Below are 115,343 nucleotides of genomic sequence, written 5' to 3'. Positions count from 1 at the left end.
GGGACAGATTTTCACCGCCTTCGGTGATGATGGTATCGTACCCGTTCGGCAGGCGCATAATAAAGTTGTGGGCGTAGGCCTTCTTTGCGGCTTCGATGATTTCCTCTTCCGGGGCGTCGGGGCGGCCATAGGCGATGTTGTCCCGGACAGAAGCGGAACGGAGCCAGGTCTCCTGGAGAACCATTCCGTAGCTGCTGCGAAGAGACTGGCGGGTCAGATTCCGAATGTCGCAGCCGTCCACTATGATGGATCCGGAGCGGACGTCATAGAACCGCATCAACAGGTTGATCAGCGTAGTCTTCCCGCAGCCGGTGGGACCGACGATGGCGATGCGCTGCCCCGGCGTTACATGCAGATTTAAGTCCTGGATCAATGGAATGTCCGGTGCGTAGGAAAAGTCTACATGCTCCAGGCGGATATCTCCTTTTGGATCGGATAGTACTTTGGCGTTTTCCGGCTCCGGGGTCTCGGCAGCCTCATCCAGAAATGCAAAGACTCTGGCGGCGGAGGCGATGGAGTTCTGGAATTCGGTCAGCACACTGGTGATATCATTGAACGGTTTGGTGTACTGATTGGTGTAGCTTAGGAAGCTGGAAAGCTGTCCTACTGTCAGCATCCCCCGGATTACACCGAAGCAGCCGGCGATGGTCACACCTGCATAGATGCAGGAGTACATAAACCGGGTGGAGGGGTTGGTGATGGAAGAGAAGAAGGTAGCTTTTAAGGAATATCCGTAAAGCCGTTCGTTGATCTCTTCAAACTCCCGGACCGCTTCCTCCTGATGCCCGAAGGCCTGCACTACTTTGATGCCGCCCAGCATCTCGTTGGTAAAGCCGGTCAGTTCCCCGCGGGTTTCGGACTGCTTCTTGAACATGGTGAAGGATTTTCTGGAAATAAAGTTGGCCACCAGGAAGGACATGGGGCTTAAAACCACCACGACCAGGGTGATCCAGGGATTGATGCTGAGCATAAAGCCGATGGTGCCAAGGATGGTGACGCTGCTTGTGAACACCTGGGTAAAGCCCAGAAGCAGGCCGTCGGAAAACTGATCAATATCCGTGATGATCCGGCTGATCAGATCTCCGGAGGAGTGGCGGTCCACATAGGACAGGGGCAGCTCCTGGAGATGCTCGAAGGCCTGGGTGCGTAAGGATCGCACGATCCGGTAGGTGATCAGATTATTGACATGGTTCATGGTCCATTGGGCAATGGCTGTGATGGAAATGGAAACTGAGATGCCGGTGATCAAGGTAAAGAGGGTCTGGAAATCTACCAGGTTTTCTCCGGCGATCGCATCCACCGCGTGCCCGGTCAGGATCGGAACGTATAAAGTCAGGGCGACGGTCAGAACGGACAGGACGAGGGATAAAACCACCAGTGGCAGGTAAGGACGGATGTACCGGAGGATCCGCCGCAGTGTCTGAGGGTTCTGTGTGTTTTTTCGATTAAGCATGAATGCCTGCCTCCTTTCTGACAGATTGTGATGCGCAGATTTCCTGATAGACAGGATTGGTTTCCAGAAGTTCCCGGTGGGTGCCGCATCCGGCGATATGTCCGTCTTCCATGACAAGGATTCTGTCTGCGCTTTTGACGGCGGAAACCCGCTGGGAGATCAGGAATACGGTGCTGTGACCGGTAGACTCCTTTAATGCTTTGCGGAGCCTTGCGTCTGTGGCGAAGTCCAGGGCGGAAGCGCTGTCGTCCAGGATCAGGATTTCCGGCGCGCCTACCAGAGCGCGGGCAATGGTGAGGCGCTGCTTCTGTCCGCCGGACAGATTGGAGCCTCCCTGCTGAATGGCAAGATCAAGTCCCAATCCTTTTGCATCCACAAAATCCTTTGCCTGGGCAATTGTGAGAGCCTGGTAAATCTCTTCGTCAGAGGCGTCCCGTTTTCCCCACTGCATATTCTGTCGCAGGGAGCCGGAGAATAAGGCGGCTTTCTGGGGGACGATACCGATATGCCGGCATATGGAAGCGGGCGCCAGCCGGCGGATATCCTGTCCGAACAGCCGGATGGTTCCTTCGGTGCTGTCGTAAAAGCGGGGGATGAGGCTTGCCAGTGTAGACTTCCCGGAGCCGGTTCCTCCGATAATACCGATGGTTTCCCCTGGCATAGCGGTGAAAGAAAGACCCTGCAGAGTCTTGGATTTTGCCCCGGCGTAAGTAAAACCGACATTTTCAAATGCCACGGCAGGGATATTGCCGCAAGAAGGATCCGGGATTTCCAGTGGCGTTCCTTCGGCTGAGATGGAGGACTTTTGTTCAAAAATAGTGTTGACCCTGGAAAGGCTTGCCATGGCCCGGGACAGCAAAATGATCAGATTTGCCAGCTTGACAAGCTCGGTCAGAATCTGTGACATGTAGTTGATCAAAGCAATAATCTGTCCCTGGGTCAGCCTTCCGGCATCTACCTGGTGCCCGCCGAAATACAGGATGGCTATGATACCCAGGTTGATGATCACATAGGTCATGGGATTCAGAAGTGCAGATATTTTCCCGACAAAAACCTGTTTCTTATAAAAATCTGCAGTTTCATCCTGAAATCTTGCTTTTTCTGACTCCTGTCTGGAAAAGGCCCGGATCACCCGGATTCCCAGCAAATTTTCCCGGGTGCTTAAAAGGATCTTGTCCAGCTGTTTCTGTACCTTCTTATATAAAGGCATGCTGATCAAAAGGATAGCGAATACTACCACCAGAAGTGCGGGAATGGTGACGGCAAACGGAACCGCCGCTTTTATGTCTACGGTAAAGGCCATGATCATGGCGCCGATGACAACGAAGGGAGAGCGAAGGAACAGGCGGAGAAACATATTGACTCCGTTCTGGACCTGGTTTACGTCTACGGTCATCCGGTTGATCAGCGTGGAAGTCCCGATGGTGTCGATCTCCTGATAGGACAGACTGTTAATATGCGTAAACAGGTCGCGCCGGATCATCTTTCCTGTGGAAATAGCGGATTTTGCAGCAAAGTACTGGGCGGTCAAAGAGAAAGTAAAGCCGATGATTCCAAGAAGAATCATAAGGCCGCCCATTTTCCAGAGATAAGCGGGGTTTTTGCCTGCTATGCCGATGTCGATCATTCTTGCGACTACCAGAGGAATAAAAAGCTCGAAGGTCGCTTCCAGCATTTTAAACAAGGGAGCCAGCAGAGTGATGACTGGATGGTGTTTTAAATAGCTCATTAATCGTTTCATAAAGAAAACTCTCCTTTTTATCAGTACAGGTGCTCAAAGATATCTTTTCTTTCCTATATAATATAAAAATGTGCTCGGAAGATATCGGTTTATTTTACCATATTAGGAAGGCGACGGGAACTGTAATTAGAAAATTCATAAAAATTCGTTGACAAGCCTTGACAAGGTATGATAATATAAAAAATGCGCTATTGTGGAAACTTATGCCATAAATCCTTGTATACAAGAGAGAAAACATGAGAAATCCACAGGTTTTGCAACTGTTATGGGCGACTCGTAGCCCGACAAAAAATATATGAGGAGTGAAACGTCAATATGGAGAAAAACAGAATTCGTCCCATCAAAAGCGGAAAGAGTTCACGCATGAGCTATTCCAGGCAAAAAGAAGTGCTTCAGATGCCGAATCTGATCGAAGTCCAGAAGGATTCATATCAGTGGTTCCTGGATGAGGGATTAAAAGAAGTGTTTGATGACATTTCTCCGATTGCTGATTACAGCGGTCATTTAAGTCTGGAATTTGTTGACTTTACCTTGTGCGAGGACGATGTGAAATACTCGATCGAAGAGTGTAAGGAGCGGGATGCAACTTATGCGGCACCGCTGAAGGTAAGGGTAAGACTTCATAATAAAGAAACAGATGAGATCAACGAGCATGAGATCTTTATGGGTGATTTGCCGCTGATGACCAGTACCGGTACGTTTGTGATCAATGGTGCCGAGCGTGTCATCGTAAGTCAGCTGGTGCGTTCACCTGGTATTTATTATGCGATCGCACATGATAAATTAGGCAAAAGATTGTTTTCTTCTACCGTGATCCCGAACCGCGGGGCATGGCTGGAGTATGAGACTGATTCCAATGACGTTTTTTATGTACGAGTAGATAGAACTAGAAAGGTACCGATCACTGTGCTGATCCGTGCGCTGGGAATCGGTACAAATCCGGAGATCATCGAGCTGTTTGGCGAAGAGCCGAAGATCATGGCGAGCTTTGAAAAGGATGCGGCAACCAACTATCAGGAAGGACTTCTGGAACTGTATAAGAAGATCCGTCCGGGAGAGCCGCTGGCAGTTGACAGTGCAGAAAGCCTGATCACCAGCATGTTCTTTGACCCGAGACGTTATGACCTGGCGAAGGTAGGAAGATACAAGTTTAATAAAAAACTGATGCTCCGCAACCGTATCAGCGGCCATGTGCTGGCGGAGACGGTTGCAAGCCCGATCACCGGCGAAGTGATCGCGGAAGCAGGAACCAAGGTGACCAGAGAGCTGGCAGACCAGATCCAGAATGCGGCAGTTCCTTATGTGTGGATTGAGCGTCCGGACGAGGAGAGGAACATTAAAGTCCTTTCTAATATGATGGTGGATCTTACATCTATCGTAGATGTGGATCCGGAAGAAGTAGGGGTTACGGAGCTGGTATATTATCCGGTTCTGGCGGGAATCCTGGAAGAGACGGCAGGCGATGTGGATGAACTGAAGCATGCCATCAGGAGGGATATCCATGACCTGATCCCGAAACACATCACAAAAGAGGACATCCTGGCTTCCATCAACTACAATATCCATCTGGAGTATGGCCTTGGAAATGATGACGATATCGACCACCTGGGCAACCGGCGGATCCGTTCTGTAGGCGAACTTCTGCAGAACCAGTACCGGATCGGACTTTCCAGACTGGAGAGAGTGGTAAGAGAACGTATGACCACACAGGATCTGGAGGGAATCTCCCCTCAGTCCCTGATCAATATCAAGCCGGTAACGGCAGCAGTGAAGGAGTTCTTTGGATCCTCCCAGCTGTCCCAGTTCATGGATCAGAACAACCCGCTGGGTGAGCTGACGCACAAGAGACGTCTGTCTGCCCTGGGACCGGGAGGTCTGTCCAGAGACCGTGCCGGATTCGAGGTGCGTGACGTACACTATTCCCACTATGGAAGAATGTGTCCGATCGAGACGCCTGAAGGTCCGAACATCGGTCTGATCAACTCCCTGGCATGCTATGCCAGAATCAATCAGTACGGATTCGTAGAGGCTCCGTACCGCAAGATCAACCACGATGATCCGAAAAATCCGGTGGTTACGGATGAAGTCGTATACATGACGGCGGATGAGGAAGATAATTACCACGTGGCACAGGCCAATGAGCCTCTGGATGAAGAAGGACACTTCATTAATAAAAATGTTTCCGGTCGTTACCGCGAAGAGACACAGGAGTACGAAAGAAGCATGTTTGATTACATGGATGTATCGCCTAAGATGGTGTTCTCCGTGGCAACAGCGCTGATCCCGTTCCTGGAGAACGACGATGCCAACCGTGCGCTGATGGGATCCAACATGCAGCGTCAGGCGGTTCCGCTTCTGATGACCGAGGCTCCGGTCGTTGGAACTGGTATGGAAGAAAAAGCAGCAGTGGACTCCGGAGTCTGCGTGATCGCAGAAGAAGGCGGCGTGGTAGAGCGCTCCACATCTGCAGAGATTACGATCCGCCAGGACGACGGCAACTTAAAGAAATATAAGCTGACCAAGTTCTTAAGAAGTAACCAGAGCAACTGCTACAACCAGAGACCGATCGTCTTCAAGGGAGACCGCGTGGAGGCAGGCGAAGTGATCGCTGACGGACCGTCCACATCCAATGGCGAGATGGCTCTTGGAAAGAACCCGCTGATCGGATTTATGACCTGGGAAGGCTATAACTACGAGGATGCGGTACTGTTAAGTGAAAGACTGGTACAGGATGATGTTTACACATCCGTACACATTGAAGAATATGAGGCAGAAGCCCGCGATACCAAGCTGGGGCCGGAAGAGATCACCCGTGACATTCCGGGCGTTGGTGATGATGCGCTGAAGAACCTGGATGAGAGAGGAATCATCCGCATCGGTGCGGAAGTGCGTGCAGGAGATATCCTGGTAGGAAAGGTAACTCCGAAGGGAGAGACCGAGCTTACCGCTGAGGAGCGTCTGCTCCGTGCGATCTTCGGTGAAAAGGCACGTGAAGTCAGAGATACATCTCTGAAAGTTCCGCACGGCGAATATGGTATCGTTGTAGATGCCAAGGTATTCACCAGGGCAAATGGCGACGAGCTGTCACCGGGTGTAAACCAGGCAGTGCGCATTTACATTGCACAGAAGAGAAAGATCTCTGTCGGAGATAAAATGGCGGGACGTCACGGAAATAAGGGTGTCGTTTCCCGTGTGCTTCCGGTAGAGGATATGCCGTTCCTGCCAAACGGACGGCCGCTGGATATCGTGCTGAATCCGCTGGGTGTACCTTCCCGTATGAATATCGGACAGGTACTGGAGATCCATCTGTCTCTGGCGGCAAAAGCACTGGGATTCAACATTGCCACACCGGTATTCGACGGTGCGGACGAGAATGATATTATGGATACTCTTGACCTGGCCAACGATTATGTCAACTTAAGCTGGGAAGAGTTTGAGGCAAAGCATAAAGAAGAGCTGCTTCCGGAAGTGCTGCAGTATCTGTCTGACAACCGTGAGCACAGAAAACTCTGGAAAGGCGTGCCGATCTCCAGAGACGGTAAGGTGCGTCTGCGTGACGGCCGTACAGGAGAATATTTCGACAGCCCGGTTACCATCGGACACATGCACTATCTGAAGCTGCACCATCTGGTAGACGATAAGATCCATGCACGTTCTACCGGACCATACTCTCTGGTAACACAGCAGCCGCTGGGTGGAAAGGCACAGTTCGGCGGACAGCGTTTCGGAGAGATGGAAGTCTGGGCACTGGAGGCGTACGGCGCATCTTACACCCTGCAGGAGATCCTGACCGTGAAGTCTGACGACGTGATCGGACGTGTGAAGACCTACGAGGCCATCATCAAGGGTGAAAATATTCCTGAGCCGGGTATTCCGGAGTCCTTCAAGGTGCTCTTAAAAGAGCTGCAGTCTCTGGGCCTGGATGTGCGCGTCTTAAGAGACGACAATACAGAGGTCGAGATCATGGAAACCGTAGACATGGGCGAGACAGATTTCCGCTCCCTCATCGAAGGAGACAGGAAATACCGTCAGGATGATAATCTTGGCGCTCAGGGGTATACGGAGCAGGAATTCCAGGGAGAAGAGCTGGTAGATGTGGAAGAAGAGCCGGAAGAAGATCATTACGAACTGGAATTTGAAGAAACTGATGACTTTGCATTTGATGATTTATCAGATGATGAATAGGAAGGAGTGCCAGGATGCCAGAAAATAGTAAAGAACAAACTTATCAGCCAATGACGTTTGATGCGATAAAGATCGGTTTGGCATCGCCTGAAAAGATTCTCGAGTGGTCCCGGGGAGAGGTAACCAAGCCGGAGACCATTAACTACAGAACGCTGAAGCCGGAAAAAGACGGTCTGTTCTGCGAGAAGATCTTCGGACCAAGCAAGGACTGGGAGTGCCACTGTGGAAAATATAAAAAGATCCGCTATAAAGGCGTGGTATGTGACCGCTGTGGAGTAGAGGTTACGAAGTCCAGCGTACGCCGCGAGCGTATGGGACATATCGCCCTTGCAGCGCCGGTATCTCATATCTGGTACTTTAAGGGAATCCCGAGCCGTATGGGACTGATCCTGGATCTGTCCCCGCGGACACTGGAGAAGGTTCTGTACTTTGCTTCTTACATTGTGCTGGACAAAGGAGAGACCGATCTTCAGTATAAACAGGTGCTTTCTGAGCAGGAATACCAGGAAGCAAGAGAGACCTGGGGCAACCGTTTCCGTGTAGGAATGGGAGCAGAATCCATCCAGGAGCTTCTGCAGGCTATTGATCTGGATAAAGAATATGAAGAACTGCAGGAAGGATTAAAGGGCGCTACCGGACAGAAGCGGGCCCGTATCGTGAAACGTCTGGAGGTAGTAGAGGCGTTCCGCGAGTCCGGCAATAAGCCGGAGTGGATGATCCTGACTGCTATCCCGGTGATCCCGCCGGATCTGCGTCCGATGGTACAGCTGGACGGCGGACGTTTTGCCACCAGCGATTTGAATGACCTGTACCGCCGGATCATCAACAGAAATAACCGTCTGAAACGCCTGTTAGAGCTGGGCGCTCCGGACATTATCGTAAGAAATGAAAAGAGAATGCTGCAGGAAGCAGTGGACGCCCTGATCGACAACGGCCGCCGCGGCCGTCCGGTCACAGGACCTGGAAACAGAGCCCTGAAGTCCCTGTCTGACATGCTGAAGGGTAAATCCGGACGTTTCCGTCAGAACCTGCTGGGTAAACGTGTCGACTACTCCGGACGTTCCGTTATCGTAGTCGGACCGGAACTTAAGATCTATCAGTGCGGTCTGCCAAAAGAGATGGCGATCGAGCTGTTCAAGCCTTTCGTTATGAAAGAGCTGGTGCAGAACGGAACTGCACACAATATCAAGAACGCCAAGAAGATGGTGGAAAGACTGGAGCCGCAGGTGTGGGACGTACTGGAAGACGTCATCAAAGAGCATCCGGTTATGCTGAACCGTGCCCCTACGCTGCACCGTCTGGGAATCCAGGCCTTCGAGCCGATCCTGGTAGAAGGTAAGGCGATCAAGCTGCATCCGCTGGTATGTACCGCTTACAATGCGGACTTCGACGGAGACCAGATGGCGGTTCACCTTCCGCTGTCCGTAGAAGCGCAGGCAGAGTGCCGCTTCCTTCTGCTGTCACCGAACAACCTTCTGAAGCCTTCTGACGGAGGCCCGGTTGCGGTGCCGTCTCAGGATATGGTACTGGGTATCTATTATCTGACCCAGGAGCGTCCGGGGGCAAAAGGAGAAGGAAAAGCGTTCAAGAGCGTCAATGAGGCGCTGCTGGCTTATGAGAACCAGGCAATTACCCTTCATTCCAAGATCAAAGTCCGCGTAAACAAGACTATGCCGGACGGAACCGTAAAGAGCGGTGTGATCGAGTCTACACTGGGAAGATTCCTGTTTAATGAAATCATTCCACAGGATCTTGGATTTGTAGACAGAGAGCAGGAAGGAAACGAGCTGCTGCTTGAGGTAGATTTCCATGTTGGAAAGAAACAGCTCAAGCAGATCCTGGAGAAGGTCATCAATACCCACGGATCCACAGCTACCGCGGAAGTGCTGGATGCTGTAAAATCCATCGGATATAAATTCTCCACACGCGCGGCTATGACCGTATCTATTTCTGATATGACCGTGCCGCCGCAGAAGCCTGAGATGATCAAACAGGCACAGGATACCGTAGATAAGATCACCAAGAACTACAAGCGTGGTCTGATCACGGAGGAAGAGCGTTACAAAGAAGTCGTAGAGACATGGAAGGCAACCGACGATGCACTGACAGAGGCACTGCTTTCCGGTCTGGATAAATACAATAACATCTATATGATGGCGGACTCCGGAGCCCGTGGTTCTGACAAGCAGATCAAACAGCTTGCAGGTATGCGTGGTCTGATGGCAGATACGACAGGACGTACCATTGAGCTGCCGATCAAGTCCAACTTCCGTGAAGGTCTGGACGTACTGGAGTACTTCATGTCCGCCCATGGAGCGCGTAAAGGACTTTCCGATACGGCGCTTCGTACCGCCGACTCCGGATACCTGACCAGACGTCTGGTAGACGTTTCCCAGGAACTGATCATCCACGATGTAGATTGTGTGGATGAGGGTGCTGAGATTCCGGGAATGTATGTCAGGGCATTTATGGACGGCAATGAAGAGATCGAGAGCTTACAGGAGCGTATCACAGGACGCTATCTGTGCGAAGATATCAAAGATAAAGACGGCAATGTGCTGGTAAAAGCAAACCACATGGTTACACCGAAGCGTGCTGAGCTGATCGCAAAGAAAGGTGTGGATGAAAACGGAGAGCCTCTGACAAAGATCAAGATCCGTACCATCCTGACCTGCCGTTCTCACCGCGGTGTCTGCGCGAAGTGCTACGGCGCCAACATGGCGACCGGCGAGCCGGTACAGGTAGGTGAGGCTGTAGGTATTATCGCCGCACAGTCCATCGGAGAGCCTGGTACCCAGCTGACCATGCGTACCTTCCATACCGGTGGTGTGGCCGGTGACGATATCACACAGGGTCTTCCCCGTGTCGAAGAGCTTTTTGAGGCAAGAAAGCCGAAGGGACTTGCGATCATCACAGAATTTGCAGGTACCGCTACTATCAATGATACGAAGAAGAGACGCGAGATCATCGTGACTAATCACGAGACCGGCGAGTCCAAGGCGTACCTGATCCCGTACGGATCCAGGATCAAGATCCAGGACGGCGCGGAACTGGAGGCCGGCGATGAGCTGACAGAAGGTAGTGTAAATCCGCATGATATCCTGAAGATCAAAGGACTGCGTGCCGTACAGGACTACATGCTCCAGGAAGTACAGCGTGTATACCGCCTGCAGGGTGTTGATATCAACGATAAGCATATCGAGGTGATCGTGCGCCAGATGCTGAAGAAAGTACGTGTGGAGGAAGCAGGAGATACCGAATTCCTTCCGGGCACAAATGTGGATCGTCTGGTATTCGAGGACGTCAACGAGCAGATGGAAAAAGAAGGAAAGACTCCGGCTACCGGAGAACAGATCATGCTTGGTATCACCAAGGCATCTCTGGCTACTAATTCCTTCCTGTCCGCGGCATCCTTCCAGGAGACCACCAAGGTACTGACGGAAGCAGCTATCAAGGGCAAGATTGACCCGCTGGTAGGCTTGAAGGAAAATGTCATCATCGGTAAACACATTCCGGCAGGTACCGGTATGCACAAATACCGCGATATCCGCCTGGATACAGATATGTCCCTGGATGATGAGATTATGTTCAGCGAGGAAGAGCTGGAGGGAGAAGATACTGTGATCGGAGACGCCGGCGCAGAAGAGCTCCCGGATACAGCTGAGGAAGGCGTGTTTGCAGAAGCGGCGCCAGAGGAAGCTGTCACGGCAGAAGAATAGAGACAGAGTTATCAGAATTGTCAAGCAGAAGGGAAGCCTGAAAATGGCTTCCCTTTTTTCTATGGAACGAAAGGGAAGAAATTGACATTTCGGGACGGTGATACTATAATATTTTTTGGAAAGAATCGGCGGCTTACTGCTGATCTTGAATGTCTTTTTAAAGAAAGGTTGGGGAAAAATGGACCAGAACAAAGTATCTAGAGTATTGAAATCAATGGAAGAAAAAGGAGTTCCTCAGATGATCATTTCCGATCCGGTTGCGATCTTCTATCTGACTGGAAAATGGATCTTCCCGGGAGAAAGACTCCTGGCGCTGTATCTGAATGTAAACGGCAATCATCAGATGATCATCAACAAGCTGTTCCCGCAGGAATCAGATCTTGGAGTAGCAATCACCTACTATGATGATATTGAGGACGGAGTAGAGATCTTAAGCAGATTTGTAGAAAAAGACAAAGTGATGGGAATCGACAAGACATGGCCTTCCAAATTCCTGATCCGTCTGCAGGAGCTGGGCGGCGGAAGCAAGTTTGTCAATGGATCACCGATCATTGACTACATCCGTATGGTCAAAGATGAAAAAGAGCAGGAGCTGATGAGAGAATCCTCCAGAATCAACGATATCGCTATGGAGAGGATCATTCCATGGGTAGTAAAGGGCCTGACAGAGAAAGAACTGAACGCAAAGATGCGTGAGATCTACAAAGAACTGGGATGCGAGGACGTATCCTTTGATCCGATCACCGCATATGGACACGGTGCAGCTGACCCGCATCATGTAACAGATGATTCCAAGGGAAAACGCGGCGACTGCGTAATCCTGGATATCGGAGCGTTCAAGGATAACTATGCATCAGATATGACCAGAACCGTATTTATTGGTGAGGTTTCCGACCGCGCAAGAGAAATCTATGACATTGTATGCGAAGCAAACAGACGCGGTATCGAAGCTGCAAAACCGGGCAACCGCATGTGTGATGTAGACCTGGCGGCAAGAAATTACATCGAAGAGAAGGGATACGGACAGTATTTCACTCACAGAACCGGACATTCTATCGGACTTGAGGATCACGAGTTCGGCGATGTTTCTTCAGTAAATGAAGATATCATCCAGGTTGGACAGTGCTTCTCTGTAGAGCCGGGTATCTACCTTCCGGATGAGAATATCGGTGTCCGCATCGAGGACCTGGTAATCATCACAGAGGATGGCTGCGAAGTTCTGAATCACTTCACAAAAGATCTGATCGTAGTTCCGGAGGAATAAGCAAAAAACACGGCTGAATAGTTGTGAAAATACAAAGAGCAGAGATTCTGAATATAGAATTTCTGCTCTTTCTATGTTACAATGGTTGAAGCATATGAAGAGTATGAAGCGAAGGAGGAATTGAAAAATGGATCGGGAACAGGCACATGCAATACTGATGAAATATATGGAGGGAGAGAATTATATCACTCACTCCTATGCAGTAGAGGCGATCATGAGAGGGCTGGCAAAAAGACTGGCGCCAGATGAGGTCGAATACTGGGGAATCGTAGGTCTTCTGCATGATCTGGATGAGGAGCAGTGTGACTGGAGAAATGACATGAGTGTGCATGGCCCTACATCTGTGGAGATCCTGAAAAAGGAAGGGATCGAAGATAAGGTATTGTTTGATGCAATCTGTGCTCACAACCCGAAAAGCGGGGTGAAGGCGAAGACGAAGCTGCAGTATGCCATCCTGTCGGCAGATCCTATGAGCGGATTTGTGAAAGCCGTTGCACAGATATATCCGGATAAAAAGATTGCAAGCGTAAAACATAAATCTGTAATGAAGAGGTTTAATGAACGCCGGTTTGCAGCCGGAGCGAACCGTGATTACATGGAAGCGATCGAGTTTACAGGACTAAGCCTTGATGACCTGATTGATGTGGCTCTGGAAGAGATGGGTGCAATTTCAGATGTCCTGGGATTGTAATGATACAATATTATCATATATTTGAGAGGAAAATCATATGAATACGACATTGATTATCATGGCGGCCGGAATCGGCTCCCGGTATGGCGGCGGGATCAAACAGCTGGCAAAGATGGGAAAGCACGGTGAAATCATCATGGATTATTCTATCTATGATGCGAAGGAGGCGGGATTTGATAAAGTGGTCTTTATCATCCGCAAGGATATTGAGGAAGAGTTTAAGGCAGTCATTGGAGACCGCATCAGGAAGCATATCGATGTAGAGTATGTGTTCCAGGAGCTTTCCGATATTCCGGAGGGATTTCAGGTGCCGGAGGGACGGACCAAGCCCTGGGGAACGGGACAGGCCATCCTGTGCTGTAAGGATGTGGTAAAGGAGCCGTTTGTTATCATCAACGCAGACGACTATTACGGGAAAGAGGCCTTCCGTAAGCTGCACGGTTTTCTGGTTGAAGAGGAAGCGTGCGATGCAGAATTCTGTATGGGTATGGCAGGGTTTGTACTGAAAAATACCTTGAGTGAGAACGGAACAGTCACCAGGGGAATCTGCAGAGCAGATGAAAACGATTTCCTGACACATGTGGTAGAGACGACCGGGATTGGCAGAGATGAGGATGGGAAGCTTTTCTGTGACGATCCGGGCGTACAGGAATGGTTTACAGAGAATGAACGGGTGTCTATGAATATGTGGGCCGGAGAGCCCTCGTTTATCGACTATCTGGGAAAAGGGTTCCGGGAATTTTTGGAGGATCCGTCGGGGGATCCGCTGAAGAAGGAATACCTTCTGCCAACCATTGTGGATAAACTGATCCGGGAGGGACGTGCCCGGGTGAAGGTGCTGGAGACCCAGGACAAGTGGTTTGGAGTCACTTACAAGGAGGATAAGCCTGCAGTGGAGGAGGCATTTGGCCGGCTGATCGCAGACGGCGTGTATCCGGAGAATTTGTGGGGGGAATAAAAAGACAACAGAAGACCCTTTGAAAAGTTTGAAGACCGGGAAGTTTTCCCGGTCTTTTTATGTGCAGCGGTAAAAGGCATGATCAAAATGGAGGTTCAAAATTCAGGGACCATATGCTATACTGGGGACACACAATTCTGGAGGTTTAGAAGGAGGTTCTTCATGAAGAAAAAGTATGCAGGTGCGGTTTTGGCTATGGGGATGTTTCTGGCCCTTGCACTGGAAGGATGCGGCGGAACGGAAGCGGCAGAAGATGCAGGCTCCGGCGGAAACGAGGGAAATGTACAGAAGGAAGAGACGTCCGGGAGCGAGGAATCCGGAGAAAATATATTTGGAGAATTTGAAGCGCAGACACTGGACGGGGAAGATGTGACGCAGGAGATTTTTGGCCAGTCAAAGCTTACCATGATCAATATCTGGGGAACCTTTTGTGGCCCCTGTATCCAGGAGATGCCGGATCTGGGAGAGATAAGCCGCTCTTACGACAGCGGGGAATTTCAGATGATCGGCCTGATCAGCGATGTGACAGAGACCGGGGATTCTAAAGCGCAGGAGATCGTCCAGTCTACCCAGGCAGATTATACGCATCTGGTGGCATCGCCGGATATCCAGCGGAAGGTGCTTAGCAGAGTCAGCGTCGTACCTACGACCATATTTGTGGATTCAGAAGGAAACCAGGTGGGCGAGGGGTATGCCGGGAGCCGTTCTAAGGAAGAGTGGACTTCGATCATTGAGGATCTGCGAAGCGAGGTGCAGTGATGAAGGCGAAAAGAAGGGTGATTCTGCCGGGGCTCTTGCTGGTGACAGGAATATGCTTCCTGGCAGCAGGTATTTACCGGGGAGAAGCTCAGACCGTCTGGATCAAAGCAATTTATATATGTCTGGAGTGTATTGGAATTGGTTAGGAAATTAAGACCTTTAGTACAGATTGGCTTTACGGCAGTTACAAATGGGTATGTGTTTGGATTCCTGACCGGGAAAATATATACGGGTCCTCTGAAAACAGCGTGTGTACCGGGACTGAACTGCTATTCCTGCCCGGGAGCGCTCGGTTCCTGTCCGATTGGAGCGCTGCAGGCGGTATTGACGGGCGGATCCAGGTTTTCCTTTTATGTGGTCGGGTTTCTTCTGTTGTTTGGCTCGATCTTCGGACGATTTATCTGCGGATGGCTGTGTCCGTTCGGGCTGGTACAGGATCTGCTCCACAAAATCCCGGTTCCGGGAAAACGAAAGAACCTGCCGGGCCACAGGCCTCTGGTCTGGCTGAAATATGGGATCCTGGCGGTGTTTGTTGTCCTTTTGCCGATGTTTGCCGTGGACGGGTTCGGGCAGTCAAAGCCCTGGTTCTGTCAGTATATCTGTCCCAGTGGGACGCTGATGGCGGGGATTCCGCTGGTGGCCTCCTCTGAGGCGCTTCAGGCGGCAGCAGGTGCATTATTTAACTGGAAAGTGGGGCTTTTGATTGTGACCGTGCTTCTGGCAGTCTGGATCTACCGGCCCTTCTGCAAGTATGTATGTCCGCTTGGAGCGGTGTATAGCTTTTTCAATTCGATCGCCTGCTACAGGTATCGGGTGGAGGATACCTGTATCCGATGCGGCAGATGCCAGGAGGCCTGTCAGATGGATATCCGGGTGTGGGAAAAGCCCAACAGTCCGGAATGTATTCGGTGCGGGGCATGCATCCAGGCCTGTCCTGTGCATGCGTTGAAAAGGGATCCGCTATTTTCTCCAAAGGCCCCGGTGTGTTCAAATGTGAAAAAGAAGGAGGAAGGATAGAGGATGGACCTTTCGCACGCAGTCAGGAAATTTGAGGAATATCTGGATCATTATGACAGAGATGATGATAAAATACGTTTAAAAATTACGCATACATATGGCGTTGTGGAGTACAGCAGAAAGATTGCTTTAAGACTCGGGCTTCCGGAAGAGGATGTGGAGCTGGCGCAGATCATAGGGCTTCTTCATGATATTGGACGGTTTGAGCAGATCAAAAGGTTTGATAGTTTTGAGCCGGCCACCATGGATCATGCGGAGTTTGGTGTCCGGATTCTGTTTGAGGAGGGGATGATCCGGCAGTTTCTGGAAAAGGGGGACTGGGACCAGATCATCGAAACAGCGGTTGCCAGACACAGCGACTTCCGGCTGGAAGGGATACAGGATACAAGGGCTTTGCTCCACGCAAAGATCATCCGGGATGCAGATAAGCTGGATAACTGCCGGGTAAAGCTTGCGGATCCGGTGGAAACTTTTATGGGGGCAACGGCAGAAGAGGTAGGGCATATGGCGATCAGTCCCGCGGTCATGGAACAATTTCGAAAAAGGGAGTCCATTCTGTCTTCTCTTCGGGAGACGAAGATGGATTACTGGGTTTCTTATCTTGCATACTTTTTTGATATTAATTTTAAAGTTTCCTTTGAAATGATCCGGGAGGAACAGTATGTGTCCAGGCTGGTAGGACGGATTCCGTATGCGAACCCGGAGACGGCGGAACAGATGAAGGAAATATCTGAAGTGCTGGAGCGGTATGTCCGGGAGGAGGCGTTGTAATGAAGATACAGAATCTGGTTGAAAACGAACAAGGGAAAAATGGCTGTCTGGCCGAACATGGATTGAGTGTTTATCTGGAGACAGGGAAGCATAAGCTGTTGGTAGATACCGGAGCAACGGATGCATTCCTGAGAAATGCAGAGTTTCTCGGTATCGACTTAAAAGAAGTGGATATACTGATCTTAAGTCATGGACATTATGATCATGGCGGCGGAATCCTGACATTCTCAAAGATCAATCCGAGGGCCAGGATTTATATCAGGGAGGACGCGTTTGCAAAATATTATCATGAAAGAGAGCGGGGGACAGATTATATCGGCCTGGATCCAGTGATCCGGGGACTGCCTCAGGTCGTGGTGGTGGGCGGAGATTTAAGGCTGGACGAGGAACTGTATCTTTTTACCAATGTTGCCGGAAGACGGATGTGGCCGGAGGGAAACCGTGAACTGAGAGTCCGGAAAGACGGGGCGCTGGTACAGGATGATTTCCGTCACGAGCAGTATCTGATCGTGAACTGTGACGGGAAGGAAATTTTGCTTTCCGGCTGTGCACATAACGGAATCCTGAATATTCTGGACCGCTACCGGGAAATACGGGAGCGGTATCCGGATTTTGTGATCAGCGGCTTTCATATGATGAAGGACGGTGAATACACGGAGGAAGATAAAAAGGTGATCCGCCAGACAGCAAGGGAATTGCAGAAGATGCCGACCCGGTTTGTCACCGGACACTGTACCGGGATCCCGGCATATAAGATGTTAAAAGAGATCCTGGGAGAACAGATCCGCTATCTCGGAAGCGGAGAAGAGCTGGATCTGTCTGCCTGGATGTAAAGTTTACCTGGCGGCAGAGGCATTGCTTGAAATGTCCAGAACGTTTCCGTCCAGATCCTTCCAGGTAAAGGCACCGTCAAAGATCATATAGCCGTGGGCAGAGCCTTCTTTGGGAATGGAGACGGATCCCGGGTTCATATAGGTATAAGTACCCATATTCTGGTTTGCCGGGATGTGGGTATGCCCGTTTAAAAGGATATCACCGTCCTTCAGCATAGGCGGATTCTGCGGGTTGAAGTGATGGCCATGGGTGGCAAAAATCGTCTGGCCGTTAAGCTCCAGGAGACAATATTCTGCCATGATGGGAAAGTCCAGGACCATCTGATCTACTTCCGTGTCGCAGTTTCCGCGTACGCAGAGAATTTCCTGCTTCAGAGGATTTAAAAGAGAGATGACAGCCTTGGGATCATAATCCTCTGGAAGATCATTGCGGGGGCCATGGTAGAGAATATCGCCAAGGAGCAGAAGCCGGTCGGCATGTTCTCTTTGGTATGCCGCCACCATTTTTTTGCAGTAATAAGCGGAGCCGTGTATGTCAGATGCAATCATAAGTTTCATAAGCTGATTCCTCCTTTTTGTTCAGAGACATTTTATAAGGCGTGCCGCCGCAGCCACCGGATGATGCGGCAATGCAGCGGCCGTGTTTAACAGTATAGCATAAATTTGCATGCCGTAAAAGGAAAGAGTGTGCTATAATAATACATATAGGCGAGCTTTTGGGCGGACCAGAGGAGAAAACTGTAATAGGAACGTATTTCAGAAGACAAACGGGGGTGGTCTTATGACAGAAGAAATGATTAAAGAAATAAAGCATATCCAGCAGTGTCTCATTAACGTAGATATGGAAGGCGAAGACTATGAGGAAAAGATGGATGCCGTGCATAAGCTGGAGGATGTGGTGACATATCTGAAAGATGCGCTGGGGAAGGGAATCGAATTTTAATTGTGAACGGGGACGTACACTTTTTGCAAAAGTGTACGTCCCCGTTCACATTATCGGGTGTCCCCACATGTGCTATGCTTCCCAGCGTCCGGAGGCGCCGCAGGGGAGTACCAGACCGGAGGAGGTGACGGGAAGGCCGATTTCCTGAGACTCTACGTGACCGTGGAACCGTTTTAGTTCTGTGCCGATCATATAAGTCAATACAGCCGGGGCGAGCCCGGTAGTATAAGAATTGACCAGGAAGAACAGGGGCTGATCCGACAAGATTTTTGTACACAGGCGGATCAGCGGATGGATAGCATCCTCGATTTTCCAGATCTCACCCTTGGGACCGCGTCCGTAGGACGGGGGATCCATGATAATAGCGTCATAATGGTTTCCACGGCGGATTTCCCGCTCCACAAATTTTACGCAGTCATCAACCAGCCAGCGGATGGGTTTATCGGCCAGACCGGAGGAAATGGCGTTTTCCTTGGCCCAGTTGACCATGCCCTTGGAGGCGTCCACATGGGTGACGCTGGCTCCGGCTGCCGCGGCGGCCAGAGTGGCGCCGCCTGTATAGGCAAAAAGATTTAAGACTTTGATTGGGCGTCCGGCCAGACGGATCTTTTCGGAAAACCAGTCCCAGTTGGCAGCCTGCTCCGGGAAAAGTCCTGTGTGTTTGAAGCTGAAAGGCTTCAGATTGAATGTCAGGTCTTTATAATGAATCTGCCATTCGCCGGGCAGATCAAAAAATTCCCATTCGCCGCCGCCTTTTTTGCTGCGGTGATAATGTCCGTTTTTTCTCTTCCACCTGGGATCCTTTCTGGGGGTGTCCCAGATAACCTGGGGATCCGGGCGAACCAGAATATAGTTTCCCCAGCGCTCCAGCTTTTCGCCCTTGCTGCAGTCTATTACTTCATAATCTTTCCATTGATCGGCAATCCACATATTGATCTTATCCTCTCTTGAATTTATTATATATTTGCAATGCCGCCGAAGGCGGCTGATCCGCGAGTATTGGATCTTCCAGAATTATATCATGAAGCAGGCTAAAAAGAAATTCTTTCTATACAAATAGATAATATCTATAAATGCGCCTGTTTATAAAAAAACTCAATTTGAATATAAAGATGTCTCTTCTTATAATAAAAATAGTGGCAGTAACAGGAGTATTAGGAAGAGAACAAGAAAGTAGAAGGTGAAAAGATGCTCATTGATCTGCATATGCATGAGATGACATATTCCAAAGACAGCTTCCTGAAATTATCTCAGATTGTGGAAATTGCAAAAGAGAAAGGTCTTGACGGAATCAGTATCACAGATCATGATAGTATGGGGCTGAAGGATTATGCGGCAGAATATTCCGAAAAAACGGGATTCCCGATTTTTACCGGTATTGAATATTACTCTCTGCAGGGAGATATTGTTGCTTTCGGGATTGAGGATTATCCGAGGGAACGGATTCCGGCACAAGAGTTTATTGATCTGGTAAAAGCGCAGGGCGGCATTTGTTTTGCAGCTCATCCCTTCCGGAATAATGGAAGAGGATTGGGGGAACACTTATGTGAAGTGAAAGGGTTAGATGGCCTGGAAGTGTTAAATGGCAGCACTTCTGCAGCAGCATGCCGCAAGGCGGCGAAATACGCCGGAAGACAGGGGCTTCACACACTGGGCGCCAGTGACTGCCATGTGCCGGAGAAGGTAGGAGTATGTGCTACCTGGTTTCCCGGGGAGATACGGACGCTCCAGGAGCTTCTTGCAGCCTTTGAAAAGGGCGGAATGAAGCCGGCTATGTATTCGGAGGGTGCTTACCGGATTCTTGAAATACCGGAAAGGCGTAAAATTCGAAAGATTGCATAAAAAATATTTTATAAAAAATGTTTTATAAATCATGGAAAAGCCATTTACCTTTTCGAGGCATAATGATAGAATATGTCTATAAGTGTTGAAGGTAATGGCGGGAAGGAAAGGCGAGATATTATGATTACAGTCAACGCTATGGGTGATAATTGCCCGATCCCGGTTATTAAGACCAAAAAGGCAATGCAGGCGCTTACAGGACCTGAGACGATCGAAGTACTGGTGGACAACGAGATTGCTGTCCAGAATGTGACAAAGATGGCATCCAGTTCAGGGGGACAGGTTTCTTCCGAGAAGCTTGGTGATGCAGAATTCAAGATCACGATCCAGATGGAGGGCGCTCCGGCGGCAGAGACAGCAGAAGAAGAAGTTTCCTGCGCACCGGACAACAGAGGAAATCTGGTAGTAGCCATTGCTTCTGACCGTATGGGAAGTGGAAATGATGAGCTTGGTAAGGTGTTGATCAAGAGCTTTATTTTTGCTGTCACACAGATGGACACGTTGCCGAAAACGATGCTGTTTTATAACGGCGGTGCCACGCTGACGACAGAAGGGTCAGATTCGCTTGAAGATCTGAAGTCCCTGGAAGCCCAGGGAGTAGAGATCCAGACCTGCGGAACCTGTCTGGATTACTATGGATTGAAAGAGAAGCTGGCAGTCGGAACTGTGACGAATATGTACAGTATCGTTGAAACACTGGCCGGGGCATCCAGGATCATAAAACCTTAGCAGGAATATTTTGTAAGAAAATTGTGTTTGGAAGAATCCACAGGGAACGCCGCAATATGAAAAAGAAGGCTTCTCTGTGGATTTTTTGCGGGAACGTAGGATGACAGTTTCTCAGGCGTCTGCGAGAAAAGAGAGGAGGAAAAGGTATGGTTTCTGATGTAAAATTAACCAGCTTAAGTAAGACTTCGGGATGAGCGGCCAAAATAGGTCCTGAGACCCTTGCCCAGGTGCTGGGTAAGCTGCCGAAGTTTCATGATGATAATCTCATCGTCGGAATTGAGACGTCCGATGATGCGGCAATATATAAAGTAACTGACGAGATTGCGATGATACAGACAGTGGATTTTTTTACGCCGATTGTAGATGATCCCTATATGTTTGGACAGATTGCCGCGGCAAACTCATTAAGTGATGTGTGGGCGATGGGAGGAGAACCTGCTGTTGCGCTGAATATCGTAGGATTTCCGAACTGCCTGGATCCGGCTATACTGGGAGACATTCTGGCCGGAGGGGCAGATAAGGTAAAGGAAGCAGGTGCAGTTCTTGTAGGCGGACATTCGGTTCAGGATGATGAACCGAAATATGGACTTTGTGTATCAGGTTTTGTACATCCGGATAAAATTTTTAAAAATTACGGATGCCGGCCGGGAGATGTGCTGGTGCTGACAAAGCAGATCGGAAGCGGGATCATAAACACGGCCGTGAAGGCCGAGATGGCATCGCCGTCCGCAATCCGCGAGGCACAGACCGTCATGGCGTCCCTGAATAAGAAGGCCAAGCAGGTAGTGGAAAAGTATGACGTATCCGCCTGTACAGATATTACCGGCTTTGGGCTTCTGGGTCACGGTGTTGAGATGGCCGAGGCCAGTGAAGTCACGCTGGAGCTTAAGGTGGGCCGGGTTCCCTATTTCGCAGATGCAGTTGACTATGCAAAGATGGGACTGGTGCCGGCCGGTGCGTATAAAAACCGGGGGTATTCCATCGGAAAAGTGGACGATGGAGGGGTGGCAGAACACTACCTGGATCTTTTATACGATCCGCAGACCTCCGGCGGTCTCCTGATCAGCGTAGCACCAAAGGATCTGGATCAGATGATGGCGGACTTTGCCGCGGCGGATATGGATACTGCGGTGGCTGTGATCGGAGATGTAAAAGAAAAAAGTGATAAATTGATTCGCTTGGTATAAGAGAGGAATGAAGAATGAATAAAAATGTGTATTACCGGAAGATTCCTAAGGTAGATATCCTGCTGGAAGACGAGAGGATCCGGCAGATGATAGAAACATACAGCAAAGACACGGTGATGGAATCTATCCATATCGAAACGGACCGGCTTAGGACCTTTATCGGCGCCTGTGAGGACGAAAAAGAGATTGAGGAAAGGATCGGGGGACTGACAGACGAGATTGGACGGACTGTAAAAGCGATGCATACGCCGAATATGCGCCCGGTGATCAACGGTACAGGGACGATTCTCCATACGAATCTGGGACGTGCTCCGATCAGTCCGGAACATATAAAACGGATTGCCGAGGTTGCATGCGGATACTCTAATCTGGAGTATAACCTGGAGGCCGGAAGGCGTGGAGAGAGGTATTCGCATTTTGAAAAACTTTTGTGCAAACTGACGGGGGCAGAGGCGGCCATGGCTGTCAATAACAATGCATCCTCCGTGATGCTGATCTTAAGTTCTCTGGCAAAGGGAGGCGAAGTCGTGGTCTCCCGGGGAGAGCTGGTGGAGATTGGCGGAAAATTCCGGATCCCGGATGTTATGGAACAGAGCGGTGCCGTACTGGTGGAGGTGGGGACGACGAATAAGACCCACTATGACGATTATAAAAATGCGATTACAGAAGAGACGAAAGCGCTGTTAAAAGTGCATACCAGTAATTACCGGATCGTGGGCTTTACGGAATCGGTGGAGATTGATGAGCTGATTACACTGGCGAAAGAGCATGACCTGCCGATCATTGAGGATCTGGGAAGCGGTGTTCTGGTGGACCTGGCAAAATACGGGCTGACACACGAGCCCATGGTACAGGAGTCCATTGCAAAAGGAGCGGATGTGGTCTGCTTCAGTGGCGATAAGCTTCTGGGAGGTCCTCAGGCCGGTATTATTGTTGGAAAGAAAAAATATATTGATCAGATGAAGAAGAACCAGCTGACCCGTGCGCTCCGGATCGATAAGTTTACGGCAGCGGCTCTGGAGCTTGTGCTTAAGGAGTATTTATCAGAAGAGACGGCCATACGTAATGTACCGGTCCTTCGGATGATTACGAAGCCTTTGGAGAAAATTGAAAAAGAGGCAAAAAGCCTGGTGCGGATGCTTCGAAGAAGCGGATTCTCCGGACATTTTCAGGTGGTTCCCTGTGAATCGCAGATAGGGGGAGGCTCTCTGCCTCTGGAAAGGATTCCAAGCTTTGCGGCAGCCGTGCGGCCGGAGAAGATCAGCGTGCCAAAGCTGGAAGAAAAAATGCGGCATCTTGAGATCCCTATTATTCCAAGAACGGCAAATGACATGATCCTTCTTGACGTGAGGACCATAGACCGTCAGCAGTTCAAAGTGATAGCAGATCAATTTAGGAGTATGGAAGATGAAGAATATAATCATAGGAACAGCGGGGCATATTGATCACGGAAAAACCACGCTGATTAAAGCACTGACCGGAAGAAATACAGACCGCTGGGAGGAAGAGCAGAGAAGAGGGATTACCATTGATCTGGGCTTTACCTACTTTGATCTTCCAAGCGGCGACCGGGCCGGGATCATAGATGTGCCCGGCCATGAGAAATTTATCAACAACATGGTGGCGGGAGTCGTGGGAATGGATCTGGTGCTGTTAGTGATCGCGGCGGATGAGGGCATCATGCCGCAGACCAGGGAGCATATGGATATTCTGGGACTTCTGGGAATTGAAAAGAGTATTATTGTCCTTAATAAATGTGATCTTGTGGATGAAGAGTGGATTGAGCTGGTGGAAGAAGAGATCCGGGAAGAGCTTTCGGGAACATTTCTGGAACAGGCGCCGGTAGTAAAGGTGTCTGCCGCCACGGGGCAGGGACTGGATCAGCTGATCGAAGTGATCGGTCATATGTCCAGCGACGAGGTAGTGGGGAAGGATATCCATACGATACCCAGACTTCCCATCGACCGGGCCTTTTCTCTGTCGGGATTCGGGACGATCATCACAGGAACGCTGGTATCCGGTACAATCCGGAAAGAGGATACATTGGAGATGTATCCTATTGGGAAGGAGTGTAAGATCCGCAGCATCCAGGTGCATGGGGCAGACCAGAAGGAATGTTATGCCGGACAGCGGGTGGCAATCAATCTTTCGAATGTAAAGAAAAAGGAGATACAGAGAGGATGCGTACTGGCGCCGCCGAACAGTATGAAGAATACAGATCTTCTGGATGTGAAGATGAATATCCTGGAGTCGTCGATGCGGGTGCTGACCAATCATACCAGGCTGCATTTTTTCACCGGCACCAGCGAGATTCTGTGCCGGGCGGTGCTTCTGGATAAGGAAGAGCTGGGGCCTGGAGAGAGCGGATATGTGCAGCTGCGTCTTGAGGAGGAGATTGCCGTGCGCCGCGGGGATAAATTTGTGGTACGCTTTTATTCACCGATGGAAACGATTGGCGGCGGCGTAATCCTGGAGCCGAACCCGGGAGTAAAGAAACGGTTCCAGGAGAGCGTGATTGAGGAGCTCAGGCGTAAGGAATCGGGATCCTCCGCAGATGTGATCGAACTGCATGCGAAGAAACATGGAGACACGCTGATCACATTAGCGGAGCTTGCGAAGCTGACAGCTCTTTCTGTAGATGAAGTAAAGGAAGACGTAAAAGAGCTGGAGGAACAGGAGCTTCTGGCCGTGTTTGAAATGCGGAAGGATACCTATATCTGGCATATGGATTCGATCCGGGAAGCACAGCAGACGCTGGTGAGGGCGCTTGAGGATTATGAGAAGAAGTATCCCTATCGCTATGGCATGAAAAAAGCAGAGATACAGACCATGTATTTCCAGAAGATTAAGCCCAATGTATTTGACCGGATTGTAGAATTTTTTGTAGAAAGAGGCTGTATCAGGCGGGCGGAAGAGTTTTTGTGCACGCCGGAATTTGAAGTAAAGAAAGATGGCACCTATCAGAAGGTGGCGGAAAATTTCCTGAATGTGTTTGAAAAGGCCGGATATGATTTTGTCCGCTATTCAGAGATTGACCTGAAGGGCGTCTCCAGGGACATGGCGGATGATATTCTGAATATTCTGCTGACAGAGGGAAAAGTTGTGCGCGTGACGGAAGAAATGTACACGCTGGCGGAATATATGGAGCAGGCCAAGGAAAAGATAAAAGCCCATCTGGCAGATGATCCTCTGATCACAATCGCACAGGTCAGAGATATGTTTGGGACCAGCAGAAAGAGTGCAAAACCTATTCTGGAATACATGGATGCACTAAAGATCACAAAAAAGATGGGAGCAGAAAGTGAAAGGGTAGCATACTAATGAATCTGAAACAATTAGAAGCATTTGTCCAGGTGGCGGAAGAGGGCAGCTTTTCCAAGGCGGCCAAGGAGCTGTTTCTGACACAGCCGACGATCAGCGCCCACATTGCTTCTCTGGAAAAAGAATTAAATGTCAGGCTCTTTATCCGCAATACCAAAGAAGTCAGCTTGTCCGAGGACGGGAAGGAGCTATATAAATACGCAAAGCCGATGATGGATCTGGAGCGTAAGATCGAGGAAAGATTTGGGAGCGGTGAAGACACGGCAAAGCACTGCATCACGATTGCGGCCTCTACCGTGCCGGCCCAGTATCTTCTTCCTGAGATCCTGAAGAGATATAACGAGAAATATCCAAAGGAACAGCTGAAGATTGTGGAAATGGACAGCGCCCAGGTGGTGCTGCGGGTGATAGATCACATGGTAGATGTGGGCCTGACAGGGACAACGCTTGAGAAAAAGCATTGTAAATATGTGCCGTTTTATAAGGATCAGCTGGTAGTCATCACGCCGAATACAGAAAAATACCGGCGGCTTGGAGAAGAGTCTGCGGGTGATATTTCCTGGATCTGTAAGGAATCTTTTATCATGAGGGAGGAGGGTTCCGGAACCAGAAAAGAGGCGGAAAAACAGTTTGCCCGTGCGGGAATTGATGTAGGAAAGCTGGATGTGATCGCCAGTATTGAAAATCAGGAGACGATAAAAAAATCTGTGACCCAGGGGCTGGGGATTTCTGTATTGTCACGCCTGGCTTCCAAGGAAGAGGTCGAGGAAGGACATATGCTGGCATTCCCGATTCCGGGAGCGGATAAAGGCAGGGATATCAACCTGGTTTATAACAAAAATTATCAGCTGACGAGGTCGGCGGAACGGTTTATCAGGGTCGTAAAAGAGGTGTATGGCCTGGAGCAGTAAGAATAAGAGAAAAGCCTGGCATAGACGTTTTCTATAACAGGCTTTTTTTATGGACGTTTTCGATTAGACGAAACCGTAAATTCAGAATATACTAATAAATGGAGACAAAAGAAGACTCCCGAAGGAAAGGATGGAATCTACAATGATTTATATGGATAATGCGGCAACAACGATGCACAAGCCTAAGGAAGTGATCGATGCGGTCGTGGCGGCGATGAGTTCTATGGGAAATGCAGGCAGAGGAGTAAACGAGGCTTCTCTTAGTGCCTCAAGACTGATCTATGATACCAGGGAGAAACTGTGCCGGCTGTTTGGAGCGGAAGATCCCAGGCAGATCGTGTTTACCGCGAATTCGACAGAGAGCCTGAATATTGCGATCAAAGGCATCCTGAATCCGGGAGACCATGTGATAGCTACAATGCTGGAGCACAATTCCGTGCTGCGCCCGCTCTATGAAATGGAAAAGAAGGGCATTAGGCTTACGATCGTGAAAAGTAATCCGGAAGGGACACTGGATCTTGCGGATATCGAAAATGCGATCGCTCCTGATACAAAAATGATCGTCTGTACCAACGGCTCGAACCTGACGGGAAATTATATTGATCCGGAGCCGATCGGAACCCTGGCAAGAGAAAAAGGGATCGTATTTGTTGTGGATGCTTCCCAGACTGCAGGAGTGTTCCCCATTGATGTACAGAAAATGAAGATAGATGTACTTTGCTTTACCGGCCATAAGGGGATGTTAGGTCCCCAGGGAACCGGCGGCATGTATGTCAGAAAAGGGCTGTCCGTCCGCCCGCTGCTATCTGGCGGAAGCGGTGTGCAGACCTACAGTAAAACGCATCCAACTGAGATGCCCACCGCTCTGGAGGCGGGCACTTTGAATGGGCACGGCATTGCAGGCCTTCATGCAGCCGTGGAGTACCTGGAAAAAACGGGCGTGGATACGATCCGCGCCCGTGAACAGGACCTGATGTGGAGATTTTATGAAGGAGTAAAAGAAATCCCCGGCGTCAAGGTGTATGGTGACTTTTCGACGAAGAACCGCTGTGCGATCGTGACGCTGAATATCGGTGATTATGATTCTTCCGAAGTCAGTGATGAGCTTCTTACAGAATATGGAATATCTACCAGATCCGGCGGGCACTGCGCGCCGCTGATGCATGAGGCGCTGGGAACGGTAGAGCAGGGGGCTGTGAGATTCAGCTTTTCCCACTACAATACGGAAGAAGAAGTGGATACGGCCATAAGGGCGATCCGCGAATTGGCAGAAGAATAAAGACTGCAAGGGTTGAGAGAAACAAGGAGGGAAACAATGAATTTATCAGATTCAAAGAAAAAACTGGCACTGGCCGGTGTAGTATGCGGAATCGTAGCGGCGCTTCTGGCATACTTTGGTAACCCGGCAAATATGGCGTTTTGTATCGCATGCTTTATCCGTGATACCGCAGGAGCGCTGGGAATGCATCAGGCAGAGGCTGTACAGTACGCAAGACCGGAGATCATCGGCCTGGTGCTGGGATCATTCCTGATTTCCGTGGCTACGAAAGAATATCGTTCTACAGCCGGTTCATCGCCGATGATCCGTTTTGTACTGGGCATGATCATTATGATCGGGGCGCTGGTATTCCTGGGATGCCCGCTGCGTATGGTAATCCGTATGTCGGCAGGAGATTTGAACGCATGGGTTGCACTGATAGGGTTTATCCTGGGAATCGCGACGGGCGTATTTGCGCTGAAGAAAGGGTTCAGTCTGGGACGTGCTTATATTACAAATAAAGAAAGCGGAGCAGTGATCTCTGTAATCGTCCTGGGAATTCTGATCCTGGCGCTGTTCACCACACTGTTAAAGAGCAGTGAGACAGGACCGGGAAGCATGCATGCACCGGTGATCCTGGCTCTTATCGGCGGACTGGTATTCGGGGCTTTTGCGCAGAAGTCCAGGATGTGCTTTGCCGGAAGTATCCGTGATATCATCCTGATGAAGAATTTCGATCTGTTCTGTGTGATCGCGGGTCTGTTTGTTGTAATGCTGGTATTTAATGTGGCAACCGGACGTTTTGTGCTGGCATTTGACACACCGGGAATCATCGCTCATTCCGAGCATCTGTGGAACATCCTTGGCATGTATACGGTGGGCTTTGCCGCGGTATTGGCCGGAGGATGCCCGCTCCGTCAGCTGATCCTGGCCGGACAGGGGTCGTCCGATGCGGCAATGACGGTGGTAGGCATGTTCGTGGGAGCGGCGCTTTGTCACAATCTGGGACTGGCAGCCAGCGGAACCGCCCTGGATGCAAAGACGCAGGAAGTGGTTGCCGGAGCAGTGCCGTTAAACGGAAAGGTCGCATGTATCATCTGCATCATTCTGTTATTTGTGATCGCGTTTACGAATAAAAGAGAGTCGAAAGCATAAGAAATCTTGCTTTGACGGTTGAAATGGAGAAAAAGGAGTAGTATCCTAGGAAAGAAGGTAAAAATATGAAGGAAGTAGATGCAAGAGGGTTATCCTGTCCGGAGCCGCTGATGCTGACGGCAGAGGCGCTGAAAGGGGCATCCGAACCTGTAAAGGTTCTGGTGACAGAGCCTCATCAGAAAACCAATGTAGAAAAATATGCCAAAGATCACGGCAAGAAATCGACAGCAGTGGAGAAGGACGGATACTTCGAAGTGGTGATTGAGTAACATGAGAAAAAAAGAACTAAAGCTGGTCGTGACTTTCCATACGACCGCTGACGCAATGGCAATGGAAAAGTTCTGTAAAGAGCAGGAGACGCCGGGGAGGATCATTCCGGTGCCAAGAGAGATTTCTGCAGGCTGCGGCCTGGCCTGGTGTGCGCCGCTGGAAGACAGGGAAAAGATAGCGGCAGTAATGAAAGAAACCGGGATTGAGGAAGAGGCCATGCACGAATGTATGGTATGATAGCAATATTTAAAAGGACTGTGCTTTTTAAGGCACAGTCTTTTTATGTGGATAAGTTGACATTTCCGTCAGAGATATCTGCCGTTTGGACAAAAGCCATTGAATCATTTCTTTAAATAGATAAAATATAAGCATAGCAAAAGAACGGACAGCAGGCTTTAAAGGAAGTAAAGAGAGAAGAAAGAGGGAATGAAACAATGGAAAAGAAAAAGAAATTTTCGATATCTCTGACGACACAGATCCTGATCGCCACGGTAGGCGGTATCGTGTTCGGAGCTCTGGTAGGGCCATGGGCCGGAAACCTGAAGTTTATCGGAGATATTTTCCTGCGGCTGATCCAGATGTCGGTTGTGCTTCTGGTCATGTCTTCCGTTGCGGCGGCAGTCGGCGGCGGAGATGGAAAAGATGTAGGAAAGATGGGAGTACATACGATCAAGTGGATCGTGTTTTTTACCGCCATTGCGGCAGTGCTTGGAGTTGTACTTTCAACACTGGTAAAGCCAGGGCTTGGGATTGATCTTTCCGGTGCGGAAGAAGTGACAGAGAAAGCGGTAGAAGCTACGTCTCTTCAGGAAACGCTCCTGAACTTTGTTCCGACCAACGTGGTTGAGTCTATGGCAGATGGCTCTATGGTACCGTGTATTGTGTTTGCGATATTCTTTGGAGTGGCAATGGGCGCATACACCCGTCAGACAGGCAACCGCAATATGGCTGAATGGGTGGTTGGATTAAATAAAGTAATCACCAACATTATTAAAACAGTTATGTATATTGCGCCGATCGGTATCTTCTGCCTGCTGGCAGATGTTGCCGGATCCACCGGATTTGCGGTGATTATCCCGATGGCGAAATTCCTGGGAGTACTTCTTGTTGGCGATGTGATCCAGTTCCTGATCTACGGACCGCTTACGGCAGCGCTGTGTAAGGTAAATCCGCTGAAGATGCCCAAGAAATTCGGGAAGATGTCTCTGATGGCAGTAACGACCACATCAGGAGCGATCTGTCTTCAGACAAAGATGGAAGACGCGGTGACCAAGTTTGGCGTCAGCCGCAAGGTTGCAGACTTTACAGGCCCGATCACCATGTCTATGAATAGCTGTGGCGCTGCGATGTGCTATGTAACGGCAATCTTTTTCATGGCACAGTCAACAGGCGTTAATATGACTACTTATCAGATGGGCATGGCGATCCTGTTATCCTGCCTGATGTGTATGGGAACCATCTCGGTGCCGGGAGGCTCCGTGATCGTGTATACCTTCCTGGCATCCTCACTGGGACTTCCAATGGACAGTATTGCCGTTCTGATTGGAATCGACTGGTTTGCAGGAATGTTCCGTACATTGATGAACGTGGATGTGGACGTCATGGTAGGTATGCTGGTGGCCAAGAAGCTGGGCGAGCTGGATCTGGACGTGTACAACGAAAAGAAAACAGTCGCATACGAATAAGCCATTTTCTAACAAATCATACATAAAACTTTCATTGGGGACGGGGGATTTTTAAAAATCCCCCGTCCCCAATTTGGTGTTTTTTACGTTATCCACATTTTTATCCACAGATGTTATCCACATTCTGGGGATTCCGTATTTCTATGAATGGCGGAAGGGATCGTTTTATGGTATGATGGTTACATTAAATGTGCGTTTGAAAATGCAGGATCCGGAGGATATGGAAAATGAGAATACATATGGAGAGCCTGATCTTTGAAGTCACGCTGAATATTGCTCTTCTGGTGCTGGTGGCAACACTGCTTTCTAAGCTTCAGGTGATTCAAACTACGATCTCTCAGGAACGCAGAAGCTTTGCGGGGCAGGTGTTTCTGGCGGCCGTGTTCGGCGCGGTCATTATTTTGTCGGTCTATACAGGGATCGAGGTTGGCGGCTACAATATGAATACGAGGGTGATTGCCGCTATTGCATCGGGAATCCTGGGAGGGCCGGTGGTAGGAATGTATGCGTCCATGATCGGTGCGGTTTACGTCTATTTCCTGTCGGGGGATCCGGCGTTTGCCATGGCGTCAGCATTCTCCACGGTTCTTTTCGGACTGCTGGGCGGCGGGTTCTACCCGTATTTTCAAAGGGGGAAGTGGAAATACCGGGATCTCTTCTTTTTGACATGTTTTGCGGAAATTTGTGATCTGGTTATTATCCTGCGTATGGTAAATCCATTCTCTCTTGCCCTGGAAACGGTGATGCGGGCGGGACCGCTGATGACGGTGATGAACGCTGTCGGGATCCTGTTGTTTATTTCCAGCTTTAACCATATTTTTATCCGGCAGGATATTGAGAGCAGCCGTCAGCTGCAGCGGGCATCAGAGCTGGCAAAACGCTGCATCCCTCTTCTGGGGAACGGCCTTCGGGATAAGGAGAATATGGAACGGCTGGTAGGAGTCCTGATGGAGTCCAGTGGATGGACGGGCGTAATACTGACGGATAAAGAAAAAATCCTGGCATGGGAGCAGAAAGAGGAAGAGACAGAAGGGCAGGAACGGCAGTTCTGGCCGGGAAGCCTTCCAGGCCAGGACGGTCAGGATCAGGAGAACAGAGGAAGGGAAGGAGCGGCTTCGCTGCCGGAGATTAGCGAGATCCCGGAAATTGGCAGGGAAGCGATGGAAAAGGGAGAATTGCTGATTGCGTATAAAGTTCCGAAAACCAGTGCATGGTATGAGTGGATGAAGGATTACTCAATGATCGCAGCCCCTTTCCTGATAGAAAAAGAAGCGATCGGAAGCCTGATCGTCTGGACAAAAAAGCAGTGGGTGTTCCGTCAAAGTGATGTAGAACTCTTGCAGAATCTGGTAGAGATTGCATCGGCACAGATCGCGCTGTCGGAGCTGGAACGCCAGAGGATGCTTCGTCAGCAGGCTGAATTTAAAGCGCTGCAGTTTCAGGTCAACCCGCATTTCCTGTTTAATGCTCTTAATACGATCTCTTACGTCTGCCGTGAAAACAGCGGCCGGGCCAGGGAACTCCTGGTCATACTGGCGGAGTATTTCCGCTATAATCTGGGCGAGGGCAGGTATATGGTCCCGATGGAGGAAGAACTCAAGCATGTCAGAGACTACCTGGAGATTGAGAAGGCGCGCTTTGAAGACAAGCTGGAGGTGACCTATGATCTGCCGGAAACTATGGATATCAGAATTCCGACGCTCATCCTTCAGCCCATTGTGGAAAATGCAGTGCGTTACGGCATTGGCAGGGACGGGAAGAGAAAGGTGCATATTGCCGCAGAACGGGATAAGGGAGGGATCGTTGTAAGCGTCCGGGATCAGGGAAAAGGCTTTCAGGAAGAAATACTGGAAAAACTGGAAAGAGGCGAACCGGTTGGCGGAAGCATAGGGCTTCGAAATGTGGATCAGAGAATGAAACGGACGTATGGAGAGGACCATGGGATACAGATTTCAAGTACAAATGAAGGAAGCTGTGTGAGGCTGTGGTTTTCAAAGGAGTGCAGAAAAGAAACGAAGGAAGGGGAGGACATGCGGAAATGATAAAGATAGCAGTTGTCGATGATGAGAGACCGGCAAGGAGCGAGTTGAAATACCAGCTTATGGAACTCCTTCCGGAGGCAGAGATTGACGAAGGGGATTCCGGAGCGGCAGCGCTGAAGCTTGCCGGGGAAGGGACCTATGATCTCTTTTTTCTTGATATAAATCTGGGAGACATCAGCGGAACAGATCTGGTGCATGCGGTCCAGACCATGCAGCCTCGGGCCAGGATCGTTTTTGTAACCGCATATTCTGAATATGCGGTCGCTGCTTTTGAACTGGGCGTTGTTGATTATGTGCTGAAACCTTATGAAAAAGGACGGCTTAAGAAAGTCCTGGACCGGTGCCTTGCACATGACCAGGGACAGACAACGGCAGGAAAGATGAAGATGCCCCGAAAGATTCCGATCAACAGTGACGGAAAGACTATTTTTGAGAATGTGGAGGATCTGGTTTTCCTGGAAACATATCAGAGGGGATGTCTGATTCATACGAAAAAAAGAGAGTATTATGAGGGAAAAGGGATCGGCGAGTTTGAAAAGAGACTGGGAGGAGGGCCCTTTTTCCGGTGTCATAAAAGTTATCTCATCAATCTGGAGAAGGTGCGCGAGGTGTTCCCCTGGGGGAATAACAGCCTGGGTGTAAAAATGGAAGGCTATGACAAAACGGTCATCCCGGTTGGCAGAGAAAAGACAAAGACACTTAAAAGTCTTTTGGGCTGGCAGTAAAAAGGCGCTGTATAGCAGAGGTGCTATACAGCGCTCTTTAAATGCCATTTACAAAGGTATCCAATACGTGGGGGAGAAGCCGTGAACTATATTCGCTCAAAGAATATTTCCCCCGGAACAAAGCCCAGTCATACAGGAGCGCCCTTTCAAACATGGCATATATTTTCATGAGTTCTTTTGCAGAGCTGGTATCTTTAAATTCGCCGTCTGCCAGCCCGTCCTCCAGAATTTCCGTGATCCATTTAAAGTAAAACCGTTTGCTGTCGGATAGAGATTTCTTCCCTTTGGTAGTCAGCTGTGAGGAGTACAGGAAGGCAAGAAGATCAATATCCACGCTGGTCTCGATCATATAGAACAGCTCATGGTTCAAATAGAGGAGTTTGTCATAGGCTGACATCGCCGGATCAATGACTGCAGCCAGTTCCTCATATTTCTCATCGAACAAATCTGACAAAGAATTCAGCAAGGCCTCTTTTCCTTTGAAATAGTGGTAAAAGGTGCCTTTTGAGGTTTTAGAAGCAGAAATGATATCTTCTACAGTCGTCTGCTCATAGCCTTTTTTGTAGAAAAGGTTCCAGGCGGCTTTTACAATTCTGCTTTTGGTGGAGATTCTTTTCCGCGGCATGGGAATCCCTCCCTTTCTGTGACTTTCTGTACTTCCCTACAGAAAGATTTTAAAAAGCAGAAGCGGATTAGCCCGCTAACCCGCTTCTGCTGTAAATGTCTGCTGGTTGATATTACGCTGCCGCAATTAACCTACCTGGAAACCATATTTCAGTGGATCCGTCGGGTCGATCAGGTATGTAGCAACACCTGTCAGGTAAGCGCTTCCTGTGATCATCGGGATAACTGCATCGTAATCAGCAACCTTTGTGGTTTCTTTGATCACGCCTTTGAAGATGCTGCCCATGAAGCTCTCATAGCGGAACTCTTCGCCGACCTTGATCTCTCCCCAATGATGCAGGGTAGCAAGTTTTGCGCTGGTACCGGTTCCGCAAGGAGAACGGTCAGCCATAGCATCTCCGAAGATAACAACGTTTCTTAAATCAGCTTTGTCTTTGTTTGGTGTTGGTCCGTAGAACTCAACCAGGTCAACGGTATCAATATCAAGCTCAGGATGCTTTACAGGGATTTCCTTGTTGATCACATCCAGCATCTTCATTCCAAGAGCTGTGTAAGCCGGAACAGATTTTGCGTTGATCTCTCCGATATCAAGCTGTGTGGTGTCTACCAGAGCGAAGAAGCTTCCGCCGAAGGAAATCGTGAATTTGATTTCTTTTCCGTCGATGGTTACAGTCTGGTTCTCTTTGTAAACAAATGCAGGAACGTTTGTCAGTGTAACACTCTCAACTTTTCCGTCCTTTACGATAGCCTTTGTGCGGATCAGTCCGGCAGGAGCGTCCAGAACAACTTCGTTTTCTCCTTCGTGGGACTCAACAAGACCTGCTTCGATCGCAACAGTAACAGCTCCGATCGTGCAGTGTCCGCACATGTTCAGGTATCCGCCTGTATCCATGAACATTACGCCAAAGTCAGCTTCCTTGTTGATTGGTTCGCAAAGGAAAGCTCCGAACATGTCGTGGTGTCCTCTTGGCTCAAACATCAGGGCAGTACGTACATTGTCGTAGTTTTTCTCCATCCATTTTTTCTTTTCGATCATGGTGTTTCCCTCTGGCTCCGGGAAGCCGCCGATGACCATACGGCAGAACTCACCCTCGGTATGAGCGTCTACAACCTGAAGAGCTGCCTCAAACCGGTCAAAGTTAACATTCGCTTTTAACTCCATAATTTTGTCCCTCCTTAAAATTTTTCATGAAGTTACTCATAGATGCAATCTATAAGATTCTATAAAAACACGAAAAAACCGTCCCCAGGCTTTTAGGTGTCTTATATAAAAACGCAGGTGAACATGGAAAAAAACTGGCAAAATTATACAGTAGGCACATTTTGCGAGCTGTAATAAACGACAGAAATTTAACAAATAGACTGCGTTCTAGTACCATGTTCAGTTCTTATCCTTTATTATGGCTGAAAGAGGTTGAAAAGTCAATGCTTTTTTGATATTATAAAAATGAATAAAAGTTGTTGAAAAGTGCGGGAAAGTGTGTTATGGTTATTGGGCATAGATGGGGGTAGATGGGTGACTGGTGTGCCTCCTAGTCTTCAAAACTAGTGTGGGGCGTTAAGAGCGTCCTGGGTGGGTTCGATTCCCACATGCCCTCGCCAGAAAAGAACATTTTGCTGTTAAAAAAATCGCAAAAATGTTTCCATAGATATTTTTTATAAGTCATGCGTGAAAGATGCGTATGAAAGTCAGGAAAAAAGAATAAGTAAGGAGACTGGCAAGTTTCACTTTTACTTATAAAAAAGAAAAAGGAGATATGTGTCATGGGAAACGTACAAATTTTATTGCGTCAGCACGTTGGTGCACCATGTGCTCCCTGTGTTGAGGTTGGGGCGGACGTGAAAAAAGGCACTCTCATTGCTGCACCGACAGGGCTGGGAGCAAACATTTTTTCCAGCGTGTACGGAAAAGTAACAGAGATTACTGACGACAGGATCATTATTGAACCGGCGGCAGAACAGCCAGATGAATTTGTTCCGATCGATGTGCCGGAAGACGCCAGCAAACTGGACATGGTAAAGGCGGCTGGTATCGTAGGTATGGGCGGGGCAGGATTCCCGACTGGCGTAAAGCTGAATATCAATCTGGCAGAGACACCTCTGGCTGAGCTGGATCCTGAGATCAATCCGGAGCTTCCGGCAGACTTTAAGCTGGAGCATAGCTATATCCTGGTAAATGCGGCGGAGTGTGAACCGGGACTGGAGCATAACATTAAACAGCTGGTAGAACAGACTGATAAAGTGATCCGCGGCGTGAAGTACTGTATGGAGATCACACATGCGGATAAAGCGATCTTCGCAATCAAGAAAAAGCATCATGATGCTATCAAGAAGCTGGATGCGGCTCTCAAGGATGAGGCTGATATTTCCATGCACTTCCTGGCAGACATCTATCCGATGGGAGAAGAGCGTGCGGTCGTAAGAGAATGTCTTGGGGTAAACCTTCTTCCTACACAGCTTCCTTCTGCAGCAAGATCCGTAGTTGTGAACCTGGAGACCGCTGCAAAGGTGGCAGAGGCTATTGATGAGAAGAAGCCTTGCATCACCAAGAATCTGACTGTCCGTGGAAAACTCAACGGCGGAAATGCCGCACATGTATTCATGGATGTACCGGTAGGTGTCAGCGTCGGAGAGTTGATTGAAAAGGCCGGCGGAATCGACGGCGAGTACGGCGAGATCGTAATGGGCGGAGCTTTCACAGGAAAGTCCACTACGGTAGACGAGCCGATCACTAAGACAACGGGAGGAATCCTTGTCAGCGTAGAGTTCCCGGATCTTCACGGGGCAAATGTAGGACTTTTAGTCTGTGCATGCGGCGGAAGCGAAGACCGTATGCGTGAGATTGCTGAGAAGATGAATGGAAAGGTCGTATCTGTATGCAGATGTAAACAGGCGATCGAAAGCAAGCCGGGCGCACCGCTGAAATGTCTGCGTCCTGGAAACTGTCCGGGACAGGTAAAGAACAACCTGCAGTTTAAGAAAGATAAATGTGAATACATCATTATCGGAAACTGCTCTGACTGCTCCAATACTGTTATGGCATCAGGCCCGAAGATGGGACTGAAGGTATTCCATCAGACAGACCACGTTATGAGAGCGGTTGGACATCCTCTTTACAGATCTCTGAAGATCTCAAAAGAGGTAAGCCAGGATATCGATTTTTAATATCGGTTCCCGGAAAACAACGGTATTACTGTCATGTACCGCCAGGACAGAAGATCCCCGATTCTTTTGTCCTGGGAGAGAAGAGAGGACTCCTCCCGGCGGATATATGACTGTATATATACAAACAAGCCCATAAGGGCGTGCCTAAGCAAACCAAACAAGGAGGGAAAACAATATGTCAATCACAGCTGAAACAGCGAAAGAACATGCTCATGATCCTGCGGTATTGTGTTGCAGAGCCGAAGCTGGAATTACAATTGAGCCGGCAAATCTGGAGGATCCGGCAATCTTTGATGATCTGGTAGATTCCGGATTATTAAGCCTGGATGGCTGCCTGACCATTGAAGAAGTATTAGGAGCAAAATTGACAAAAACTTGTGATTCTCTTTGCCCACTGACTGCTGATGTACTGGATGGAGTAAAAGCTCCGAGCGCACCGGCAGAAGAGGAAGAAGAGGAAGCAGCACCGGCAGCGGCACCTGTAGCAGCGCCGGCAGCAGCACCGGTAGCAGGCGGTGTTATGAAGATCCACATCGGAGAAGGAAAGGATATCGACCTTGAGATCCCGGTTGGAGCACTTGGAGCAGGCGGAGCAGCAGCAGTTGCTGTACCGGCAGGCGCTGAGAGCACTGTAGCAGGAGCAGCACCGGCAGAAGCTGAAGAAGAAAAAGTTGTAAGAACTCTGACAAGAAAACACTTTAACATTACAGAGGTTAAGAGAGGACCTGAGACAAAGATCGAAGGAACGACCCTTTACATCCGTGAAGGAATCGAGCAGGAAGTTATCGACAATCAGGAACTTGTAAAAGATTTCCACCTGGAGATCATTACTCCTGAGAACTATCACACCTACTCCGAGACTATCATGGACGTACAGCCGATCGCTACAAAAGAAGGCGATGCTGACCTTGGTACAGGTGTAACAAGAGTACTGGACGGCGTTGTAATGATGCTGACAGGAACTGATGAGGATGGAGTTCAGATCGGTGAGTTCGGATCTTCCGAAGGATATCTGGATGAGAACATCATGTGGAACCGTCCTGGATGCCCGGATAAAGGAGAAATCTTTATCAAAGGTAACATCGTGATCCAGGAGAAGACAAACATGGAGCGTCGTGGACCTATGGCTGCCCACACTGCTTTTGACGTAATCACTCAGGAAATCCGTGAAGTGATGAAAGAACTGGATGAGAGCCTTGTTTCTGATACAGAGGAACTGAAACAGGTTCGCCGTCCTGGAAAGAAGAAAGTCGTTATCGTTAAGGAAATCATGGGACAGGGAGCTATGCATGATAACTTCATCCTTCCTGTAGAGCCTGTTGGAATCCTTGGCGCAAGAGCAAACGTAGACTTAGGAAACGTTCCGGTATGCGTATCTCCGCTGGAGGTTCTGGATGGATGTATCCATGCGCTGACCTGTATCGGACCTGCTTCTAAAGAGATGTCCAGACATTACTGGAGAGAGCCTCTGGTTCTGGAAGCACTGCATGATCCGGAAGTTGACCTCTGCGGCGTTGTATTTGTAGGAAGCCCACAGATCAACGCAGAGAAGTTCTATGTATCCAAACGTGTTGGACACACCGTAGAAATGATGGACGTAGACGGAGCTTTCGTTACAACAGAAGGTTTCGGAAATAACCACATCGACTTCGCAAGCCATATCGAGCAGATCGGTATGAGAGGCGTTCCGGTAGTTGGAATGTCCTACTGCGCAGTACAGGGAGCTCTGGTAGTTGGTAACAAACACATGACATACATGGTTGATAACAACAAGTCCGAGTCTGGTATTGAAAACGAAGTTCTTGGCTGCAACACTCTTTGCGAAGAGGATGCAATCCGTGCTCTGGCTATGCTGAAGACAGCAATGGGCGGCGAGGAAGTTAAAGCTGCTGAGAAGAAGTGGAATCCGAACGTTAAATCTACAAACGTAGAGCTGATCGAAGCTGCTTACGGCAAGAAAGTTGACCTTGTTGATAATGAGCAGTCTCTGCCGATGAGCCAGAAACGTAAGGAAAAATACGACTAAATCGGGTGTTTTGAATGAACAACGAGCGTTTGCATTATGGTGACAAGATCATTTATATGGAAGGGGTTGTTGTTGATGTTGATGACTGCAGCATCAGCGTGGATCTGAAAGGAAGACTTGGATTCTTTAAAGCCCCGAAGCGGATGTTCATCTGTGATACCGAACCTAAGGTAGGACAGGAGATCGGATGGAATATGAGCTTCCCCGAACAGCTCGGGCCGGAAATAAATGAGAAATATGTCAGCAACATTGAAAAAGAACGGCGCAAACAAGAAGAGATGCGTACGCGTTTGGATAATAAGGAGGTCTAAAAATGAGTTTAACGGTTGTTAAAGGTTTACAATCTGAAATCTTCGTTCCTATTACTCCACCGGCAGTATGGACTCCTGTAACAAAAGAGCTGAAAGACATGTCTATCGCTCTTGCGACAGCAGCAGGTGTTCATAAGAAATCCCAGGAAAGATTTAATCTTGCTGGTGACTTCACCTGGAGAAAAATTGAGAACACCACACCATCAAGTGAACTGATGGTATCCCATGGCGGATATGATAACAGTGATGTTAACAAAGACATCAACTGCATGTTCCCGATCGACAGAATCCATGAGCTGGCTGCAGAAGGCTTCATCAGAGCCTGCGCTCCGGTACACGCTGGATTCATGGGCGGTGGCGGAAACCAGGAGAAATTCAAACATGAAACTGGTCCGGCTATCGCAAAAATGTTCACAGAAGAGGATGTAGACGCAGTTATCCTCACCGCTGGCTGAGGTACCTGCCACCGCTCTGCAGTTTTGGTGCAGAGAGCGATTGAAGAAGCTGGAATTCCTACAATTATCATTGCAGCTCTTCCACCGGTTGTTCGTCAGACCGGTACTCCTCGTGCAGTTGCTCCGCTGGTTCCTATGGGAGCTAACGCAGGTGGACCGCACAATGTTGAACAGCAGACACAGATCGTAAAAGCTACTCTTGAGCAGCTGATTAAGATCCAGACACCTGGAACTATCGTACCGCTGCCATTTGAGTACGTAGCAAAGATCTAAGGAATGTTAAGGAAAGGGCAGATGAGATTTCATCTGCCCTTTAATAAAATGGAGGTGACTCGATTGGCTGAAAAAGAAATTGATTTGAGACGTCTCGTGATCAAGGCTTTCCATATGACAGACGTAGAATTTGGAGAACATAATGATATTACAGTAGACGGACATATGACGGTCAGCAAGGAAATGCTGGACGATTTCGTAGCAAGGGAAGAACATATCGAAAAGATTGATATCCAGATCATCAAACCAGGCGACCATGACAGATGGACCAATACGATCATGGATATTATCCCGATTTCCACGAAGGTCCTTGGAAAACTGGGAGAAGGGATCACGCACACGGTTACGGGTGTCTATGTGATGCTTACTGGTGTGGACGTCAATGGAAAACAATGCCATGAATTCGGATCTTCCGAGGGAAATTTGAAAGACCAGCTGTATCTGAACCGTGCAGGTACGCCGGGAGATGATGATTATATTATCTCCTTTGATGTTACATTAGCAGCTGGCATGGGACAGGAAAGACCGGGCCCGACGGCGGCTCACCGCGTCTGCGACGAATTTATCCAGACTTATCGTGAGAAGCTTAAAAAGTTTAAAGGTGAAAAATGTACAGAGCGCCATGAGTATCATGACGTGGTAAGACCAGGAAAGAAACGCGTTCTGATCGTAAGACAGGTGGCGGGACAGGGGGCTATGTATGACACCCATCTGTTCGCGAATGAGCCATCTGGCGTAGAGGGAGGACGTTCTATCATAGATATGGGAAATATGCCGATCCTGATCACTCCGAACGAGTACAGAGACGGTATTATCCGCTCAATGCAGTAGGAGGTGTGAGATATGGGTATTGGACCATCAACAAAGGAAACGACATTACATCATTTCAGAGATCCGCTGCTTGAAGTGGTAGCTGCAGATACTGATCTGGATTTAATGGGAATTATTATCGTAGGAACCCCTGATGACAATAAGGACAAACTTCTGGTAGGAACCAGAACGGCCGTGTGGGCAGAGGCTATGCGTGCTGACGGCGTAATCCTGTCATCTGATGGCTGGGGAAACAGCGACGTGGACTATACGAATACCTGTGAGCAGCTGGGGATCCGGGGAATTCCGGTAACCGGACTAAACTTCAGCGGAACGGTCGCACAGTTCGTAGTAGTGAATGATTATCTGGATGGAATTATTGATATCAACAAGAGCGAGGACGGAACAGAGACGAATGTGGTAGGTGAAAACAACATGGTAGAGCTGGACTGTCTGAAGGCTAAAGCGCTTTTGAAGCTGAAGATGCGGCAGAAAGATCAGAAGAATCAGAACAGATAAAAATAAGATAAAAGAAAAGGCACGACATCGAGATGTCGTGCCCTTTCTTTTTGGTATGTCATTGAGAGGTTTTCCTCGTTGCATTGCAGTCTGTATTATATACAAAGCTGGGGAATGCTTCTCTGAAAAGAGATGTATATATTTTAATTGGAGTTCACCGTCGCAGGATCATTCTTGGGGGAAATGATCGGCTCTGGCATAACTGCAATAACAACCGTACAATCATCTTAAACAGCTGAAAATGAAATAAATATAGCAGCCTCCGAATGTTTCTGGAAACCGCCGTTGGTTTGTCGTTGTTTAAGATAGTTATAATATATCACTAGTTTTAGGGGGTGTCAAGACAGCTGGAAGTGAAAAAACATTTTTGTATATTATTATCATAAAATATGGATATTTATGCAAAGAAATGTGCACTTTAACAAAGCGGACTGGTAGCAATTTAACGTAGTAACGTATGCGAGAGCAGGTACAAGGGCGGATTTTGAATTAATAGTAGGAAAAAAGAGGAAGATATGGTACAATAACCATGATATGCACCGGCAGATCTGTGAAAGGTGCAATACTAGAGACGGAGGATAATGAGAGGCAGATGGACAATCAACAAATACAGGAAACGGCGGATCCGCGCAGAAATTATTACCGGGTGCATGTGCGCAGAGATACGTCGCTGATGATGACATTTATTAAATTCCAGAACCGTGTCAGTCATCCGAGGGTCACGTTTAATCTGGTGGTTACCGGAATCCTTCTGGCGCTGGTTCCGACGCTGGTGGAAAACCTGGCGATGCCGGGAGTGATCGTCAGCTATGGGGTGGGCGCCTTGCTGATCCTGACCGGGCTGTTCCGCCAGTACCTGACGCTTTCCATGATGAGAAATAATCCGGAGGTCAAAGAAAACGAAGAGATCACCTATTATTTTGGAAATGCCGGCATCCGGGCAGTCAGGGACGGACAGGAAGAGAACATGGGATTCTACAAGGCTGTGTACAGGATCTGGGAAGACGAGAAGACCTTTTATGTGGGGATGAACGAAGACGATCTTCTGATCCTGCCAAAAGACCGTTTTGAGGAAGGAAGCGCAGAAGACTTCCGGGAGTTCCTGGTGGATAAGAGCGGAGCGGATTACCGGTGGAAGCCGCTGGGGCTTGTGAACCGGTGGAAGGATTTTCTGACACAGACGAAGAACCGGATCACCTACCTGCAGATGGAAGCGCGTGAACGGGACCGGAATCAGAAAGGGAAAAAGTAAGGGAGTTCGTATCATACGAACTCCCTTTTTATCTCTGTATTTTATTATGTGTGCTGTAGGATTAAGCAGCAGACCCTTTCTTGATCGCATCGTGCAGATACAGGAAAGCGGTGATGTAAACGATGACTGCGATAACCTTTGTAAGGGTCTCCAGCGGTAAGCTGGAAACGAAAGCGTATGCACAGTAAACACCGATTGCTCCGAAGATTGCCTGTGTCCAGCAAGCAACCATGTCGTATCTTCCCTGAGCGATGAATTTCGGGCCATTACCAAATGCCATCAGGTATGCACAGGATCCCATCATAGCCGGGAATGCACATCCGGCATCCATACCAAGTGCAAGAACCATAGCCATACAAGGAGCGTAAAGACCTACACCGATACTCATAAGAGCGCCGAATACAAAGTTGCCGACAACAGCGATCACGAGTTTCACGCCGCGAAGTCCAAGCTCTGTACCAACTGTACCGAACGGTCCGATGGCCATAACCTTCATCAGGATTACAGTAGCCAGGATAAAGAGACCTATGAACAGCGCGTAACGAACTTTCTTACGGTCGAACTTGGTTACGATGTCAGCCATTACGAAAGATCCAACTACAGAAGCTACGATCATCAGTACCAGTGTCAGGATATCCATATCTACGAAACCGAAGAACAGGAACGCCTCAACACATACAGGAACGGTATCGCCTACGTTCAGAGTACCAGGAACCAGGATATCGTCTACAGACTTCGTCAGCTTAAAGGAAGCAGATGACGGAGCGAAAGAACCGATTCCCAGAGTATCCAGGAAGTTCGCTACGAATCCGGTGATTGATGTTGCTACCAGGTTCTTTGGCTGTTTGCCTTTCTGCCACAGTTCTTCACCGGTCATGCCAGTTCCAGGGTCTTTTTCCGGATTTGCGCGAAGCTCTTTGTTCTTGCGGATCATCAGGATCACATTCAGAAGAATACCGATCACGCATAATCCCTTCATGATGTACATTGCCATAAAACATCCCTCCAGATTATAAATTATAACAGTGAATCTGTCTTAGCAGCTATCCCCGATTATAGCAGATGACAGGTTCGATTATCACGCTAATTATATCATTAAAAATTTAACGAGTCAACGTGTTCCAGACATGAAGGAATAAATTTTGTGAAAGTTGAATAAAAAATCAGAATTTAATAAACTTAAGAAAAATATGCTTGACACTGGTCTTTGCCGTGTAGAATTGATACAATGATTTTATCACAGAAGAAAAGACGGAAGATATCAGAATCAGAAAGATGGAAAAGTTATGCATAATCACGAAGAAACGCAGAGAAAAAACAGGAGAAATACAGGGAAAGTGATCCTGCTGCACGCGGGAGTCCTGGCCGTATTTTTTGTAATGGCCGCATGGATATGGCATTGTCCCATACGGCTGTTGTTCGGCGTCCCCTGTCCGGGGTGCGGAACGACCAGGGCCTGCTTAAGCGTGCTGAAGCTGAAGATACCGGAAGCATTTGCCTATCAGCCGGTGTTCTTTTTGAATGTGCTTCTGTTCCTGTATGGGATCCACCGCAATATAATAAGAAGATATGCCGTGAAAAAAGGACTGCGCTGGAGCGATAAAGCTGAAACGGCAGTCCTTGTGCTGGTCATAGCAGTGATCCTGATCGTGTATGTCATCCGCCTGATCCGGCAGGATTCTCCGGTGATGGAACTCTCACCGGAGAAGGGCCTGGTATTTCGCGTGGCAGAACTGATCCGGGAAATGCTTTCTACTTAATAAAGCCAAAGACGGTCAGCAGGATGACGATCATGAAGAAGGGCACCAGAAATACGGTGCGGATCTTGTCAAACAGGGTGACCCGCCCGAATTTTCCGTCATTGGTAACTTCTTTTTCGTAGTTTTTGAAGCCCCAGACTTTTGCGATGAAGATGCAGACCAGGATACAGCCAATGGGCATCAGGATATAGGCGGTAAACATGTCAAGCCAGTCGTAAAGCCCGTAAGAGGCAAATCCATTTGCGTCGATCCAGGGGAGTTTCAGGCTGCTTAATTTTCCAAAGCCCAGAGATACGATGATATTTCCGGCGCCGATGATGACGGCGGTCAGGATGGTGGCGTTCCGGCGGCCCATGTGGCAGTTATCCTCGAAGGTCCGGATGGCGATCTCAAAGAAGCTGAACAGCGATGAGATCACGGCGAAGAGGATCGCCAGGAAAAAGCAGGCGCCGATGAACCGTCCTCCTGCCAGCCGGTCGAATATGTCGGTCATTACATTGAATACCAGGCTGGGGCCGGCGGATTCGATGTCCACACCGCCGGAGAAGGCGGAAGGAACTACGACGAATCCTGCCAGGATTGCCGCGGCGGTATCGAAGACAGACACCATGATGGCGTCGCTTTTTAAGTTGTTTTCTCTGGAAATGTTTGCGCCCAGCGTCTCATAAAGCCCCCAGCCGATCCCGATGGAGAACAGTACCTGGGTGGCCGCCTGGGCAAAGGTGGTAAAGCTGAATTTGCTGAAATCCGGGAGCAGATAATACTTTACGCCCTCGATGGCGTTATCATTGACAAACAGCGCCCAGATCCCGCAGATGATCAGCAGGGCGAACAGCAGGGGAAGCATCACCTTGGATATCTTTTCCACCGTATTGGTGATGCCAAAATACAACAGGAAAGATACCAGCGCCAGCAAAAGCAGGGTCCAGATGATCGGCTCCACCGCCGATGAAGTAAACTGGTCGTAATAGGCCTGTTTATCCGAACCAAAATCACCGCTTATAATATACTGGAACGCGTACTTGGCCACCCAGCCGCCTACCACCACATAGTACATACACAGCAGGGTGGTACAGATCACAGCCATCCATCCGGCAAATCCCCATTTCTTATGGATCCGCTGGAAACAGGTGACCGTATCTTTCCCGGTATAGCGGCCGATGGCGGTTTCCATCTCTACCATAGGATGGCCCATCAGGATCACGACGATGATGTATATCACCAGAAATACACCGCCGCCGCCCTCATATGCCAGGTAGGGGAACCGCCAGATATTGCCAAGACCGATAGCGGCGCCGGCGGCAACCATGAGATAGCCGAAGCGTGAGCCCCATTGACGAGTTGCATTGTTGTTCTGGTTACTCTGATTACTCATAATATCCCCTTCCTTTCTGGCTAAAAAAGCACCCCCACGGATTGTGAGAGTGCTTTTTGATTTTTGAAAAAAGAATACCTCTTTTTCAGTATATTCCTTTCCGGGAAGAGTGTCAATAAACATATTAGATAAACTAATGCAAATATTAGGAAAACTAATAAAATTACTCGTCTTCCAGCAGAAAATCCTTTGCGTATTCCAGAAAAATACGGGCGGCAGGAGATAACTCTTCCTGAGAAGCGTAGGCAAGTCCCAGCTGCCGGTAGAGCCTGGGGCTGGTGCTGCGCCGGACAAAGTTCCCGGACAGCTTTCTGAGAAGGAGGCCCGGAAGAAGAGAGACGCCCAGTCCCTGCTCTACCATGGAAAGAACGGAAAATTCATTGATGGAGATAAAACGGATGTCAGGGGAGAGGTTGTGCTCTTTTAATACCCGGTGGACGTCGCTTCCGGGAACATAGGTGGTGGTCACAAAGGGCACGCCCTCAAAGCTTGTAAGGGGGACGGTCTCCTGCCCTGCCAGCGGATGGCCGGAAGGGAGGACCGCATAGATCTCGTCTTCCATCACCGGGAGAAACTGATAACGCTGTCCCTCCTGGCGGCTGATGAATCCGATATCCACCCGGCGCTCCTGGATCCAGTCTGCAAGTTCGCCTTCGTCTCCTTCGATCACCTGGAAATGGATCCCCGGGTGGTCGGCATGGAACTTTTTGAGAATACCGGGGATCCAGTGAATGGAACAGCTTAAGTAGGTCCCGATGCGGATCGTACCGGTCTGAACGCCGTTTAACGAAGCAATCTCCTGGCGGACAACCTCGTCGGCGCTTAAAAGTGCGCGTACAGAAGGAAGGAGGGACTGGGCCTCGGGGGTAGGTCTCATGCCCCGTCCGCTTTTTACGAATAAGGAAAACCCGATCTCCTTTTCCAGAGCCTTCATCATTTGGGTGACGGCGGACTGGGTGAGCCCCAGTTCTTCGGCCGCGCGGGTGTAGCTGCCTGCGTCGCTGACCGCAAGCATGACTTTCCATCTTCTGATATCCATAAAATCGCCTCTCTTCCTATTATAAAGGAACAGTTTTGTTCCCTGTACATTTGTCAGTGTTTCTGATAAAATGGTAACGGAATCCGCGGAAAAAAACAAGAAAAACGGAGATATTTGTAAAAAAATGAGATTGTACCTGAAAAAATACAATATTTCCGATAAAGGGGTTGAAAAACCGGGGATATTCCGATATACTATAAAAGCTGTGACATTGATAGCTGTGAAGCGTGAGGTTGCTGCCCTTAAGTGGCAGGTTTTCCGTGGAGCGAATGTCAAGTTAGGAAACTGGCGACAAGTCACTGTACGAAACTATAACAGCCACTGAGATGTGGCAACAACCCGTGAGTAGCTCACGACACACACGGGAGAGTGTACAGTCACCGCTTGTCGTACTGAAGTAAGAAGTACGAAAAGGAGGCGACTTTTTTTATGGCAAGTCAAGTAATGAGAATCACACTGAAAGCGTATGATCACCAGCTGGTAGATGCATCCGCAAAGAAAATCATCGAAACTGTGAAAAAGAACGGATCAAAGGTGAGCGGACCGGTGCCGCTTCCGACAAAGAAGGAAGTAGTTACCATCCTGCGTGCCGTACACAAGTACAAAGATTCCAGAGAGCAGTTCGAGCAGAGAACTCATAAAAGACTGATCGATATCATCACACCGACCCAGAAGACGGTAGATGCACTTTCCAGACTGGAAATGCCGGCTGGTGTGTACATTGATATCAAAATGAAAAACAAGTAAAAAACGCAGTAGTTCCTAACATTTAGGATGAACGCCGATGTGCGTTCCGCTGTAAATCACAGGAGGTAATCATAATGAAGAAGGCTATCTTAGCTACAAAGGTCGGCATGACCCAGATCTTTAACGAAGATGGAACACTGACACCTGTAACTGTGCTTCAGGCAGGTCCCTGTGTAGTAACACAGATCAAGACTGCAGAGAACGACGGTTACGATGCGGTTCAGGTTGGCTTCGTTGACAAGAAAGACAAGATCGTAAACAAAGACAAGAGCGGTAAGAAAGAGATCGTTCACCGTCACGGACTTACAAAGGCTGAGCAGGGACATTTCGCAAAAGCCGGCGTATCCGGAAAGAGATATGTAAAAGAGTTCAGATTTGAGAACGCAGGCGAGTATGAGCTGGCACAGGAGATCAAGGCTGATATCTTTGAGGCCGGAGAGAAGATCGACGCAACTGCGATTTCCAAAGGAAAAGGATTCCAGGGTGCGGTAAAGAGACACAACCAGCACAGAGGACCTATGACTCATGGTTCCAAATTCCATCGTCATGCAGGTTCCAACGGTGCGGCATCTGACCCGAGCAAGGTATTCAAAGGAAAGAAGATGCCCGGACAGATGGGACACAAGAAGATCACCATCCAGAACCTTGAGGTTGTACGCGTAGATGCAGAGAACAACCTGCTTCTGGTTAAGGGATCCGTACCGGGGCCGAAGAAGTGCCTGGTAACAATCAGAGAAGCGGTAAAAGCTAACTAGGTTTTGGCGAAGAAAGGAGGACGCTTAGAATGGCAAACGTATCTGTTTATAATATCGAAGGTAAAGAAGTTGGTACGATCGATTTAAGCGATGCGGTATTCGGTGTTGAGGTAAACGAGCATCTGGTACACATGGCAGTCGTAAACCAGCTGGCAAATAATCGTCAGGGAACACAGAAGGCAAAGACACGTTCTGAAGTTTCCGGCGGCGGAAGAAAACCGTGGAGACAGAAAGGAACCGGTCATGCAAGACAGGGATCCACAAGAGCTCCTCAGTGGACAGGCGGCGGAGTTGTATTCGCTCCGGTTCCGAGAGATTACTCTTTCAAGATGAACAAGAAAGAGAAGAGAGCAGCTCTGAAGTCTGCACTTACTTCTAAGGTAGAAGAGAAGAAATTCATCGTAGTTGACGAGATCAAGTTCGATGAGGTTAAGACAAAGAACATGGCAAACATGCTGAAGAACCTGGATGTTTCCAAAGCATTAGTTGTATTGGAAGATGGCAATACAAACGCAGAGATCTCTGCTAGAAATATTGCAGATGTTAAGACTGCAAAGACAAACACGATCAACGTGTACGACATCTTGAAGTACAACACAGTGATCGCAACAAAGGCGGCTGTTGCTAGTATCGAGGAGGTGTACGCATAATGGCAGACATTAAGTATTATGATGTAATCCTGAAACCAGTAGTAACCGAGAAGAGCATGAACCTGATGGGAGAAAAGAAATACACTTTCTTAGTACACCCGGAAGCAACAAAGTCTCAGGTGAAAGAAGCAGTTGAGAAGATGTTCAGCGGAACAAAGGTTGAGAGCGTGAACACCATGAACTGCGAAGGAAAGAGAAAAAGAGTCCGCGGAACATTTAAGTTCGGCAAGACTGCAAAGACAAAGAAAGCAGTTGTTAAGCTGACAGCGGACAGCGCTGATATCGAGATCTTCGAGGGCCTGTAGACTTAACGAGAGCGAACATACCCGGAAGAGCTTTCTTATGAAACAAGTTAGCGCAAAGCATACGGATGTAAACCGTGATAATAAACATTTGAAAGGAGAACAATCATGGGAATTAAAACATACCGCCCATATACACCGTCCAGAAGACAGATGACCGGATCTGATTTCTCTGAAATCACAAAGAAATCTCCGGAGAAGTCTCTGCTGGCTACCAAGACCAGACAGGCAGGACGTAACAACCAGGGAAAAATTACTGTTAGACACCGCGGAGGCGGAGCTAAGAAGAAATATAGAATTGTTGATTTCAAGAGAAGAAAAGATGGAATCAGCGCAACAGTTCTGGGAATCGAGTATGATCCGAACAGAACAGCAAACATTGCACTGATCTGCTACGAAGACGGGGAAAAGGCATACATCCTGGCTCCGGAAGGACTGACCGACGGAATGAAGGTTATGAACGGACCAGAAGCTGAGGTAAGAGTAGGAAACTGCCTGCCGCTTTCCGAGATCCCGGTAGGTACACAGATCCACAACATTGAGCTGCATCCTGGAAAAGGCGGACAGATGGTTCGTTCCGCAGGAAACAGCGCACAGCTGATGGCTAAGGAAGGAAGATATGCAACATTAAGACTTCCATCCGGAGAAATGAGAATGGTACTTGGCGAGTGCCGCGCTTCCATCGGAGTTGTAGGAAATGGAGACCACAACCTGATCAACGTTGGTAAAGCAGGACGTAAACGTCACATGGGTATCAGACCGACTGTTCGTGGTTCTGTTATGAACCCGAATGACCATCCGCACGGTGGTGGTGAAGGTAAGACTGGAATCGGACGTCCGGGTCCATGTACACCTTGGGGCAAACCAGCACTTGGTCTTAAGACAAGAAAGAAAAACAAAGCTTCTAACAAGATGATTGTAAGAAGAAGAGATGGTAAAGCGATCAAATAATATTCACAAGGAGGTTAGAACCTATGGCACGTTCAATTAAAAAAGGACCATTCGCAGATGCAAGCCTGCTGAAGAAGATTGACGCCATGAACGAAAAGGGAGAAAAGTCTGTTATTAAGACCTGGTCCCGCCGTTCCACAATCTTCCCGAGCATGGTTGGACATACAATCGCCGTTCATGACGGAAGAAAACACGTTCCGGTATATGTGACAGAAGATATGGTAGGACACAAACTTGGTGAGTTCGTAGCTACCAGAACATATAGAGGACACGGAAAAGACGAAAAGAAATCAAGAGTTAGATAATATTAGATTTTGAAAGGAGGGTTCATCCATGGCAAAAGGACATAGATCCCAAATTAAGAGAGAAAGAAATGCTAATAAGGACACAAGACCTTCAGCTAAGTTATCTTACGCAAGGGTTTCTGTTCAGAAAGCATGCTTCGTACTGGATGCCATCAGAGGTAAGGATGTAACAACAGCACTTGGTATTTTGACATACAATCCAAGATATGCTTCTAGTTTAATAAAGAAATTATTAGAGTCTGCAATCGCAAATGCTGAGAACAACAACGGCATGAATGCTGAGAACCTTTACATTGCAGAGGCTTATGCAAACAAAGGACCAACAATGAAGAGAATCAGACCGAGAGCACAGGGAAGAGCTTACAGGATCGAGAAGAGAATGAGCCACATTACACTTGTGCTTGATGAAAGATAAGGAGGGCAAACATGGGACAGAAAGTTAATCCTCATGGCTTGAGAGTCGGTGTTATCAAAGACTGGGACTCTAAATGGTATGCAGAAAAAGACTTTGCAGACTACTTAGTAGAAGACCATGAAATCAGAACGTATCTTAAGAAAAGATTATACAGCGCTGGTATTTCCAAGATCGAGATCGAAAGAGCATCTGACCGCGTAAAGATTGCTATCTATACAGCTAAGCCGGGTGTTGTTATCGGTAAGGGCGGTTCTGAGATCGAGAAAGTAAAAGGCGAACTGACACGCTTTACAGATAAGAAGCTGATCGTGGACATCAGAGAGATCAAGAAACCGGATAAAGATGCTCAGCTGGTAGCAGAGAACATCGCTCAGCAGCTGGAAAACCGTATTTCTTTCAGACGTGCAATGAAATCCTGCATGTCCAGAACTATGAAGGCAGGCGCGCTTGGTGTGAAGACTTCCGTATCCGGACGTCTGGGCGGAGCTGATATGGCACGTACAGAGTTCTACAGCGACGGAACTATTCCTCTTCAGACACTGAGAGCAGACATTGACTACGGATTCGCCGAGGCTGATACTACTTACGGAAAAGTTGGCGTAAAGGTATGGGTCTACAAAGGTGAAGTTCTTCCGGAGAAGGCAGATAAGGAAGGAGAGAGATAAATCATGTTAATGCCAAAAAGAGTAAAACGTCGTAAACAGTTCCGCGGAACCATGAAGGGAAAAGCACTTCGCGGAAATAAGATAACAAATGGTGAATATGGTATCGTTGCAATGGAGCCCTGCTGGATCCGTTCCAACCAGATCGAGGCTGCCCGTGTTGCTATGACTCGTTATATCAAGCGTGGTGGTAAAGTATGGATCAAAATATTCCCGGATAAACCTGTAACTACGAAACCAGCCGAGACACGTATGGGTTCCGGTAAAGGAACTCTGGAATACTGGGTAGCAGTTGTAAAGCCTGGCCGTGTAATGTTCGAAATCGCGGGCGTATCAGAAGAAGTTGCAAGAGAAGCTCTTCGTCTGGCAACCCACAAGCTGCCATGTAAATGTAAAATAGTTTCTCGCGCAGACTTAGAAGGCGGTGATAACAGTGAAAATTAATGCATTTGTAGAAGATTTAAAAACAAAATCAGCTGCAGAGCTGAACGAAGAATTAGTAGCTGCTAAAAAGGAACTTTTCAACCTGAGATTCCAGAACGCGACCAACCAGTTAGACAACACAAGCAGAATCAAAGAAGTGAGAAGAAATATTGCCAGAATTCAGACAATCATCACTGAGAAGAGCGGAAAATAGCAGAACATCCTATACAATGAAAGGAGTATAGACTGTGGAAAGAAATCTTAGAAAAACACGTGTTGGTAAAGTTATCAGCAATAAAATGGATAAGACCATAGTTGTTGCCGTAGAAGATCATGTAAAACATCCACTGTATAAGAAGATCGTCAAGAGAACTTATAAGCTGAAAGCGCATGATGAGAATAACGAGTGTAACATCGGCGACAGAGTAAGAGTTATGGAGACAAGACCACTGTCCAAGGATAAGAGATGGCGTCTTGTTGAAGTTGTGGAAAAAGTGAAATAGTATAAGGAGGGAAACCTGCATGATACAGCAAGAAAGCAGACTGAAAGTAGCAGATAACACAGGTGCGAAAGAGTTACTGTGTATCCGTGTGCTTGGCGGTTCAACAAGAAGATATGCAAGTATCGGTGATATCATCGTTGCGACTGTTAAAGATGCAACACCAGGCGGCGTTGTTAAAAAAGGTGATGTAGTGAAAGCTGTAGTTGTTCGTACGGTAAACAGCACCCGTCGTAAAGATGGTTCTTATATCCGTTTTGACGAGAACGCGGCAGTCATCATCAAAGAAGATAAGACACCAAGAGGAACCCGTATTTTCGGGCCTGTAGCAAGAGAGCTCCGTGACAAACAGTTCATGAGAATTGTGTCTCTGGCTCCGGAAGTACTGTAAGGAGGTGCAAGGAGATGTCTATGTTAAAGATCAAAAAGGGCGACACTGTTAAAGTGATCGCTGGTAAAGATAAAGACAAAGAGGGCAAGGTTCTGTCCGTAAACCAGAAGGAAGGAACAGTTCTGGTAGAAGGCATCAACATGCTGACGAAACACACAAAACCGAGCGTTTCCAACCAGAACGGCGGTATCATCCACCAGGAAGGCCCGATCGATATTTCCAACGTGATGTATGTTCACAAAGGAAAAGCGACCAGAGTCGGATTCAAGATGGATGGAGATAAAAAAGTACGCTACGCAAAATCAACAGGCGAAGTGATCGATTAATCACAGGAAGGAGGGTGTACGCATTGAGTAGATTGAAAGAACAGTACCAGAACGAGATCGTCGATGCACTGACGAAAAAGTTCGGTTATAAAAATATCATGGAAGTGCCAAAACTCGACAAGATCGTAATCAACATGGGTGTTGGCGAAGCAAAAGACAATGCAAAGGTTCTGGATTCAGCTATCGCTGACCTGGAGAAAATCTCCGGACAGAAGGCTGTGATCTGCAGAGCTAAGAAATCTGTCGCAAACTTCAAAGTCAGAGAAGGAATGGCGATCGGATGTAAGGTTACGTTAAGAGGAGAGAGAATGTATGAGTTCATGGATCGTCTGATCAACCTGGCTCTGCCTCGTGTACGTGACTTCAGAGGTGTAAACCCGAACGCATTCGACGGAAGAGGAAACTATGCACTTGGTATCAAGGAACAGCTGATCTTCCCGGAAATCGAGTACGATAAGGTTGACAAAGTAAGAGGTATGGATGTGATCTTTGTCACAACAGCAAAGACAGACGAAGAGGCTCGCGAACTGCTTACACAGTTCAACATGCCGTTTACAAAATAAGGAGGTAAATTATGGCTAAGACAGCGATGAAAGTAAAACAGCAGCGCAAACAGAAATTCTCTACCAGAGAATATAACCGCTGCAGAATTTGTGGACGTCCACACGCATATTTGAGAAAATATGGAATCTGCCGTGTTTGCTTCCGTGAACTGGCATACAAAGGACAGATCCCGGGCGTAAAGAAAGCAAGCTGGTAAGGAGGAAAGAATCATGACTATGAGTGATCCAATCGCAGATATGCTTACAAGAATCCGTAATGCAAATACTGCAAAACATGATACAGTAGATGTACCGTCATCCAAGATGAAGCTCGCTATCGCAGACATCCTGGTAGACGAAGGATATATTGAGAAATATGATCTCATTGATGATGGGGCATTTAAGACGATTCACATCACCCTGAAATACGGTGCTGATAAGAATGAAAAAGTTATCACAGGCCTTAAGAGAATCTCTAAGCCGGGTCTTCGTGTATATGCAAACTGTGAAGATCTGCCGAGAGTATTCGGAGGACTGGGAACCGCTATCATCTCTACCAACAAAGGTGTGATCACCGATAGAGAAGCAAGAAAAATGGGCGTAGGCGGAGAGGTTCTCTGCTACGTTTGGTAGCCACTGAACACTTGATGAATCCAAGTGAAAAGAGCAAAAGGAAACTAAGTGCTCAAAGCAACTGAAAACAGAGCAGGCAAGCATCTGCTCCGAGAATTTAAGTTAAGGAGGATATGGTATGTCACGTATAGGAAGACTGCCGGTTGCGATTCCAGCAGGCGTAACTGTTGAGATTGCAGAGAATAATAAAGTGACTGTAACAGGTCCTAAGGGAACACTTGTTAGAGAACTGCCGACCGAGATGGAAATCAAAAAGGAAGGCGAAGAAATCGTAGTTACAAGACCAAATGATCTCAAGAAAATGAAATCACTGCACGGTCTTACAAGAACACTGATCAATAACATGGTTATTGGTGTTACAGAAGGATACCAGAAAGTTCTGGAAGTAAACGGTGTCGGATACAGAGCAGCAAAGTCTGGAAACAAACTGACTCTGAATCTTGGATACTCTCATCCAGTTGAAATGATCGATCCGGAAGGTGTGGAGACCGTAGTGGAAGGTCAGAACAAGATCACCGTTAAAGGAATCGATAAAGAAAAAGTTGGCCAATACGCAGCTGAAATCAGAGACAAGAGAAGACCTGAGCCATATAAGGGCAAGGGAATCAAGTATGCTGATGAAGTGATCAGACGTAAAGTTGGTAAGACTGGTAAAAAATAAGTAAGGAGAGTGTGAAAATGGTTAGCAAAAAATCAAGAAGTGTAGTTCGTGTTAATAAGCACAGAAAAATCCGCAACCGTTTGAGCGGTACAGCCGCATGCCCGCGTCTGGCTGTGTTTAGAAGCAATAATCATATGTATGCACAGATTATTGACGATACAGTTGGTAATACTCTCGTATCTGCTTCCACTCTTCAGAAAGACGTGAAGGCAAATCTGGAAAAAACCAACAACGTTGATGCGGCAGCATACCTTGGAAAAGTGATCGCCGAGAAGGCACTGGAAAAAGGTATTAAGGATGTTGTCTTTGACAGAGGCGGCTTTATATACCAGGGAAAAGTTCAGGCATTAGCAGACGCAGCTAGAGAAGCTGGGTTGAATTTCTAGGAGGAGGAGCACACATGAAACAGGAACGTATTGATGCTAGTCAGTTAGAATTAAATGAAAAAGTAGTGTCAATTAAACGTGTAACCAAAGTTGTTAAGGGTGGCCGTAACATGAGATTCACAGCTTTAGTAGTTGTCGGCGATGGAAATGGCCATGTTGGTGCAGGTTTAGGAAAAGCTACTGAAATTCCGGAAGCAATCCGCAAAGGAAAAGAGGATGCTGCAAAGCACCTGATCACAGTAGCACTGAATGAAAACGAAAGTATCGTACACGATTTTATCGGAAAGTTCGGAGGAGCTTCTGTACTGCTCAAAACAGCTCCGGAAGGTACTGGTGTGATCGCCGGAGGTCCGGCGCGTGCCGTGATCGAGATGGCAGGTATCAAAAACATCCGTACAAAATCTCTCGGATCCAACAACAAGCAGAACGTAGTTCTTGCTACCATCGATGGACTCCGCCAGATCAAGACTCCGGAGGAGGTTTCCAGACTTCGTGGGAAATCAATAGAAGAGATTGTTGGTTAAGGAGGGAGACCAGGAATGGCAAATTTGAAAGTTACATTAGTAAAGTCTACGATCGGTGCTGTACCGAAGCACAAAAAGACTGTAGAAGCATTGGGCCTTAAAAAGACAGGCAGAACGGTTGAACTTCCGGACAATGCGGCTACAAGAGGTATGATCAAACAGGTAGCACACCTGGTAAAAGTAGAAGAAGTATAAATATTTAGAAAGAAGGAGGTGTCACCATGGATTTATCAAATTTAAGACCTGCTGACGGGTCAAAGCACAGTGATAATTTCAGAAGAGGACGCGGACATGGTTCTGGAAACGGCAAGACTGCCGGTAAAGGACACAAAGGTCAGAAGGCTCGTTCCGGAGGTACAAGACCAGGGTTCGAAGGTGGCCAGATGCCATTATATAGACGTATTCCTAAGAGAGGATTTACGAACAGAAATTCCAAGACAATCGTTGGAATCAATGTAAGCGCTCTGGAAGTGTTTGACAACGATGCAGTAGTATCTGTAGAGACCCTGATCGAGCAGGGGATCGTAAAGAATCCAAGAGACGGTGTAAAGATCCTTGGAAATGGTGAGCTTACAAAGAAGCTGACTGTTCAGGCAAATGCGTTCAGCGCAGGCGCTGTAGAAAAGATTGAAGCGTTAGGTGGAAAAGCAGAGGTGATCTAATGTTAGATACATTCCGAAGGGCATTTCAGATCAAGGATATTCGTAAGAAAATCTTATATACATTGATGATGCTGGTAGTGATCCGTCTTGGATCACAGCTGCCGACGCCTGGAGTAAATGCAGAATTTATCCAGAATTTCTTTGCTCAGAATACCGGGGAAGCGTTTAACTTTTTTAACGCTTTCACCGGAGGTTCTTTTGAGCAGATGTCGGTATTTGCCTTAAGTATCACGCCGTATATCACGTCTTCGATCATTATGCAGCTTCTGACGATCGCAATCCCGAAGCTGGAAGAGATGCGCAAAGACGGTGAAGACGGGCGAAAGAAGATTGCGGCGATCACCCGCTATGTTACGGTTCTTCTTGCGCTGATCCAGTCATCGGCTATGGCGATCGGATTTGGACGTCAGGGACTTTTGGTAGAATATAATTTTGTAAATATTGCGATTGTTATCCTGACACTGACAGCCGGATCCGCGTTTTTGATGTGGATCGGCGAACGGATCACAGAAAAAGGCGTTGGCAATGGTATTTCCATCGTGCTGGTGATCAATATTATTTCCAGCATTCCAAGTGATATAGTCAGACTTTACGAACAGTTTGTCAAAGACAAGCCGATCGCATCCGCAAGCCTTGCGGCAGCGATCATTCTGATGATTATACTTGCGCTGGTGGTATTTATCGTGATCCTGCAGGGCGGCGTCAGAAAGATTGCGGTCCAGTATTCACAGAAGATCGTCGGAAGAAGATCTGTCGGCGGACAGTCATCAAACCTTCCGCTGAAGGTCAATACGGCGGGCGTCATCCCGATTATCTTTTCTTCATCTCTGATGCAGACGCCGGTAGTCATTGCATCTTTTATGGGAAAAGGAAATGGAGACGGGATTGGAAGCCAGATTTTAAGAGGATTAAATCAGAGCAACTGGTGTGACCCGGATCAGCTGCAGTATTCCTGGGGACTGGTTGTGTATATTATCCTGACTGTGTTTTTTGCTTATTTCTATACATCAATTACATTTAATCCGATGGAGATTGCTAATAATCTGAAAAAGAATGGCGGATTTGTACCGGGTATCCGGCCGGGAAAACCAACGGTGGAATATCTGACGAAGATTTTGAATTACATTATTTTCGTTGGCGCCTGCGGTCTGATCCTTGTTCAGCTTGTGCCGATCTTATTTAACGGCTGGCTGGGCGCACAGGTTTCCTTCGGAGGTACCTCACTGATCATTATTGTCAGCGTGGTGCTGGAAACGATGAAGCAGATTGAATCACAGATGCTTGTACGAAATTACAAGGGATTTTTAAATACTTAAATTTTCAACTCGCGGAAATTTTTTCCGCGGGTTAAAATGCTATTAAAGGAGGTATAGTTATGAAGGTTGTTATGTTAGGAGCTCCGGGAGCTGGTAAAGGAACGCAGGCAAAGAAAATTGCAGCAAAGTACAATATTCCTCACATCTCGACAGGTGATATTTTCCGTGCGAACATCAAGAACGGCACGGAGCTTGGGAAAAAGGCAAAAACCTACATGGACCAGGGCCTGTTAGTTCCGGACGAGCTGGTTGTGGATCTGGTTGTAGACCGCGTAAACCAGGAAGACTGTGCGGACGGATACGTTCTGGACGGATTTCCGCGGACAATCCCACAGGCAGAGGCGCTTACAAAAGCTCTTGCCAGTCAGGGACAGAAACTGGATTATGCCATTGATGTAGACGTGCCGGATGAAAATATAGTCCGCCGTATGAGTGGACGCCGCGCCTGTGTCGGATGCGGAGCTACATACCATCTGGAATATGCCCCCACTAAAAAAGAAGGCATCTGTGATGTATGCGGAGGAGAATTGATCCTGCGTGATGATGACAAGCCGGAGACGGTAGAAAAGCGTCTGGGTGTTTACCATGAGCAGACACAGCCGCTGATCGACTATTATACGAATGCCGGGATCCTGAAGAGAGTGGACGGAACCGTTGATATTGAGGAAGTATTCCAGGCAGTCGTTCAGATTTTAGGAGAGTAAGAACATGCCTATAACTGTAAAATCGCCCAGAGAGATCGAATTGATGACCGAGGCCGGGCGGATACTTGAAATTGTTCATAATGAGCTTGGAAAAGCACTGTATCCAGGCATGACAACGAAAGAGATTGATGAACTGGGAGAAGAAATTATAAGAAGCTATGATTGTATTCCTTCTTTCCTTGATTATAATGGTTATCCGGCATCAATCTGTGTGTCAGTCAATGACGAAGTGGTCCATGGGATCCCAAGCCCCCACCGGTTTATCCGGGAGGGGGATATCGTCAGCCTGGATGCGGGAGTAATCTACAAAGGCTATCATTCCGATGCCGCGCGTACCCACGGTATCGGCAGGATCAGCAAGGAAGCAGAAGAGCTGATCAGAGTAACGAGAGAATGTTTCTTTGAAGGTATAAAATATGCCAGAGAGGGCAACCATCTATTTGATATATCCGCAGCAATCGGCAGATATGCGGAAAGCCGCGGATTTGGAGTTGTGCGGGATCTGTGCGGGCACGGGATCGGAACAGCCCTTCATGAGGCTCCGGAGATTCCTAATTATGAAATGAACAGAAAGGGTGTCTTGTTAAAGGCAGGCATGACCCTGGCGATCGAGCCGATGATCAATATCGGAGGATGGGAAGTGGACTGGCTGGATGATGACTGGACGGTAGTTACCAGAGACCATTCGCTGTCCGCCCATTACGAAAATACCGTGCTGATCACGGAAAACGGACCAAAGCTCCTTAGTCTGACAGATACATCAGAAATCTAAAGGAGATGTGTCTTCTATATTGAAGCAGGAGAACGAATATGGATAAATTTGAAGCAGGGATGCTTGCAAAGTCGAAGGCTGGACATGACACTGGCAAGATTTATGTGATTGCCGACACGGATGATGCATATGTATATTTAGTGGATGGAAAAATCAGGACACTTGACAAACCCAAAAAGAAAAAGAAAAAGCATGTGCAGATCATTCTTAAGCAGTATGAGACAGCCGGCGCTGACGACGGAAAAATCAGACAGATACTGAAAACATGGAATCAGAAAGAAGGATAACGGGAGGAATATAAGAATGTCAAAAGCTGACGTAATTGAAATTGAAGGAACTGTTGTGGAGAAACTGCCAAACGCAATGTTTCAGGTAGAACTTGAAAATGGACATCAGGTGCTTGCACACATCAGCGGAAAGCTGAGAATGAATTTTATCAAAATTTTGCCGGGAGATAAGGTGACTTTGGAATTATCTCCGTATGATCTCTCAAAAGGAAGAATTATCTGGAGAGATAAATAAAAAACTATTGACTTTGAGAAAAAGCCGGTGCTATAATATATAGGCGCGTTTCCGGGTGTTTATATACCCATGCCCCGGCGGCTGATTATATTATCGGGGGAAAGGCGCAGCAGCTTTAAATCAGCAATGGATGAAAGGAGGATCCCCCATGAAGGTTAGATCATCAGTAAAACCAATTTGCGAAAAGTGTAAAGTTATTAAAAGAAAAGGAAGCGTTCGCATTATCTGCGAAAACCCGAAGCATAAACAGAGACAGGGTTAGTTCTGACACGCCAGGCGGTGTGTGGACTATTTATAATATACAAGGAGCACCTGTAGCCGGTGTATTTCCTTCGTATATTGCTTCTAATGCCGGCCCGTCATTTACCGGAAGGCTCCGGTGGCCGGAAAGGGTGTGGATACCGACACACCTGGACTAAAACGGAAGTTCCCTACACTAAGCTCGAAAAGACCTCGCTAAGTGAACGGGAACGACTTTTCACAGTAGGCTCGAGAATACCTCGCCAACTGTTCAATAGTCCCTATTAAAGACAGTATCAAACAAAAAAACAAAGAAATTTGGAGGAAATTCACATGGCTCGTATTGCAGGTGTAGATTTACCAAGAGACAAACGTGTTGAAATCGGACTTACTTATATCTATGGAATCGGAAGAGCAAGCGCTACCCGTATTCTGGCTGATGCAGGAGTAGATCCGGATATCCGCTGCAGAGATCTGACAGACGAAGATGTAAAGAAGATCAGTGCAGTGATCGACGAGACACAGATGGTAGAAGGTGATCTGAGAAGAGAGATCGCACTGAACATCAAGAGATTACAGGAAATCGGATGCTACAGAGGTATCCGTCATAGAAAAGGACTTCCGGTTCGTGGTCAGAAGACAAAGACTAATGCAAGAACCAGAAAAGGTCCGAAGAGAACAGTAGCTAATAAGAAGAAATAATTAAGAAATAAGAAGGAAAGAGTAGGTTAGTTTTATTATGGCAAAGAAAGTTACAAAGAAAGTGACAAAGAAACGTGTCAAGAAAAACGTTGAACACGGACAGGCACACATCCAGTCATCTTTTAATAACACTATCGTTACATTAACAGATGCACAGGGTAATGCTCTTTCATGGGCAAGTGCAGGCGGTCTGGGATTTAGAGGTTCAAGGAAATCTACCCCTTATGCAGCGCAGATGGCGGCAGAAACTGCAGCAAAGGCAGCGTTAGTACATGGACTGAAGTCCGTTGACGTTATGGTAAAGGGACCAGGTTCCGGAAGAGAGGCAGCAATCCGTGCCCTTCAGGCATGTGGAATCGACGTGACAAGCATCAAGGATGTAACTCCAGTACCGCACAACGGATGCCGTCCGCCGAAACGCAGAAGAGTCTAAAGGCAGAGCACTTAGCGAAAGCGAGCCGACAGGCGCGGCTTGAGGTTAGTGGGAGCCTTGTTCTTCGGAACTTAATGAGCAGGAGCCGTAAGGCGAAGTGCGAATTTAGTAAGAAGAACTACTACGTTGTTATGTATAAAAATTAGGAGGAAAATAGAGCATGGCAGTAAATAGAGTTCCGGTTCTGAAAAGATGCAGATCCCTCGGAATGGATCCTGTATACTTGGGAATTGATAAAAAGTCAAACAGACAGCTGAAAAGATCCAGCAGAAAAGTAAGCGAGTACGGACTTCAGCTGCGTGAAAAACAGAAAGCAAAATTCATCTATGGCGTATTAGAGAAGCCATTTAGAAACTACTTTGAGAAAGCACAGCGAATGAACGGAATGACAGGTGAAAACCTGATGAGAATGCTGGAGTCCAGACTGGACAACGTTGTATTCCGTCTCGGACTTGCAAGAACCAGACGTGAAGCAAGACAGATCGTGGATCATAAGCATGTGCTTGTAAATGGAAAGCAGATCAACATTCCTTCTTACCTGGTAAGTGCAGGAGATGTGATCGAAATCAAAGAAAAACACAAAAGCTCACCGAGATACAAAGGAATCACTGAGATTACAGCAGGACGCCTTGTTCCGGAGTGGCTGGAGTCTGATCTGGAGGCTCTGAAGGGAACTGTAAAGGAACTTCCAAGACGCGAGCAGATCGATGTTCCGGTAGACGAGATGCTGATTGTCGAGCTGTATTCTAAATAATAATCCGTAACACCACAGGAGGTGGGGCAAAGTGTTTGATTTTAATAAACCTAATATTGAAATAACTGAGATATCAGAAGATAAAAAATATGGTAGATTTGTTGTTGAGCCTCTGGAAAGAGGTTATGGAACAACATTGGGAAATTCTTTGAGAAGAATCATGCTTTCATCTCTGCCGGGAGCTGCTATCAGCCAGGTGAAGATTGACGGCGTTCTTCATGAGTTCAGTTCCATTCCGGGTGTGAAGGAAGATGTTACCGAGATTATCATGAATTTGAAATCTCTGGCGATCAAGAATACATCTGAGACAGATGAGCCTAAGACCGCTTATATCGAGTTTGAGGGTGAGGGCGTTGTGACCGGAGCCGATATCCAGGTAGACCAGGATATCGAGATCATGAATCCGGAAACTGTAATCGCTACCCTGAACGGCGGAGCAGACAGCAAGCTTTACATGGAACTTACCATCACCAAGGGAAGAGGCTATGTGAGCGCTGACAAGAATAAAAACGAGGAACTGCCGATTGCGGTAATTCCGATTGATTCTATCTATACTCCGGTAGAGCGTGTCAACCTTACAGTTGAGAATACCCGTGTTGGCCAGATCACAGACTTTGACAAGCTGACTCTGGACGTATATACAGACGGCACTCTGATGCCGGATGAGGCTGTCAGCCTGGCTGCAAAGGTGCTGAGCGAGCATCTGAAGCTGTTCATCGATCTGTCTGAGGTGGCACAGGCCGCAGAAGTTATGATCGAGAAGGAAGACGATGAGAAGGAAAAGGTGCTGGAAATGAGCATCGACGAACTGGAACTGTCTGTTCGTTCCTACAACTGTCTGAAGAGAGCCGGCATCAATACGGTAGAAGAACTGACCAACCGGACACCGGAAGATATGATGAAGGTGCGGAATCTGGGAAGAAAATCCCTGGAGGAAGTCCTTGCAAAATTAGACGAGCTGGGATTAAGTCTCAGCAGAGGCGAAGAGTAAGATATTCTGTCAGTAAGTCCGAAGAGCATGACAGAGCATTTGGCTAGTAAGCCCGAAGAAGCATAACCAAGTGTCAGAATATGGAGGAAGAAGAAATGGCAAAATATAGAAAACTTGGCAGAACATCAAGCCAGAGAAAAGCACTGCTTAGAAACCAGGTAACCGCGCTGTTAAATCACGGCAGAATCGTTACTACAGAGGCGAAGGCAAAAGAGATCCGCAAGATCGCTGAAGGCCTGATCGCACTGGCAGTGAAAGAGAAAGACAACTTTGAAGAGGTAACTGTAAAAGCTAAGGTTGCCCGCAAAGACAAAGACGGCAAGAGAGTCAAAGAAGTAGTAGACGGTAAGAAAGTTACTGTATACGATGAAGTTGACAAGAAGATCAAAAAGGATCTGCCGAGCAGACTGCATGCACGCCGCCAGATGCTGAAGGTGCTGTATCCTGTAAAGGAAGTTCCGACCGCACAGGCTGGAAGAAAGAAAAACACAAAGGAAGTAGATCTGGTAGCAAAACTTTTTGATGAGATTGCTCCGAAGTACGAGAACCGCAATGGTGGTTACACCAGAATCGTAAAGATCGGACAGCGTAAAGGTGACGCTGCTATGGAGGTTCTGATCGAACTGGTATAGGCGTCAGTAAAAAGAAACTGATATTGAACATGTAAAAGAAATGCTCCTTAAGCTGATGTACAGTGAAGTACAGAACTTAAGGAGTATTTTTGCATTCTGCCGAAAGCATTACAGAGATAGAATATAATAAATGCCGGACAATGTATCCATACCTGAAGAATGGCCGATCCGGGCAAACTCCCTGCTGATCTGTTCCGGGGAGAGCATGGAGGAGAGCTGTACAACAGGCTGGCTGAACTGACCTTCCAGTGCACAGGAGAGAAAGGCGCGGCTGATATCATTGGTATCAGATAAGCGGCTGTGAATTTCGTCTTGCAGCGCCAGTGCGAACGGATGATCCTGACACATGGAAATAGTAAGGCCTGCAAGAACACCGCAGAGAAAATCGTCTCCGGAGGGAGTCAGTCCTATCCCAAGGCCGATCAGTCCTGAAAGGCCTGCGGCAGCCTCTTTGTAGCGCTTCTCTTGATATAGCCGCGTGCAGCTGTGAATCCGTTGCTGTGCGGCGCTAAGCACGAAAGAGGATCCGATGTCGGCATCAGGAAGGAAAAGCTGGTGGAATCCGTGATCATTTGCAGATGAAATTGTATATAGAAGCTGCCCTGCCAAATCGGAAAGCCGCAATGGATCCAGGCAGGGAGAGAGTGCCAGATCATGGCCGGCAGCATTTCTGAAAGAGATTTCCAGCGGTATACCGGCAAAAAGAATACCCTGATCTTCTGTAATCTGTACTGGAATACCAGGTGTGATCAACTCTCCGGTGGCAGCCAAAAGATCTTCCTGATCAGCCAGCAGGCTGACCGGCGACAGAACCGATCCCCGTGACTGCAGAGCGGCAAGCCTTCCGTGAAACATCAGGTTAATGGTCCGGTGATAAACAGAATGGACAATTCCGGAAGAGGATGGCGCCAGAAGTCGGGATATATGTAAGGAAAAGTCTGTGATGTGTGCCTGCATGAAAAATACCCCCTTTACAGTGATTCTTTTATTGATTTTAGCAAAAAAGAATCAGAAATACAAAGGCATTTTAAAAAAGGCGATTTTTTACAATAATCGGAGAAATGAAAAATTCAAATTTATACATATTAGACAAAAAATGGTGGATTTTTCCCGAATTTGTTCCATTGTATTTCGGATAAAATTAGAATAAAATGTTGTTTATAAATAATGGTTTGGTCGACCAATTTTATTATAGTTTAGTGCAAATTGCACTAAAATCTGAAAACTAGACAGGAGGAAAGTTTTATGTATGATTTGTTGGTAAGAAATGGAAAGCTCGTAACTCCTGACCGGATCTACGAAGCGGATATCGCCATTCAGGATGGCAAGTATGCTGCTTTTCTTGCTAAAGGGACTGAGGCAGAAGCAAAAGAAGTTATCGACGCCAAAGGAGGATATGTATTCCCGGGTATTATTGACTGCCATGCGCATTTGAATGAGCCTGGATTTGAATACCGTGAAGATTTTGAGACAGGTTCCAGAGCAGCGGTAGTGGCAGGGTGTACCTGTCTGATCGATATGCCCCTTAATAATGATCCATCCCTGATGAATAAAGAGATTTTTGACCTGAAGCTGGGCAAGATCAGCAAACATTCCCTGGTAGACTATGCACTGTGGGGAGGACTTGTAGGAGATTTTGATGACAGCCCGGATTCTGTAAAAAATAACATGAAAGACCTTGTAGATCTTCATAACTGTGGTGTCGCTGCGTTCAAAGGGTTTACCTGCCCGAACGGAGATCTGTTCCCGACCGTAAATCTCGGAAATGTCAGAAAGGCGCTGGAAATCCTTAAGCCTTATAATGCGCTGTGCGGATTCCACTGTGAGGAATATGGACAGGTACTGGAAAGAGAAAAAGAGATGAAGGCAAAGGAAGGCCGGACGAATGAAGAAAAGATCCGTGACTTCCTGGATTCTCACGATGTATGGACCGAGTATGTGGCTACCAAGAACGTGATCGATATGGCAAGAGCAACGGGCGGACGTGTTCATATCTGTCATGTCAGCCACCCGATGGTTGCCCAGGTTGTAAAAGACGCGATCCATGAGGGGCTGCCGATCACAGCTGAGACCTGCCCGCACTATCTTGGCTTCACGGAGGACTTTGTGTTTGAAAAAGGAGCTCCGGCAAAATGCACCCCGCCGATGAGAGATAAAGAGGCAATGGAAAAACTGTGGGACTATGTGCTGGACGGAACCCTTTCCTGTGTGGGAAGCGATCATTCACCTGCAGCTGACGAAGAGAAAGACAATGCGACAAAGGATATATGGCATGCATGGGGCGGCCTGAACTCTATCCAGTTCTTCCTGCCGATGATGTTTGATATGGTTGTCAATAAGAAAGGCTTAAGCCCGAGCCTGATCGCAAAAGTCATGGACTATAATCCGGCGAAGATCTTTGGACTGTATGGAAGAAAAGGTGCATTTGAGCTGGGATTTGACGGAGACATTGTTATTGTGGATCCGGAGAAAGCATGGAAATGTGATCAGAGCAAGCTTCTGACCAAGGGACATGTATCCTGCTTTGACGGACTGGAAGGAAAAGGCGCTCCGGTCTGCACTGTAATCCGTGGAAAAGTTGTCGCTGACGGCGAGACTTATAAAGAAGATGCTATTGGATATGGTGAATACATTACACCGGTAAAATAGCAGGACATCAAAGGAAGGAGTAAAGAAATGAGTGAAGTAAACACAAACGAAAAACCAAAACAGGAAGGCGCATCGCTGGAACCGATCCCCAAGGATAAACGAATCATGAGCTGGGGCTCCAATACGATGCTGTGGCTGGGCGGATGTATTTCTATCGGTACGCTGGCCCAGGGCTCCGCACAGCTGGAAGCAGGCCTGAACCTTCTGCAGCTGTTTCTTGCCGTAGCTATCGGATCTTTGATCCTGGTCATCGGTATCGCACTGAACGACCAGTTCAGCTATAATACCGGTGCGCCGTATGCGGTACAGTTAAGAAGTGCGTTCGGCACCAAGGGAAATATCGTGCCAAGTCTGATCCGTGGACTTCCGGCTATTGTATGGTACGGATACCAGACCTGGCTTGGAGGCGCCGCGATCAACAACATTTCTATCGCGCTGTTTGGATTTGACAATATCTGGCTGTTCTTTATCTTGTTCCAGATCGTGCAGATCCTGCTTTCCATTAAGGGATTCCAGGGAGCGAAATGGGTCGGAAACATCGGCGGTGTCGTTATCTCTATTGCAATGCTGTATCTGCTGTATCTGTGTGTTACCCAGTATGGCGATGTGGTCAGCGCAAACCTGATGAACAAGTCCGGAACATGGGGCATGCCGTTTGTAGCCGCAATCATTGCGTTCTTTGGAAACAGTACTACGGTTATGCTGAATGCGGGGGACTATTCCCGTGAGATGAAGGACGGAATGTCTGTTATGAAGCGTGGAACATCCTACTTCCTGGCTATGGTTCCGGCAACGATCCTGCTTGGTGTTATCGGAGCGATGGCTTCTACCGCGACAGGCGTTGCTAACCCGATCAATGCATTTGCACAGATGGTTGACAATAAGGTGGTTATGATCGTTACACTGGCGTTCATTATCTTTGCACAGCTGACTACCAACCTTGCAAGTAATGTTATCCCGCCGGCATATGCATTCATGGATGCGTTCAAGATGAAACATAAGACCGCTGTTATCCTGATCGGTATCCTGGCAGTATGTACCTGCCCGTGGATCCTGACCAACGACAGCTCTGCCGCGGGACTGGCATTATTCAGTAAGATCTATACCGCATTTTTCGGACCAATCTTTGCAGTACTGATCACGGATTTCTTTATCTTACATAGAAGAAAGATCAGCGAAGCTACACTGAAGGATCTGTATGATCCGAACGGAGATCACGCCGGAGTGAACTGGGCGGCTATCATTGCTATAGCAGTGGGCGCCGTGATTGGCCTGATCAATGTAGATGTGTCCTTCTTCACGGCAACCATTCCAACAGGTCTGGTATTCTACTTCTGCATGAAGTACATGAAGTCCTGTGAGCGGTTCAGAAAAGGAACTACATTAGAAAAATAGTTTCATACGGGGACAGGAACGGCTGTCCCCGCTATTATAATTTTTAAGGGATAGGAGGTATTCCCGACATGTATGATTTGTTAATAAAAAATGGTAAAGTTGTAACAGCTGACGCTGTTACAGAAGGCAATGTTGCAGTGAAAGACGGAAAAATCGCTGCGGTATTGGAAGCAGGCATCGAGCCGGAGGCCGGGAAAGTCATTGATGCAAAAGGAAAATATGTCTTTCCGGGAGCTATCGATACCCATGCACATCTGAATGATCCGGGCTATGAATGGCGTGAGGATTATGAGCATGGTACGGCGGCCGCTGCTCTGGGGGGATATACAACTGTTATTGATATGCCTCTTCAGAATGAGCCCTGCATGACCAATGCAGAAACCTTTGATTTTAAAGAGAATAAAGTCTCTCCTAATGCCTATGTAGATTATTGCTTCTGGGGCGGACTTACCAGCTATAACTTTGGCGACCTGAAGGATCTGGATGAAAAAGGCTGTGTGTCTTTTAAGTCATTTATCGGCCCGGTATCCCCGGATTATGAGTCCTTAAGCTATGGACAGGCTCTGGAGGCCATGGATATCATTAAAGAGTTTGATGGAAGAGCAGGTTTCCACTGTGAAGACTATTCTATCATCAAAAATCAGGAAAAGAGAATGAAGGAAGCCGGGCGCAATGACTGGAAGGCATACCTGGAATCCCGTCCGGTAGTTGCAGAGATCGTGGCTACGGATGCAATCATCGAGATTGCAAAGGCCACAGGATGCAAAGCACATATCTGTCACGTGTCTCATCCGGAGGTTGCGAAGAAGATCAAAGCAGCGCAGGATGAAGGGTATGATATCACGGCAGAAACCTGTACCCATTATCTGACATTTACGGATGAAGATGTGATCAAGAATGGACCGCTCTTTAAATGTGCGCCGATCCTGCAGCCGAAAGAAGCGGTTGAAGAGATGTGGGAGTATGTAAAGGCAGGCGTATTCAGCGGAATCGCATCGGATCACTCTCCTTGCTCCTATGATGAAAAGTACAACGAGATCCTTGGAAACAAGATTGAAACCGTGTTTGATGTATGGGGCGGCTGTTCCGGTATCCAGAGCGGTTTTCAGACTGCTTTCAGCGAAGGAGTTGTAAAGAGAGGCGTATGCCCGACTGTTCTTGCAAATTCTATGTCTGTACAGCCAGCGAAAGCGTTTGGCATCTATGGCAAAAAAGGTGATATTAAGCCAGGATTCGACGCAGACCTTCTGATTGTTGATCCGGATAAGGAGTGGGAGATCACTGCAGACTCCCTGCGTTATGTAAACAAGATCTCTGCCTTTGTCGGATTAAAGGGAAAAGGAATTCCGGTATATACCATCGTCCGCGGACAGGTAGTTGCAGAGGACGGTGAGATTGTCGGCCAGAAGGGCTTTGGAAATCTGGTTAAGAAAATCAAAAAATAAGCAGGTAAAAGAGAAGGAGAGAGAAAATGGCTATAGTTGAAAACACGAATATTAATCCGGAACTTGTAAAAAATGTAGATCCGGATCTGCAGCCGACCACGAAGCGTATCATGGGATCTGTATCCTATGCGGCAAGTTTCATGGGCGGGTGTGTATCCATTGGTACGTTCTCTATGGGTGCGGGCCTGATCGGAGAACTTACAGTTGTTCAGGCGGTTATTGCAATGACGATCGGCTGTCTGGTTATTGCTGTGGCACTGGCAATGATCGGTGAATGCGGACATACCTATGGTATTCCTTTTACAGTACAGTTGAGAAGCAGTTTTGGGTTCACCGGCGTTAAGATCCCCGGAGTTTTACGAGGACTTCCGGCGATCGTATGGTTCGGCTACCAGAGCTGGGTCGGAGCAGGAGCGATCAACAGCTGCTTTGACATTTTATTTGGCTTTGATAATCTGCCGGTGATCTACGGATTATTTACCATCCTTCAGGTACTGCTGGCGATCAAAGGATTCGAGGGAATCAAATGGATGGAAAACATTTCCTGTATTTTCATCATTGCGATCCTTGCCTACATGCTGTATGTAGTAAACACCGAATTCGCTACAGAAATCGGTGATGTATTCTCCGGCATCGAAGGAACATGGGGCATGCCGTTCTGGGCAGCAACCACATCCTTCCTGGGAATTTATTCTACGATGATCATTAACGCATCTGACTATTCCAGAAATGCGACGGATGATATCAAACCGGTGAAAGCAGCCAGCATTTACACCATTGCGATCCTTCCGGTTACGCTTTTTATGGGTCTGATCGGACTTCTTGTAACAGCTGCTACAGGAAACAGCGATCCGGTAGTTGTATTCTCTACTACAATGGACAGCACCTTCCTTACGATCCTGACGCTGCTTTTCATTGCATTTGCACAGGTTACGACAAATGTACTGAACAATATCGTACCGCCGGCATATGTTCTGATGGAGTCTTTCAAAGTAAAATGGACATATGCAACAATTCTTGTCGGTATCCTGTCTGTAGTTGTAATGCCCTGGAAGCTGGTAACCGCTGAGTCGGCAGCAGGACTGAACCTGTTCACACAGTTTTACTCCGCTTTCCTGGGACCGATCTTTGCGGTTATGGCAGTAGACTTTTATATTCTTCGGAAGAAAAAACTGGATCTGAACCGTATGTATGACAAGACAGGACCTTATAAGGGCGTAAACTGGGCAGCGATCATTGCGATCGTTATCGGATCCATCTGCTCGTTGTTTATTATGGAGTTATCCTGGTACGTCAGCCTGATCCCGACAGGACTGGTTTACTACTTCCTGATGAAGAAGATGAAGAGTGCCGAAGGATTCCGTGTTGGAACAATTTTTGAGGACGAGAAATAAGGAGCTGTATGAAATTTAGAGGAAAAGTTGCAGTATGGTGGTATCTGATCATTGTGATCCTGAATGTGGCGCTGATTGGTATGATCGTGAAATATGGACTTCATTATATTTCGTATTTTTACATACTGCCGGCAGGACTTCTTGATCTGTATCTGATACCGGTATGTTTTGCGAATTATGTAGAATTAGACAAGAAGAAGATATTCATACGCTTTGGCTTCTCGAGGGAAGAAGTATTAGTGGAAGATATTACTGCAATGCACAGAGCGGACAGGTTTACCCTGTCCTTCTGTGCGTCTGCGGATGTCGTTCTTCTGGCCTGCAGGAATAAGAAAAATGTCGTAGTGTCGCTCAAGGATAATAAAGCATTTATGGATGAACTCCAGAAGCTGAATAAAAAGATCAAGGTATATATTTAGAGCGCACTTTCCGGGAAAGGATGAGATTGTATGGGCATCATGGATACCAGATATCCGGCGTATGAAGTGAAGAGCGGGCATAGCGGCAAAATTGTCAACCGGCTCAGACGGCTGGAGCCTGACAGAAAAAAGGGGATCGTTGTCCGGCTGGAGAGTGGCTTCGGCCTGTTTGGAGAGGTGGAGAGGATCATCCGGCCAAAGGCATATAAATGTCTGAAGAAGGGTGAGTATAGCGGATCCGGCATTTGTGCGGAAGATGATTTGTATATCAGCGTGACGGATGAGGATGATAGAGAAACGGTATTCCGCTTTACCATGAATGTTCACTGGAGTGCAATGAGAAAATATCTGAAAAAGTATATAGAAAGACAATAAAGTTTTATAGAGACCGGCAGAAAAGCAGAGAATAAAGCTTTTCCGCCGGTCTCTTTGGATTAGGATGTGAGGGCCAGCCGCTCTTTGATCTGATCAATTTCCTCCTGCTGCTGATAGTAAAGGTGGAATAAAGTCTCGCAGGCATCATCGTGAGAACGCTGAGACTGGTAATAGACGGTGATCTCATCTACCTTTTTCTCCAGACGGTCAAGACGATCCTTGGTGAGCGTGTAAAAACGGTCAATCTCATCAAGCAGAAAGCTTTCGATTCTGGCGATGGAATCGTCGATCCTCTTGAAGATGATCTCGTTGTTCTTAGCGATGGAATCGTCGATTCTAGCGAAAATGATTTGATTGTTCTTAGCAATAGAATCATCAATTCTCTTGAAGATGATCTCGTTGTTCCTTGTGATGGAGTCATCCACTTGTTCCCCGAGAGTTTTTGACAAATCTTTATTTAATTCTTCTCTCAGTTCTATCTTTAGTCCTTCTTTTAATTCCTTTGTAAATTCTTTTTTGAAAACAAGGAGCTTCTGATCCAGTTTTTCATCCAGCTTTTCATCCAGCTTCTGTTCCAGAGTGCCAGCTACGATTGTCTGGATCATTCCGCCTAATTGCTCATAATCCTGCTGTTCCAGCATTGGTTTCACCTGCCTTTTTGCGGAATCGGTTTATATGGTTGTTACATTTTATCACGGAACGATAAAGGTGTAAATTACCTCCGTGGGAATATAAAAAATTCTTACATACGCACCACCTCTTTTGATTCATTTTATTCATGAGGGAAAATGCTTCTGAAAATGAAGCAATTAGAATATCAGATAATGCAAGCATATCATAGAGCTTTTTGCGGGTCAAGGAAAAGATAAAACGAAGAAGGAGTATAAAACGAAAAAGGCGGGGAGTGCGCGTAAGCGTGCGTTCCCCGCATGAGATTCAGGGTATTAGCAGTGGCTGTCCAGAAAACTTAAGGTTGATTCCAAAAGTTTTCCGGTAAAGGGGTTGTCCTCTTCCCGGTCAAAGTCATGGACGTCACAGGCGGCGATAAAGGTTTTTGGCTGATAGCGGCTTACCAGTTCGCGGAATTCATCAAAGGGCACATCGGTGTCGTTAATGGCGTGGGCGGCAAACAGGGGACAGGGAAGTGCGTCGCAGGTTCTTAAGGTATAATCCAGATAAAAGAATTTTTCCCGCCCCTCATAAAGCAAAGAGAACCATTTTCCGGTCTGTCTGGCGTAAACATAGATGCTGTAATGAGTGGTCAGGTCGCCGGAGGTTTCAAGACCGGAAGAAAGATGGCTAAGGCAGGATGCATCTACCGGGGGCAGAGATTGATAATAGCGGCTGGGAGTCTGGAACCAGTGGTCGCAAAGGAAACCGTATCCGTAATAAGAGAGAATTCCGGCAGGTGCCTTTTTGAAGTGGCCGTATGCCGCGGCGATCAGACACAGATAGGCCCCGGCAGAGCGTCCCCAGAGAAAATAGGGAAGGCTGTCAGCGCCGTAAGCTTCCGGATGATCCAGGAAATGATGGATAGAGGACCGGACGTCGTCCAGGATCAAAGGGAGCTTTGCGGCAGGGGCCAGCGGATAATCAAAGGAAATGATCCGGTATCCTGCCTGAGTCAGAAGGCGGAGATGGCCTTCAGGAAGATCATCTTTATGACCATACAATAACCCGCCGCCATGAAAATAAAGAATACAAGCCTTAGGGGTTATTTTTTGGTCAAAGTAGATAATGGCAGATTTATCATACGGCATGCCGCCGATCGATATGGCTTTTTGTTCGAACATAAGAATACCTCCAGAAAACGTAGTATATAACAATATCTATTATAGCATAGAAAGACAGAGGGGTGTGGTGTGAAAAAATTAACATCAGGGGGTAAAGTGGATAAAAATATTTTCCACGATTTGTCTAAAATATTAATTGAAAAAAGGGCTGTCCATTGTCATAATGAATAATAGAATGAATGGTCGACCAGCCATGAAGAAAAGGAGAGGAAATAGTATGAGTTACTTAAACAATCAGGTAGGATATCGCGATGAACTTTTGATGACACGTTCTGTAGTCAAAAAAGAAAATTATGTATTACTTGAGCCAGACGGACTGGTAAAAAATGCAATCCCGGGATATGAGAACTGTGATGTTACGATCCTTGGATCTCCGGCAATGGGGGCTACTTTTGCAGATTATCTGGTAACAGCAAAAGCAGGCGGAAAAAATATGGGAATCGGCGGCGAAGGCATCGAGTCTTTCCTGTACGTGATCTCCGGTGAAGTAACGGTCAAGAATGATGATCAGGAAGCAACTCTGACAGAGGGCGGATACATCTTCTCACCAGAAGGAAACAAGATTGCTTTTGAAAACAAGAGCGGACAGGATGCAAAAATGTATGTATACAAGAGAAGATATGACAGAATCGAAGGATACAGTGCACATACTGTCGTTGCAAATGTAAACGATATGGAATGGGTAGAGTACGAAGGCATGAACAACTGCCATATCAAAGATCTGCTTCCGGCAGCAGGAGACTTTGGGTTTGATATGAACATGCATATCCTGAAATTCAAATTAGGAGCTTCTCATGGATATATCGAGACACACATTCAGGAGCACGGTATGTATTTCCTGTCCGGCAAAGGTATGTACAGACTGGATGATGAGTGGGTTCCGGTTAAGAAAGGGGATTATGTATTCCTGGATGCATATGTACCGCAGGCGTGCTATGCAGTAGGACGCGAAGAAGAGTTCGCATACATTTATTCAAAAGACTGCAACAGAGATGTTCAGTTATAAAAAGTAAAAATAATCATAAAAGGTGGAATTAAGAGATGAAACTTTCCCATGACGAATTAAAGGGATTAATGAAAAATAAACTGATGAAAGCAGGTCTGAATGAAGACCATGCTGATATTGCGGCAGAGGTCATGACCTGGTCCGACGAACGGGGATATCATTCTCACGGAGCGGTTCGTGTAGAATATTATGCAGAGCGGATCGCAAAGGGCGGAATCACAGCAGATCCGAAATTTGAGTGGAAAGAAACAGGTCCGTGCTCCGGAGTTTTTGAAGGCGATAATGGCTGCGGATATGCTGTGGCCAAGTACGGAATGGATAAAGCCATTGAAATGGCAAAGAAAAACGGAATCGCAGTAGTAGGCATGAGAAACATGTCCCACAGCGGATCTATCGGATATTATACAGAAATGGCCGCAGAGCAGGGACTCTTAGCCATCTCTTTCTGCCAGTCTGACCCGATGGCAGTACCGGTAGGCGGAACAGAGCCTTACTATGGAACCAACCCGATCTCTTTTGCCGCACCGACTGCAGATGAGAGAATGGTTGTCTTTGATATGGCGACAACCGTACAGGCATGGGGCAAGATCCTGGATAAGAGATCCAGACACGAGAGTATTCCGGACAGCTGGGCTGTGGATGAAAAAGGAAATCCGGTAACAGATCCGAATCATGTAAACGCCCTTCTGCCAATCGCAGGAGCAAAGGGATATGGACTGATGATGATGGTCGATGTATTCTCAGGCGTACTTCTTGGAGTACCATTCGGAAAACATGTAAGCTCCATGTATCATGATCTGTCCAAAGGCAGAGAGCTGGGACAGATGCATATCGTGATCGATCCGGCACGTTTCGTAGGAGCAGAGGAGTTTAAGAAAGCAATGTCTGCATCTATTGACGAGCTGGGTGAGATGCCGACTGCTGACGGATACGATAAAGTATATTATCCGGGCGAGCGTGCAATGCTCAGAAAAGAGAAGGCCTATGCGACAGGCGGTGTGGAGATCGTAGATGAGATTTATGAATATCTGAAGAGCGATGATATCCATTATAACCGTTACGATCATAAAAACCGGTTCGCCGAATAGAAGGGGAACATTCAGGAAGGAGAGCATATGTTAAAAACAGTTGTGAAAAAGGGAAGTTATCATGATTCCGTTGTGCTTATGCTTTTGACAAACCAGATATCCACTATCGAAGGTGTGAAGAAAGTATCAATCATGATGGCGACACCTGCCAATAAAGATATATACAGACAGAGTGGTCTGGCTACAGAGGAGCTGGAGGCTGCATCTGCAAATGATCTGGTTATCGTAGCAGATGTGGATGACGACAGTCTCCTTAATACAATTGAAGACGAAATGGAGAAATTCTTCCAGAAACAGTCTACAGAAAGCTCTGAGAAAAAGGGAGCGGAAAGTGTGAAATCCTGGGAAAAAGCACTGGCAAAACAGCCGGATGCCAACCTGGCGGTTATCTCAATCCCGGGAGCCTATGCGGCGCTGGAAGCAGACCGTGCGCTGGATGAAGGACTGAATGTATTTATGTTCAGCGACAATGTCACACTGGAAGATGAGGTAAGCTTAAAGAAAAAAGCTCACGAGAAGGGACTGGCTGTGATGGGACCGGACTGCGGTACCGGAATCATCCAGAGTGTTCCGATCGCATTTACAAATAATGTGGCTCCTGGCTCTATCGGAATCATCGGGGCTTCCGGTACAGGAATCCAGGAACTGACAACGATCATTGACAGACTTGGAGAAGGCGTGACAAATGCCATCGGTATCGGCGGACGTGACCTTAACGCGGCTGTCGGCGGAATTACGATGATGGATATGATCGACGCGATGGAAGATGACGATGCAGTCAAAGTGCTGGTAATCGTTTCCAAACCGCCGGCAAAAGAAGTGCGTGATAAGATTGCAGCTCGTCTGAGCAATTTCAGCAAACCGATCGTTACCCTGTTTGTAGGCGAGAAACCGGAGTATCACGAGGAGAACTTCTATCATGCATATACTCTGGATGAGGCTGCACGTCTTGCGGTTGGCCTGGTAAGAGGGGAAGAAATCCCGGAGGCATCCGTAGAAGTAGACGAGTCTTCCTTCTACAAGGCAGAAGACAAGAAGACCATCAAGGCATATTATTCAGGTGGTACACTGGCAAATGAGGCGGCTATGCTGATCAAAGACGCCATGGATGTAAAAGTTCCGCCGGAAGATATCGAAGGCTACATGCTGCAGCTGGACGGCAACGTGGTTGTGGACCTGGGCGATGACGCTTATACACAGGGCAAACCGCACCCGATGATCGATCCCGCAAAACGAATCGAGTGTATGCAGGAAGCAGTAGACGATGAGTCTACAGGAGCTGTTCTCTTTGACATTATGTTAGGATACGGCTCACACGCAGACATGGCAGGCGCTCTGCTTCCGACCATCAAGGAACTGATGGCAAAGGCAGAGGGACAGGGAAGAAAGGTATTCTTTGTCGCTACCGTCTGCGGAACCAGAAGAGACTTCCAGGGATACGATGACGCTGTCAACAAATTAAAAGAAGCAGGCGTGATCGTATGTGAAAATAATAAACTGGCATGCCGCACCGCGATCCGTGCGATCGGCAGAGACTTTAATGAGCCTGCAAAGGAGATCCGCCCGAAACAGGTGGTAGATTTCCCGAAGGCTGCTCCGTCCGAGAAGCTTCGTCAGCTCTTAAGCGAGAAGCCGAAGATCATCAACATCGGTCTGAAGAGCTTTGCAGAAGTGGTAGAGCAGTTTGGCTGCGAGGTGGTTCAGTATGACTGGATGCCGCCGGCAGGTGGAGATGTGAAGCTGATCAAGGTTCTGAATTTCCTGAGAAATTATGAGGGAATTGATGAGAAGAACCAGGAAGTGATCGCAAAGGTGGTTGCAAGCCAGCCGATCTTAAGAGACAATGTCCGTGCAAAAGAAGTCATTCCGGAACTCAATGAAGGAAAAGTCATCCTTCACGCAGGTCCTCCGGTAGAGTACAAGAACATGCCGGATCCGATGCAGGGCTCCTGTGTAGGCGCAGTCCTTTTCGAGGAATGGGCAGACAATGAAGCAGACGCAAGAAAGATGCTGGAGAACGGCGAGATCAAGTTCATCCCCTGCCACCATGTTAATGCGGTAGGACCGATGGGCGGTATCACTTCTCCGAATATGGCAGTCTTTGTCGTAGAGAATGTAACCGGCGGAAACCGTGCTTACTGTACCATGAACGAAGGTATCGGAAAAGTGCTCCGTTTCGGTGCATATTCTGAAGAAGTTATCGACCGTCTGCGCTGGATGAGAGACGTTCTTGGACCGACACTTGGCAAAGCCCTTCGCTCCATGGAGAACGGACTTGCCATCAACCCGCTGATCGCCAAGGCAGTTGCCATGGGCGATGAGTTCCATCAGAGAAATATCGCAGCTTCTCTTGCATTCTTAAAAGAGATGGCTCCGATCATCACCAAGATGGATATGGACGAAAAAGACCGTTACGACGTGATCAAGTTCCTAGCTGATACCGATCAGTTCTTCTTAAATATCATGATGGCTACCGGCAAGGCAGTAATGGACGACGCACGTACCGGAACCGATGGAACCGTTGTAACCGCTATGTGCAGAAATGGTTATGAGTTCGGTATCCGTATCGCAGGTATGGGCGACGAGTGGTTCACAGGTCCTGTTAATACTCCGCAGGGACTTTACTTTACCGGATATGACGGCGAGGATGCCTGCCCGGATATGGGCGACAGCGCCATCACAGAGACCTTCGGTGTCGGCGGTATGGCTATGATCGCGGCTCCGGCTGTTACCAGATTCGTAGGAGCAGGCGGATATGAAGATGCACTTCGTACCAGCAACGAGATGATGGAGATCGTCATCGACAGAAACCCGAACTTTACAGTTCCGACCTGGAACTTCCAGGGAATCTGCCTTGGCATCGACGCAAGAAAAGTGGTAGAGAAAGGCATTACGCCTGTGATCAATACCGGTATTGCGCACAAGATCGCCGGATACGGACAGATCGGCGCAGGTACGGTTCATCCTCCGATCGAGTGCTTCGAGAAAGCGATCACAGCATACGCAAAGAAGCTTGGCTACGATCCCGAATAGAGAGTGACGGAGGACAAGGTTATGGAAAAAAAGAAAGTTGTCATTGCATTAGGCGGAAATGCTCTGGGAAATAATATCCAGGAGCAGAAAGAGGCGGTAGCAAAGACAGCGCAGGTGATCGTCGACCTGGCAGCCCAGGGGCTGGAGCTTGTGGTAACCCACGGCAACGGCCCCCAGGTGGGCATGATCCAGAAGGCGATGGACGAGCTGGCTACCAATTATACCGATAATTATATGGAGACTCCGCTTCCTACCTGTGTGGCCATGAGCCAGGGATATATCGGTATCGATCTGCAGAATGCGATCAAATATGAATTACACCGCAGAGGGATGGACGTAAAAGTTTCTACGATCCTGTCCCAGGTAGAGGTGGACAAAAACGACGAAGCTTTCAGGAATCCGACCAAACCCATCGGACGGTTCCTGACCGAGGAAGAGGCAAAGAGAAACCAGGAGAACGGCATCCCCTGCATGGAAGACGCAGGCAGAGGATACCGCGTGGTGGTTGCCTCCCCGATGCCAAAGAAGATCCGGGAGCTTCTGACCATTAAGACGCTGGTGGACGCGGGACATATCGTGATCACCTGCGGAGGCGGGGGCATCCCCGTTGTAGATGAGGACGGAAAATTATCCGGCGTCAATGCAGTCATTGACAAGGATAATGCCAGCAGCCTGCTGGCCGCCGAACTTGGCGCGGATTACCTCATCATACTGACAGCCGTGGAGAAGGTGGCAATTAACTTCGGAAAAGAAAACCAGAAATGGTTAAGTGATCTTACCGTTGACCAGGCGAAAGAATACATCGCACAGGAACAGTTTGCCAAAGGCTCCATGCTTCCGAAGATCGAAGCAGCGATCCGCTTCGCAGAGTCGGGAGAAGGAAGACGTACACTGATCACCCTTCTCGACAAAGCTGCGGCCGGAATCGCCGGCGAGACCGGAACGGTAATACACAAGTAGTTTAGGAGAGAGAAAATGAACGTACCAACAAATCTGTTTATGTGGATAATGGCCTGTCTGCCAATTATCGTACTATTACTCCTTTTGATCAAGTTCCAATGGGGCGCCACTGAGGCCGCCCCTATTGGACTTTTAATCACGATCATTACGGCGGTGGCTTTTTATAAGGCGGACTTTACCCTGCTGGCGTCCGAGACGGCCAAGGGGATCTGGAGCGCGCTTCCGATCCTTTTGATCGTCTGGACGGCCATCCTTTTGTACCAGGTGGCGGATGAAGCCAAAGCCTTTCTGGTGATCCGGAACGGCATGCGAAAGCTCCTTCCCAATGAGCTTTTGCTGGTGCTGGCTCTTGGCTGGATCCTGGAAAGTTTCCTGCAGGGCATCACCGGATTTGGAGTACCGGTGGCTGTAGGCGCCCCGCTTCTGATCGGGATCGGCATGCACCCCATGTGGGCGGTGATCCTGCCCCTTCTGGGACAGTCCTGGGGTAATACATTCGGAACACTGGCGGCGGCATGGGATTCCCTTGCTTCCACCTCCGGCCTGACAACAGGAAGTCCGGAATATTTTGCCGCGGCTCTTTGGGCCAGTGCCTTCCTGTTTGTATGGGATGTGATCACAGGCCTCATCATGTGCTGGTTCTACGGAAAAGGCGCGGGCGTGAAGAAAGGTCTTCCTGCAGTTCTGATCCTTGCAGTGATCCAGGGCGGCGGAGAACTTTTGTTAAGCCAGGTAAATACCACGCTTTCCTGCTTCATCCCGTCCTGCGTATCCCTGGTGGCATTATTCCTGATCGGAAGAATGAAGATGTACCGCGAGGAGTGGAAACTGGAAGACAGCCCGATCATGAACCGGGCCGGAACCACTGCCAAAGAAGAAGAGGGTCCCTCCGATATGTCCCTTCTCCAGGCATTTGTTCCCTACTTTATCCTGACAGCCCTGACCATTATTGTCCTGGTGGTAAAACCCATCAATGAGTTCCTGGGACAGTTCTCCATTGGATTTTCCTTTGCGGAGACCTCCACAGGCTACGGATTTGTCAATCAGGCAGTGGAGAGCTTTTCTCCGCTGGTTCCGTTTACCCACGCCAGCATGTTCCTGTTCCTGTCCTCCATCGTCGGCCTCATTTATTACGGCAGTCATGGATGGATCAAAAAGGGCGGCACAGGACGCGTGTTTGCAAAATCAGTGGCAATGACCATGCCGTCAGGTATTGCGGTCATCGGACTGGTGATCATGTCCAGGATCATGGGCGGCACCGGTCAGACGGACGTCCTGGCGGACGGGATCTCCCGCGTGCTGGGCAAGGCCTATGCGATCCTGTCACCGGTAGTGGGACTGATCGGAACATTTATGACAGCCAGCAATATGTCCTCGAACATCCTCTTTGGCGCCTTCCAGTCTACGACTGCAGGCCTTCTGGGACTGAATGAGGCAGCGGTTCTGGGAGCGCAGACCGCAGGCGGCGCCATCGGCGCGGCCATCAGCCCCAGCAAGATCATTCTGGGAACTACGACTGCGGGTATCCTGGGAAGAGAAGGCGAGGTACTGAAAAAACTGATGCCTATCGCCATTGGAACCACGATCGTGATCGGTCTGGTGGTATTTGCCACTGCGGTATTATAGGAATGGCAGGATAAGAGGAGGTAAAAGCGATGAAAAACAGTTTTTTTAAAACAAAAGAAGGCGGACTTACGATCGCATTCATCATCATCATGATATCCTTCTTCCTGATCCAGGGAGGACTTGCCGCAGGCATGAATGCGCTGGCATACCTGGGATTTATCCTGGTGATCGTTTCTATGTTATATTCACCGGTCAAGGTGTTTATCATAGACAGAAAAAAATAAGAAGGCTTCCCTGAAGGAAGGGAAAGGAAGGTAGCGTATGGGAATTGAAGACGTAACAGGAAGAATTGCAAGAGATCTGGAGCACTTAAAACAGTATACAGCAACTCCGGGCAATGGCTGTACAAGACTGCCGTTTACCAAGGAGGCAAGAGACGCTGTGAACTATCTGAAGGAACTGATGACAGAAGCAGGTCTGGAAGTTACGGAAGATGCTGCAGGCAACGTGATCGGAACCCTCAAAGGCGAAGATCCGGACGCTCCCTGCGTTATGATGGGATCTCACTATGATTCCGTTGTAAACGGCGGAGACTATGATGGTATCGCCGGTGTGATCTGTGCCATTGAAGTGGCAAGAATCTTAAAAGAAGAAGGATTTGTTCCGAAGAGAAACTTTGTTGTGGTTGGCTTCTGTGATGAGGAAGGTATGCGTTTCGGAACCGGATATTTCGGATCCGGAGCAATGCTGGGACACAGAGACGTAGAGTACACCAAAAAATTTGCTGATACCGACGGCGTGACCATTTATGACGCCATGAAGGGCTACGGCCTGGATCCGGAAAAGATCGGCGAGGCTGCATGGAAGGAAGGCTCCATCGGACAGTTCCTGGAAGCACACATCGAGCAGGGACCGGTTCTGGATGCAGAAGGCACAGAACTTGGCCTGGTAGAAGGTATCGTTGGAATCCAGAGATACATGGTAACCGTTCACGGAAGAGCGGACCATGCGGGAACCACACCGATGGATATGAGAATGGACGCGGTAGACGCAGCTACAAAAGTAATCTCCAAGATTGCCGACTGGGCAAGGGAGAAAGCGGACGGAACCGTTTCTACGGTAGGTTACATCAACACCGTTCCCGGCGGAATGAACATCGTGGCAGAGAAGGTAGAATTTACGGTTGACATCCGTTCCATGAACAACGACAACATCAACGATATCACCAACCGGATCCGCAAGGCTCTGGACAAAGAAGTGGCAGAGTACGGCGGAAGCTATGAGATGGACAACAAGCTGACCATCACACCGGTACACCTGTCTTCCGAGATGCTGGACTTCATGGAAGCAGACTGCAAGGAGAGAGGTTATACATACCGCAGAATGCCAAGCGGCGCGGGACATGACTCACTGGAGATCGGACAGACCATTCCGACTGTTATGATCTTTACACCAAGTAAAGACGGAAGAAGCCACTGTCCGGTAGAGTTCACAAAATACAGTGAATTTGCAAAGGCAGCTACGATCATGAAGGATCTGGCAAAACGGTATCTGGAAAAATAGAAAAGAGACGGACGACGAAACACATATGCATAAGACAGGGCGCGGCCGGCAGGATTTTGCTGTACGGCAGCGCCCTTTTTATGCTATAATAAAGCATAGTTGTAAAAGGTAGGCAAAAGATGGCGGTGAGTAAAGATATGGCAATCTACGTAAAAGACCTGTTGATGGAAGAGGAAATGAATGGTGCCAGGCTGATCAGCGGGGAAGAAGGACTGGACAATGAAATCAAGGGTGTGACGATCATAGAGGCACCGGATATTGTGAAGTGGATCAATGGCGGAGAGGTGCTTCTAACGGGACTCTATGCCTTCAGGTCCTGCTCTATGGAGGATTTTAAAAACTATATTGATGAGCTGGTGAAGAAAAAGATCAGCGCCCTGATCCTGAAAAGGGGGAAACCGGTAGAAGGGGCGGAGGACAAAGTAGAGTATCTGATCCAGTTTTCCAGAAAGCACACAATCCCTATCCTGGAAATGCCTTTTGAGATTTCCTTCCGGGATGTGATGAGCCGGCTTATGGAGCGGCTCTTTAACGAAGAGGTTACCAGGCTGAAATATTTTAAGACAACCCACGACAACTTTTCCGCACTGGTACTGGGCTCAGAGTCTATCGGCGTGGCCATAGACCAGATCCTGGACGTACTGGCAAAGCTGATCCGCAACCCGGTAGCTGCATTCAACCGGCAGCTGGACTGTATCGGCGCGTCTGAGGGGGCGGAAAGGAGTCTGGAGATCCAGAAGGATGCACAGAGCTATGAGCCGGGAGTCTACTCTAATTACGAATATCTAAGACAGCAAATCGAAAACAGGCAGCAGTATATAGTAAAAGTAAAGCTGAATCTGAGGGAGCGGCTGTATCTGGTAATCACAGAAGAAGAAGATAGCTTTGATGTTATGGATGCGATTGCCACAGAGAGTGCGATATGGGCGCTTCAGTTTGAACTGGTGCGCCAGTATTCGGTAACGGAGCTGGAGAAAAAGTTCCAGAACGACATTATGCACAATATCCTGAACGGTAAGATCGATTCAATCTCAGAGCTTCAGAAAAACACCAGTCTTCTGGGAGTTCCTATAAATGGAAGCTTCCGCGTGATCGTGTTTGGATTGAAGGGAGAGGACCGTGATAAACGGGATTTCAAATCCAAGATCAGCGACACCCACCTGTTGAGTGATGCGATTGCCTGCCAGATGACAAACGTAAAAATCTACAATGATCTGGACCGTATCGTAGTGGTCAAGGAAGTGAATAAGGAGCAGACCCAGGAAGAATACCGGCAGGAGATCCGGGAGATCGTGGATAAGGTCCAGGCATATGTAAGCAGACAGGATAAAGAACTGCAGGTAAAAGCCGGCGTCGGGAAAGTGGTGGAAGGTGTGATCAATCTGCCGGACAGCTTTAAAGAGGCCAATGAGGCGTTTACTTTTGTAGATATTGCCGGAGAGATTTCAGAGGATGGAAACTCTCAGGTGACATTATTTTCAGACCTTGGCATTTTTAAGCTGTTATGCCAACTGGACAATCCGGAGCTATTGCTGGAATACGTGCCGGAAGGCCTGCAGAAATTATACAATTATAAAAAGCCCCAGAGGGATGATCTGCTGATCACGCTGAAAACATACCTGGACCGGAATCTGAACCTGTCAAAGACGGCCCAGGATCTGTTTGTGCATTATAAGACAGCATCCTACCGGATTGAAAAGATTGCCAAGATCACGGGTGTGGATTTTGACAATGCCAATGAGGTTCTGGCCTTCAGGATCGGGCTTGTGGTTTACAAGATGATCGAGAAGTACAATAAGGATTATCTGTAGTGCCGGTATCTATCTATAAATATAACAGAAAATTAGCAAACGAAAGATAGTTTATCCAGAATAGATAAATTATCTTTCTTTTTTTATCTCGATGCACCGATGTATTTTGTTAAAAAATTATCTATAATGATGTACAAAACAGAGAAGATATACAAGAATAGAAAAGTCTAGTTGTGCAAATTGTGTAAACAATGGAGGGAGATCATGAAAGTAAACGTTAAAAGAATTCACTCCCGTCTGGAAGAAATCTATCAGTGCGGCAAGGAAGAGGACGGAACCTTTACTCGGATGGCATATTCCCCGGAGGATGTAAAGGGAAGAGAAACATTTATGAATTACTTCCGGCAGCTTGGCATTGAGCCAAGAGTGGACGAGGCCGGAAATATCCATGCAAGACTGGAAGGGGAAGATCCGGCGCTCCCCGCGATTCTGACAGGATCCCACCTGGATACAGTACCGGACGGCGGAAGGTATGACGGTGTGGTAGGATGTGTATCTGGTCTGGAAGTGGTTGAGACATTGGTGGAAAACGCCAGGAGGCTCCGGCATCCTCTGGAAGTGATCGTGTTCACCGATGAAGAAGGATTCCGGTTTGGCAGCGGGCTCCTTGGAAGCAGTGCTATCTGCGGCCAGGAGCTGGATATTAAAGAATCGGACATGGATTTATATGGAAATAAGAGAGCAGATGTCATCAAATCCTACGGAATTACAGTGGCAGATGCGCCAAAAGCAAAAATGAATCCGAGGGATGTGCATTGCTTCCTGGAACTTCACGTAGAGCAGGGAGCGTCTCTGTATAAAAGCCATACTCCGATCGGCGTGGTTTCATCCATAGCAGGCGTAAGCCGCTATGAAATCGTGATCACCGGAGAGGCAAACCATGCCGGAAGTACGGTTATGGCAGACCGTAAGGATGCACTGGTGGCTGCATCGAGATTTATTGCGCGGGTACCGGAGATCGTAAAAGCAAACGGCAATGAATACACGGTGGCAACGGTTGGAACGATCAAAGTACAGCCGAATTCCGTGAACGTAGTTCCGGGAAGCTGCACCTTTAATCTGGAGATCAGAGATCAGCATGCGGAAGTGATCACGGAGATTGAAAAGCTTGCAAAGGAATATCTGGATCAGATATGCCAGGAGATGGGCGAGGAGTATAGCTTCACACAGATTTCCTATCACGAGCCGGCACCGATGTCTGAATGGGTAAAGGCTGCGATTGAGACGGCTGTAAAGAAGATGGGAGTGGAATATAAAGTGGTTCCCAGTGGAGCCTTCCACGATTCTCTGATCATGACAAGCGTATTCCCGACGGGCATGATCTTTGTACCGAGTGTGGACGGCATCAGCCATTCCAGATATGAGTTTACAGAGGACGCAGATATCGAGCAGGGAGCACAGCTTCTTCTGGAGACTATTTTAGAGGCAGATAACATGGACAGCCATGTTAAATAAATTATAAAGAAAAAAAGAAAGGCAGGTAATGGTATGGAAAAGAAAAAGATTGGTATTATCGGTGGAGGTATTTCAGGAGCATGTCTGGGCTATCACTTAAGCCTCTATGATAATGCAGAGGTTATCGTATTTGAAAAGGATACGATCGGCGGAGCTTCTACAGCGAAATCAGCAGGAACTGTATGTCTGTTTGACGATTCTCTGAGAAACAGATACTGGGACGTAAGACTTTATGGTTTTGAGTCTTATCTGAAAATGGAAGCAGAAGAAAAAGGATCTGCAGGATTCGACAAGACAGGAACACTGGTAGTAGCAACCAACGAGCAGGTAGAGGCTACGATCAAGACCGGTATCGCACTTGCAAAGGCTGCAGGGTACAATGGAGAGTATATTACTGATAAAGACCGTATTAAAGAAATCCTGCCGGACATTTCTACAGAAAACATCCTGGGAGCAGGCTATACACAGGACGATGGATATTTTGACGGAACGATGATCTCCAATACTTATGCAAAGAAAATGCAGAAGAATGGCGGAACCATTAAGACTGGTGTAAAAGTAACGGAAGTTTTGGTAGAGGACAACAAAATCAAAGGTCTTAAGACAGATGAAGGAGAGACCTATGAATTTGACTATGTTGTAGACTGTACCGGACCATGGAGCAAATTTACAGGCGATATGGTAGGGCTTGACGTGCCGATCTGGCATACAAAGGCAGAAGCTTTCTTCCTTTGCCCTCCTGGAAAGAAATTAAGCTACACATTCCCGGTACTGAAATATCCGGAATTTTATGCACTGAGAGCAGGCGACAACATCTTTATCTGCAAGTCTCACCTGTCCATGGATCTTAGCAATCCGATGCATGCCGGACAGTGGGATCCGGACAAGCTTCCTGCAACAGGCGGAACGGACGACTACTTCATCGACTTCCTGTTAGATCAGCTGGAAGCAAAGGTTCCGGGCATTGTAGACAGCGGACTTGTATCTTCCTGGCTTTCCTACAGAGCAGAGCCAAAGGACTTCCTTCCGATCCTGGGAGAAACTCCGGTAGAGGGCTACATCCTGGCTACAGGATACGGCGGAAATGGTGTCATTGAAGCTCCGGCAGCCAGCAGAGATCTTGCAAAACTGATCATGCGCGGAGAGTCAACACCATTACTGGAAGACTGGTCATTCAAGCGTTTAATGAAATAAGGAGAACGGAGAGAATAAATAGTATGAATATAGCAGTTCTGATAAAACAAGTTCCGGTTTCAAACGACGTATCTGTGGATCCTGTAACACATGCCCTGGTACGCGCAAGCTCAGAAGGAATGATCAATCCGTCTGACTTAAATGCCATTGAGGCGGCGCTTGTGCTGAAGGAGCAGACAGAAGGGAAGGTCGTGGTATTTACCATGGGACCTCCGGACGCAGAGAAGGCGCTGAGAGATGCAATGGCGCTTGGCTGTGATGAAAGCTGTCTGATCACTGACCGTGTATTCGGAGGTGCGGACACTATCGCGACAGCAAAGGTGCTGGCAGAAGGCATCAAGAAATATGGAGAATTTGATCTGATCATGGGAGGAGCGCTGTCAGCAGACGGCGCGACCGGTCAGGTAGGAGCAATGGTGGCAGAATATCTGGACATTCCGCATGTAACAGAGATTCAGTCTGTCTCCTATGATGCAGAGGAACCGGACAAAGTAACGATCATAAAGAAATTCCAGGGATTGGATCTTACCATTAAAGCGGCCCTTCCGGCTCTGGTAAGTGTAAACTTTGGGGCAAACGAGCCAAGGCTTGCAACCTTAAGGACAAAGAGAGCAGCTAAATCCAAACCGCTTGCGGCCTACACGAATGCAGAAATGGGCATGGATCCGGAAAAAGTGGGACTTCCAGGATCACCTACTATCGTAACAGACTCCTTCGAGCCTGAGAGCGACAGAAAGGCAGAATTCCTGACGGGAACACCGAAGGAGCTGGCTGAAAAGCTGAAAGAGTTAATTGAGACGGAGAAAGGAAAAGAGTAATGGCGAATGGAATTTGCGTATATGCAGAAAATTATAATGGAAAAATTGAGCCTGTCACAGCAGAACTGATCTCCGCAGCACATAAAATAAAAGAGACGACGAATGAACCGATCCAGGCGATCGTCGCAGGAAGTGAATGTGAAGCTCTTGTGGATCAGTTGACGCAGTCAGGCGTGGATGAAATATATGCAGTAAAGACCGACAGGGACTGTGCATTCCAGGACGATGCACTCAGCCAGGTGGTTGCAGAGATGCTGAAGAAGATAGATCCTTCCAGCGTATTGGTTCCGGCAACCCCTATGGGACGTTCCATTTTTTCACGGGTAGCGGTAAAGCTGAACTGTGGGCTGACGGCGGACTGTACAGAACTTCTGGTAGATAAAAGAGAGGACGGGTCTTACTATATCAAACAAAACAAACCTTCCTTTGGCGAAAATGTTTTTGTTACGATCGTGACAAAAGAAGGATATTATCCCCAGATGATGACGGTGAGACCCGGAGTCTACACTCCGTACGAAGGAGCGGGAGAGGCAGAAGTTACCTATTTTGAAGATATCAGCCTTCCTGAGTCAAAGATTGAAGTGACATCGGCTGTTCCGGCGGAAGCTGAGACAGATAGTATTCTGGCGGCCGAGGTTGTGGTTGTAGGCGGAAGAGGAGCCGAGGAACCGGAAAGCTTTGCGCTTTTGAAAGCATTTGCGGACAAGATCGGAGCAGCTATCGGCGGAACGAGACCGCTTGCGGATACCGGACAGATCCCGTTCCAGAATCAGATCGGACAGACAGGATTTACGATCCGTCCGAAGATCTGCATTTCGCTGGGAGTATCCGGAGCAATCCAGCATACAGAAGGAATCAAAGATACGAAACTTATGGTTGCCATCAATACAGATGAAAATGCCCCGATCTACAATATTGCGGATTATGGTATTGCAGCAGATTTAAATGAGGTCTTAAAGGCTTACTTAGAGTTATAGCCCTCCAATTTATATAATGCAAAAGCGAAGGATTGTTGTTATAATAGATATGGCAGCAATCCTTCCCCCGTTTTGGGTGAGAAAGCCGGAGAGCAGGGCAGAAAGCTCCTGCTTGATATAAAACATATATAAAAGAAAGGAAGCGTTAATAATGGAATTATTAGACATGATGAGATCACGCCGGAGTATCCGGAAATACACAGAGGAGGAGATCCCGGAAGAAAGCCTTACGAAGATCCTTCAGGCGGGGCTGCTTTCTGAATCAGGAAAAGCAAAACGTCCGTGGGAATTTATTGTCGTAAAGGACAAAGCTATGCTGGATGAATTAGCAGGATGCCGTGAAGGCGGAGTTGCTATGTTAAAAGAAGCGAAATGTGCCATTGTTGTGATCGGGGATGCCGAGGCGCAGGATGTATGGGTAGAGGACTGCTCCGTAGCTATGACAAACATGCATCTGATGGCGGACCACCTGGGTGTTGGAAGCTGCTGGCTGCAGGGAAGACTCAGAAATGCGGATGCAGACACCACAACAGAGGAGTATGTACGTGCAAGACTGGGATTCCCGGAGAAATATAAACTCCAGGCTATTCTGGTCCTTGGTATGCCGGCTGCAAAAGCAGATGCCTATGAGCTGGATAAACTGCCGATGGAGAAGGTACACTACGAGAAGTTCTAGGATGATAAAAAAGGCCCTGCCGGACGGTTGGAATCTGCCGTCAGACAGGGCCACATTTTTATTCTTTACAGGCGGTCGCCGCTTTTTCTCATATTTTTATACTCTGCTACAGAGCGGTCAAAGCCCTGAATATGAGTGTAAAACCAGTTTACGATATTTTCCTGGACTTTTTCTACGAAGGCATTGGAAGGACCTTCTTCCTCTTCAAGCATTTCGTCCAGCTCTTTGATGGTCTGGCGGAACGCCTCATGCTGCTCGTGATGTTTTGCGAATCCGGGATATTCGATTTCTCTTTGAAGCTGCTCCTCGGCGGAGAAATGGTAGTCGGTGTAGTCTGCAAGGTAGTCAAGAGTCTTTACGGCAACTGCTTTATCGTTACTCTGCTCACAGCTTTCCAACAGCTTGTTCATTCTTTCAATCAGTTCTTTGTGCTGGGAATCGATCATTTCATTTCCGGTCACCAGATTATCAGTAAATTCTGCGTACATAGTTCATATCTCCTTCCTTTTGTTCGACATTTTTTCTCATTATAGCATATACGTGTTTATTTTTATATAGGCTGTTTTAACAGCTTAGGAGCTTTCTTATCCTGTAGTACGTAGACCAGAGGATAGATCAGAAGCGCCATGGCAAATGCGGCAAATACGTCCGTTACAGAATGTTGTTTTAAAAATACGGTAGACAGAATGATCAGTGCCGCCAGACAATAAGCGCCGTAGCGGACTAGAGGGTGCTTCCTTAAGCGAGGGCTGTGCGCGATTGCCACAGAGGCTCCCAGCGAGTTAAATACGTGAAGGCTGGGAAGGACATTGGTCGGTGTATCCGTAGCATAGATAACCTGCACAAGCGATACAAAAATGTTGTCATGCTCAAATGTATGAGGACGCAGCTCCTGTCCGTTCGGAAAGAAGGTGCATATGATCAGAAAAAGTGTCATTCCTGTAATTGTAAATGCGGCCATTCTGTAAAAACTCTGTTTTTCGGTAAAGAAAAAATATAGTCCTGTTGTGGCAATAAATACAAACCACAAAAGATACGGTATGACAAAATACTCTATAAATGGAATATAGGAATCCAGAGGAGAGTGTACCATGGTGTACTGTACTCCGGTTCTCTTTTCCAGCCAGGTGAACCAGGGCATATAGATCAGAGCGTACAGAAATACCCATGCATGACTGTATTTTTTTAGTATTTTTCCGGCTGTCTTTCTAATATTCATTATGCATACTCCCTTTTGCAAATGTCTTAAATATATCATATTCCGGATTCTCAATGGATTATAACATGAAAAAAATAAATCAACAACCGTCTTCACTATTTGTTAATAATTTTCATAAGAAGTTTTTCATTTTCCAGCCGGACCATCATACGCTGCTGACGGAGAACGGGTTCGCCGTCTGTATGGACCGGAAGCTCTGCCGCACTCAGGAACTCTGCGCTATGGCAGGTGTAAGTGTGCACACCGTGAAAACGGGTGTGAAGTCCGAAGAAAGCTGTAGGCAGGAGTAACAGTACCTTTAGCTTGGAAAGGCCTGAAACGACGATGATATTGAGCTTGCCGTCACGGCAGTCCGCATGGGGGCAGAATTTGAAGCCGCCGCCCTCAAAGGGAAGATTCATAGCAGCGGCAAAGTATACGCCGTGAAAGGAAATCTTTTCCTGTCCGTCCAGGATCATCTGCATGTTCTGTGGACGCAGAAAGAATAAAAGCTGGAGTGCGACGCCTGCATAGGTCAGCTTTCCAAGGTGCAGTCTGTTGAGCAGGGGCTTCAGCCGGGAAACCATGACCTGGTGACAGACAGAAGCATCGAATCCAAACCCGGAGCTTACGATAAAACGCCGTGTCCTGCCGCCGTATCTGACGCAGCCAATATCGACCGGGCGGGCCGGTGCATTAAGAATGGAAAAAAGAGCTTTTTCCGGATCGGAAGGAAGCTCAAGTCCCCGGGCAAGATCGTTGCTGGATCCAAGCGGTATATAGCCGAGCTCTGTCTGTCCCAGGTAAACAATTCCATTGATAACTTCATTGACTGTCCCGTCGCCGCCGAGGACGATCAGTGTATGGCGGTCGCCGTCAGAGGTGATCTCTTCTGCGATCTTAGTAGCATGGGACTGATACCGGGTAAATACCGCCTGATAAGAGATGCGGCGCTGTTTCAGCAAAGGCTCCAGTTTCTTCCACATGTGTTCTCCAAGCCCGGATCTGGCAGCAGGATTGATAATAAAATGATACATGGCAGAGTTCCTTCTTTCTACAGCCTAAAAAAGCCCGTCCAGATATATTTTCAGAGAGCGGGCCATATTACCTTCAAAATCGGCTTTTCCGTCCTTCAGACACCATTCGAATACATTGCCGATCACGATCATGCGGATATCCGTGGTCACGTCCTCTAAAGGAAGAGGAAGACGAACCACTCCGGCATCAATCGCCTTTTGCAGATAATCGTGGACCGTGACGATCGGATAGGGGCGCTCCGTACGGATCAGAGGATTCAGGGACTGGTTTTTCGGCGTATAATAATTGGACACAAACTCCAGGCCTAATTCCTGGCAGTAGTGGACATAATTCAGATAAACACGGATGATCGCGGTCTTTGCCTCCTCCGGAGTTCCCGGCAGATCCAGATAGCTGGGATCGATGCGAGGCTGTTCTTCAATATAATAGGAAAGAAGATCGTCCTTGGTCTTGAAATGATGGTAAAAGCTGCCGTTGGATACGCCGGCCTCTTCGCATATGTTTTTGATAGAAAGGGCCTCGTAGCCCTGCTCTTTCAGGATCTGTTTGGCAGCCCGGAAAATCTTTGCTTTTGTTTCCCTTGATTTTAGCTGCTGTTTGGAAAGTTCCTGGATATTTGTTTCCATGAGCAATACTCCCTTTTGATTGTTTTTAAGTTGATTTCAGTATAGCATGAGGCCCCCTTTTTTTCAAGAAAACAGAGTGAACTCGGTATGCCCAAGACTGTTGCTAAGCAGGGGATTATTCGTTATAATTAGTTTCGGTGTAAAAATAGAAAGGATATGGAAGATGGATATAAATCAAAAGATCACAGAAGAGCTGGGGGTAAAAAGGTGGCAGGTGGATGCGGCCGTCCGTCTGATCGACGAGGGCAGCACCATTCCCTTTATCGCCAGATACCGGAAGGAGGCCACAGGAACGCTTAATGATGAGCAGCTCAGGACGCTTCACGAGAGGCTTACCTACCTGCGGGGACTGGAAGAAAAGAAGGAGCAGGTGCTGGGAAGTATCGAGGAGCAGGGAAAGCTGACAGAGGAGCTGAAGAATCAGATCCTGGCGGCCGAAACGATGGTGGTAGTGGAAGACCTGTACCGCCCCTACCGGCCAAAGCGAAGGACCAGAGCAGCGATTGCCAAGGAAAAAGGGCTGGAGCCGCTGGCCGTTCTGATCACATTACAGAAAACAGACCGTCCGCCAGAAGAACTGGCGGAGGAATATGTAGATGAGGAAAAGGGCGTGAAAAGCGCGGCAGAGGCGATTCAGGGCGCCCGGGACATCATTGCGGAGAACATTTCGGATGATGCGGATTACCGGAGCTATATCCGTTCTGTGACGATGAAAAAGGGACGGGTCATCTCCGCGGCAAAGGATCCGGAGGCAGAGTCCGTTTATGAGATGTATTATGATTTCGAGGAGCCGGCAGGAAAGCTTGCCGGGCACCGGGTGCTTGCGCTGAACCGTGGAGAGAAGGAAAAGTTTCTGACCGTAAAAGTGGAGGCGCCGGAAGAGGAAATCCTGCGGTATCTTTATAAGAAGATCCTGCGAAGCGACAATCCGTACACGACTCCGGTGCTGAAGGAGGCGGCGGATGACAGCTACAAGCGTCTGATCGCACCGGCCATTGAACGGGAGATCAGAAATGAACTGACAGAAAAAGCGGAAGACGGAGCAATCCAGGTGTTTAAAAAGAATTTGGAGCAGCTTCTGATGCAGCCTCCGATCGTAGGGCAGACTGTCCTTGGATGGGACCCGGCCTTTCGTACCGGGTGTAAGCTTGCGGTGGTCAATCCTACGGGAAAGGTCATCGGCACTACAGTCATCTATCCGACAGCGCCGACCACGCCGAAGAAGATCCAGGCTTCTAAGGATCTGCTGAAGAAAATTATTGAGAAATATCATGTTACACTGATCTCTCTGGGGAACGGGACAGCGTCCCGGGAATCCGAGCAGTTCATTGTGGAATTGTTAAAGGAGATCCCGCAGAAGGTGCAGTATGTGATCGTCAGCGAGGCGGGAGCGTCCGTATACTCCGCCAGCAAGCTGGCCAGCGAGGAGTTCCCTAAATTTGATGTGGGCCAAAGGAGCGCTGCTTCGATCGCAAGACGGCTGCAGGATCCTTTGGCAGAGTTGGTAAAGATCGATCCCAAAGCCATCGGCGTGGGGCAGTATCAGCATGATATGAATCAGAAAAAGCTGAATGAAGCACTGTCCGGTGTGGTGGAAGACTGTGTAAACCGTGTGGGTGTGGATCTGAATACGGCATCGGCGCCGCTTCTTTCCTACATTTCCGGAATTTCCGGCGCAATCGCAAAAAATATCGTGGCCTACCGGGAGGAAAACGGGAAGTTTACAGACCGAAAAGAGCTTTTAAAGGTGGCAAAGCTGGGACCGAAGGCCTTTGAACAGTGTGCAGGCTTCCTGCGGATCTCTGACGGGAAAAATCCGCTGGATGGGACCAGCGTGCATCCGGAATCCTATGAAGCGGCCGAGAAGCTTCTAAAGAAACAGGGCTTTACGCCGGAGGATATCCGGAAAGGCAATCTGAAAGGCCTGTCGCTTACGATCAGGGACTATCATAGGCTTTCGGAGGAACTGCAGACGGGAGAGATCACCCTGCGGGATATTGTAAAGGAGCTGGAAAAGCCGGGACGCGATCCAAGAGAAGAAATGCCGGGGCCGATCCTGCGGACAGATGTGCTGGATATGAAGGATCTGAAAGAAGGCATGGTGCTGAAGGGCACGGTCCGGAATGTCATAGATTTTGGGGTGTTTGTGGATATCGGAGTGCACCAGGACGGACTGGTCCATATTTCCGAGATCACCGACAAAAAGTATATCAAACATCCGCTGGAGGTCGTACATGTAGGGGATATCGTAGATGTAAAAGTGCTGAGTGTGGATCTTAAGAGAAAGAGGATTCAGCTGACCATGAAGGGGATTTCGTAGGAAAGTAGAACAGCAGAAGAGAAAGAGAGGTTTTTGATATGGGGAATAAGAATATGAAACTGCTGCAGACCGTTCTCGGCGTGCTGGGAGGAAATGCGATACTTGCATTTTCGGTTGCGGCTTTTATTGTCCCTCACGGGATTATTATGGGCGGGGCTACTGGTATCGGCCTTTTGCTGAGCAGAGTTATTTCCCTGCCGCTGTCCTCGCTGATCCTGGCGGTCAATGCGTTTCTCTTTGTATGGGGGACGCTGGTGCTGGGGAAGAGGTTTGCTCTGACAACGATAGTCAGTACCTTTGCTTATCCGGCATTTTTGTCTGTAGCACAGATGATACCCGGGATTACCGAGCTGACAGATAATATTATGCTGGCGACGCTCTACGGAGGAGTTCTCCTGGGAGCGGGAATCGGCCTGATCGTCAAGGTGGGATCCTCTACGGGAGGAACCGACATCCTGGCGCTGATCTTCCACAAATGGTTCCATATTCCAGTGGCGGTGCTGCTCTACGTGGTGGATTTTCTCGTGCTGGGAAGCCAGATCTTCGATTCCACATCGGAGCAGGTGCTCTACGGTATCATGACGCTGGTACTGGAAACGGTGTTCATGAACCGGGTAATGCTTCTTGGAAAATCTCAGATCCAGCTGTTTATCATCTCGGATAAATACGATGAGATCAAAGAGAGGGTATTAAAGGATATTGACGCCGGGGTTACGATGGTCCATATTGAGACCGGATACGGCGGACGCGAGCAGAAAGGAGTCCTGTGTGTCATACAGAACAGAAAGCTGTATTCGGTGCGGGAGATCGTGCAGAGTATCGATCCGAAGGCATTTATTACCATTACACAGATCAATGAAGTAAGCGGACGAGGGTTTACCATGGAACGGGTTTACAATGAAAAAGGCTAGGAATCTGTCCGTTTTACAGATATAATAAAAGGTAGGAGAAAGGAGTGGAATCGTGAAACGAGACGATGAAAAGTATCAGGCATATGTCCAGATATTAAAAGAAGAACTGGTTCCGGCAATGGGGTGTACGGAGCCGATCGCGCTGGCATATGCGGCGGCAAAAGCAAGAGAGGTGCTGGGAGCCGTGCCGGATGAAGTAAAGGTGGAGGCCAGCGGAAGTATTATTAAAAATGTAAAAAGCGTGATCGTGCCAAATACCAATCATTTGAAGGGAATCCCGGCGGCAGCCGCGGCGGGGATCATAGCCGGACAGGCAGATAAGGAGCTGGAGGTGATCGCGGAGGTTTCCGATGAACAGATCGCCCGGATGAAGGAGTTCCTGGAAAATACGAAGATCACGGTGGAGCACGTGGACAATGGGATTACCTTTGAGATCATCGTGACGCTGAAGAAGGGGGATTCTTATTCTCAGGTGCGGATTGCCAATTATCACACCAATATCGTGCACATCGAAAAGGACCATAAGGTACTGCTGGATATTCCGGTAGAGGGTGAGTCAGAGGAAGGCCTGACAGACAGAAGCCTTCTGGATATGAAGGCTATCTGGGACTTTATCAACACGGTAGAGGTGGATGATATCAGAGAGGTCATATCCCGTCAGATCGAATATAATACGGCGATCGCAGATGAAGGGTTACGGGGAGACTACGGCGCTAACATCGGAAGCGTGCTCCTGGATACTTATGGGGATCAGGATGTAAAAGTGCGGGCAAAGGCAAGGGCGGCAGCAGGCTCCGACGCCCGGATGAACGGCTGTGAGCTGCCGGTCATCATCAACGCGGGAAGCGGGAATCAGGGAATGACCTGTTCTTTGCCGGTGCTGGAATATGCAAAAGAACTGAAGGCAGATGAGGACAAGACTTACCGGGCGCTGGCTCTGTCCAACCTGGTTGCGATCCATCAGAAGACCGGTATCGGAAGACTTTCTGCATACTGCGGAGCTGTCAGTGCAGGAGCGGCAGCAGGTGCGGGTATTGCATACCTGTGCGGAGGCGGATATGAGGAAGTGATCCACACGGTGGTCAATGCGCTGGCTATTGTTTCCGGTATGGTCTGTGACGGTGCAAAGGCATCCTGTGCCGCCAAGATTGCCGAGTCTGTGGATGCAGGAATCCTGGGCTACAATATGTATCTGAGAGGACAGCAGTTCTATGCAGGGGACGGTATCGTCACCCGGGGCGTGGAAGCAACCATTCATAATATCGGACGACTTGGGAAAGATGGTATGAAAGTGACCAATGAAGAGATCATCAAGATGATGATTGAAGAATAAAAAGGAGGTTTTCATTATGGAAATCAGAGAAGGTTATATGCCATTCAAGGGGTACAAAACGTATTATCGTATTGTGGGAAAGAAGACCGGCAATAAAAAGCCGCTGGTGCTTCTGCATGGAGGACCGGGTTCTACGCACAATTATTTTGAGGTGCTGGATCGCCTGGCAGAAGAAGACGGACGTGAGCTTGTTATGTATGACCAGATTGGATGCGGGGAATCTTATGTGGAAAACCGTCCGGATCTGTGGACAGCAGAAACATGGATCGAGGAGCTGAAAGCCTTAAGAGAGCATCTGGGGCTTACAGAGATGCATCTTCTGGGACAGTCCTGGGGAGGTATGCTGCTTCTGGATTATGTGTGCAACCATAAGCCGGAAGGATTAAAGAGCCTGATCCTTTCCAGTACGCTGCCGGCATCCTGGATGTGGGGCATTGAGCAGCACAGGATGATCAAGTTCCTTCCGCAGGAAATGCAGGACGCCATCGATAAGGCAACCTCCAGCGGAGACTACAGCGATCCGGCCTATGTGGCAGCAGAAACAGAATACATGCTTCGCCACGCGGCAGGAGAAGTGACAGAGGACTCTCCGGAGTGCCTGCGCCGTCCGGTAAAGAAGGGCGGAGAGGCTTACGTGGTAGGCTGGGGTCCGAACGAGTTCACACCACAGGGAACTTTGAAAGACTATGACGTAACAGAGCAGTTAAAGGATATCAAGGAGCCGACTCTTGTGATCAACGGCGGAAATGATCTGTGTACGCCGTACATCGCTAAATATATGTATGACCGGATCCCGAATGCAGAGTGGGAACTGTTCCGGGAATGCAGGCATATGTGCTTCGTGGAAGACAATGACCACTATGTGGAACTGATGAAAGAATGGCTGAATAAGAATGACTAATATGTGAACGGGGACGTACACTTTTTGCAAAAGTGTACGTCCCCGTTCACAGTTTGATCACATTTATCCGGCCTCATATTCGTCTTCTTTCATCCGGTAGCCGACGCCGACTTCTGTAAAAATGTATTCCGGCTGAGCTGGATTAAGCTCCAGCTTTCGGCGGATGTTTGCCATGTTTACACGCAGGATCCGGTTGTTGCTGTCGGTATAAGGGCCCCAGATGTTGGACATGATAGCGGAATATGTCATGACCTTTCCGGAGTTTCTGGCCAGAAAAGCAACGATTTTATATTCTACGGGAGTCAGATGGACAGGCTTTCCGTGCAGAGAGATCATTCTTTTTTCAAAGTCAATGATAAGCCCATGACACTGATAAGGATGAATGTACAGAGGACCGCTGGACTCCATGCGGTTGCTGTGGCGCAGGGAAGCGCGGATCCTGGCCAGGAGCTCCGGTGTGCCAAAGGGCTTTGTGATGTAGTCATCTGCCCCCAGATCAAGGGCTGTTACCTTGTCCCGCTCGCTGCTGCGGGCTGAGACAACGATAATAGGGCAGCTGGTCCACTGACGGACTGACGAAATGATTTCATTTCCGTCAATATCCGGCAGTCCCAGGTCCAGAAGAACTACATCCGGGCACTGGGATGTAATGAGAGCAAGTCCGGCATTGCCGGAAGCTGCAGTAAAGACCTTATAATTATTGGCCTTCAGGGCTTTTGTCATGAAGTCCAGAATATTTTTCTCATCTTCGATGATCAGTACAGAATAACTAGGGGTTATCATATGTTGTCCTCCTTGGGAAGTGTAAAATAAAATTCGGCGCCGGAGTCATGATTCTTTGCGGCAAGAATACCTCCATGGGCCTGCACGATCGTATTGCAGATGGAAAGGCCTATCCCCATGCCGCGGTGGGCGTCTGATGCGGGGGGCTTTTCATAATGTCCGCTTAAAAGCTCCGGCAGAATATCTACATCGATTCCCTTGCCATGGTCGATGACATGAAAGGTTATCGTGTCCTTTTCTTCAGTGATCACAAGCTCTACAGGTGCATTGCTTCCGGAATGTACCAGTGCGTTTTCCAGAAGATTGATCAGAACCTGCTCGATCAGCAAAGGATCCATGGGAAGCATCAGCATCTGCTCCGGGGCGGAAACTTTCAGATCAGCACCTGGTATCCTCTTTTTCAGCCGGGTAATAGCTTCTGATACAACTTCTTCTACAATAATTTCCGGTTCTTTCGTAACCTTGCCGCCGTCATTCTGGATACGGGTGACAGACAGAAGGTTTTCAACCATATTTAAAAGCCAGTGTGAATCCTCGTTGATCGTGGAAATCAGATCTGTGCACTCCTGCTGAGTCAGCGACTCCTGGTTTTCCAGATAAGATGCGGAGGCGCCGATAATACTGGTAAGAGGGGTGCGAAGATCATGGGAGACAGCCCGGAGAAGGTTGGCGCGGATTCGCTCCTTTTCCGTTTCGTTTATCCTGCGCTCCCGTTCAGCTATCATTTTTTCCTGCTTTTTCATCCGGATTGTCGTAGCGCTGGTCAGTACGGCGATGGCCAGCATGAAGATAAAAGTAATCGGGTATCCATCCAATGTGAAATTTACGGCAAAAAACGGATATGTAAAAAAACAGTTGATGGATACCACGCTGAAAACAGCGGAAAAAATTCCGCATGCATAGCTGGCTGTGTGCCTGGAAATCATCAGCAGAGCCAGAATATAAACCAGAGCAATATTGGCGGTATTATTTTTGCTGACGTAAAAGATTACAAATCCAAGAGCCGTTGCGGCAATTAGCAGTGTCAGCGTATATATGCTGTTGTTTATGATTTTTTTTAAAGTTGTGCTTTTCATACAGACATTATAGCATCAAATCTATAAAGAAGGAAGAAAAAACCACACTTGCAGATGGGAATAAAAGGGAAAAATGAAGCATATATTCCCAGTAACAGCAAAATCCGGAGACGATAGGATGAAAGCAGGAAGGATCACATGGGTGCTGCTCATGGCAGTTACTGTCTCGGGAGCTGCAGGTTATCTGGCAGAATATTCCACGGTGTCTTCGAATGTGAACGGCAGAGAGCTTCCGATATGTTCTGTGGAGACAGAGGATGCGAAGGTAGCGCTGACCTTTGATGTGGCCTGGGAGAACGGAGATCTTCCGGAGATACTCGGTGTGCTGGAGGAAGAGGGGGTGAAAGTCTCCTTTTTTGTGACTGGAGAGTGGGCGGAACAAAATCCGGAGCTGCTAAAGAAGATCCGCGACTTGGGCCATGATCTGGGAAACCACAGCCAGGATCACAAAAGCATGACACAGCTGACATATGAGGAGAAGAGAGAAGAAATTTCGGAAGCGCATGAACGGGTAAAAGAAATAGCCGGTGTGGAAATGAACCTTTTCCGGACGCCGTATGGGAATTATGATGATGAAGTGATCCTGACAGCAGAAGAACAGGGGTATTATACGATTGAATGGAATATTGACACGATGGACTGGAAGGACTATGGGAAAAAGAATATCTTAAATACGGTGATGGGAAATGAGGAATTGGGAAACGGAGCGATCATCCGGGCCCATGCGGGGACAAAATATATGGCGGAGGCTCTGAAGCCGCTGATACAGAGGCTGAAAGAGGCTGGATACGAACTGGTGCCAGTATCCAAGCTGATTTATCGGACGGATTATCACATGGATGTCAGAGGGCGCCAGATCAAAGATGAGAAAAATAATTAGATGCGGTCAGGGAGGAATGTGGTATAATGATCGCACGAGGTGCGATCCGGGCCAGCCGGCCCGCCCCGCTTCGCAGGGATTATACCGGCAATCCACGGCTTGGGAAGTAAATGCCGCTTGTGCGTCGCTTCCTTCCCAGCGCGCGTGGTATAATGATCGCATGTAACACAATAGGGAGTGGTGAAAATTGGAAAATAAGGTGTCTGTGATCAGTATCATCCTGAAAGATGAAGAGGCGGCAGGAGCTGTGAATGATCTCCTGCATGAGTTTCGTGAATATATCGTGGGGCGCATGGGAATCCCCTACCGGAGCAGGGGTGTTTCGATCATCAGTATCGTGATTGACGCGCCGCAGGATGCGACCAGCTCCCTGTCAGGGAAGCTGGGAATGATCCGTGGCGTCACTGCGAAGACACTGACGGCAAAGATTTAGAGCAGATGTCAGAAGCTTAAACCCGGCGGATACCGCTTTGCAGTTCTTCTGCCCATTTCTGGAGATTATAGGTTCTTCCGCCGAACAGCTTTAAGATCACGCCTGTAGGGTGGTCATAATTGGCAAAGGCATTAGCTTCGTCAGTATCTACGTGCATGGCCAATGCAAAATTCGGATCTACGCGGACAATGACATCGGCAAAGATCAGGGATCTTTCATAGCTTTCCATGATAACAAAGACTTCATCCTTGTCTTTCACGCGCATTTGAAGCGCCTGGAAAGGCGTCATATGGATATGGCGCTTGGCAACGATGACGCCGTGGTCTATATCAATGGAGCCAAGAGGGCCGGTCAGTGTGCAGCCGGGGGTATCCGCGGTATCTCCGGACTGACGGATCACTGCGGGGACACCGAGCTTCCGTGTATCGGTCATGGAAATTTCAAGCTGTGTCTCGGAACGGAATGGGCCGAGGATAGCTACATTTTCAAAAGTGCCTTTCGGACCCGTGACGGTCAGTCGCTCTTCGGCAACATACTGGCCCGGCTGGCTGAGATTTGCTTTGAAAGTCAGTTCCTTCCCTTTCCCGAACAGGGCTTCAAAGTCCTGACGGCAGAGATGGATATGTCTGGCGCTGGTTTCGATGGGGATAGAATAGCTCATGACGGATGCTCCTTTCAAGTTCTGAATAGACTTATTTTAGCAGACGAAAGCGCCGGTTTCAATCAGGAATCATGAAACTTCCGGTTGTTTTGCTTTATTTTTGCGGCTATATGCATTATAATAGCAGAGAGATGAGCAAAACGTATTGACTTAAATTTGGGGTTTGGCTGTCAGTACAAGAAAAAGGAAAGAAAAATATTTTTATGCATAGTAAAGCTGACGTAAGTCCAAAACCTACGCAAATCATACAAGATGAAGTTAAAAAACTCATGCAATGCGCTTCACCGTTTTTATCTTGCGGTATGACTGGCCGGAACGGGTAGTGATGACAGCTACCGCAACAGCCAATAAACTGATATGGGCAAATGTATTTAGGTTAGCAACGGAAGTTTGATTCCTCACCCACATCCGTTCCTGTCCCGTGCTTTTGAACCGGGAATTATAACGCTCACATTCTGTACGGAGAGAATAGTTCCTTTTAAAATAGCTGCTCTCTCTGTCGATGGAAAGCCGCAGATCATCAGGAAGAGTCATGTACTTTGTACAGCCGCGATGCTTTTTTCCGTTATAAAAGTTTTTGTGATGGCAAGGGCAGTCTGCGTGCTTAGAAGATTTTAAAGGACAGCAGAATTTCTGCCGTGTACGGCCGTTATCTGAGAATGTTCCATCTTTCCACATGGCAAGTCCGGCTTCACAGATTGGATTTCCTTGCGGAAGGAGTTTTGGGTTTTTCGTATTGCGCTTGTTCAGAGGGATGATACATTCGCCCTGATAAAAAGAATGCACTTGATGATAGATATTTTTTACATCATAGCCCTTGTCTGCAAGAAAAGTACACTCTGTCACGGGAAGAAAAGAATGGGTACTGGCAAGGATATCCAGAGCAACAGAGGAATCATGGATATCAGCGGTTGTTGTGAGCTCATAAAGGGGAAGCCCGGAAATACAGTCTACAAGCACATGGTTTTTGTAGCCCCAGTAGAACGCATAATTCTTTTCATTCAGCTTGTTTGAGGCGGTATGGACGCCAAGCTTGCAGTCCCGGTCAGCTTTGGGCTGCTTGTCAGGCTTGAACTTATCCGGGAGAAATGACTTCTGGTTGTTTTGGGAAGTATTAGCGGCGACCGGAGTAGAATCCAGCCCGATAAAAGAAGTGTCTACAATCCCCTGGCTGGCAAGAAGGAGTACCTGTGATTCCATGATACTAGAAAGAACCGAATGATCAAAGTTTTTCAGGAAGCGGTCAAATGTCCAGTAAGAAGGAAGCGGTGCCGTAATATCAAAGCCGCAGTAGTGGGCAATAAGAAGGTTGTTATTAAGGTAGTCGACCAGATCGGTAATCATGGAAAACCCTTCGCATTTCATCACGATGAAAGCACAGATCATGGAATGAGAGGAAAAGCCCCTGCGACCAGTATGCGGATACTCCGGGACAAAGGACAGATCGAGACTAAGGAAAAGGGAGTCATAAAATCTGGCGGCAGGCTGGGAAGTAAAAAGGCGGATATCTTGGATGATTTCTTGACGATAGATAACAATCAGCTCCTTTCAGGTAGATTGATGTTGACAACTTAATTATACCATCCGGAGCTGATTGTTTCTATAAATCCATAGTGATAAAGAGGTTTGCCATGCCTCGCAACCCCGCATAAATACTGAAGATGTGGAGTTTTGCTCATGGCTATAATAGCAGAAAAAGGAGGTGCCGCAATGCGAGATATATGGGAAGGGATCAAAGAATTCTTCTGCAGGGACTGGACAATATCGGAAAAGATTTTGGTGATCGTCTGCTGTATTCTTCTGGGAATGTTGAAAGGCTTTTTCTGGGCTCCTGTCAAGAAAGGCATCAGTATTGGAAATAATAACGGGAATACACATAATCACTACGATGAAGAATACTGGCTGGATGATGAGGAATAGAAAAGCAGGGCTGCGATATAGAAAGCAATATATAGATATCAGGTAAAACGAAGGCGTTTTCATACACAAGGGATGAGAACGCCCATTTTTAATTGTAAAAAGGAGGCATGGAAAGAATGAAAAGCTATACGAGAGACGATATTTTTGAGATGGTAGAAGAAGAGGATGTAGGATTTATCCGGCTTCAGTTTACTGATATTTTCGGCACATTTAAGAATGTGGCAGTGACAGCAAGCCAGCTTAAGCGTGCGTTGGACAACCAGTGTATGTTTGACGGCTCTTCGATCGAAGGATTTGCCCGGGTGGAGGATTCGGACATGTATCTGTATCCGGATCTGAATACGTTTGCAACGTTTCCGTGGAGACCGCAGCAGGGAAAAGTGGCCCGCCTGATCTGTGACGTTCACAAGGCTGACGGCACGGTATTGGAAAGTGATCCAAGACATGTACTTAAGCGGGTCCTGCAGGAAGCAAAAGAGATGGGATACACCTTTGACGTAGGGCCGGAGTGCGAATTTTTCCTGTTCCATGCAGACGAGGACGGGACGCCTACAACCCTGACCCATGAGTGCGCCACTTATTTTGATATGGGGCCGGTAGATCTGGGGGAAAATGCGAGACGCGACATGGTGCTGACGCTGGAGGATATGGGATTTGTGATAGAATCCTCCCATCATGAAAAGGCGGCTGCACAGCATGAGATTGATTTTCATTATGACGAGGCGCTGACAGCGGCAGATAATATGGTAACGGCGAAGATGGTAGTCAAGACCATTGCAAAACGGCATGGTCTCCACGCTACATTTATGCCAAAGCCCAAATATGGGGTGAATGGATCGGGGATGCATCTGAACCTGTCCTTAAGCCGTAACGGTGTCAATGTGTTTTCAGATCCGGAGGATGAAAAGGGGCTTAGCCGGGAAGCATACTGGTTCATCGGAGGGATCATGGAGCATATTAAGGCGATCACCTTTATTACCAATCCTATAGTGAATTCCTATAAACGTCTGGTGCCGGGCTATGAAGCTCCGGTGTATATTGCGTGGTCTGCCAAGAACCGTACGCCGCTGATCCGTATTCCGGCCAGCAGTCCGCAGTCGACAAGGATTGAGCTTAGAAGTCCCGACCCGTCTGCAAATCCTTATCTGGCGCTGGCAGTGTGCCTGGCGGCGGGGCTTAATGGAATCAGGAATCAGACGATGCCGCCGGGAAGCATTGACTGCAATATCTTTGAGATGGGCGAGGAGGGCAGAAGAAAGGCAGGGATCGAGAGACTGCCGGGAAGCCTTTTGGAGGCGGCCAGAGAATTTTATAAGGACCCCTTTATCATGAGTGTACTGGGTGAAGAGTTGTCAAGAAAATATATCCGGGCAAAAACGAAAGAATATGCGGAATACAGAGAACAGGTCACGGAGTGGGAATTAGAAAAATATCTCCACGTAATCTAGTGCGGGAGGTGGCAGATTGATAGGTATTATCGTTGTTTTTCCAAGCAGAGAAAATGCTGCAAACATCCGCAATCTGCTGGTGAGATATGGAATGACAGTGTCCGGTGTGTGCACGACCGGGGCACAGGCAATGAACCATGCGGATGCACTGGATGAAGGAATCGTGGTCTGCGGATACAAGCTGAAGGATATGATGTATACGGAACTTCGGGAATACCTTCCCGAGAATTTTGAGATGCTTCTGGTGGCGTCCAGGGATAAGTGGAGCGACGGCGAAGTCTGCGGCGTGATGGGACTTCCGATGCCCATCAAGGTGCAGGATCTGATCGGCACTCTGGAAATGATGCTTACAGATATGGAGCGGAGGCGTAAGAAACGGAAGCAGGAAAAGAAGAAGAGAAGTCCGAAGGATCAGGAGCTGATCAGACATGCCAAAGAGCTTTTGATGGAACGGAATCACATGTCCGAAGAAGAGGCCCACAGGTATCTGCAGAAGAGCAGCATGGAGAGCGGGACCAATATCGTTGAGACCGCAGAGATGGTGTTGAGTATGATGTCAAAGTAAAAGGATAAAGGAGTTATTGAAAGATGAAGTTTACAAAAATGCAGGGACTGGGGAATGACTATGTCTATGTGAACTGTATGGAACAGATGGTTGAAGATGCGGCTGAAACTGCAAGGCGTGTCAGTGACAGACATTTCGGGATCGGATCAGACGGCCTGATCTTGATCTGCCCGTCTGACAAGGCGGATTTTGAGATGCGGATGTATAATGCGGACGGCTCCAGAGGGGAAATGTGCGGCAATGGCATCCGCTGTGTGGGTAAGTATGTTTATGATTACGGACTGACGGACAAGACCTCTTTGTCCGTGGAAACACTGGGTGGGATCAAGCATTTGTTTCTGGAAGTGGAGGATGGAAAGGTAAGTCTGGTTAAAGTGGATATGGGACCGGCTATCCTGGAGCCGGAAAAGATTCCGGTGACTGCAGAAGGGAGCCGGGTGGTAGACGAGCCGCTCCAGGTGGACGGAAAAACCTTCCGGATGACCTGTGTGTCCATGGGGAATCCCCATGCAGTGATCTATGTGGACGATGTACAGGGGATGGATCTGGAAAAGACAGGGCCGTCCTTTGAGAATCATGAGCGCTTTCCTAACAGGATCAACACGGAATTTGCCCATGTGCTGGATCGGAACACGGTAGAAATGCGGGTGTGGGAGCGGGGCTCCGGAGAAACTCTGGCCTGCGGGACCGGCGCCTGTGCGGTGGCTGTCGCCAGCATCTTAAATGGGTATACGGAAGATCAGGTGACGGTCCGGCTTCTTGGCGGCGACCTGAAGATTGAGTGGGACCGGGAGGCAAACAAGGTATATATGACCGGTCCTGCCGAAGTAGTGTTTGACGGAGAGATCCGCCTATAGACAGTCAAAATTTCATAAAAAATAATATAGAAAAGCAACAAACAGGAGGAAGTAAACATGTTTAAAGTCAATGAAGATTATCTGAAACTGCCGGGGAGCTATCTGTTCTCTACGATTGCCAAAAAAGTGGCGGCATACCAGGAGGCAAACCCGGATAAAAGTATCATTCGTCTGGGAATCGGAGATGTAACCCAGCCGCTGGCGCCGGCAATCATTGATGCACTGCATGGTGCGGTGGATGAAATGGCTCATGCGGAGACCTTCCACGGGTATGCGCCGGATCTTGGATATGAATTTTTGAGAAGTGCTATGGCAAAGAATGACTATCAGGACAGGGGCTGTGACATTGCGGCGGATGAGATATTTATTTCTGACGGGGCAAAGTGCGATTCCGGAAATATTCAGGAGATTTTTGCAAAAGATAATAAGATTGCCGTATGTGACCCGGTGTATCCGGTATATGTCGATACCAATGTTATGGCAGGACGTACCGGAACCTATGATCCAAAGACAGAGACCTGGAGCGATGTGATCTATATGCCGTGCACAAAAGAAACAAATTTTGCGCCGGAGCTGCCAAAGGAGACGCCGGATATCATTTATCTTTGCTATCCGAATAATCCTACCGGTTCCACGATCACCAAAGCGCAGCTTCAGGAATGGGTAGATTATGCAAATAGAGTGGGAGCGGTCATTATTTATGATGCAGCTTATGAGGCCTATATTTCCGAAGAGGATGTGCCGCACACTATTTACGAATGTGAGGGGGCAAGAACCTGTGCCATCGAGCTTCGAAGCTTTTCCAAGAACGCCGGATTTACCGGTGTCCGCCTGGGGGCGACAGTGATCCCTAAGGATTTAAAGAGCGGCGACGTGATGCTTCATTCTCTGTGGGCGAGACGCCACGGAACCAAGTATAACGGCGCGCCGTATATTGTCCAGAGAGCGGGAGAGGCGGTATACTCAGAGGCCGGGAAAGCGCAGCTTAAGGAGCAGGTGGCTTACTACATGAAAAATGCAAAGGTCATCTATGAAGGACTGAAAAGTGCGGGCTATCAGGTGTCCGGAGGCGTCAACGCACCGTATATCTGGCTGGAGACGCCAAAGGGAATGTCCTCCTGGGAGTTCTTTGACTATCTGCTGGAAAAGGCAAACGTAGTCGGCACCCCGGGCTCCGGATTCGGGCCGAGCGGGGAAGGGTATTTCCGCCTGACTGCATTTGGAAGCTATGAGAATACTGTGGCAGCCATTGAACGGATTAAACGCATTTAGTGAATATGCGGACAGATCCAGCTAGCAGGTCTCGCAGAGGATCTGCAGCTCTGTCCGGCACTCCTGCACGTCATCCGTCTGGTGGATGTCAGCCAGCAAAAGCTCCAGGATAGGGCCTGCGGGCGTGAGCCCGTGTTCTTTTGCATAGGAAAGGAGAGCGGGGATGTAAGTTTCATTCCGGGCACAGCTGCCGTCATAGCTGACGGTGAGATAGATGCCTTCCGGGATGACTTCGTCTCCGCTTTTTTCAATAATAAAGACCTGGGAATAGTCCCGGTAATTGCCGGCTCTGGCGCTGGACAGGGGAATGACTGAGCCGATCCGGTTGTTGCCGATGATATAGAGCTTATCCGGGTCCTTGTTGACCAGCTGTTTGATCAGCATATCCATTTCTTCGTCGATCTGGTAGCCGGAAGGGATCGTATAACAGTGGCGTCTGCCAATGTATTTCTGTTCGATGACGCCAAGGGGCTGGGTGCGGATTTCCTTTAATACATCCAGGCGGTCTTCGATGTTTGACTTTAAGTTTTCCAGGGCGCGCATCCGTTTTTCAATGACGGACAGCTCCCGGGTCAGGAGCTCTTCCGTGGAATCGAGACTTCGGTGTTCCAGGTATTCCTGGATCTGGGCCATGGAAAAGCCAAGCTCTCTGAGATCCCGGATCACATTCAGTCTCCACAGATCATGGATATGGTACATGCGGTAGTTATTTTCGCCGCGATGTGGTTTAAGGATGCCGAGTTTTTCGTAATAGCGGAGGGAGTCCGGACCAACGCCGTAAAGCTCCACGATTTCTCCGATGCGGTAGTAGTGCTTCATAAAAACCTCCTTTGCGCAGCAGTGCGGACCGATTTTACCGGTCCGGATTGCGCTTTGCGCAATCATTGTATCATAAAGCCTATGGAAAGGCTATATTTGCGGTGTTTGTGAGGGTAAATCCTCGTTTATGACTGAATAGTTACAAAAAAATAAAAAAAATGAAAAAAAGGCTTGATTTTTGTAAAAAAGCTGGTATAATAAAACATGTTCGCTGGAAACAATGCGGATTGGTGTAATGGCAGCACAGCAGACTCTGACTCTGTTAGTAGAGGTTCGAGTCCTCTATCCGTAGTTCCTTGGCAGGGGCACCGGATACCTTGAAAACAGAGAGTAGAGGTATCTGGGACTTTTATCGGAGTGTGGCTCAGCTTGGTAGAGCGCTACGTTCGGGACGTAGAGGTCGCAGGTTCAAATCCTGTCACTCCGATTTTTTTATTGAAATACCACAAAGCTCAGTTGTATGGGTTTGTGGTATTTTTTGTTGTATTTCAAATAGTATTTATAAAAAGAGGTGATCCTTAATTTATAGGCTTGATACGGTTCTGCCAACTGAATATAATATAAAGACAAGCAGACGACAATTTATAGATTTCATCGTAACAGATATGAGAGGGAGATATCTATGCCAGAAAAGCAGAATGTCGAATGGAAATCAAAATGGAAAGATGAATATTTGGAATGGATATGCGGCTTTGCAAATGCGCAGGGAGGCAAGATTTATATTGGTTGTGATGATAATGGTAATGTTACAGGTCTGAAGAATACTCATAAACTATTAGAAGATATTCCAAATAAAATCCGCAATGCCATGAACATTGTTGTTGATGTAAATTTGTTGGGAGATAATGGGAAAGAATATATTGAAATTATTGTACCGCCCTATCCGGTCGCTATTTCCTGTAAAGGTGTTTACTATTATCGCAGTGGCAGTACAATGCAGACACTCTCTGGTCTGGAATTAGAAAGTTTTATTCTTCGCAAACGGGGAGCTTCCTGGGACAATATGCCATTGCCGGGATTTACTATTGACGATATCGACGATGAGCTTGTAAAGAAATTTAAGGGTCTTGCTGTCAATAAAGGACGGATAGACAAAAGTGTCTTATTAGAGTCAAAAGAAGATTTGATGGAAAAACTGCGTTTAACAAATGCTGGTTGTTACACAAATGCAGCCATGCTCTTGTTCAGTAAAAACCCAGATAAATGGCAGCTTGGCGCTTATACAAAAATCGGTTTCTTTGAGACAGATGCTGATTTGCGGTATCAGGATGAAATTCACGGATCAATATTAGAACAGATTGATAAAATTATCGAGGTCCTTCATTTAAAATATATGAAAGCCATTATTTCTTATGAGGGGATTCAACGGATCGAACGATATTTCGTCCCCGATGACGCTCTTAGGGAAGCTCTGCTGAATGCTTTATGTCATAAGCAGTACGAATCCTGTACGCCCATTCAAATCAGTGTCTATGAAGACCGACTTTATATTGCCAACTGTGGAAAATTGCCGGAAAACTGGACGGTTGAAAATCTGATGTCGAAGCATGCATCTAAGCCATATAATCCGGCCATTGCAAATGCTTTTTATCTTGCGGGGTTTATAGAAAGCTGGGGACGTGGAATAGAGAAAATATGTCAGGCTTGTGAAGAAGATGGTTCTCCGGCTCCTGTATATACTGTTCATCCGGGCGATATAATGATCCGCTTCACTGCTTCAAAAGACCGGGTATTACGGATTTTTGCTGATAAGGTGACTGACAGGGTGACTGACAGGGTGACTGACAGGGTGACTGAAAGTGAGCAGGAACTTCTAACTCTACTGATTGAAGATCCGGCGTATACGTATGTAACATTGGCCAAAAAACTGGGGGTCAGCCGTAAAACTGTCTCTTTGAAAATAAAATCTCTAAAGGGAAAGGGAATTCTTCAGCGGATAGGTTCCGATACAAAAGGGTATTGGAAAATAAATAATGAATAATGTATGCGATAAGGATCATTGCTTTCTTTAAAAGGAGTGATCCTTAATTTTTAATCTTTAATCTGCCTGTCAGAAAGGCTTTAACCCTCCCCCAATAACCTCTCCACCGCATTTACTGCCTTCAGATATCGTGAAAGATATTCCGGGGACGGAGAAAAGTCGCTCAGCCTGGAAAGACATTCCTTCAAGGCATATTCCAGATTGGTATTCATACGCACCAGATAGATACCGCCGTCTTTCCGGTCGCGGCTATGCCCGGCCATGTGTTCCAGAATACGGATTTTCTGGATCTCATCCAGGGCATCGGCGGAGGAAAGGCATTGGAGCAGCCGGCGGATGTGGTCCTCTACCGGGGAGGAGACGGCGTGCAGTACTTCTATCAGACGTCCCACGATAAGCCCGTAAGTTTCCTGGCATTTTGGATCTTCAAGCTTTTCAAAATGCTCTTCGATCAGCTCCTGGCGCCAGAGCTCCAGAGTGGCATGGGGAAGGTGGAGCGCCTTGTATTCGGCATATTTTGATGTGCTGTCGTGGAACATGTGAAATTCCAGTCCATTGTATTCCATAAAAAAATCTTTTGCTTCATGAATATTCATAGTTTTCCTCCGGGGCTTTTGAAGTCCTGTCTTTTATCCGTGTTTCAGCGGGGGCTATAATCTGAGTTTATCAATCCCTGAGAGAAAGTGCAAGCGATATGGGATAAGTGTATGCGCAAATGATTTACGCCGGATTCGCCATATTAAAGCCTTTGACTTATCAAAAAATTTACATCATCTTACTTACATTTAAACTTCTTATTAAGAATTGTTAAAGGTCAGTTGCTATGATTAATACTGTCTTGTCAATGTCGAGTAATTTAGGAAGGAAAACTACTAGATACTATGACGAAAAAAATTCAATTTAAGAAGATTGGAACGGTCGGCGCATTTGTACTTCCGGCAATGATCCCGCTGATCGTTTTCTGGATTTATCCGATTCTCAGAACAGTCTATATCAGTTTTACCGACTGGGATTATATGATGCCGGAGTATAATTTTGTCGGTGTTCAGAATTTTATCAACCTTTTCCATGACAGCAGATTTTACGACGCACTCTGGAATACAGTAGTATTTTGTCTGGGGACATTAGTCCCTACGATTGTGCTTGGTCTTATGCTGGCTCTCCTGATGCAGAAGGCGTTTAAGGGAAGCGGAATTGTGAAATTCATACTGTTTTCACCCTGGATCACGCCGACGGTTGCGATTTCCATCGTTTGGGTATGGATCTATGATCCGGATACAGGAATTGCAAATCAGATTTTACGGTTCCTGCACCTGCCTGCATTGGAGTGGATCAACAGCTCGGATACGGCGATGCTGGCGGTGATCATCGTAACCATCTGGAAGAGTCTGGGGTATGCAATGATTTTTTATCTATCCGCACTGGAAAAGGTGCCAAAGGAGCTGTATGAAGCCAGTGCGTTAGACGGCGCCAGAGGATGGCAGAGGTTCCGGGATGTAACGCTTCCGGGAATTTCGCCGACCACGTTCTTTCTGTCCATTATCACGATGGTTAATTCGCTTCAGGCCTATGATCAGATCCAGATTCTGACACAATCTTATCTGGAAATAAAAAAATTTTAAGATAAGATTCTTTTTCTTTTTGGAAAACAGTGGATATTGTGAAAAAGTTCTAAAAATAGAGTCTAGAAATAAGTAAAAATGACAGTTTTGACGATTACTTAATTAAATTTATTTACAAAGTATTCGAGATGAGATATAATGTCCACAATGAAAGAGGAAACCTATTTAAAGAAATAGGAAAAAAGAAGGAGGAATGAATATGAAAAAAAGAGTATGTGCCGTGTTGTTGACCGCCGTGATGGTTTTTGCAATGGCAGGTTGTTCTGTTAGCTCTGATTCGGGAGAAACAACAGCAGATCCGGGAACGACATCTACTGATGAAAGTGGTGAAAGTTCTGATAGCAACTCAACGACTGAAGGTTCGGGAGATGGAACATGGAAAATAGGAATTGCGAATCGGGAGATTACTAATGATTATAATCGCTTAATTGCCTATGGTGCACAGGATGTTTTTGAGGAAGCGGGATGTGAAGTGGTTATGACAGATGCCGAGGCAGATGTTCAAAAGCATAATGAAAATATCGAATCACTTCTTAATTCAGACATTGATGCACTTTTGATCCAGTTGGGTGACAATGATCAGCTGGCTCCCTTGTGTGCCGAAGCAGCAGAAAAGGGGATTCCGGTTGTAACTGCTGGTATCAGTTCACATATCGATAACACAATCTGTGATGTAAACGGTGATGATGCACTTATGGCAACATTGCTTGCGGACGCAATATTTGCATCCATCGATTACAGTGGTGATGTGTATGTTTTCTATGTGCCAGGGGCACCATTGCTGGAAAATCGTTTGGCTGTATTTGAATCTGTTGCAAGTATGTATCCCGATATTAATGTAGTTCCGATGTCTACAGAGCATAATGTGTCCCGGGTGCAGTCTCAGACAGAAGAACTTCTGACGGCAAATCCGGAGGAAGGCAGTATTGCTGCGATTGTTGGAACTTATGATTCGTTGATATCCGGGGCTGTGGAGTCTGTTCGGCAGGCAGGACGTACAGAGATTGTTATGGGTGGAATTGATGGTGATCAGGTGAGCTTCCAGATGCTGTTCCAGGAGAATACGCCATTTAAGGTATCGGTAGTTATGGATGCGAACAGTATCGGGGAAACTGCAGCCAATACACTTCTCGGGGTACTGAATGGAGAGACTGATCCGGAAACAGTTCCCGCTAAGATTGCTACAGAATGTTATACAGCTACGCAGAGCAATGGCGTAGAAGCGGCGGAAAAGAAATGGGGAGAAACGGTGTGGGAGAATATAGGTTTCGCAAAAGAGGATGTGGAAGCTACTTACCCGCAGGACGATGAATTAGTTGTCTGCTATCCGACTCTTCCGTAAGTAATCTGAACAAAAATAAATGCGTGCAGGCTTTAAAAAGCCTGCACAAATTACATAGTACTGAAAGCGAGATGTGAAAACCTATGACAAATAATATTTTTCTTGAATGTAAAGGCATTTGTAAGTCTTTTGGAAGCAATAAGGTACTTAGAGATATTAATATTCAGATAAAAAAAGGAGAAGCACATGCATTTCTTGGCTCCAATGGAGCGGGGAAATCTACACTAATTAAAATTATTACCGGTGTCTATTCGAAAGATTCCGGAGAAATTCTGGTTGATGGTAAAGTGGCGGATATTAAATCACCACAGGATGCAGAAAAGCTGGGGATTGCCGTTATTCATCAGGATCAGCAGATGGTTCCTTTGTTTGATGTGACCAGGAATGCCTTTTTGGGATCTGAATTGACGAATTCTGCCGGGATTCTGAACCTAAAAGAAATGCGACGGCAGGTGCAGGAAAAACTGGAGTATATTCAGGCGGATTTTACTGTAGATCAGCAGATAGAATCTTTAAGTGTAGGGCAGCGTGAACAGGTTGCAATTGTATCAGCCCTGTTAAAAAATCCTAAATTGTTGATTTTGGATGAGCCGACGGCTTCTCTTAGCAGTAAAGAGATTTCACGATTATTTGAAATCATTAACTTGTTAAAGAATTCTGGAGTCACGATTATTTATATATCTCACCATTTGGATGAGGTATTTACGATTACAGACAGTATCACAGTACTTCGTGACAGCCGTGTTCAGGGAACACTCCCGACAAAAGAGGCAGACTCAAAGTCAATCGTTGCGATGATGATCGGACGGGAATTGAAGGAGTTTTATCCGAAGGAACAGGTTGCGGCTGGCGAGCCGGTTCTTGAGATTAAAGATCTGCATTCAGGAAAGCTGGTAAAGGGAGTGTCCTTTTCATTAAAAAAGGGAGAAATCCTGGGGCTAGCCGGTTTGGTGGGGGCGGGAAGAACAGAAACGATGCTTGCAATGTATGGTGCGGAAAAAGTCTCCAGCGGAACGATTCTGATTGAGGGAAAGGAATATAAACCTAAATCACCGCTAAATGCGGGGAGATACGGAATAGCATTTATCCCTGAAGACCGAAGAAATGAGGGAATTGTTGCCCCGATGAGTATTCGGGAAAACATTTCTTTATCAGCGACAAAGCTCTGGACAAAATTAGGAATTATACAAAAGAAGACAGAAAAACAAGGGACAAAAGATATTATTAAGGCTCTGGATATTATTTGTACCGGTACAGATCAAACGGTAGGAGAACTTTCTGGAGGAAACCAACAAAAAGTCGTAATTGGCCGATGGCTGGTAGGAAAATATAAAATTTTTGTTTTTGATCAGCCAACCACAGGTGTTGATGTGGGAGCAAAAACAGAGATTTATAAACAAATGATTGCTCTTGCAAAAGAAGGCTGTGGAATCATATTTATCTCATCTGAGAATGAAGAGCTTCTGGGAATTTGTGACAGGATTGCGGTAATGAATAAGGGAAAAATTGTAAAGGAATTCGAGGCCGCTGAGGCAACAGAACAAGATTTGCTTTACTGGAGTACCGTAGGAGAGGAGCGTGCATAGTATGAAGCAGAAAAAGGGATTTGACATAGGGAATGCAGTGATCAAACGCGGTACAGGAATAGCAATGATTTTGATTCTGCTGATCCTGGGATTAAGGGCACCTCTGTTTTTTAGTCCTGAGAATATCATGACTGTTTTGAAACAGAGCGGCGTACTTGTTATGACAGCATTAAGTATTACTACGG

General features: G+C 47.7%; 122 protein-coding genes and 3 tRNA genes (2 of these 125 cut by a window edge). 103 read left to right on the top strand and 22 right to left on the bottom strand.

From position 1 onward, the window contains the following. A protein-coding gene (locus tag BKD12_RS03690) for an ABC transporter ATP-binding protein (RefSeq protein ID WP_070087974.1) crosses the window boundary here: on the bottom strand, positions 1-1,453 show its 5' portion. Its footprint begins 305 nt before the window's first position; 1,453 of the gene's 1,758 nt are visible here — the first part of the coding sequence; its start codon is at positions 1,451-1,453; its stop codon lies off the left edge, out of view. Then, positions 1,446-3,194 (bottom strand): ABC transporter ATP-binding protein, encoded by a 1,749-nt coding sequence (locus BKD12_RS03685; RefSeq protein WP_070087973.1) that lies wholly within the window; start codon positions 3,192-3,194, stop codon positions 1,446-1,448. Before BKD12_RS03685 ends, BKD12_RS03690 begins: the two co-directional genes overlap by 8 nt. 315 nt (positions 3,195-3,509) lie before the next feature. On the opposite strand from BKD12_RS03685, the gene rpoB reads away from it, so the two are divergent. From rpoB to BKD12_RS03640, 10 genes are all read left to right on the top strand, one after another. Continuing rightward, positions 3,510-7,379: a DNA-directed RNA polymerase subunit beta gene (rpoB, locus tag BKD12_RS03680; RefSeq protein ID WP_070087972.1), complete on the top strand. Its 3,870-nt coding sequence runs from the start codon at positions 3,510-3,512 to the stop codon at positions 7,377-7,379. 14 nt (positions 7,380-7,393) lie between these two features. Next, a complete protein-coding gene (gene rpoC / locus BKD12_RS03675; protein ID WP_070087971.1) occupies positions 7,394-11,098 on the top strand; it encodes a DNA-directed RNA polymerase subunit beta' in 3,705 nt (1,234 codons plus the stop codon). Between the two features lie 178 nt (positions 11,099-11,276). Beyond that, complete coding sequence (locus BKD12_RS03670; protein WP_070088030.1) at positions 11,277-12,362, top strand: M24 family metallopeptidase; 1,086 nt, start codon at positions 11,277-11,279, stop codon at positions 12,360-12,362. Between the two features lie 127 nt (positions 12,363-12,489). Next, a complete protein-coding gene (locus tag BKD12_RS03665) occupies positions 12,490-13,053 on the top strand; it encodes an HD domain-containing protein (RefSeq protein ID WP_070087970.1) in 564 nt (187 codons plus the stop codon). A 37-nt stretch (positions 13,054-13,090) separates the two neighbouring features. Next, positions 13,091-14,011, top strand: a complete 921-nt coding sequence (locus BKD12_RS03660) for a nucleotidyltransferase family protein (protein ID WP_070087969.1) — start codon at positions 13,091-13,093, stop codon at positions 14,009-14,011. Positions 14,012-14,173: 162 nt separating this feature from the next. Continuing rightward, positions 14,174-14,770 (top strand): TlpA family protein disulfide reductase, encoded by a 597-nt coding sequence (locus BKD12_RS03655; RefSeq protein WP_070087968.1) that lies wholly within the window; start codon positions 14,174-14,176, stop codon positions 14,768-14,770. After that, positions 14,770-14,916: a CD1871A family CXXC motif-containing protein gene (locus BKD12_RS16840; protein ID WP_176730918.1), complete on the top strand. Its 147-nt coding sequence runs from the start codon at positions 14,770-14,772 to the stop codon at positions 14,914-14,916. The genes BKD12_RS03655 and BKD12_RS16840 overlap by 1 nt, the downstream gene beginning before the upstream one ends. Next, positions 14,903-15,787, top strand: coding sequence for a 4Fe-4S binding protein (locus BKD12_RS03650; RefSeq protein WP_408606934.1), 885 nt, complete (start codon positions 14,903-14,905; stop codon positions 15,785-15,787). Before BKD12_RS16840 ends, BKD12_RS03650 begins: the two co-directional genes overlap by 14 nt. A gap of 3 nt (positions 15,788-15,790) precedes the next feature. Next, entirely contained in the window at positions 15,791-16,558 is a 768-nt protein-coding gene (locus BKD12_RS03645) for an HD domain-containing protein (RefSeq protein ID WP_070087966.1), read from the top strand. Further along, positions 16,558-17,391, top strand: a complete 834-nt coding sequence (locus BKD12_RS03640) for an MBL fold metallo-hydrolase (RefSeq protein WP_070087965.1) — start codon at positions 16,558-16,560, stop codon at positions 17,389-17,391. The genes BKD12_RS03645 and BKD12_RS03640 overlap by 1 nt, the downstream gene beginning before the upstream one ends. 3 nt (positions 17,392-17,394) lie before the next feature. Here BKD12_RS03640 and yfcE read toward each other — a convergent pair whose 3' ends face one another. Further along, positions 17,395-17,949, bottom strand: a complete 555-nt coding sequence (gene yfcE / locus BKD12_RS03635; protein ID WP_070087964.1) for a phosphodiesterase — start codon at positions 17,947-17,949, stop codon at positions 17,395-17,397. A 223-nt stretch (positions 17,950-18,172) separates the two neighbouring features. Here yfcE and BKD12_RS16835 point away from each other — a divergent pair, with 223 nt between their 5' ends. After that, complete coding sequence (locus tag BKD12_RS16835) at positions 18,173-18,334, top strand: hypothetical protein (RefSeq protein WP_176730917.1); 162 nt, start codon at positions 18,173-18,175, stop codon at positions 18,332-18,334. 72 nt (positions 18,335-18,406) lie between these two features. On the opposite strand, the gene BKD12_RS03630 is transcribed toward BKD12_RS16835, so the two are convergent. Next, the gene (locus BKD12_RS03630; RefSeq protein ID WP_070087963.1) at positions 18,407-19,264 is read right to left on the bottom strand and encodes a class I SAM-dependent methyltransferase; all 858 of its coding nucleotides are present in this window, start codon (positions 19,262-19,264) and stop codon (positions 18,407-18,409) included. 258 nt (positions 19,265-19,522) lie between these two features. On the opposite strand from BKD12_RS03630, the gene BKD12_RS03625 reads away from it, so the two are divergent. From BKD12_RS03625 to BKD12_RS03560, 14 genes are all read left to right on the top strand, one after another. Continuing rightward, on the top strand, positions 19,523-20,176 hold the full coding sequence (locus BKD12_RS03625) for a PHP domain-containing protein (RefSeq protein WP_070087962.1): 654 nt from the start codon (positions 19,523-19,525) through the stop codon (positions 20,174-20,176). Between the two features lie 120 nt (positions 20,177-20,296). Beyond that, positions 20,297-20,905 (top strand): sulfurtransferase-like selenium metabolism protein YedF, encoded by a 609-nt coding sequence (gene yedF, locus BKD12_RS03620; protein WP_070087961.1) that lies wholly within the window; start codon positions 20,297-20,299, stop codon positions 20,903-20,905. A 146-nt stretch (positions 20,906-21,051) separates the two neighbouring features. Then, the gene (selD, locus tag BKD12_RS03615; RefSeq protein WP_083262819.1) at positions 21,052-22,092 is read left to right on the top strand and encodes a selenide, water dikinase SelD; all 1,041 of its coding nucleotides are present in this window, start codon (positions 21,052-21,054) and stop codon (positions 22,090-22,092) included. Between the two features lie 14 nt (positions 22,093-22,106). Then, positions 22,107-23,537 carry an L-seryl-tRNA(Sec) selenium transferase gene (gene selA, locus BKD12_RS03610; protein ID WP_070087960.1) on the top strand — a complete coding sequence of 477 codons (1,431 nt, stop codon included), beginning with the start codon at positions 22,107-22,109 and terminating at the stop codon, positions 23,535-23,537. Further along, the gene (gene selB, locus BKD12_RS03605) at positions 23,500-25,413 is read left to right on the top strand and encodes a selenocysteine-specific translation elongation factor (RefSeq protein ID WP_070087959.1); all 1,914 of its coding nucleotides are present in this window, start codon (positions 23,500-23,502) and stop codon (positions 25,411-25,413) included. The genes selA and selB overlap by 38 nt, the downstream gene beginning before the upstream one ends. Next, entirely contained in the window at positions 25,413-26,324 is a 912-nt protein-coding gene (locus tag BKD12_RS03600) for a selenium metabolism-associated LysR family transcriptional regulator (RefSeq protein WP_070087958.1), read from the top strand. Before selB ends, BKD12_RS03600 begins: the two co-directional genes overlap by 1 nt. Before the next feature lie 142 nt (positions 26,325-26,466). After that, positions 26,467-27,603 (top strand): aminotransferase class V-fold PLP-dependent enzyme, encoded by a 1,137-nt coding sequence (locus BKD12_RS03595; protein WP_083262818.1) that lies wholly within the window; start codon positions 26,467-26,469, stop codon positions 27,601-27,603. A gap of 36 nt (positions 27,604-27,639) precedes the next feature. Next, complete coding sequence (gene yedE, locus BKD12_RS03590) at positions 27,640-28,737, top strand: YedE family putative selenium transporter (protein WP_070087956.1); 1,098 nt, start codon at positions 27,640-27,642, stop codon at positions 28,735-28,737. Between the two features lie 65 nt (positions 28,738-28,802). Then, positions 28,803-29,006 (top strand): sulfurtransferase TusA family protein, encoded by a 204-nt coding sequence (locus tag BKD12_RS03585; RefSeq protein ID WP_070087955.1) that lies wholly within the window; start codon positions 28,803-28,805, stop codon positions 29,004-29,006. Position 29,007: 1 nt separating this feature from the next. After that, the gene (locus BKD12_RS03580) at positions 29,008-29,244 is read left to right on the top strand and encodes a putative Se/S carrier protein (RefSeq protein WP_070087954.1); all 237 of its coding nucleotides are present in this window, start codon (positions 29,008-29,010) and stop codon (positions 29,242-29,244) included. A gap of 197 nt (positions 29,245-29,441) precedes the next feature. Next, a complete protein-coding gene (locus BKD12_RS03575) occupies positions 29,442-30,692 on the top strand; it encodes a dicarboxylate/amino acid:cation symporter (RefSeq protein ID WP_070087953.1) in 1,251 nt (416 codons plus the stop codon). A 76-nt stretch (positions 30,693-30,768) separates the two neighbouring features. Continuing rightward, positions 30,769-30,951: a hypothetical protein gene (locus BKD12_RS16830; RefSeq protein WP_176730916.1), complete on the top strand. Its 183-nt coding sequence runs from the start codon at positions 30,769-30,771 to the stop codon at positions 30,949-30,951. After that, positions 30,920-32,734 carry a LytS/YhcK type 5TM receptor domain-containing protein gene (locus BKD12_RS03565; RefSeq protein ID WP_070087951.1) on the top strand — a complete coding sequence of 605 codons (1,815 nt, stop codon included), beginning with the start codon at positions 30,920-30,922 and terminating at the stop codon, positions 32,732-32,734. Before BKD12_RS16830 ends, BKD12_RS03565 begins: the two co-directional genes overlap by 32 nt. Continuing rightward, complete coding sequence (locus tag BKD12_RS03560) at positions 32,731-33,459, top strand: LytR/AlgR family response regulator transcription factor (RefSeq protein ID WP_330385524.1); 729 nt, start codon at positions 32,731-32,733, stop codon at positions 33,457-33,459. Before BKD12_RS03565 ends, BKD12_RS03560 begins: the two co-directional genes overlap by 4 nt. Positions 33,460-33,496: 37 nt before the next feature. Here the strand turns inward: BKD12_RS03560 and BKD12_RS03555 are convergent, their stop codons facing one another. Both BKD12_RS03555 and BKD12_RS03550 read right to left on the bottom strand, forming a co-directional pair. Further along, positions 33,497-34,084: a TetR/AcrR family transcriptional regulator gene (locus tag BKD12_RS03555; RefSeq protein ID WP_070087950.1), complete on the bottom strand. Its 588-nt coding sequence runs from the start codon at positions 34,082-34,084 to the stop codon at positions 33,497-33,499. 126 nt (positions 34,085-34,210) lie between these two features. After that, positions 34,211-35,245 (bottom strand): proline racemase family protein, encoded by a 1,035-nt coding sequence (locus tag BKD12_RS03550; RefSeq protein ID WP_070087949.1) that lies wholly within the window; start codon positions 35,243-35,245, stop codon positions 34,211-34,213. Positions 35,246-35,587: 342 nt separating this feature from the next. On the opposite strand from BKD12_RS03550, the gene BKD12_RS16825 reads away from it, so the two are divergent. From BKD12_RS16825 to BKD12_RS03510, 8 genes are all read left to right on the top strand, one after another. Then, positions 35,588-35,685 (top strand) — tRNA-Sec (locus tag BKD12_RS16825). A 162-nt stretch (positions 35,686-35,847) separates the two neighbouring features. Then, the gene (locus BKD12_RS03545; protein WP_070087948.1) at positions 35,848-37,248 is read left to right on the top strand and encodes a proline reductase-associated electron transfer protein PrdC; all 1,401 of its coding nucleotides are present in this window, start codon (positions 35,848-35,850) and stop codon (positions 37,246-37,248) included. 175 nt (positions 37,249-37,423) lie between these two features. After that, on the top strand, positions 37,424-39,274 hold the full coding sequence (gene prdA / locus BKD12_RS03540) for a D-proline reductase (dithiol) proprotein PrdA (RefSeq protein WP_070087947.1): 1,851 nt from the start codon (positions 37,424-37,426) through the stop codon (positions 39,272-39,274). A gap of 14 nt (positions 39,275-39,288) precedes the next feature. Next, the gene (locus BKD12_RS03535; RefSeq protein ID WP_083262817.1) at positions 39,289-39,585 is read left to right on the top strand and encodes a CBO2463/CBO2479 domain-containing protein; all 297 of its coding nucleotides are present in this window, start codon (positions 39,289-39,291) and stop codon (positions 39,583-39,585) included. 2 nt (positions 39,586-39,587) lie between these two features. Then, entirely contained in the window at positions 39,588-40,313 is a 726-nt protein-coding gene (prdB, locus tag BKD12_RS16375) for a D-proline reductase (dithiol) protein PrdB (protein WP_083262816.1), read from the top strand. Positions 40,314-40,376: 63 nt separating this feature from the next. Further along, positions 40,377-41,144, top strand: coding sequence for a proline reductase cluster protein PrdD (gene prdD / locus BKD12_RS03520; RefSeq protein ID WP_070087945.1), 768 nt, complete (start codon positions 40,377-40,379; stop codon positions 41,142-41,144). Positions 41,145-41,156: 12 nt separating this feature from the next. Beyond that, positions 41,157-41,642 (top strand): glycine/sarcosine/betaine reductase component B subunit, encoded by a 486-nt coding sequence (locus BKD12_RS03515; protein ID WP_070087944.1) that lies wholly within the window; start codon positions 41,157-41,159, stop codon positions 41,640-41,642. Positions 41,643-42,234: 592 nt separating this feature from the next. Further along, positions 42,235-42,894: a YcxB family protein gene (locus tag BKD12_RS03510; RefSeq protein ID WP_176730915.1), complete on the top strand. Its 660-nt coding sequence runs from the start codon at positions 42,235-42,237 to the stop codon at positions 42,892-42,894. 61 nt (positions 42,895-42,955) lie between these two features. Here the strand turns inward: BKD12_RS03510 and BKD12_RS03505 are convergent, their stop codons facing one another. Further along, on the bottom strand, positions 42,956-43,888 hold the full coding sequence (locus BKD12_RS03505) for a permease (protein WP_242872693.1): 933 nt from the start codon (positions 43,886-43,888) through the stop codon (positions 42,956-42,958). Between the two features lie 292 nt (positions 43,889-44,180). Here BKD12_RS03505 and BKD12_RS03500 point away from each other — a divergent pair, with 292 nt between their 5' ends. Continuing rightward, positions 44,181-44,654, top strand: coding sequence for a DUF2752 domain-containing protein (locus tag BKD12_RS03500; protein ID WP_070087942.1), 474 nt, complete (start codon positions 44,181-44,183; stop codon positions 44,652-44,654). Here the strand turns inward: BKD12_RS03500 and BKD12_RS03495 are convergent. Continuing rightward, positions 44,647-46,029: a sodium-dependent transporter gene (locus BKD12_RS03495; RefSeq protein ID WP_070087941.1), complete on the bottom strand. Its 1,383-nt coding sequence runs from the start codon at positions 46,027-46,029 to the stop codon at positions 44,647-44,649. The two genes, BKD12_RS03500 and BKD12_RS03495, sit on opposite strands and share 8 nt — an antisense overlap. Positions 46,030-46,192: 163 nt before the next feature. Further along, entirely contained in the window at positions 46,193-47,068 is an 876-nt protein-coding gene (locus BKD12_RS03490; RefSeq protein WP_070087940.1) for a LysR family transcriptional regulator, read from the bottom strand. A gap of 429 nt (positions 47,069-47,497) precedes the next feature. Here BKD12_RS03490 and rpsJ point away from each other — a divergent pair, with 429 nt between their 5' ends. The 32 genes from rpsJ to BKD12_RS03325 all read left to right on the top strand — a co-directional run bounded on the left by rpsJ (position 47,498) and on the right by BKD12_RS03325 (position 63,969). Further along, complete coding sequence (rpsJ, locus tag BKD12_RS03480) at positions 47,498-47,815, top strand: 30S ribosomal protein S10 (protein WP_070087938.1); 318 nt, start codon at positions 47,498-47,500, stop codon at positions 47,813-47,815. A 74-nt stretch (positions 47,816-47,889) separates the two neighbouring features. Continuing rightward, positions 47,890-48,570 carry a 50S ribosomal protein L3 gene (rplC, locus tag BKD12_RS03475; RefSeq protein ID WP_070087937.1) on the top strand — a complete coding sequence of 227 codons (681 nt, stop codon included), beginning with the start codon at positions 47,890-47,892 and terminating at the stop codon, positions 48,568-48,570. Between the two features lie 29 nt (positions 48,571-48,599). Further along, positions 48,600-49,220, top strand: a complete 621-nt coding sequence (rplD, locus tag BKD12_RS03470; protein WP_070087936.1) for a 50S ribosomal protein L4 — start codon at positions 48,600-48,602, stop codon at positions 49,218-49,220. After that, positions 49,220-49,525, top strand: coding sequence for a 50S ribosomal protein L23 (gene rplW / locus BKD12_RS03465; RefSeq protein WP_070087935.1), 306 nt, complete (start codon positions 49,220-49,222; stop codon positions 49,523-49,525). The genes rplD and rplW overlap by 1 nt, the downstream gene beginning before the upstream one ends. A gap of 105 nt (positions 49,526-49,630) precedes the next feature. Continuing rightward, positions 49,631-50,473, top strand: a complete 843-nt coding sequence (rplB, locus tag BKD12_RS03460) for a 50S ribosomal protein L2 (RefSeq protein WP_070087934.1) — start codon at positions 49,631-49,633, stop codon at positions 50,471-50,473. Between the two features lie 23 nt (positions 50,474-50,496). After that, entirely contained in the window at positions 50,497-50,778 is a 282-nt protein-coding gene (rpsS, locus tag BKD12_RS03455) for a 30S ribosomal protein S19 (protein ID WP_070087933.1), read from the top strand. Positions 50,779-50,806: 28 nt separating this feature from the next. Beyond that, the gene (gene rplV / locus BKD12_RS03450; protein ID WP_004607294.1) at positions 50,807-51,193 is read left to right on the top strand and encodes a 50S ribosomal protein L22; all 387 of its coding nucleotides are present in this window, start codon (positions 50,807-50,809) and stop codon (positions 51,191-51,193) included. An 11-nt stretch (positions 51,194-51,204) separates the two neighbouring features. Beyond that, positions 51,205-51,858: a 30S ribosomal protein S3 gene (gene rpsC, locus BKD12_RS03445; protein ID WP_070087932.1), complete on the top strand. Its 654-nt coding sequence runs from the start codon at positions 51,205-51,207 to the stop codon at positions 51,856-51,858. A gap of 3 nt (positions 51,859-51,861) precedes the next feature. Beyond that, positions 51,862-52,299: a 50S ribosomal protein L16 gene (rplP, locus tag BKD12_RS03440; protein ID WP_070087931.1), complete on the top strand. Its 438-nt coding sequence runs from the start codon at positions 51,862-51,864 to the stop codon at positions 52,297-52,299. Continuing rightward, positions 52,289-52,492 (top strand): 50S ribosomal protein L29, encoded by a 204-nt coding sequence (gene rpmC, locus BKD12_RS03435; protein WP_070087930.1) that lies wholly within the window; start codon positions 52,289-52,291, stop codon positions 52,490-52,492. The genes rplP and rpmC overlap by 11 nt, the downstream gene beginning before the upstream one ends. 34 nt (positions 52,493-52,526) lie before the next feature. Beyond that, positions 52,527-52,781 (top strand): 30S ribosomal protein S17, encoded by a 255-nt coding sequence (rpsQ, locus tag BKD12_RS03430; RefSeq protein WP_070087929.1) that lies wholly within the window; start codon positions 52,527-52,529, stop codon positions 52,779-52,781. A 19-nt stretch (positions 52,782-52,800) separates the two neighbouring features. Then, the gene (gene rplN / locus BKD12_RS03425) at positions 52,801-53,169 is read left to right on the top strand and encodes a 50S ribosomal protein L14 (RefSeq protein WP_070087928.1); all 369 of its coding nucleotides are present in this window, start codon (positions 52,801-52,803) and stop codon (positions 53,167-53,169) included. 14 nt (positions 53,170-53,183) lie between these two features. Then, positions 53,184-53,495, top strand: a complete 312-nt coding sequence (rplX, locus tag BKD12_RS03420; RefSeq protein WP_070087927.1) for a 50S ribosomal protein L24 — start codon at positions 53,184-53,186, stop codon at positions 53,493-53,495. 23 nt (positions 53,496-53,518) lie between these two features. Further along, a complete protein-coding gene (rplE, locus tag BKD12_RS03415; RefSeq protein ID WP_070087926.1) occupies positions 53,519-54,058 on the top strand; it encodes a 50S ribosomal protein L5 in 540 nt (179 codons plus the stop codon). A gap of 11 nt (positions 54,059-54,069) precedes the next feature. Beyond that, positions 54,070-54,255, top strand: coding sequence for a type Z 30S ribosomal protein S14 (locus tag BKD12_RS03410; protein ID WP_006427396.1), 186 nt, complete (start codon positions 54,070-54,072; stop codon positions 54,253-54,255). 13 nt (positions 54,256-54,268) lie between these two features. Then, entirely contained in the window at positions 54,269-54,670 is a 402-nt protein-coding gene (rpsH, locus tag BKD12_RS03405; protein WP_070087925.1) for a 30S ribosomal protein S8, read from the top strand. Between the two features lie 118 nt (positions 54,671-54,788). Then, positions 54,789-55,331 (top strand): 50S ribosomal protein L6, encoded by a 543-nt coding sequence (gene rplF / locus BKD12_RS03400; protein ID WP_070087924.1) that lies wholly within the window; start codon positions 54,789-54,791, stop codon positions 55,329-55,331. Positions 55,332-55,348: 17 nt separating this feature from the next. Next, the gene (gene rplR, locus BKD12_RS03395) at positions 55,349-55,717 is read left to right on the top strand and encodes a 50S ribosomal protein L18 (RefSeq protein ID WP_070087923.1); all 369 of its coding nucleotides are present in this window, start codon (positions 55,349-55,351) and stop codon (positions 55,715-55,717) included. A 14-nt stretch (positions 55,718-55,731) separates the two neighbouring features. Further along, a complete protein-coding gene (gene rpsE / locus BKD12_RS03390; RefSeq protein ID WP_070087922.1) occupies positions 55,732-56,241 on the top strand; it encodes a 30S ribosomal protein S5 in 510 nt (169 codons plus the stop codon). Between the two features lie 15 nt (positions 56,242-56,256). After that, the gene (gene rpmD, locus BKD12_RS03385) at positions 56,257-56,436 is read left to right on the top strand and encodes a 50S ribosomal protein L30 (RefSeq protein WP_070087921.1); all 180 of its coding nucleotides are present in this window, start codon (positions 56,257-56,259) and stop codon (positions 56,434-56,436) included. Positions 56,437-56,462: 26 nt separating this feature from the next. Further along, complete coding sequence (gene rplO / locus BKD12_RS03380; protein WP_070087920.1) at positions 56,463-56,903, top strand: 50S ribosomal protein L15; 441 nt, start codon at positions 56,463-56,465, stop codon at positions 56,901-56,903. Then, positions 56,903-58,219, top strand: a complete 1,317-nt coding sequence (secY, locus tag BKD12_RS03375; protein WP_070087919.1) for a preprotein translocase subunit SecY — start codon at positions 56,903-56,905, stop codon at positions 58,217-58,219. Before rplO ends, secY begins: the two co-directional genes overlap by 1 nt. Before the next feature lie 59 nt (positions 58,220-58,278). After that, a complete protein-coding gene (locus BKD12_RS03370; protein WP_070087918.1) occupies positions 58,279-58,923 on the top strand; it encodes an adenylate kinase in 645 nt (214 codons plus the stop codon). 4 nt (positions 58,924-58,927) lie between these two features. Then, positions 58,928-59,695, top strand: coding sequence for a type I methionyl aminopeptidase (gene map / locus BKD12_RS03365; protein ID WP_070087917.1), 768 nt, complete (start codon positions 58,928-58,930; stop codon positions 59,693-59,695). A gap of 38 nt (positions 59,696-59,733) precedes the next feature. After that, on the top strand, positions 59,734-59,982 hold the full coding sequence (locus BKD12_RS03360; RefSeq protein ID WP_070087916.1) for a KOW domain-containing RNA-binding protein: 249 nt from the start codon (positions 59,734-59,736) through the stop codon (positions 59,980-59,982). A 16-nt stretch (positions 59,983-59,998) separates the two neighbouring features. Next, positions 59,999-60,217: a translation initiation factor IF-1 gene (infA, locus tag BKD12_RS03355; RefSeq protein WP_004607275.1), complete on the top strand. Its 219-nt coding sequence runs from the start codon at positions 59,999-60,001 to the stop codon at positions 60,215-60,217. Positions 60,218-60,365: 148 nt separating this feature from the next. Next, on the top strand, positions 60,366-60,479 hold the full coding sequence (gene rpmJ, locus BKD12_RS03350; RefSeq protein ID WP_005339020.1) for a 50S ribosomal protein L36: 114 nt from the start codon (positions 60,366-60,368) through the stop codon (positions 60,477-60,479). A 311-nt stretch (positions 60,480-60,790) separates the two neighbouring features. Beyond that, entirely contained in the window at positions 60,791-61,159 is a 369-nt protein-coding gene (gene rpsM, locus BKD12_RS03345; protein ID WP_070087915.1) for a 30S ribosomal protein S13, read from the top strand. Positions 61,160-61,196: 37 nt separating this feature from the next. Further along, the gene (gene rpsK / locus BKD12_RS03340; RefSeq protein WP_049729986.1) at positions 61,197-61,592 is read left to right on the top strand and encodes a 30S ribosomal protein S11; all 396 of its coding nucleotides are present in this window, start codon (positions 61,197-61,199) and stop codon (positions 61,590-61,592) included. A gap of 160 nt (positions 61,593-61,752) precedes the next feature. After that, a complete protein-coding gene (gene rpsD, locus BKD12_RS03335) occupies positions 61,753-62,346 on the top strand; it encodes a 30S ribosomal protein S4 (RefSeq protein WP_070087914.1) in 594 nt (197 codons plus the stop codon). Positions 62,347-62,377: 31 nt separating this feature from the next. Beyond that, positions 62,378-63,337, top strand: coding sequence for a DNA-directed RNA polymerase subunit alpha (locus tag BKD12_RS03330; protein WP_070087913.1), 960 nt, complete (start codon positions 62,378-62,380; stop codon positions 63,335-63,337). A gap of 95 nt (positions 63,338-63,432) precedes the next feature. Further along, entirely contained in the window at positions 63,433-63,969 is a 537-nt protein-coding gene (locus tag BKD12_RS03325) for a bL17 family ribosomal protein (RefSeq protein WP_070087912.1), read from the top strand. A gap of 108 nt (positions 63,970-64,077) precedes the next feature. On the opposite strand, the gene BKD12_RS03320 is transcribed toward BKD12_RS03325, so the two are convergent. Then, positions 64,078-64,926 (bottom strand): oxamate carbamoyltransferase subunit AllH family protein, encoded by an 849-nt coding sequence (locus BKD12_RS03320; RefSeq protein ID WP_070087911.1) that lies wholly within the window; start codon positions 64,924-64,926, stop codon positions 64,078-64,080. A gap of 288 nt (positions 64,927-65,214) precedes the next feature. On the opposite strand from BKD12_RS03320, the gene allB (BKD12_RS03310) reads away from it, so the two are divergent. From allB (BKD12_RS03310) to BKD12_RS03285, 6 genes are all read left to right on the top strand, one after another. After that, the gene (allB, locus tag BKD12_RS03310) at positions 65,215-66,618 is read left to right on the top strand and encodes an allantoinase AllB (protein ID WP_070087909.1); all 1,404 of its coding nucleotides are present in this window, start codon (positions 65,215-65,217) and stop codon (positions 66,616-66,618) included. Positions 66,619-66,645: 27 nt separating this feature from the next. Next, complete coding sequence (locus BKD12_RS03305) at positions 66,646-68,013, top strand: NCS1 family transporter (RefSeq protein WP_070087908.1); 1,368 nt, start codon at positions 66,646-66,648, stop codon at positions 68,011-68,013. A gap of 68 nt (positions 68,014-68,081) precedes the next feature. Then, the gene (allB, locus tag BKD12_RS03300; protein WP_070087907.1) at positions 68,082-69,458 is read left to right on the top strand and encodes an allantoinase AllB; all 1,377 of its coding nucleotides are present in this window, start codon (positions 68,082-68,084) and stop codon (positions 69,456-69,458) included. 26 nt (positions 69,459-69,484) lie between these two features. After that, on the top strand, positions 69,485-70,852 hold the full coding sequence (locus BKD12_RS03295; RefSeq protein WP_070087906.1) for an NCS1 family transporter: 1,368 nt from the start codon (positions 69,485-69,487) through the stop codon (positions 70,850-70,852). Positions 70,853-70,860: 8 nt separating this feature from the next. After that, complete coding sequence (locus BKD12_RS03290; RefSeq protein ID WP_070087905.1) at positions 70,861-71,271, top strand: PH domain-containing protein; 411 nt, start codon at positions 70,861-70,863, stop codon at positions 71,269-71,271. Positions 71,272-71,301: 30 nt separating this feature from the next. Next, positions 71,302-71,646: a hypothetical protein gene (locus tag BKD12_RS03285; protein ID WP_070087904.1), complete on the top strand. Its 345-nt coding sequence runs from the start codon at positions 71,302-71,304 to the stop codon at positions 71,644-71,646. A gap of 59 nt (positions 71,647-71,705) precedes the next feature. On the opposite strand, the gene BKD12_RS03280 is transcribed toward BKD12_RS03285, so the two are convergent. Beyond that, entirely contained in the window at positions 71,706-72,287 is a 582-nt protein-coding gene (locus tag BKD12_RS03280) for a hypothetical protein (protein WP_070087903.1), read from the bottom strand. Between the two features lie 303 nt (positions 72,288-72,590). After that, positions 72,591-73,439, bottom strand: coding sequence for an alpha/beta hydrolase (locus BKD12_RS03275; RefSeq protein WP_070087902.1), 849 nt, complete (start codon positions 73,437-73,439; stop codon positions 72,591-72,593). A gap of 217 nt (positions 73,440-73,656) precedes the next feature. Here BKD12_RS03275 and allE point away from each other — a divergent pair, with 217 nt between their 5' ends. From allE to BKD12_RS03210, 13 genes are all read left to right on the top strand, one after another. Then, a complete protein-coding gene (gene allE / locus BKD12_RS03270; RefSeq protein ID WP_070087901.1) occupies positions 73,657-74,445 on the top strand; it encodes a (S)-ureidoglycine aminohydrolase in 789 nt (262 codons plus the stop codon). A gap of 35 nt (positions 74,446-74,480) precedes the next feature. Further along, on the top strand, positions 74,481-75,533 hold the full coding sequence (allD, locus tag BKD12_RS03265; protein ID WP_070087900.1) for an ureidoglycolate dehydrogenase: 1,053 nt from the start codon (positions 74,481-74,483) through the stop codon (positions 75,531-75,533). Between the two features lie 27 nt (positions 75,534-75,560). Further along, positions 75,561-78,566 carry a bifunctional FdrA/YlbE family protein gene (gene fdrA / locus BKD12_RS16370; RefSeq protein WP_083262815.1) on the top strand — a complete coding sequence of 1,002 codons (3,006 nt, stop codon included), beginning with the start codon at positions 75,561-75,563 and terminating at the stop codon, positions 78,564-78,566. Positions 78,567-78,587: 21 nt separating this feature from the next. Next, positions 78,588-79,526 carry a carbamate kinase gene (gene arcC / locus BKD12_RS03255; RefSeq protein ID WP_070087899.1) on the top strand — a complete coding sequence of 313 codons (939 nt, stop codon included), beginning with the start codon at positions 78,588-78,590 and terminating at the stop codon, positions 79,524-79,526. A 15-nt stretch (positions 79,527-79,541) separates the two neighbouring features. Next, positions 79,542-81,152: an L-lactate permease gene (locus BKD12_RS03250; protein ID WP_070087898.1), complete on the top strand. Its 1,611-nt coding sequence runs from the start codon at positions 79,542-79,544 to the stop codon at positions 81,150-81,152. A 29-nt stretch (positions 81,153-81,181) separates the two neighbouring features. Further along, positions 81,182-81,376 (top strand): hypothetical protein, encoded by a 195-nt coding sequence (locus BKD12_RS03245; RefSeq protein ID WP_070087897.1) that lies wholly within the window; start codon positions 81,182-81,184, stop codon positions 81,374-81,376. Positions 81,377-81,413: 37 nt separating this feature from the next. After that, positions 81,414-82,655 carry a M20 family metallo-hydrolase gene (locus tag BKD12_RS03240; RefSeq protein ID WP_070087896.1) on the top strand — a complete coding sequence of 414 codons (1,242 nt, stop codon included), beginning with the start codon at positions 81,414-81,416 and terminating at the stop codon, positions 82,653-82,655. 137 nt (positions 82,656-82,792) lie between these two features. Next, the gene (locus tag BKD12_RS03235; RefSeq protein WP_070088023.1) at positions 82,793-84,466 is read left to right on the top strand and encodes a PucR family transcriptional regulator; all 1,674 of its coding nucleotides are present in this window, start codon (positions 82,793-82,795) and stop codon (positions 84,464-84,466) included. Between the two features lie 204 nt (positions 84,467-84,670). After that, complete coding sequence (locus BKD12_RS03230) at positions 84,671-85,921, top strand: Zn-dependent hydrolase (protein WP_070087895.1); 1,251 nt, start codon at positions 84,671-84,673, stop codon at positions 85,919-85,921. A gap of 33 nt (positions 85,922-85,954) precedes the next feature. Next, positions 85,955-87,115 carry an NAD(P)/FAD-dependent oxidoreductase gene (locus BKD12_RS03225; RefSeq protein ID WP_070087894.1) on the top strand — a complete coding sequence of 387 codons (1,161 nt, stop codon included), beginning with the start codon at positions 85,955-85,957 and terminating at the stop codon, positions 87,113-87,115. 23 nt (positions 87,116-87,138) lie between these two features. Continuing rightward, positions 87,139-87,933: an electron transfer flavoprotein subunit beta/FixA family protein gene (locus BKD12_RS03220; RefSeq protein WP_070087893.1), complete on the top strand. Its 795-nt coding sequence runs from the start codon at positions 87,139-87,141 to the stop codon at positions 87,931-87,933. Further along, positions 87,933-88,910, top strand: a complete 978-nt coding sequence (locus BKD12_RS03215) for an electron transfer flavoprotein subunit alpha/FixB family protein (RefSeq protein WP_070087892.1) — start codon at positions 87,933-87,935, stop codon at positions 88,908-88,910. The genes BKD12_RS03220 and BKD12_RS03215 overlap by 1 nt, the downstream gene beginning before the upstream one ends. A gap of 151 nt (positions 88,911-89,061) precedes the next feature. Further along, positions 89,062-89,586 carry a nitroreductase family protein gene (locus BKD12_RS03210; protein ID WP_070087891.1) on the top strand — a complete coding sequence of 175 codons (525 nt, stop codon included), beginning with the start codon at positions 89,062-89,064 and terminating at the stop codon, positions 89,584-89,586. A 65-nt stretch (positions 89,587-89,651) separates the two neighbouring features. Here BKD12_RS03210 and BKD12_RS03205 read toward each other — a convergent pair whose 3' ends face one another. From BKD12_RS03205 to BKD12_RS03190, 4 genes are all read right to left on the bottom strand, one after another. Continuing rightward, positions 89,652-90,074 (bottom strand): bacteriohemerythrin, encoded by a 423-nt coding sequence (locus tag BKD12_RS03205; RefSeq protein WP_070087890.1) that lies wholly within the window; start codon positions 90,072-90,074, stop codon positions 89,652-89,654. A gap of 62 nt (positions 90,075-90,136) precedes the next feature. Beyond that, positions 90,137-90,805: a phosphatase PAP2 family protein gene (locus tag BKD12_RS03200; protein WP_070087889.1), complete on the bottom strand. Its 669-nt coding sequence runs from the start codon at positions 90,803-90,805 to the stop codon at positions 90,137-90,139. 95 nt (positions 90,806-90,900) lie between these two features. Further along, positions 90,901-91,821 carry a diacylglycerol/lipid kinase family protein gene (locus tag BKD12_RS03195; protein WP_070087888.1) on the bottom strand — a complete coding sequence of 307 codons (921 nt, stop codon included), beginning with the start codon at positions 91,819-91,821 and terminating at the stop codon, positions 90,901-90,903. 24 nt (positions 91,822-91,845) lie between these two features. Further along, on the bottom strand, positions 91,846-92,448 hold the full coding sequence (locus BKD12_RS03190; RefSeq protein WP_070087887.1) for a TetR/AcrR family transcriptional regulator: 603 nt from the start codon (positions 92,446-92,448) through the stop codon (positions 91,846-91,848). Positions 92,449-92,611: 163 nt separating this feature from the next. Between BKD12_RS03190 and BKD12_RS03185 the strand changes: the two genes are divergently transcribed. The 4 genes from BKD12_RS03185 to pepI are packed head-to-tail and all read left to right on the top strand — an operon-like array spanning position 92,612 to position 97,913. Continuing rightward, positions 92,612-94,768, top strand: a complete 2,157-nt coding sequence (locus BKD12_RS03185; RefSeq protein ID WP_070087886.1) for a Tex family protein — start codon at positions 92,612-92,614, stop codon at positions 94,766-94,768. Positions 94,769-94,821: 53 nt separating this feature from the next. Beyond that, entirely contained in the window at positions 94,822-95,679 is an 858-nt protein-coding gene (locus tag BKD12_RS03180) for a YitT family protein (RefSeq protein ID WP_242872691.1), read from the top strand. 52 nt (positions 95,680-95,731) lie between these two features. Next, positions 95,732-97,012 carry an L-cysteine desulfidase family protein gene (locus BKD12_RS03175; RefSeq protein WP_070087884.1) on the top strand — a complete coding sequence of 427 codons (1,281 nt, stop codon included), beginning with the start codon at positions 95,732-95,734 and terminating at the stop codon, positions 97,010-97,012. Between the two features lie 13 nt (positions 97,013-97,025). After that, entirely contained in the window at positions 97,026-97,913 is an 888-nt protein-coding gene (gene pepI / locus BKD12_RS03170; protein WP_334293015.1) for a proline iminopeptidase, read from the top strand. A 63-nt stretch (positions 97,914-97,976) separates the two neighbouring features. Here the strand turns inward: pepI and BKD12_RS03165 are convergent, their stop codons facing one another. Continuing rightward, positions 97,977-98,696 (bottom strand): response regulator, encoded by a 720-nt coding sequence (locus BKD12_RS03165; protein WP_070087882.1) that lies wholly within the window; start codon positions 98,694-98,696, stop codon positions 97,977-97,979. Then, positions 98,693-99,772, bottom strand: a complete 1,080-nt coding sequence (locus BKD12_RS03160; RefSeq protein ID WP_070087881.1) for a sensor histidine kinase — start codon at positions 99,770-99,772, stop codon at positions 98,693-98,695. Before BKD12_RS03160 ends, BKD12_RS03165 begins: the two co-directional genes overlap by 4 nt. Positions 99,773-99,890: 118 nt before the next feature. On the opposite strand from BKD12_RS03160, the gene BKD12_RS03155 reads away from it, so the two are divergent. Further along, positions 99,891-100,652 (top strand): polysaccharide deacetylase family protein, encoded by a 762-nt coding sequence (locus tag BKD12_RS03155; RefSeq protein WP_070087880.1) that lies wholly within the window; start codon positions 99,891-99,893, stop codon positions 100,650-100,652. 187 nt (positions 100,653-100,839) lie between these two features. Further along, complete coding sequence (locus BKD12_RS03150; RefSeq protein WP_070087879.1) at positions 100,840-101,085, top strand: TM1266 family iron-only hydrogenase system putative regulator; 246 nt, start codon at positions 100,840-100,842, stop codon at positions 101,083-101,085. Positions 101,086-101,101: 16 nt separating this feature from the next. Here BKD12_RS03150 and BKD12_RS03145 read toward each other — a convergent pair whose 3' ends face one another. Next, the gene (locus tag BKD12_RS03145; RefSeq protein WP_070087878.1) at positions 101,102-101,746 is read right to left on the bottom strand and encodes a phosphate propanoyltransferase; all 645 of its coding nucleotides are present in this window, start codon (positions 101,744-101,746) and stop codon (positions 101,102-101,104) included. 267 nt (positions 101,747-102,013) lie between these two features. Next, entirely contained in the window at positions 102,014-103,111 is a 1,098-nt protein-coding gene (locus BKD12_RS03140; protein WP_334293014.1) for a transposase, read from the bottom strand. 345 nt (positions 103,112-103,456) lie between these two features. Between BKD12_RS03140 and BKD12_RS03135 the strand changes: the two genes are divergently transcribed. The 5 genes from BKD12_RS03135 to BKD12_RS03115 all read left to right on the top strand — a co-directional run bounded on the left by BKD12_RS03135 (position 103,457) and on the right by BKD12_RS03115 (position 107,808). Beyond that, positions 103,457-103,666, top strand: a complete 210-nt coding sequence (locus BKD12_RS03135; protein ID WP_070087876.1) for a hypothetical protein — start codon at positions 103,457-103,459, stop codon at positions 103,664-103,666. Positions 103,667-103,782: 116 nt separating this feature from the next. Continuing rightward, positions 103,783-105,114: a type I glutamate--ammonia ligase gene (glnA, locus tag BKD12_RS03130; RefSeq protein WP_070087875.1), complete on the top strand. Its 1,332-nt coding sequence runs from the start codon at positions 103,783-103,785 to the stop codon at positions 105,112-105,114. Between the two features lie 16 nt (positions 105,115-105,130). Beyond that, positions 105,131-105,679, top strand: coding sequence for an ANTAR domain-containing response regulator (locus BKD12_RS03125; RefSeq protein ID WP_070087874.1), 549 nt, complete (start codon positions 105,131-105,133; stop codon positions 105,677-105,679). 23 nt (positions 105,680-105,702) lie between these two features. Further along, the gene (gene dapF / locus BKD12_RS03120; protein WP_070087873.1) at positions 105,703-106,536 is read left to right on the top strand and encodes a diaminopimelate epimerase; all 834 of its coding nucleotides are present in this window, start codon (positions 105,703-105,705) and stop codon (positions 106,534-106,536) included. 57 nt (positions 106,537-106,593) lie between these two features. Further along, positions 106,594-107,808, top strand: a complete 1,215-nt coding sequence (locus BKD12_RS03115; RefSeq protein ID WP_070087872.1) for an LL-diaminopimelate aminotransferase — start codon at positions 106,594-106,596, stop codon at positions 107,806-107,808. 21 nt (positions 107,809-107,829) lie between these two features. On the opposite strand, the gene BKD12_RS03110 is transcribed toward BKD12_RS03115, so the two are convergent. Then, entirely contained in the window at positions 107,830-108,627 is a 798-nt protein-coding gene (locus tag BKD12_RS03110; protein WP_070087871.1) for a MerR family transcriptional regulator, read from the bottom strand. A gap of 221 nt (positions 108,628-108,848) precedes the next feature. Between BKD12_RS03110 and BKD12_RS03105 the strand changes: the two genes are divergently transcribed. From BKD12_RS03105 to BKD12_RS03095, 3 genes are all read left to right on the top strand, one after another. Continuing rightward, positions 108,849-108,919: transfer RNA gene (locus BKD12_RS03105), tRNA-Gln, on the top strand. A gap of 61 nt (positions 108,920-108,980) precedes the next feature. Further along, positions 108,981-109,054: transfer RNA gene (locus BKD12_RS03100), tRNA-Pro, on the top strand. 195 nt (positions 109,055-109,249) lie between these two features. Next, positions 109,250-110,608 carry an ATP-binding protein gene (locus tag BKD12_RS03095; protein ID WP_070087870.1) on the top strand — a complete coding sequence of 453 codons (1,359 nt, stop codon included), beginning with the start codon at positions 109,250-109,252 and terminating at the stop codon, positions 110,606-110,608. 80 nt (positions 110,609-110,688) lie between these two features. Here the strand turns inward: BKD12_RS03095 and BKD12_RS03090 are convergent, their stop codons facing one another. Next, the gene (locus tag BKD12_RS03090) at positions 110,689-111,204 is read right to left on the bottom strand and encodes a hypothetical protein (protein ID WP_070087869.1); all 516 of its coding nucleotides are present in this window, start codon (positions 111,202-111,204) and stop codon (positions 110,689-110,691) included. 285 nt (positions 111,205-111,489) lie between these two features. Here BKD12_RS03090 and BKD12_RS03085 point away from each other — a divergent pair, with 285 nt between their 5' ends. The 4 genes from BKD12_RS03085 to BKD12_RS03070 all read left to right on the top strand — a co-directional run. Continuing rightward, the gene (locus BKD12_RS03085; RefSeq protein ID WP_083262813.1) at positions 111,490-112,230 is read left to right on the top strand and encodes a carbohydrate ABC transporter permease; all 741 of its coding nucleotides are present in this window, start codon (positions 111,490-111,492) and stop codon (positions 112,228-112,230) included. 199 nt (positions 112,231-112,429) lie between these two features. Next, positions 112,430-113,572 carry a sugar ABC transporter substrate-binding protein gene (locus BKD12_RS03080; RefSeq protein WP_070087868.1) on the top strand — a complete coding sequence of 381 codons (1,143 nt, stop codon included), beginning with the start codon at positions 112,430-112,432 and terminating at the stop codon, positions 113,570-113,572. 83 nt (positions 113,573-113,655) lie between these two features. After that, positions 113,656-115,158, top strand: a complete 1,503-nt coding sequence (locus tag BKD12_RS03075) for a sugar ABC transporter ATP-binding protein (RefSeq protein WP_083262811.1) — start codon at positions 113,656-113,658, stop codon at positions 115,156-115,158. Between the two features lies 1 nt (position 115,159). Beyond that, positions 115,160-115,343, top strand: partial view of an ABC transporter permease gene (locus BKD12_RS03070; RefSeq protein ID WP_070087867.1) — the 5' end (the start) only. Its footprint extends 791 nt past the window's final position; 184 of the gene's 975 nt are visible here — the first part of the coding sequence; its start codon is at positions 115,160-115,162; its stop codon lies off the right edge, out of view.

Origin of the sequence: Merdimonas faecis (assembly GCF_001754075.1) — a bacterium.
GTDB classification, from domain to species: Bacteria; Bacillota; Clostridia; order Lachnospirales; family Lachnospiraceae; genus Merdimonas; species Merdimonas faecis.
This window is presented reverse-complemented; position numbering and strand designations above follow the sequence as displayed.

Bases quoted from the DNA above. Each gene is read 5' to 3' on its own strand.
- BKD12_RS03685 (WP_070087973.1), bottom strand. From the start codon at position 3,194: ATGAAACGATTAATGAGCTATTTAAAACACCATCCAGTCATCACTCTG.
- rpoB (WP_070087972.1), top strand. From the start codon at position 3,510: ATGGAGAAAAACAGAATTCGTCCCATCAAAAGCGGAAAGAGTTCACGC.
- rpoC (WP_070087971.1), top strand. From the start codon at position 7,394: ATGCCAGAAAATAGTAAAGAACAAACTTATCAGCCAATGACGTTTGAT.
- BKD12_RS03670 (WP_070088030.1), top strand. From the start codon at position 11,277: ATGGACCAGAACAAAGTATCTAGAGTATTGAAATCAATGGAAGAAAAA.
- BKD12_RS03665 (WP_070087970.1), top strand. From the start codon at position 12,490: ATGGATCGGGAACAGGCACATGCAATACTGATGAAATATATGGAGGGA.
- BKD12_RS03660 (WP_070087969.1), top strand. From the start codon at position 13,091: ATGAATACGACATTGATTATCATGGCGGCCGGAATCGGCTCCCGGTAT.
- BKD12_RS03655 (WP_070087968.1), top strand. From the start codon at position 14,174: ATGAAGAAAAAGTATGCAGGTGCGGTTTTGGCTATGGGGATGTTTCTG.
- BKD12_RS16840 (WP_176730918.1), top strand. From the start codon at position 14,770: ATGAAGGCGAAAAGAAGGGTGATTCTGCCGGGGCTCTTGCTGGTGACA.
- BKD12_RS03645 (WP_070087966.1), top strand. From the start codon at position 15,791: ATGGACCTTTCGCACGCAGTCAGGAAATTTGAGGAATATCTGGATCAT.
- BKD12_RS03640 (WP_070087965.1), top strand. From the start codon at position 16,558: ATGAAGATACAGAATCTGGTTGAAAACGAACAAGGGAAAAATGGCTGT.
- yfcE (WP_070087964.1), bottom strand. From the start codon at position 17,949: ATGAAACTTATGATTGCATCTGACATACACGGCTCCGCTTATTACTGC.
- BKD12_RS16835 (WP_176730917.1), top strand. From the start codon at position 18,173: ATGACAGAAGAAATGATTAAAGAAATAAAGCATATCCAGCAGTGTCTC.
- BKD12_RS03630 (WP_070087963.1), bottom strand. From the start codon at position 19,264: ATGTGGATTGCCGATCAATGGAAAGATTATGAAGTAATAGACTGCAGC.
- BKD12_RS03625 (WP_070087962.1), top strand. From the start codon at position 19,523: ATGCTCATTGATCTGCATATGCATGAGATGACATATTCCAAAGACAGC.
- yedF (WP_070087961.1), top strand. From the start codon at position 20,297: ATGATTACAGTCAACGCTATGGGTGATAATTGCCCGATCCCGGTTATT.
- selA (WP_070087960.1), top strand. From the start codon at position 22,107: ATGAATAAAAATGTGTATTACCGGAAGATTCCTAAGGTAGATATCCTG.
- selB (WP_070087959.1), top strand. From the start codon at position 23,500: ATGAAGAATATAATCATAGGAACAGCGGGGCATATTGATCACGGAAAA.
- BKD12_RS03600 (WP_070087958.1), top strand. From the start codon at position 25,413: ATGAATCTGAAACAATTAGAAGCATTTGTCCAGGTGGCGGAAGAGGGC.
- BKD12_RS03595 (WP_083262818.1), top strand. From the start codon at position 26,467: ATGATTTATATGGATAATGCGGCAACAACGATGCACAAGCCTAAGGAA.
- yedE (WP_070087956.1), top strand. From the start codon at position 27,640: ATGAATTTATCAGATTCAAAGAAAAAACTGGCACTGGCCGGTGTAGTA.
- BKD12_RS03585 (WP_070087955.1), top strand. From the start codon at position 28,803: ATGAAGGAAGTAGATGCAAGAGGGTTATCCTGTCCGGAGCCGCTGATG.
- BKD12_RS03580 (WP_070087954.1), top strand. From the start codon at position 29,008: ATGAGAAAAAAAGAACTAAAGCTGGTCGTGACTTTCCATACGACCGCT.
- BKD12_RS03575 (WP_070087953.1), top strand. From the start codon at position 29,442: ATGGAAAAGAAAAAGAAATTTTCGATATCTCTGACGACACAGATCCTG.
- BKD12_RS03565 (WP_070087951.1), top strand. From the start codon at position 30,920: ATGAGAATACATATGGAGAGCCTGATCTTTGAAGTCACGCTGAATATT.
- BKD12_RS03560 (WP_330385524.1), top strand. From the start codon at position 32,731: ATGATAAAGATAGCAGTTGTCGATGATGAGAGACCGGCAAGGAGCGAG.
- BKD12_RS03555 (WP_070087950.1), bottom strand. From the start codon at position 34,084: ATGCCGCGGAAAAGAATCTCCACCAAAAGCAGAATTGTAAAAGCCGCC.
- BKD12_RS03550 (WP_070087949.1), bottom strand. From the start codon at position 35,245: ATGGAGTTAAAAGCGAATGTTAACTTTGACCGGTTTGAGGCAGCTCTT.
- BKD12_RS03545 (WP_070087948.1), top strand. From the start codon at position 35,848: ATGGGAAACGTACAAATTTTATTGCGTCAGCACGTTGGTGCACCATGT.
- prdA (WP_070087947.1), top strand. From the start codon at position 37,424: ATGTCAATCACAGCTGAAACAGCGAAAGAACATGCTCATGATCCTGCG.
- BKD12_RS03535 (WP_083262817.1), top strand. From the start codon at position 39,289: ATGAACAACGAGCGTTTGCATTATGGTGACAAGATCATTTATATGGAA.
- BKD12_RS03515 (WP_070087944.1), top strand. From the start codon at position 41,157: ATGGGTATTGGACCATCAACAAAGGAAACGACATTACATCATTTCAGA.
- BKD12_RS03510 (WP_176730915.1), top strand. From the start codon at position 42,235: ATGGACAATCAACAAATACAGGAAACGGCGGATCCGCGCAGAAATTAT.
- BKD12_RS03505 (WP_242872693.1), bottom strand. From the start codon at position 43,888: ATGGCAATGTACATCATGAAGGGATTATGCGTGATCGGTATTCTTCTG.
- BKD12_RS03500 (WP_070087942.1), top strand. From the start codon at position 44,181: ATGCATAATCACGAAGAAACGCAGAGAAAAAACAGGAGAAATACAGGG.
- BKD12_RS03495 (WP_070087941.1), bottom strand. From the start codon at position 46,029: ATGAGTAATCAGAGTAACCAGAACAACAATGCAACTCGTCAATGGGGC.
- BKD12_RS03490 (WP_070087940.1), bottom strand. From the start codon at position 47,068: ATGGATATCAGAAGATGGAAAGTCATGCTTGCGGTCAGCGACGCAGGC.
- rpsJ (WP_070087938.1), top strand. From the start codon at position 47,498: ATGGCAAGTCAAGTAATGAGAATCACACTGAAAGCGTATGATCACCAG.
- rplC (WP_070087937.1), top strand. From the start codon at position 47,890: ATGAAGAAGGCTATCTTAGCTACAAAGGTCGGCATGACCCAGATCTTT.
- rplD (WP_070087936.1), top strand. From the start codon at position 48,600: ATGGCAAACGTATCTGTTTATAATATCGAAGGTAAAGAAGTTGGTACG.
- rplW (WP_070087935.1), top strand. From the start codon at position 49,220: ATGGCAGACATTAAGTATTATGATGTAATCCTGAAACCAGTAGTAACC.
- rplB (WP_070087934.1), top strand. From the start codon at position 49,631: ATGGGAATTAAAACATACCGCCCATATACACCGTCCAGAAGACAGATG.
- rpsS (WP_070087933.1), top strand. From the start codon at position 50,497: ATGGCACGTTCAATTAAAAAAGGACCATTCGCAGATGCAAGCCTGCTG.
- rplV (WP_004607294.1), top strand. From the start codon at position 50,807: ATGGCAAAAGGACATAGATCCCAAATTAAGAGAGAAAGAAATGCTAAT.
- rpsC (WP_070087932.1), top strand. From the start codon at position 51,205: ATGGGACAGAAAGTTAATCCTCATGGCTTGAGAGTCGGTGTTATCAAA.
- rplP (WP_070087931.1), top strand. From the start codon at position 51,862: ATGTTAATGCCAAAAAGAGTAAAACGTCGTAAACAGTTCCGCGGAACC.
- rplN (WP_070087928.1), top strand. From the start codon at position 52,801: ATGATACAGCAAGAAAGCAGACTGAAAGTAGCAGATAACACAGGTGCG.
- rplX (WP_070087927.1), top strand. From the start codon at position 53,184: ATGTCTATGTTAAAGATCAAAAAGGGCGACACTGTTAAAGTGATCGCT.
- BKD12_RS03410 (WP_006427396.1), top strand. From the start codon at position 54,070: ATGGCTAAGACAGCGATGAAAGTAAAACAGCAGCGCAAACAGAAATTC.
- rpsH (WP_070087925.1), top strand. From the start codon at position 54,269: ATGACTATGAGTGATCCAATCGCAGATATGCTTACAAGAATCCGTAAT.
- rplF (WP_070087924.1), top strand. From the start codon at position 54,789: ATGTCACGTATAGGAAGACTGCCGGTTGCGATTCCAGCAGGCGTAACT.
- rplR (WP_070087923.1), top strand. From the start codon at position 55,349: ATGGTTAGCAAAAAATCAAGAAGTGTAGTTCGTGTTAATAAGCACAGA.
- rpsE (WP_070087922.1), top strand. From the start codon at position 55,732: ATGAAACAGGAACGTATTGATGCTAGTCAGTTAGAATTAAATGAAAAA.
- rpmD (WP_070087921.1), top strand. From the start codon at position 56,257: ATGGCAAATTTGAAAGTTACATTAGTAAAGTCTACGATCGGTGCTGTA.
- rplO (WP_070087920.1), top strand. From the start codon at position 56,463: ATGGATTTATCAAATTTAAGACCTGCTGACGGGTCAAAGCACAGTGAT.
- secY (WP_070087919.1), top strand. From the start codon at position 56,903: ATGTTAGATACATTCCGAAGGGCATTTCAGATCAAGGATATTCGTAAG.
- BKD12_RS03370 (WP_070087918.1), top strand. From the start codon at position 58,279: ATGAAGGTTGTTATGTTAGGAGCTCCGGGAGCTGGTAAAGGAACGCAG.
- map (WP_070087917.1), top strand. From the start codon at position 58,928: ATGCCTATAACTGTAAAATCGCCCAGAGAGATCGAATTGATGACCGAG.
- BKD12_RS03360 (WP_070087916.1), top strand. From the start codon at position 59,734: ATGGATAAATTTGAAGCAGGGATGCTTGCAAAGTCGAAGGCTGGACAT.
- infA (WP_004607275.1), top strand. From the start codon at position 59,999: ATGTCAAAAGCTGACGTAATTGAAATTGAAGGAACTGTTGTGGAGAAA.
- rpmJ (WP_005339020.1), top strand. From the start codon at position 60,366: ATGAAGGTTAGATCATCAGTAAAACCAATTTGCGAAAAGTGTAAAGTT.
- rpsM (WP_070087915.1), top strand. From the start codon at position 60,791: ATGGCTCGTATTGCAGGTGTAGATTTACCAAGAGACAAACGTGTTGAA.
- rpsK (WP_049729986.1), top strand. From the start codon at position 61,197: ATGGCAAAGAAAGTTACAAAGAAAGTGACAAAGAAACGTGTCAAGAAA.
- rpsD (WP_070087914.1), top strand. From the start codon at position 61,753: ATGGCAGTAAATAGAGTTCCGGTTCTGAAAAGATGCAGATCCCTCGGA.
- BKD12_RS03325 (WP_070087912.1), top strand. From the start codon at position 63,433: ATGGCAAAATATAGAAAACTTGGCAGAACATCAAGCCAGAGAAAAGCA.
- BKD12_RS03320 (WP_070087911.1), bottom strand. From the start codon at position 64,926: ATGCAGGCACACATCACAGACTTTTCCTTACATATATCCCGACTTCTG.
- allB (WP_070087909.1), top strand. From the start codon at position 65,215: ATGTATGATTTGTTGGTAAGAAATGGAAAGCTCGTAACTCCTGACCGG.
- BKD12_RS03305 (WP_070087908.1), top strand. From the start codon at position 66,646: ATGAGTGAAGTAAACACAAACGAAAAACCAAAACAGGAAGGCGCATCG.
- allB (WP_070087907.1), top strand. From the start codon at position 68,082: ATGTATGATTTGTTAATAAAAAATGGTAAAGTTGTAACAGCTGACGCT.
- BKD12_RS03295 (WP_070087906.1), top strand. From the start codon at position 69,485: ATGGCTATAGTTGAAAACACGAATATTAATCCGGAACTTGTAAAAAAT.
- BKD12_RS03290 (WP_070087905.1), top strand. From the start codon at position 70,861: ATGAAATTTAGAGGAAAAGTTGCAGTATGGTGGTATCTGATCATTGTG.
- BKD12_RS03285 (WP_070087904.1), top strand. From the start codon at position 71,302: ATGGGCATCATGGATACCAGATATCCGGCGTATGAAGTGAAGAGCGGG.
- BKD12_RS03280 (WP_070087903.1), bottom strand. From the start codon at position 72,287: ATGCTGGAACAGCAGGATTATGAGCAATTAGGCGGAATGATCCAGACA.
- BKD12_RS03275 (WP_070087902.1), bottom strand. From the start codon at position 73,439: ATGTTCGAACAAAAAGCCATATCGATCGGCGGCATGCCGTATGATAAA.
- allE (WP_070087901.1), top strand. From the start codon at position 73,657: ATGAGTTACTTAAACAATCAGGTAGGATATCGCGATGAACTTTTGATG.
- allD (WP_070087900.1), top strand. From the start codon at position 74,481: ATGAAACTTTCCCATGACGAATTAAAGGGATTAATGAAAAATAAACTG.
- fdrA (WP_083262815.1), top strand. From the start codon at position 75,561: ATGTTAAAAACAGTTGTGAAAAAGGGAAGTTATCATGATTCCGTTGTG.
- arcC (WP_070087899.1), top strand. From the start codon at position 78,588: ATGGAAAAAAAGAAAGTTGTCATTGCATTAGGCGGAAATGCTCTGGGA.
- BKD12_RS03250 (WP_070087898.1), top strand. From the start codon at position 79,542: ATGAACGTACCAACAAATCTGTTTATGTGGATAATGGCCTGTCTGCCA.
- BKD12_RS03245 (WP_070087897.1), top strand. From the start codon at position 81,182: ATGAAAAACAGTTTTTTTAAAACAAAAGAAGGCGGACTTACGATCGCA.
- BKD12_RS03240 (WP_070087896.1), top strand. From the start codon at position 81,414: ATGGGAATTGAAGACGTAACAGGAAGAATTGCAAGAGATCTGGAGCAC.
- BKD12_RS03235 (WP_070088023.1), top strand. From the start codon at position 82,793: ATGGCAATCTACGTAAAAGACCTGTTGATGGAAGAGGAAATGAATGGT.
- BKD12_RS03230 (WP_070087895.1), top strand. From the start codon at position 84,671: ATGAAAGTAAACGTTAAAAGAATTCACTCCCGTCTGGAAGAAATCTAT.
- BKD12_RS03225 (WP_070087894.1), top strand. From the start codon at position 85,955: ATGGAAAAGAAAAAGATTGGTATTATCGGTGGAGGTATTTCAGGAGCA.
- BKD12_RS03220 (WP_070087893.1), top strand. From the start codon at position 87,139: ATGAATATAGCAGTTCTGATAAAACAAGTTCCGGTTTCAAACGACGTA.
- BKD12_RS03215 (WP_070087892.1), top strand. From the start codon at position 87,933: ATGGCGAATGGAATTTGCGTATATGCAGAAAATTATAATGGAAAAATT.
- BKD12_RS03210 (WP_070087891.1), top strand. From the start codon at position 89,062: ATGGAATTATTAGACATGATGAGATCACGCCGGAGTATCCGGAAATAC.
- BKD12_RS03205 (WP_070087890.1), bottom strand. From the start codon at position 90,074: ATGTACGCAGAATTTACTGATAATCTGGTGACCGGAAATGAAATGATC.
- BKD12_RS03200 (WP_070087889.1), bottom strand. From the start codon at position 90,805: ATGAATATTAGAAAGACAGCCGGAAAAATACTAAAAAAATACAGTCAT.
- BKD12_RS03195 (WP_070087888.1), bottom strand. From the start codon at position 91,821: ATGTATCATTTTATTATCAATCCTGCTGCCAGATCCGGGCTTGGAGAA.
- BKD12_RS03190 (WP_070087887.1), bottom strand. From the start codon at position 92,448: ATGGAAACAAATATCCAGGAACTTTCCAAACAGCAGCTAAAATCAAGG.
- BKD12_RS03185 (WP_070087886.1), top strand. From the start codon at position 92,612: ATGGATATAAATCAAAAGATCACAGAAGAGCTGGGGGTAAAAAGGTGG.
- BKD12_RS03180 (WP_242872691.1), top strand. From the start codon at position 94,822: ATGAAACTGCTGCAGACCGTTCTCGGCGTGCTGGGAGGAAATGCGATA.
- BKD12_RS03165 (WP_070087882.1), bottom strand. From the start codon at position 98,696: ATGATAACCCCTAGTTATTCTGTACTGATCATCGAAGATGAGAAAAAT.
- BKD12_RS03160 (WP_070087881.1), bottom strand. From the start codon at position 99,772: ATGAAAAGCACAACTTTAAAAAAAATCATAAACAACAGCATATATACG.
- BKD12_RS03155 (WP_070087880.1), top strand. From the start codon at position 99,891: ATGAAAGCAGGAAGGATCACATGGGTGCTGCTCATGGCAGTTACTGTC.
- BKD12_RS03145 (WP_070087878.1), bottom strand. From the start codon at position 101,746: ATGAGCTATTCTATCCCCATCGAAACCAGCGCCAGACATATCCATCTC.
- BKD12_RS03140 (WP_334293014.1), bottom strand. From the start codon at position 103,111: ATGAAATGCGAAGGGTTTTCCATGATTACCGATCTGGTCGACTACCTT.
- BKD12_RS03135 (WP_070087876.1), top strand. From the start codon at position 103,457: ATGCGAGATATATGGGAAGGGATCAAAGAATTCTTCTGCAGGGACTGG.
- glnA (WP_070087875.1), top strand. From the start codon at position 103,783: ATGAAAAGCTATACGAGAGACGATATTTTTGAGATGGTAGAAGAAGAG.
- dapF (WP_070087873.1), top strand. From the start codon at position 105,703: ATGAAGTTTACAAAAATGCAGGGACTGGGGAATGACTATGTCTATGTG.
- BKD12_RS03115 (WP_070087872.1), top strand. From the start codon at position 106,594: ATGTTTAAAGTCAATGAAGATTATCTGAAACTGCCGGGGAGCTATCTG.
- BKD12_RS03110 (WP_070087871.1), bottom strand. From the start codon at position 108,627: ATGAAGCACTACTACCGCATCGGAGAAATCGTGGAGCTTTACGGCGTT.
- BKD12_RS03095 (WP_070087870.1), top strand. From the start codon at position 109,250: ATGCCAGAAAAGCAGAATGTCGAATGGAAATCAAAATGGAAAGATGAA.
- BKD12_RS03090 (WP_070087869.1), bottom strand. From the start codon at position 111,204: ATGAATATTCATGAAGCAAAAGATTTTTTTATGGAATACAATGGACTG.
- BKD12_RS03085 (WP_083262813.1), top strand. From the start codon at position 111,490: ATGACGAAAAAAATTCAATTTAAGAAGATTGGAACGGTCGGCGCATTT.
- BKD12_RS03080 (WP_070087868.1), top strand. From the start codon at position 112,430: ATGAAAAAAAGAGTATGTGCCGTGTTGTTGACCGCCGTGATGGTTTTT.
- BKD12_RS03075 (WP_083262811.1), top strand. From the start codon at position 113,656: ATGACAAATAATATTTTTCTTGAATGTAAAGGCATTTGTAAGTCTTTT.